This window comes from Corynebacterium sp. ACRPO (assembly GCF_022347205.1).
Taxonomy (GTDB): Bacteria; Actinomycetota; Actinomycetes; order Mycobacteriales; family Mycobacteriaceae; genus Corynebacterium.
In genome coordinates this window covers 170,586-285,588 of sequence record NZ_JAKRNE010000002.1, presented here as the reverse complement: position 1 = coordinate 285,588, position 115,003 = coordinate 170,586, and the positions used below count along the sequence as shown (strand labels likewise).

Sequence of the window (115,003 nt, the reverse complement as noted above, 5' to 3'; positions counted from 1 at the left end):
CTGGAATAGGACAGTACCTCGGTTTCCGGGTGATCCTGCTGCGCCTGGGAAGGCTTGATCTCCTGCGGCTCAGCGCGGCCGGCGCGCTCGAAGAGGCCAGGCTTCGACTTTCCCTGGCCGGAATCCTTACTAGCGGGCTTCGCGTTGTAGGTAGGGACGTCCATATCCTCATCAAACGGGGTGGCTTTATCCGGTTGCTGCTTATCGCTCATAGCTCCAACTTAGGGGACGTGCCTGCACTTTTGTGGTACCCACCACGGCGCGCCGCGCGAGCACGCGTACTACGTCGCCACTAGATCGGCCGCAGCCTCGATTACCGAACGCGTAAGTTCGCTCAAAACCTCTGACTCCAAGCGCCAACGCTGCCAGTAAAGGTCGATATCGAGCGGGGAGTCGTCGAGAAGCACCAGCTCTTTTGCCGCCAATAGGGGCAGCGCTTGGGCCTGGGGCAGCAATCCCCACCCCAGGCCAACGCGAACGGCCTCCAGGTAGCCCTCGGAAGAGGGAATCTGTGATACCCGGGCACGCACCACGGCCGAATCAATGAAGCGCTCGCGCATCGCATCATCCAGTACTTGATCGTTGGGCCCATAGCCTACAAGGGGCATAGTTTCCCAAGTCAAGTGGCCGCTATGAAAGCTTTCTGCAATATGTGGTGCCGCGACTGGGAAATACCGCATCGTACCCAAAAAGCTAGACTCGCAGCCCGAGACCGGCGTGGCTTCCCTCGTTACCGCGCCAAGCACATCGCCCCGCCGCAGCATGGCTAAGGTGCGGGCCTCATCCTCAATCCGGATGCGCAGGGCGACATCACCCTGCCGCGCGGTATCGCTAAGCACCCTACGAAACCATGTCGCTAGAGAATCCGAGTTCACCGCGACAGAGAGCGGGACCCGGGCCAAGCGGTGGCCTAGGCGGGCATCCGTCTCCGCCTGCACCAACGCCATGCGGCGTGCGGATTGAACCAGGATCTCCCCCGCTTCCGTGGCGGTTACCGGGGTAGCACGGCGAAGCAGCACGCGACCGGTGCTCGATTCTAGGGCCTTAATTCGTTGGCTTACCGCAGACGGCGATATGCCGAGTACAGCAGCGGCGACATCGAAGCTGCCTTCGTCCACGATGGCGAGTAATGTTTCTAAGTGCACCGGGTTCATGAAGCTATTCTAAACCAACTGTAGATTCATTAACTGGACTAATCCAGCCTAAGAATTCACACTGGAAGGCATGTCCATCGTGCTTGCTGGTTTCTTTCTGGGATTATCGCTCATCGTGGCCGTTGGCCCGCAAAATGCCATGCTGCTCAAGTACGGCATCCGCCGCGACCACATTGGCCTCATCATTGCCGTCTGCGCACTTTCCGACGTCATCCTGATTACCGCCGGCACGGCCGGCGTGGGCTACTTGGTAGAAAAATTCCCCAACGCCCTTAAGGTTCTGAAATATGTTGGCGCCGCTTACCTGGCGTATTTCACCTTTACCTGCTTCCGCGATGTGGTCAAGACCAAAGGCGAGGCCATCGAGGTGGAATCGACAGAGCCGAAATCTCCGCAGGAAGTCGCTTCCTTCGATGGCTCTCAGGCACGCAGCACGACCAAGACCGCAGCTCGCGTCGAGATCAAGCGCTCCCCTTCGTGGGTTAAGCCGCTATTGACCGCCCTGGCCTTAACGTGGCTTAACCCAGGCGCCTACGTGGACGTAGTGGTCATGCTCGGCAGCATTGCTAATCAATATGGCGAATCGGGGCGCTGGCTTTTCGCCGTGGGTGCAATCTGTGCCAGCTTCTCTTGGTTTCCGTTTATCGGCTTCGGTGCCGCGCGTTTTTCCCACGTGTTGTCCCGGCCCACGGTGTGGCGCTGGATCAACTTCGGCATCGGCGTCATCATGATTGGCCTAACGCTCAAGTTACTCCTGCTCTAGGGCCGGGATTCAGCCCGCCTAGTTGCCGCGAACGCGCGACGCAGTGGCGCCCGCCCAGCGGTTGATGCCGGCGTCATGCGCGGCGTCGTCAATCGCAGCCAGCTCGTCTGCGCTGAAGTCAAGCTGGTCCAGCGCGCCCAAGTTGTGCTCGAGCTGCTCCACCGAAGAAGCACCCAGCAGCGCCGAGGTAAGCGTGCGATCCCCCTGATCACGCAGCACCCACGAGATGGCCATCTGGGCCAGCGACTGGCCGCGCTTGCCTGCAATATCGTTGAGCGAGCGGATCATGGAAAGGTTCTCCTCATTGAGCCAATCCTTTTCCAAGGTCTTATTCTTCGCCGCGCGCGAATCTGCGGGGATGCCATCGATATAGCGATCCGTCAGCATGCCCTGTGCTAGTGGACCAAAACCGATGACACCCAACCCACTGCGCGCCGTGACATCAAGAAGGGACTCGCCATCCTCGCCCGGGCGCTCAATCCAGCGGTTCAGAATGGAATAACTGGGCTGATGAATCAGCAACGGGCAGCCTTCATCTTCCATAAACTCCATGGCCTCCGCGGTAAGCTCCGGACCATAAGAGGAAATGCCCACATAGAGAGCCTTGCCGGAGGCCACGATATCCCGCAGTGCGTACAGGGTCTCTTCCAGCGGGGTATCCGGGTCCGGACGGTGGTGGTAGAAGATGTCCACATAGTCCAAGCCCATACGCTTCAGGGAAGCGTCCAAGGAGCTCACCAGGTACTTGCGGGAGCCACCGAAACCGTAGGGTGAATCATTCATTACCCAACCCGCCTTGGAAGAAATGATCATTTCATCGCGGAAGGGGCGGAAATCGCGGGCAAAGATGCGGCCGAAGTTGTCCTCCGCGGCGCCTGGTTCAGGGCCATAGTTATTGGCCAAATCGAAATGAGTAATCCCCCGGTCATACGCCGCGCGCAGGATTTCGCGCTGCGTGGCCAGGGGACGGTCGTCGCCGAAGTTCTGCCATAGGCCAAGGGAAATGGCCGGCAGCTTCAGCCCAGAGTTGCCTACTCGGCGGTACTCCATCGAATCATAACGGTCAGATGGGGGTGCATAGATACTCATGGCACCCATTGTCCGCTTAATTCTTGGAATTGTCAGCCTTTGGCAGCTCCTCATCTTCTTCAGGGTCGCCGGATGCGCCGGTTTCTTCGACCCACTTTTCAATTTCTTCCGGGGTGCGGTCAGTTTCTACCGCATCACGCTCGGTGTAGTAGGAGTAATCGTGGCGCTTTTCTTCGTACTTTTCCTTGTCAAAGTCCACGTCGTCGTCACCATCGAGCTCTTCGGTGACTTCCTCCACCAGCTCATCGTAGAGGGCCTCATTGTCCATATTGGAGTCCTCGATGTGCTGGCCAATTTCATCGTCATAGCGCTCAGCATCATATGCCTTGTCCGGGTGCAGCTTCAGGTGCATGAGGGCACGTACACGCTCACGGCGCACAGCCTCATCCTGGATCTGAGACTGGCTGCGGAACCAAGCAAAGACCAAAATGGCCACCATCAAGATGCCCATGTAGCCAATAATTGGGTAGATGTAGTTCATCAGGGTCTTGAAGCCGGCGAAGGACACGGCGAAACCAGCCAAGCAGCCAATAACGAAGATAACCGGGAAGCGCTTCTCATGACCGGCAGACAGGCGCTTACCCAGCGCGTAGAACATGCCGATGGCGGTATTGAAGATCATCAAATAAATGATGACCGCCATGATGGAGCCGAGCGTCGGGTTAACGCTATCTACCAAAGACAGCATCGGAATATCGGAGCCTTGCGCCTGGTCCGAGTTCATTAGCAAGGAGAATCCGGCAAGGCCCATCATGATGGAGTAGATGACGCCGCCTACAACGCCGCCCCAACCGGCTTCGCGCGGGCTAATATTATCGCCGCCGATAACCAGGGACATGGACACGGCGAGCATCAGGGCAAGGCCGTTGTAGTTGAGTGCGGAAATGAGCCAGTTACCAATCGGGGTGTCGATCTGGCTGGAGGCGTCCATAGCGGCGCCGATGTCATCCGGCATATTGAGTCCGGTGTAGATGGCTACACCAATGACCGCAATGATGATGGTCGGTGTTACAGCACCGATAACCTTGGATACCTTGTCCACGTCGAGCATGCCGACGATCAGAACCAAGACCAGCATGAGTGTGGAGCCGATCCAAGTCTTCCAGCCAAACTGCTGCTCCATATTAGAACCGGCGCCCGCCAACATCACAAAGCCAACGGCAAAGAGGGTGATAATGACGGCCACGTCCAGCAATTTGGAAACAATCGGGTGGGTGACATTGCGGAAGACGGTATTGTGCTCCGAGGCGTGGAAGTAGCTGCCCAACTGCAAGAACACCGTACCTGCAAGGGTCATGATGAGCGCGGCGATAATGAGGCCAGGAATGCCCCAAGAACCAAAGGCAGTGAAGTACTGCACCACCTCTTGGCCCGTGGCAAAGCCGGCGCCGACCAGCAAACCCACGAAGGACATGGCCATGGCGATAATGTTTTTAGAAGACACAGTTGCCTAACTTTTGTAGCGAATATCTCTCGCATACTGGTGCGCGCGGCCCCTTGGCCCCCCCCCACTCCCCCAGCACGTGGGCAACACAACACCGATATGCGTTCCTTAAGGAATGGTACGTAAGTGACCCGTTAAACACCTACTGGCGCATACCGATGTTGTGCTAAATCACATTCTGACGTTCCGCGAATTCAACCTAACGCTTTAGTCGTCAAAGGTCGCGGTATCAATCACGAAGCGGAACTTTACATCGCCTTGCACCACGCGCTCATAGGCGTCATCAACATCGTTGACGCCGATCTTTTCAATAACGGCGCCGATACCGTGCTCGGCACAGAAGTCCAGCATCTCCTGGGTCTCTGCAATGCCGCCGATATTATTACCTGTAAGCACCTTGCCGCCGCCGACGAGGCTGCTCATATGGATCCCCAGCTCCTCCGGCGGAAGTCCGACAACGGACATGATGCCGCGCGGCTTCAGTAGCTGCAGATAGTCATCGAGGGAGTACCGGGCAGATATGGTGGACAAGATGACGTCGAATTCGCCGCGGTGGTTGGCAAAGAAGTCTTCCTCTTCACCGGTGGCCAGAATATGCTTTGCACCCAGCTCATAGGATTCCTTTTCCTTGCGCAGGGAGCGGGAAATCACGGTTACTTCCGCGCCCTTTGCCGCAGCGATCTGCACACCCATGTGGCCCAAGCCGCCTAGGCCTACTACGGCAACCTTGTCGCCTTCTTTAACCTGCCAGCGAGCCAGCGGCGAATAGGTGGTGATTCCGGCGCACAGCAGCGGGGCTGCGACGTCAAAGTCAATACCCTCTGGAATGGTGCACACGAAGTCTTCGTTGACTACTACCTTCTGGGCATAGCCGCCTTGAGTAATGGTCCCGTCTACGTCTTCGGAGTTATAGGTGCCCACGTTGCCATTCAGGCAGTTCTGCTCTTGGCCGTTGCGGCACTGCTCGCACACGCCACAGGAGTTCACCAGGCAGCCCACGCCCACGCGGTCGCCCACTTTGAACTTGGTGACCTTATCACCCACAGCTTCCACAACGCCGGCGATCTCATGGCCCACTGTCAGGGGGAAGTGCGCCTGACCCCACTCGTTGCGGATGGTGTGAATATCGGAGTGGCAAATACCTGCAGCCTTGATATCAATGACCACATCGTCTTCGCGCGGATCGCGGCGCTCGATTTCTACGATTTTGAATGGCGCTTCAGGGCTTTCCTTTTGCAATACTTTGCTCTTAATTGTCATGCCCACGACCCTACGCGTAACCCCACTGACCTCGCCTAACGAAAGTAATCACCATTTCCGGCAGGGGAGGAAAACTAAAAACAGCCACGCCCCTCTCGTTGAGGAGGGAAAGCGCGGCTGGTTCTTTGGGCGTCTTAGTTCAGCTTCTCTGCGATAAGCTTATTGACCTGGCCCGGATCGGCCTTGCCCTGCGTGGCCTTCATGACCGCACCCACGATGGCACCGGTGACCTTCTTATTGCCGGCACGGTACTTTTCCACAATGTCCGGGTTGGTGGCCAGCGCGTCATCTACGGCCTTCTCGATGGCGCCGTCATCGCGCACGACCTCCAAACCACGCTTTTCGACGACTTCGTCGACGTCACCCTCGCCCGCCAACACACCATCGACGGCCTTGCGCGCGAGCTTGGTGGTCAGCTTGCCTTCGTTGACGAGTGCGATAACGCGCGCCACGTGCTGCGGAGTAATGGACAAACCAGCAAGATCGGTATCCTGCTCGTTGGCCTTGCCGGCTAGGTAGGAAACCCACCAGGAGCGTGCCTCGTCTGGCTTCGCACCGGCCTCGACGGTATCCACGATGAGGTCGAGGGCACCGGCATTAACCAGGTCGCGCATCTCCTCATCCTTGATGCCCCACTCTTCCTGGATGCGCGCACGGCGAACCCATGGCAGCTCCGGAAGGGTCTGGCGCAGCTCTTCTACCCACTCGCGCGGGGCGATGACCGGCGGCAGGTCCGGATCATTGAAGTAACGGTAGTCTTCCGCGGTTTCCTTCGGACGACCCTTGGAGGTGGTGCCATCGGCCTCTTGATAGTGGCGGGTTTCCTGGTCAATAGTGCCGCCATCTTCGAGCACCTGCGCCTGGCGCTGCATCTCGAAGCGAACCGCCTGCTCCACGGAACGCAGGGAGTTAATGTTCTTGGTTTCGGTACGGGTACCAAACTCTTCCTGGCCCACCGGGCGCAGGGATAGGTTGGAATCCACACGCATAGAGCCTTGGTCCATGCGGGCGTCGGAAACGCCCAAGGCTGCAACGAGCTCGCGCAGGGCGGAAACGTAGGCCTTAGCCACCTCGGGCGCGCGCTCACCGGCGCCAATGATCGGCTTAGTAACAATCTCAATGAGAGGAATACCCGCACGGTTACAATCCACCAGGGACGCCGTGGCGCCGTGAATACGACCGTCCGCACCACCGAGGTGGGTCAACTTGCCGGTGTCTTCCTCCATGTGGGCACGCTCGATTTCTACGCGCCACTCGGTGCCGTCCTCCAACACAACGTCCAGGTAGCCGTCATAGGCAATCGGCTCGTCGTACTGGGAAATCTGGTAATTCTTCGGCTGGTCCGGGTAAAAGTAATTTTTGCGGGCAAAGCGTGAGGACTCCGCAATGGAGCAATTAAGCGCAAGCCCAATCTTGATGGCCCCCTCCACGCCCTTGGAGTTAACTACCGGCAGCGCACCGGGAAGGCCCAGGGATACCGGGTCAACGTTGGAATTAGGCGCTGCGTTGAAATTCGTAGGAGAGGTAGAAAACATCTTGGTTTCCGTATCCAGCTCTACGTGGACTTCCATGCCCATTACCGGTTCGAACTTTTCTAGGACCTCATCGAAGTCCATCAGGTCATACATCGCAGCAGTCATGCGTGCCATCTTAATACGTCCATGCGCCCGCGCGCTCACGCCCCTAAGCTGAATATTATGACTACACCACATAGCGTTGATGCCGCGCTTATCGATGCCCCATTGATCAACATCGCAGTCTTCCGCACTGCCCCTACCCCTGAGGAGGTAAGCGAGCGCCTGACCACTACTTTTGGCGATCGCCTGGGGGAAATCATGCCGGGCAAGAACCCGGGAAGCATCATGGCCGAGCTTGATGATTCATTTTTATTGCACTACCAAGCCGTTGACACCCCTCCCACCCGCGATAGCTATGGCCTCCACCCCATTTTGAGCGCGGATGCCCGCGGTCTCGATTCCGCCACCGCACAAATCCTCGTATCCGTGCTTCCCCGTGAGACCGAACATGATCGCGCGAAGCAATTCCGCGAGGCCCGCCGCGATCACCTTGAGCTACTCTCCAAGGCCACTGCGGTGGTAGCCGAGCACCCCGACTGCCTGATAGTCCATAACCCGCGCGGCAACGTTTCCATCGCGCCGAATACTTTCCTCGAGGCCGTTCGGGATAATCTTGCCCCAATGCACATCGCTCCGGTTTGGCTTACCCAAAAAGAAAACCAAATCTTGGGTTATACCGTTGGGCTGGTCCAAGCCGGACACCCGGAAGTCCAGGCGGCCACCGAATCCATGGATCCGACCGATCTCTATTACAAGCTGGCCAATATCGCAGACCATGTTCTGCAAGGCGCCACCGTCAAAGACGGCGACACCCTATCTTTCGAGCAAGGCCAGCCCCCACTCACCGTACAAAAAGAGCCCTGGTATGTAGACGAGTCCTACCCTGCGGTCACGATTAATTTTTAGCAGTTCTTCCGCCCTACTTCCGGGAATCCGAATAGCGGCAGATGGCTGCAAGCACCGCACCAGAGAGGTTGTGCCACACTGAAAAGACGGCACCTGGCAGGGCGGCCAATGGGTTCATATAGGTCGATGCCAGGGAGGTGGCCAAGCCGGAGTTTAGCATGCCCCCCTCGACGGCCATGGTGCGCCGCGCGGCGATCGGCTGCTTGGTGACCGCTCCTGCAATGTAGCCCAGCAGATAGCCACAGGCATTATGGGCAACTACGGCCGCAAAGACCAGCGCACCCGCCGTAGCGATGGTGTCGTGCGCGCCGCCGACCACGATGCACACAATGGCCGAAATGGCCGCAACCGAGATCCACGGCAATGCCGCGTTAATCTTTGCCACCAGGCGTGGAAATAGCATGCCGATGAAAATACCGGCGACTACCGGAATGAGCACGACCTTCACAATGGACCACGCCATGGCAGAGGCGGAGACTGGCATATACTCCCCCGCCAACCACAAGGTCAACAAAGGGGTAAGAACCGGCGCCAACAGGGTGGAAATGGACGTCATGGTTACCGACAGAGCCACATCACCGCGCGCAAGATAAGACACCACATTGGAACTCGTACCGCCGGGCGCGCATCCTACAAGGATAACGCCGGCAGCTACAGCATCGGGAAGATCCATCACCGCGACTACCAGCAGCGCCACCAGCGGCATGATAACGAACTGCGCTACCACTCCAATGAAAACGGGCAGCGGACGGCGTGCCACCAAAGCAAAATCCACCGGCTTGAGGGTCAGGCCCATACCGAACATGACAATCCCCAGCAGCGGGGTGACCTGCGGGGCGAAGGAAGCTGCGGTTTCTGGCGCGAGGTATCCCACCACGCCACCGATAATCACGAGCACGGGAAAGCCTAGCGCTGCAATGAGCGCTTGACGGTCTTGTGCTGCGGAGGACGCAGAGGGCACCTCTACCCGATTATCTGTCATGCTATCGATACTCATGGACAAAAGAATACGCTCCCACCCAGTGGGAGCGCTATCTTAGTATTCGGAACGCGGAATGCCTCTAGCCAAAGAGCGCCTGGGCGTTGCGGTAACGCGATTCCGGTACCGTCTTCAATTGGCCCACGGCATCTTCGAGTGGAACTAGGTCAATATTTTCACCATGCAGGGCAACACACATGCCGGATTTGCCCTCGTGAATAGCACGGGCTGCATGTACACCGTAACGAGTTGCAAGGACGCGGTCATAGGCCGTCGGCGTGCCGCCGCGCTGGATATGCCCCAGCACGGTCGTACGCACGTCATACCCGGTGCGTGCCTTGATTTCATCGCCGATTACCTGGCCGATGCCGTTAAAGGTCTGGTGACCGAACTGATCGACGCCGCCGGCCTCGAAGTCCATCGTCCCTTCCTTTGGGAGGGCGCCTTCTGCCACACAGATAATGCCGTACTTCTCCCCCATCTGGAAGCGGCGTTCCATCGCCTTCGTAATCTCCGCGATATCGAAAGGCTCTTCCGGTACCACGGTGTAGTGCGCACCGCCGGCCATGCCCGCATGCAGGGCAATCCATCCCACGTGGCGGCCCATAACCTCCACGATCAGGATGCGATTATGGGACTCCGCAGTGGTGTGCAGACGGTCGATAGCATCGGTGGCCACAGAAACCGCAGTATCGAAACCAAACGTGTAGTCGGTGGCATTGACGTCATTATCAATGGTCTTCGGCACGCCCACTATCGGCACGCCGTTATCAGAAAGCCACTTTGCACCCTTGAGGGTACCTTCACCACCGATGGCGACTAGAGCATCTACCCCGGCATCCGCCATGTTGGACTTAATCTGGTCAAGGCCGGCCTTGAACTTATCCGGATGCAGGCGACCGGTGCCCAGGATGGTGCCGCCGCGCAACAGAATACGGTCGATTTCCGCATCGTCATAAAGATCGCGGCGGCGGTCTTCCATCAGGCCCACCCAGCCGTCTTCATAACCTACAACGGTATCTCCAAATTCATTGGACGCGGTACGCACTACCGCACGGATTACAGCATTGAGGCCGGGGCAATCGCCGCCGGACGTTAAAACACCTAGACGCATACCTACCAATCTAGCGCGCGATTTTTAGGCCTGCAGAGTGTCCCTAAAACCTAGGGCAGAAACCAGGCCCACCACCAGCGCAGCCACGATGACGAGCAGCGAATTAATAATTGCCGCCTCTGGGCTACCCGTTTGCATAACTGCGGATACCAGGGCAACTCCCACCACGGATCCCACCTGGCGGGAGGTGTTGTACACACCGGAGGCAGCGCCCATAAGTTCCGGTGAGATATCGCGCAAGGTGGTGGCTGCGTTGGAACCCCAAATGAACGACTGCCCCACACCTAGGCTGGCAATAGGCAGCCCGAGTACCCACGGAAGGGCGTCGACCTGCATGACCCACCATGCCGCAAGGAGCGAGAATATAAGGATCGAAAATCCCATTACCCCAAGAATCCGTGGATTGACGTGATCCGCCATGATTCCAGCCAGCGGAGATATCAGGAGAGACACCAGCGCCATAGGAGCCACGATGATGCCGGCTTCGCCCGCAGGCACTCCCTGCATGGTCTGCAGCCATAACATGATGGGGAGCATCACCGCAGCAGCCATAAACCCCATTGCGATGATGCCTACTGAGCCCGCCAGGTAATTGCGGTCACTAAATAACGCCAGCGGCACCAGCGGACTCGACCCGCGGGCCTGGGCGGTTGCCTGCAATCGAATAAACCAGACGCTAGCGGCAACTCCAGCGAGCAGGATCAACCAGATGGTCCAACCCCAGCCAAGCACCGGGCCCTGCTGAATGCCAAAGACGATTGCTGCCAAGGCGATGAGCGAAACGATGGCCGAGGGCGCATCGATAGACTGCGCGGTCGTGGGTAACTCAGGCACCCACAGCAGCGCGAAGACAATGGCTAGGACCACGAAGGGAACGTGTGCCCAAAAGGCGGCTTGCCACCCAAAGTGCCCCACAAGGAACCCGCCGGCGAGTGGACCGGCAAGTGCCGCTACAGAGCCGATCACACCCCATACGCCCAGTGCGCGCCCACGCCGCTCACGAGCGAAGATGCGATTGATAACGGACATGGTCTGTGGCATCTGGAGGGACGCACCCACGCCTTGCACGGCACGCGCCGCAATGAGTACTTCCACAGTGGGCGCCACGGCACACACCACCGCACCCAGCCCGAAAACGCCCACGCCCAAACAGAACATCCGGCGCTGGCCTAAAACATCGCCCAAGCGGCCGGCAAAAAGCAGCGGCACCACCACAGCCAACAAATAGGCCGCGGATACCCACATGGTGTGGTTTACCCCTGCGTTCAGCTCACGTTGCAGATCAGGCAGCGCCACCGCCACCATGGATTGGTCCAGCAGGGACACAAAGAATCCGAGGGACAATGCAAACATGGCGCGCCATGCTTGGCGCTCGGGCGGCAGATGCGTCTCCACGGTCATGGCCTTAGAGTCTAGCGGGCCGAGAAATGTCGACCTAGACTGGCTGCATGTCCATGATCGATATTAAAAAGCCCCAAGACGTTTCTACCGCCACCACTGTCACCCTCGGCCTCATCGGTGGCTGGGTCACGGCCCGCGAGACCGGCATTCGCCCGCTGGGTGGCGTGATCCTCGCCGCTGCCGGTGTATGGGCGGGTCGCTCTTGGGCCAAGAAAACCACCCCGGCTACCACCGCTGGCCTGTGCGCGCTCTACGTGGGTGCATTCGGCGCCTCCCACCCGCTGGCCAAGAAGATCGGAGCGTGGCCGGCAGTACTCAGCGTCACCGCGGCTTCGGCGGGCGCGGCTTATGCGCTTTCCGACGCCAAATAGTCCCCACCCACACAAATGCGCACCACGTCCCTAGACATGGTGCGCATACTTCTATCCTGCGTGTCGCTATTTTCTACTTGGCCACCGTGAACTCAACAGCAGCATTCTCGCTACCCAAGGCAACGGTGCCGCCGGGGAGGTTATAGAAGGAGGGGTTGGATTCGAGGAGGCCACGGAGGGCGTCGGAAAGCTGCTGCGTATGCTCGTCGCAGGCCGCGCGGGTGGAATTGAACTCGCCCACGCTGATGGTGCCATCCTTGGCCACCTCGTAGGTGGTGGTGTAGGTATTGCAGCCATCATTGACCACCAAGGTGCGGTCCTTAGCAAAGGAGACGCTCAGCTTACCGTCTTCCTTAACGGAGTGGAGCTCACCGGTGATGGTCTGGCCTTCAATTTGAGGCTCCAGCTTCTCCGCGCCCTCCGGCAGCTGAGAAATCAGGTCGGTCTGAGTCGGCGCGGTCATGCTAAACCCTGGATCGATGTCGGGGACCTGCGCAGCGTTAGCAACTCCAGCGCCTATCAGCGCAGCGGCGGACAGCGAAAATAGTGCGGTCTTCTTGAAATGCATACCCAATAATTTACCCCCGCCGGATATAAATTCAACGGGGGTAAAGAAACCCTTATGGAATCGTCAGGGACTCCACAGGCGGCAATTTACTTATCGCGGCCAGCCTCATAGGCAGCGCCCACCTTATAGAGGCGATCATCCTCAAAAGCCGGCGCCATGATCTGCAGGCCAGTCGGCAGGTTGGTATCGCTAGCCAAACCGGACGGCACAGACATGCCGCACAGGCCGGCCAGGTTCAGCGGCAGGGTGCACAGGTCAAAGTTGTACATTGCCATCGGATCCTCGGCCTTCTCCCCCAGCTTAAATGCGGTGGTCGGGGTAGTCGGGGAAACGAGCACGTCAACCCGCTCGAAGGCACGGGCAAAGTCCTGCGCAATGAGGGTACGCACGCGCTGCGCCTGCAGGTAATAGGCATCGTAGTAGCCCACGGACAGCGCATAGGTTCCCAGCATGATGCGGCGCTTTACCTCGGGGCCAAAGCCCTCCGCACGAGACTGGGACATGACCTGCTCCGCGGAGTGGGAGCCGTCATCTCCCGCACGCAGGCCATAACGCATGCCATCGAATCGTGCCAGGTTCGACGAAACCTCACACGGCATAATCAGGTAGTACGCCGCCAGTGCGTCATCGAAGTGCGGGCAATCAACCTCAACAATTTCGGCACCCTGCTCGCGCAGCTGATCGACGGCGGCGTGGTAATTCTCCATTACGCCCTCCTGCCAGCCATCGCGCTCAAACTGCTTAATAAGGCCCACCTTGACACCAGAGAGGTCGCCCTTGGCACCTTCGCGGGCGGCGGCGACAACCGGTGCAACCGGCTTATCCACGGAGGTCGCATCGAAGGCATCGTGGCCCGCGATGACCTCGTGCAGCAACGCGGTATCCAGAACGGTGCGGCCACAGGGGCCGGCCTGATCCAGGGAAGATGCAGCAGCAATAAGGCCGTAGCGGGACACGGTGCCGTAGGTTGGCTTTACACCCACAGTATTGGTCAGCGCGGCCGGCTGGCGGATGGAGCCACCGGTATCGGTACCAATACCCAGCGGTGCCTGGCCGGAAGCGAGTGCAGCGGCGGTACCGCCGCCCGAGCCGCCCGGGGTGCGCTCGGTGTCGTAAGGGTTATGAGCTGGGCCATAGGCGGAGTTCTCATTGGAAGAACCCATGGCAAACTCATCCAGGTTGGTCTTGCCCAGGATGGGAATTCCGGCCTCGCGCAGACGCTTGGTCACGGTGGCGTCGTAGGGAGAAACGTAGCCTTCCAGCATCTTGGAGGCTGCGGTGGTCGGCGCATCGGTGGTAACGAGCAAATCTTTCAGCGCCAGGGGCACGCCTGCCAGACCAGAAGCTGGCTCTTCGCCGGCATCGAGGGCCTTATCCACGGCGTCGGCAGCCGCGAGGGCTTCTTCCGCCCCCACGTGCAGGAAGGAATTAAGCTCCTCATTGGTCTCTGCGATGCGATCCAGGAAGGCCTGAGTAACCTCGCGGGAGGTAATTTCGCGGGAGTGAATCTTTTCCGCCAACTCGGCGGCGGTCAGGGAGGTCAATCCCTCCGCAGGAACGGTCAGGTTAGACATTTATTCTCCTCCCAAAATCTGTGGCACGACGAAGCGCTCATCCTCTACGGCCGGCGCCTGATCCAAAGCCTGTTCTGCAGTAAGGGTGCGCACAATAACGTCCTCGCGCATCGGGGCGTCCACGGAGTGCGGGTGACTCATCGGCTCCACACCCTCGGTATCCACGTTTCCTACCGCGGAAACGGAATCAACAATTTCATCAATCTGCGTTGCAAACTGGGCTAGCTCTTCCTCGCTGAGGGCCAGGCGGGAAAGCTTGGCGAGGTGGGCTACCTCATCACGCGAAATCTCAGACACGCGAACTCCATCCTTTATCTGCATAATCGACATACGGGTGAAAAATATTCACACGATGCATGTACTATGTGAATTGCTAACGACCCATGGTACTGCACCTACCGCGACGGCTGCCGCGTCACCCCAAATTTGCGTTGCTTGAAGCCCGCATTGTGACGCACGTATCATGTCTGGGACTACAAACTACCGAAAGCGTGCGAGACCTTGTCCTTTTTGATCCGTGTACTGCTCCCCGATGCCCCTGGCAGCCTGGGCCAGCTTGCCGACGCCTTTGGACTCGTCGACGGCAATATCCAATCGGTCGATATCGTAGAAAACTTCCCCGACGGCACCGTTATGGATGACATTGTCATCGAGCTGCCCCAAGGCGCCATGGCCGATGTCCTCATCACCGCCGCCTCCTCCGTCGACGGCGTGGAAATTGACTCCATCCGCCCGTTTAGCGGCCGAGTAGACCGCCGCGGCCAGATTGAGCTGCTCGCGCGTGTAGCTAATGCCACCAATGTCACTGCGGCCATGGAAGAAGTAGTTGCTGCGATCCCAAGGGCGCTGACCTCGACATGGGCAATCGTCATCGATAATAACGAGCCCATCCACCGAGTTGCATCCTCCAACGCCGCCCCCGAAGATGATGGAACCGTGCCGCACGATATCGAGGTTGAAAGCGCGCGCGTGCTCAGCCCCGAGCGCGATGCATGGATTCCGGAAAGTTGGTCGCTTCTCGATTCCGCCCTGGCCGCTGCCCCATTGGGCGATACCGGCCTAGTTATCGCCATGGGCCGCACCGGCGGCCCTGACTACCTCGCCTCCGAGGTCGAGCACTTGGGCCACATCGGCACTATCTTGGGCAGCTTCCTGAAGTAACTGAAGCGAATTAGACTTCGCCGGTTTCGAGTAGTTGCTGGAATTGCGCCTCGTTGAGAATTGGGATGTCCAGCTCGCGAGCCTTATCCTCCTTCGAGCCAGCCTTTTCGCCGGCAACTAGGTACGAGGTTTTCTTCGACACCGAACCGGTGGCCTTGCCGCCGCGCGAGACAATAGCTTCTTTCGCGGAATCCCTGGTGAAGTTCTCCAAGCTGCCGGTAACCACAATGGTCAAACCCTCGAGGGTCTGCTCCTTGTGATCCTCGGCCGCTACCTCCATGGCCACGCCCGCAGCAGCCCATTTGTCCACAATCGTGCGGTGCCAATCCACCTCAAACCAATCGTGGAAGGATTGCGCGATGGTCATGCCGACGCCATCGACCTCTGCAAGCTCCTCCGTCTTCGCAGCGCGCAGCTTGTCCATGGATCCATAGCGGGAAGCAAGCGCCCGAGCCGCAATCGGGCCCACGTGACGTATAGACAGCGAGACCAAGACGCGCCAGAAGCCGCGTCCCTTTACCTCCTCTAGGTTGTTTAGCAAGTTCTGGCCTGCCGTATTGACCTTGACATTGCCCTCCTTCTTAGAGCGCTTGTCTTTGGTGTCCTTCTTTGCGGTATAGACATCTGAGGCCAATAGCTTTTCCGCGGTGAGCTCAAAAAGCTCCGACTCATCAACGAGAATGCCGTTGTCGATCAGATCCATCGCACCCTTCTCGCCCAAAGCCTCAATATCCAACGCCTTGCGGGAAGCCAGATACTCCAGGCGTGCCGAGAGCTGCGCCGGACAGGACTGTGTATTGGGGCAACGCCAATCGGCGTCGCCGTCCTTCTGCGGGGCCAATTTCGTACCACACGCGGGACAGTTCTCTGGGAAGGTCCACTCATACTCGCTACCATCGCGCTGCTCGCGCACCGGCCCAAGGACCTCCGGAATAATTTCGCCCGCCTTGCGGATAATGACGGTATCCCCGATGAGCACGCCCTTGCGCTTGACCTCGGATTGGTTGTGCAGGGTTGCCATGGACACCGTGGAACCGGAGACAAAGACCGGCTCCATAATGGCGAAGGGCGTCACTCGCCCGGTACGCCCTACCCCCACCTCAATATTCTTGAGTTTCGTGGTCACTTCTTCCGGCGGATACTTATAGGCAATGGCCCAGCGCGGCGCGCGGGAAGTCGAACCAAGTGCGCGCTGCGAAGCCAAATCATCCACCTTGACCACGAGTCCGTCCATTTCAAAGATGGCGTCGTGGCGGTGTTCTGCCCAATGCGCCACCTCTTCCTGAACCTCTTTGGCCGAGTGCACCTGCTTGGTATACGGGGAAACGGGTAGCCCCCAAGCCGCAATCGCCTTATAGGCATCGTGCTGTGAGCTGGGCGAGAATCCCTCGCGCGCACCCAAGCCGTGGCACACCATTTTCAGGCGGCGTTTTTTCACCTCGGCGGGATCCTTCATGCGAAGTCCACCGGCCGCGGCATTGCGCGGATTAGCAAATTTATCCTTGCCCTCAGCCACGCGTTCCTCATTGATCTCCTCGAAGTCCTCGGGGCACATATATACCTCGCCACGGATCTCGATAAGCTCCGGAACTGGGTATTCATCAGTCCCCGTCAGCTCGTGCGGAATATCCTCGATTACGCGTGCATTGGCAGTGATCTCCTCGCCCACCGTGCCGTCGCCACGAGTCGCAGCGGTGGTCAAACGCCCATCACGATAAACCAAATCGATAGACAAACCATCAATCTTCAGCTCAGTGAGATAAGTTTGTGCCGGAGTTCTATCCAACCAATCCTGCATCTCGCCAGCGCTAAAAACATTGTCCAAGCTCATCATGCGCTCAAGGTGCTCAATATCTTCGCCGCCGCTCGGAGCGGCGCCTACCTGCTGGGTGGGCGAATCAGGCACGGCAAGCTCTGGGTGCTCTTCTTCTAGCGCAAGAAGGCGCTGAAAGAGTGCATCAAAGTCGGCGTCGGGAATAGCCGGCTCACCGTTGTAGTACAGATTGCGGTGGCGGCGCACTTCCTGCGCGAGGTCATTCCATTCACGGTGCAGATCAACTGGATTAGTCACGCTGCACAAGTGTAGCTATCCCTCGTGTCGGGGCTAGCTACTAAGGTATGAATCATGAACTTCGACGCCTCCCGCATGCTCGCCTTCGACCTTGAGACCACCTCGGCCAACCCTAAACAAGCCTGCATTGTTACCTCTGCCCTAGTCCGCATTGACGGCCGCGATGTGCAAAAAATTGAGCACCTAGCCGATCCCGGAATCGAAATTCCACAGGAAGCGACCAATGTCCATGGAATCACCACGGAAAAGGCCCGCGCAGAGGGCCGCCCTCACGAAGAGGTACTGAAAGATACGGTCGAGGCAATCAAGACTGCATGGGAGGATGGCCTGACGCTGATCGTCTACAACGCAGCATTTGATCTCACCGTATTGCGCAGCCTGACCGGCGATTTTACGGTGACCGGCCCGGTCTATGACCCCTACGTGATTGACCGTGTCAGCGATAAGTGGCGCAAGGGCAAGCGCACCCTCGGTGCTGTGTGCGAGCACTATGGCGTTGAGCTTGGCAATGCTCACGAAGCTACTGCCGACGCCCTCGCAGCCGCCCGCGTGGCTTGGAAGCAGGTTCGCCAGCACTACCCCAACCTGGCGCAGATGGAGGAAAACGAGCTCATGGAGTTCCAAGCCGTCAAGTGGTACGAGGACCGCGTCGCCTTCAAAAAGTACCTGGAAGGCAAGGGCCGCGATGCCTCGGATGTCTCGACGGCGTGGCCGCTGATCGGATAAAGTCTCCCAAATCTCCACTTCGAACCGAAAGTCTCCCAAATCTCCGACAAAACGGGTTACACTAGCCGCATGGACAACCCATTCCGCCCGACATTCGGCGCCCCTCCCCTGTTCTGGGTCGGCCGCGGCGTCGTGCTCGATAGTTTCCGCACTGCCCTCGATGGTTCAGCAGGTAATGCCTCCCGTTCCATGGTGCTAAGCGGCGCTAGGGGCATCGGCAAAACGGTCCTTATCAACGAGTTGGAAGATATTGCTGAAGCGCGCGGTTGGGTAACGCTACGCGCCTCCGGGCGCTCCACCATGGTGGAGGAACTGGTCAACACCACGATTCCGAGGCTTCTCGAGCGGCTTTCGCCCAGCGATAAGAAGAAGGTCAGCCGCATCGGCATCGGCGGCGTAGGATCGATCGGTTTCGACCACCAGAATGAAGCCCGCTTCACCCCCACGTTGAATACTCGCCTACGCGAGCTTTCCTCCAAGCTGAAAGGCACCGGCATCCTCCTCACCATCGACGAGGTTCAAGACGCCGACGTCGAAGACCTCACCACCATCGCCGTGGCCTACCAAGACTTGGTGCGCGATGAAATCGATATCGCCTTGGTGGCCGCTGGCCTGCCGCAGGGGGTCAACCACTTGCTGGACCTGCCCGGGGTAACCTTCCTGCGCCGGGCCCAGAAATTCGTGCTCGGCCCCTTGTCGCCGGCCAATGCGGAGCAGGCCCTAGAGCACACGGCCTCGGGGTCGGGGCTGGAGTTTAGCCACGAAGCGATTACGGACGCCGCCGCGCTCACCCGCGGCTACCCCTACCTCGTGCAATTGGTCGGCTCACTGGCGTGGGAGCGCAGTCGCCGCAACCAAGAAGGCGGCATTTCCCAGCAGACAATCGCCTCTATCGCCCCAGATGCAATATCGATCATGGGCGCGCAGGTGCACCAGCCTGCGACGCTAGCCCTGCCGCCGGCGCAGCGGGAGTTCCTGGAAGCGATGGCCGCAGTCGAAGTCGATGGCATCGCCACCATCGCAGACATCGCGGGCCACATGGACCGCACGGTGCGCTCACTGTCGGCCACCCGCCAGCGGCTTATCGACGCCGACCTCATCGAACCCACCGCACACGGCAAGCTGTGCTATGTCATTCCCTATATGGGCGAATACTTCACCACCACGGATAGCCGCGGGCGCGTCGATTAAAGATCGCCGGCGTCGCGAATGAGGATGCCCGCCACCTCAGCGGCAAAAGAATAGCTGGGCGCGGCCTTTTCCACCGGCCACGGGAAGATATCAACCTGTTCTGGAATTCGCTCCCGCGACAGGCCCATGCGGTCGAAGTGCTGTGCAATAGAAATAGCCTCCGTGCGAGCATCGTGCCCTGCCACGCCCAATCCGACGCGAGCGCCGCCATCAATCCACTGCCCCAAGTCATCGAGATGCTCGGGCGAGGCTAGACCAGCAAAATCGAGCAGCACCGTCTTCGCCGCCACTTCCCATAATGGCTCGCGAAGCCGAAGGTAGTCCGCGCCAAACTCCGCCAGTGTCGCATTGACCTGGTCTGCGGGAAAAGCCCTGATCGTATCAAAGTCGGTGGTGCCTGGAAGGGCGCCCGAAAGGACGTCGGCAAGCAGGGGCTCGTCCAGCTGCACAAGAACCTCGGCCCCAAAACGCTGCGCCACCTGTGCCTTGTGTTCCTGAATTCCGGCCAATAGTGCACCACACAGGTCCCGGAAAGCACCCAAATCAGTAATCGCGCGGTGCCCGTTTCCTAGCTCCACAGCGGCCGCCAAACTCCACGGGCCTACCGCTTGGACCTTGATACGGGGAACTGACTCGCCCCACACCTCCTGAATCTCGTCCAGGTCCCGGCTCATCTGGTCGACAACCCGGTGCGAAATGAGCTGCGGCCGATCACTGAGCACCCATGAGCGCGGTCCGCGGTCAATGGAGACAGCTTCCAACAAGCCCGCAGTGCGCCCAATGGCCCCAGCATAAATCCCGCGGTCCGGTAACTGCGGAAGGTGCGGGAGACCACCCGTCTCCCCCATCACGATGTCTGCCGCTTCACTCATGGAGTATCCCGGCATAGGGCCTAAGCCAAAAGCGTCCATATTCACCTCGGCGCTAGTATTATTTCTCAGAATTATCTATCCGATACGCGACGTATCACTTCGAAAGGAACCTTACTATGGGCGTGGAAAAATACTCCGGCTGGACCTTCTACAACGAGTGCGAAATTCCCCAGGACATTTCCACTGTTTTGGCCGAACAGGAATATCCCGTCTGCGCTTTCAAGACAGTCCGCGATGCCGCCGTATTTACCAATAGGCGCCTCATCATCCGCGACGCGCAAGGCCTTACAGGCAAAAAGGTAGAGATGTACTCCCTGCCCTATTCCTCCATTAACATGTGGTCCACGGAAAACGCGGGAAAGCTCCTTGACTTCAATGCTGAGCTGCAGCTGTGGACTAGGGCTGGCGAATTCAAAATCAACATTGGCCCCAATATCGATGTCCGAGCGCTAGACCGGCTCATTGCCAACTGCGTGCTTAATTAGTTCCACAGATGGTGCCGGAGCCGATGACGATGTCTCCCAGCTCATCCGGCGAAGGAAAGTACAGCACCGCCGCTTGGCCGCGGGCGACACCAGATAGCGGCTCCTTGAGTTCGAGGTGCATTTCGTCCGCCTCGCGGTCAACGTGGGCGGTACATGGCACCACGGAGCCGTGTGCGCGCACCTGAACCTCGCACTCGAAATCCCCATCCATGCCTGGGTGGAGGTACTTCAGGCGATCGGCCTGAATCGAGGTTACGGCCAAGTCCTCGCGGGCGCCGACGGTAACCGTGCCGGTAGCAGCATCAATATCGGTGACGTAGCGGGGGCGGCCGTCGGCAGCCGGCGCCTTAATGTCCAGGCCCTTGCGCTGGCCGATGGTGTAGTTCCACGCGCCATCGTGCTCCTTGAGCTCCGTACCCTCTTGATCCACGATCATGCCGGGGCGCAGCCCAATGCGGGCACCCAAAAAGGCCTGCGTATTGCCGTCTGGAATAAAGCAGATGTCATAGGAATCCGGCTTCTTCGCGGTGGAAAAGCCATGCGCCGCAGCCTCTTCGCGGATCTGCGGCTTGGGGGTGTCGCCGATGGGGAAAAAGCAATGCTCCAACTCTTCGGCAGAAATCACGCCGAGCACATAAGACTGATCCTTATTCTCGTCCAAGGACCGGCGCATATAGCCGTCCTCATCGATGGTGGCGTAGTGGCCCGTCGCAACCGCATCGAAGCCAAGCGCCATGCCCTTTTGCAGCAACGCCCGGAACTTAATCTTCTCGTTGCAACGCAGGCAGGGATTGGGGGTCTCGCCGCGGGCGTAGGAATCCACGAAGTCTGTGATGACCTCTTCTTTGAATTCTTCCGAAAAGTCCCAGACATAAAAAGGAATGCCCAGCTTATCGCAGATACGACGGGCGTCGGCCGAATCCTCCAATGAGCAGCATCCGCGGGCTTTTTCCCTGGTCTGCTGCGCGTCTTTGTGCAGGGCGAGGTGAACGCCAATCACCTCGTGGCCGGCTTCTACTGCACGGGCGGCGGCAACCGATGAGTCCACGCCGCCGGACATGGCAACCAATACTCGCATTGTGCTCCCCATTTCACCTTGACTACAGGCCCGAAAGTCTACTCCCTAGCCCCAACGCGGTTTAAATCGAATCCATTCCCTAAGCTTGTGTGACATGGGCAGAAAGCGAGCTTCCACCGATCCGGGAATTACCGGCACCTACGATATTTCTACCGGCACGGCCGAGGTTGTACCGGATGAGTTTCGCGACCGCGCCTATATTCTCAACGTTAATGGCGTGCCGAGCAGCCACATTGTGCTCGGTGAGCCAGAAGAGCTGGAGTTTGAGTACATGCGCTGGATTGCGGCGGCGGTTGAGCACCTCAATTCTCGGCCCGCGAATAAGCTCCGCGTCACCCACCTAGGCGGCGCGGGCTGCTCCCTTCCTCGCTACTTCGCAAGCAAGCTTCCGGGCAGCCGCCACACAGTGGTGGAGCTGGACGCCAAGCTGGGCGAATTGGTGCGTACGCTTTTCGACGTCCCTCGTTCCCCCACCGTCAAAATCCGCGCCGGCGAAGCACGCAAAGAAACCGAGGGGTTCCTGCCGTCCAGCCGCGACATCATCATCCGCGATGTCTTTGCTGGCGACAAGACACCAGCCAACCTCACCACTGTGGAGTTCTTTAAGGCGGCAAAGCAATCGCTTGCGGCGGGTGGCCTCTACGTAGCCAACTGCGGAGACCATTCCGATCTACAGCTGGCGAAGAGCGAACTGGCGGGACTAGATCAAGTATTTGATCACCTCGCCGTCATCGCAGACCCACCGATGCTCAAGGGTCGGCGCTACGGGAACATCATTTTGGTGGCTTCGGATAAAGAAATGCCAGCCGAGGGCTCCGTCGAAGCCGCCCAGCTGGCAAAGGCACTCTTAGGCGGGGCCGTGCCCGCCCATTACAAAGACGAGGCCTGGACCCGCGCGTTTTTCACCGGTGCTACTGCAGTACGCGATTAAGCAGCGTAGCTACTTGTCCCGCGTCAAAATCGGGTACGTCAGCGCCCGCGTTCTTGGCGGCATTCTTAGCTTCCGATACCTCCGACTCGGAGACGTTGCCTGACTTAACGTTGTTCACGTGACCGGCATTGTCCAGCAGGATAGCTAGGTCGCTGACGGAGAAGTTGCCCTTGGCCATATCGCCCAGGTCCTCCACTGGAAGGGCGTCCTTGTCTTGCAGGGTCTTTACGAAGCCAGCCAAGCCCTCCGCCGCTTGGGGATCGAGGCCGGACTTTTCGGCGGCGTCGGCAAGCTGCGGAATCGCAATCAGCCCCGCCGCCAAGGCCAAAATAGCACCGATGAGCGGCGTACTATCGGAGCTCAAATCAAGCCCATCGCTCACAACCAGCTGCTCTAGCGCGCCGCCCACGTCTACGTAGTTGCCGTCACTGAAAGACTGCAGCTGCTGCTTCGAACCATTAAACAGGTTCATGTCGACGTCGGTAGGAATGCCTGCCACCTTGCCGGAGCCAGAGCGCTGCCAGAAGGATAGCTTGTTCCAACCGCCTACGGCATCGGGCGCTTGATCTTGGTAGGCCGCGAGCCACAGTGGCATATCCGAGAACTTCTGGGAGTTATTCATCTGCCCCATCCAGAAGTACTTGTAGGTGTAGATCATGGGCGTGCGACCGGTAAGACGCTTGAGCTCGCTAGTAAATTCTTCAATCCACTGCTCCAGCTGTGCCGCAGACTTTCCTTCCGCCACCTCGATATCAAGTGCAGGAGGCAATGTCTGATCCGGGGCTAGGGCGATCTGCGCGGCAAAATTGGCCGCCTGAGTCTTGGCGTCGCCAGCCGGACGTGCGTAGTGGTATGCACCGGTCTTGAGTCCAGCAGCATTAGCCGCCTGAATATCCTCTACATAGTGGGGGTTTACCCAATCACCGCCCTCGGTAGCCTTCACGAATGCAAAGGACTGACCGTCGGTACGCACCTTTGACCAATCGATAGGTGTACCGCCTGGATGCTGGTGCGCTGCAACGTCAATGCCCTTAGGTGCACCGAGGCTCACCGCCTGGGCGACGGCGGTACCACTTACGGCTAGCGCAGCCACGGTGACCACCGCAGTAATGCTCTTTCGGAGTGCCTTCTTTGATGTCATGCGCGTGAGTCTAGCAACGCCTTCACTCCTGTCACATCTTTAACACGCGCCACTTGAAATAATTTTCTTTACCTCCATTTCACCCCCTCTTGGAATACATCCTTTTAGAACATATCTTTGCCCACACCCCTTGCAAAGGGGCAGGGCACGCCTTAAAATATTCACCATGAAGTTAAGTACACATGTTCTACAAATCGGGGGATTTCATCTTGGACGCCTACTACATAGTCAATGACCCCAACGATCCGCTTGCAGTTAAAGCCACAGAAATCAGAAAACAAGATTACCTATTCTGGAATGAGGTGAAGCCAGACCTAGAAGAAGATTTCGACATATCTTGCCACACACTTTCCACCCGCACGGGCTTAAGCGAGCGGCGCACGCGAGACATAACAATGGCCCTTTATCGACTCGCAGAGCTACCACTGACAAAGGCGCTCCAGGAAACCTATTACTTCCTGGATTTCTCTCGTCTTATTACTATCGACGCCGTGCTTAGCAAGCTGGGCGACATCCCGACCGAAATTCTCGAGCGGATAGACCAAGAGCTTGCGCGTTACCTGACCCCCACGAAGCCCGGCCAGGTACTGCCTTCGAATACCAATTTGCGGCGAAAGCTAAATGGCCTCATCGCTGTGGAGGACCCACACCCCAATGAAGATAAGGAGCCTGATGCAGGGAACGACTCCTATTTCACCTACCACAGTTTCGGCGGGAAGGCTGGGCTAGCAGTGGAGTTCGATGAAGCTACCATGCTAGCCATCGATGAACACGTTAGTAAGGCAGCCGAAGAGCATAACCTCACGAAAGCTGAAGCCCTAGCCAAGTTGATTCTGGGCGAAATTGAGTCGCGGGCAAAAGTGGTTCTTCATATGTACCGAGCCCTCGACCAGGAGGCTGCTCCCGCATTTATCCGGGGATTCGGATGGGTAAGCCCTGAGACCGCTGACAGTCTGCGTCCCACCCAGACGCGGGATATGGACCTTGCAAAAAGGATGGAGAGCGAAAGCTACGTTACTCCCCCACTCGTTGGCGCCTACGTGGAAGGCCGCGATGGCGTGTGCCGCTGGCCAGGTTGTAATCGCCCCGCAGAGAACTGCCAAAAGGACCACCGGATTGACCATGCACAGGGAGGAAGAACGGCGGGGAGCAACTTGGCATCACTCTGCCAGCATCACCACAACATCAAAACCGATGGTGGTGCCTTCTACATCATGGATCCGCATACTGGAGACATAGTATGGCTCTTTGACGATGGCCGCTGGGAATACGATGAGCCCCAAGGACCGCTAGCGCCCAAGAACAAGAACTGGGCGCTAACGGTAGGCCAAGCTATCGCCGCCCGGCGAGCTGCGGCGAAAGAAAGGAATGATAACTAGACGGAACGGGCTCGTGAAATAACCTCCGGAAGATGAGCCAAGACGTAGTCAACATCCTCTTCCGAAGTAAGCCTACCGAGAGTAAAACGCAGGGAACCGATTCCTTCCGCCTCACTTACGCCCATTGCCTCGAGGACATGAGACATGCGGTTTACGCCAGCGCTGCAAGCACTGCCGGTAGAGGCCTCGATCTGCAATGAATCCAGCAGCATGATGAGGCTATCGCCATCAGCACCGGGGAAAGAGACGTGCAGGTGGGAAGGCAAGCACGGCTCAGCGGAATTGACCACCACGTCATCGATGGTGGCGAGGATTCCGGCGCGCAGCTTATTGCGGAGAGCGGCAATTCGCTCGCCCTGGGCGGTGATTTCGGAGACGGATTCCTCCAGCGCCGCAGCTAGACCGGAAGCGCCCGCCACGTCCACGGTGCCAGGGCGGATGCCCCGTTCTTGGCCGCCGCCGTAGGCGATCGGCTGTGGCGCAGGACTGCGCTTGGCCAAAAGCAGACCGATGCCGCGGGGACCGCCGAACTTGTGGGCACTGGCGGCGAGGCTGGTGACCCCTAGCGAGGAAAAGTTGATGGGGACTTTGCCCACGGCTTGGACCGCGTCGACGTGCACGGGTGTGCCTGTCGCATTCGCACGTGTGGCTATCTCTTCGATGGGCTGAATGGCCCCGGTCTCGTTGTTGGCCCACATGCAGGTAGCGACGTCGGCAAGCGTGTCTAGGGCCGATAGATCTGCAATGTGCCCGGAACGGTCGACGGGAAGGATATCGACGACCGCTCCGGTTTTCTCCAGCTTAGAGACGGTATCGCGCACGGCCGGGTGCTCAATATCGGTAGAAATAATGCGGTTTGTTTGCCCAGCCGCGTAGAGACCTTGAATGGCGATATTGTCCGCCTCGGTGCCAGAAGAGGTAAAGATGACCTCGATGGGCTCGCAGCCGAGGAGGGAAGCCACCTTTTCACGGGCATCATCCAGCACGGACCGAGCCTTGCGGCCAGAACCATACTGCGCGCCGGAGTTGAGGGAGCCAGCCGCCGCCACCCACGCGTCAATCGCGCTCTGACGCATCGGCTGGGTAGCGGCATAGTCAAAGTAGTGCGGCATTACTGGCGCGCCTTCAGTTCCTCGGTCAGGGCGGGTGCGATTTCATGCAGGTCGCCCACGACGCCGAGATCAGCGATCTGGAAGAACGGCTCATCCTGGTCTTGGTTGACTACCACAATGGTGCCGGAAGTCTGCATGCCAGAGGTGTGTTGGATAGCGCCAGAGATACCCAAGCCGATGTAGAGGCCGGGCGAGACGGTAACACCGGTCTGGCCGATCTGATAGGCGGCGTCATAAAAGCCTTCATCGACGGCGTCGCGGGTGGCGCCGACTGCGGCCCCGAGGGCGTCGGCAAGCGGCTCGACGACGGCACCGAACTCGTCGCCCACGCCACGGCCGCCGGCGACGACTGCCTTGGCCTCGGTAATTTCCGGTCGTGCGGACTTCTGTGCCGGAGTAAAGGAAGTTACCTTGACGTCTTTAGCCGTGGCGGCCGGCAACGGCATCGGCGCCGGCTGTGCCTCCACCTGCTGTGGCGCAGCCTCAACCGCACCCGGGCGAAGGGTGTAGATCGGGCACTGACCAGCGGCGGTGGAGGTGGTCTCATAGGAACCACCGAAAATGCTCATCTGGGCGGAGCCATCGGCGGCGATGCCATTGACATTGACCAGTGCGCCAGAGGCGAGGCGAGCCGCGAGGCGGCCGGCAATCTCGTTATTGGCCGGAGTTGCGGCCAGCACGATGGGCGCTGGGTTCGCAGCGCCAAGCGCATGCAGGGCATCGACCTCCGGGGTAAGGAAACGCTGTTCATAATCCTCGGCCGTTGCCTGAACTACCTGTGCGGCGCCGAGGGCGGCAAGGTCGGCATCGAACTTATCGGTCTGCTTGCCGACGACCACTGCGGACACCGTACCCAATTCCCGCGCGGCCGTAATCAGCTCGCCGGTAACGGGAAGGAGGTTGTCCGCGTCGTGCTCAACTAGTACGTAAACGTGCGACATATCTACTCCTAAATCAAGTTCTTTGCGGACAGGAAATCAGCGATCTTCTTCGCTGCATCTTGCGGGTTGGGCTCCGAAATAACTTCGCCGGCGGTGCGCGGTGGGCGCTTCTCAGCAGCCGAGACAGAGGTCGTCGGCGCGATGGCCTCGATGCCCAGGTCAGCCAGGGTGAAGGTGGTGATTTCCGCCTTCTTAGCTGCCATCAGGCCCTTGAAATTGGGGAATCGTGGCTTGTCACTCTTATCGTTCACCGTAACGATCGCCGGCAGTGGCGCCTCGAGTTCCCAGGTGCCGCGCGCGTCATCGCGGGTGCCCTGCACGGTGCCGTCAGCTAGCTCTACTTTGTGCAAGCCGGTAAGGGCCGGCAGCTGGCGGTATTCGGCAAGAAGGCCGGCAAGCAGGCCGGTGGAGGCATCGGAAGCCTCGGTGCCGGCGGTGATCAGCTGGACGTCGTCAAGCTTATTGAGCGCGGCGTTGAGGGTCCACGCGGTCGATAGCGCGTCCGCTCCGGCCAAGGAATCATCGGAGACGAGCACGGCATCGTCGGCGCCCATAGCCAAAGCCTTACGCAGTGCCTCGTCGGCCTGGGCCGGCCCCATCGTCAGTGCTACGACTTTGTAGCCCGCATCGGGGTTATTGTCGCGCAGTCGCAGGGCTTGTTCCACGGAGTACTCATTAACCTCATCAATGACGTTATCCACGGAGGTGCGATCCAGGGTGTGGTCATCGTTCAAAGACTTGGTAGACCACGTATCCGGCACGTGTTTGACCAGAGCCACAATAGTTGGCATTGGGCACTCACCTTTCCGATATATTTATGTTGCGTAATTATCCTCGGACGATGATACTCGGGGTTGACACAGCAAGGCGATTCCCTGTGAGCCAATTCGCGTAATGATGACCGCAAAAGGCTTCGATCCCTTCAGCTTCATCTTCTTCCGTAGCTGGTCAGGGTCCACCTCTACCCCGCGTACAAGGATTTCTAGGCTTCCCGCGTCATAGGATTTAAGTACGGATTTTAATCTCTTTAGGGGTACTTTTTCTATGAATGGAAATCCCGAAGTTCCCTCCGGAATCCTCTCTCCTGTCAGGTATGCGATGCGCGGATCGATTTGATGCAACCCTTCCCTGGCCGCGTAGTGCTGGACCAACCCCGCTCGAACGATGGCCCCATCCGGGTCGATGAGATAACTGCCAATGTCTCCAGCATCGGGTAGGTTGTCTGCGTGGTCGTCGAGGACATCCAGCTTGCCTCCGCGAATCATCACTGCCCTTCGGCCGCTTCCAAGGCCTGGGGTATAAAGGCAGGCTTCTTTTACCCCGCCATCGACGCTCGCGACGGCGACGAGGCCGTCCCACTCGCTGAAATCAAGACCAGGCGCGCACTTGATGGCCAGTTCCTTGTCGCGATGCTTATCGACGACCTCCGGGAGCGGTGGCACCAAATCCTCCGGCCGCGTGATTCGCCTGCCACCGGCGCGGCGGGCCGGGTCTGCAAGGAGAACATCGGCGGTAGTAGTAGTCGTCAGCGCATCCGCGAGGAAAATCTTGGCGGAGGAGAGATTGTGCCTCGCCATTCTTACCCGTGATTCATCCAGGTCCGAGCCACAATAGTCGAGCGGAGAATTATAGCCTTCCGTGCCGATGGAACAGGTGACGTCGTGGACGCTGCGCACGCCCTGTTCGGCGAGGAAATTCGTCCGATACGCCGCCACTTCAATGGGGGTTGCTTGCTGGGCGGAGTCTGCATCCATAAGCCAATCGTGCGGGAGCTTGCCGGAACTGCGGGCGGTTACCAGCTCCATGACCGCGCGGCCATACTCACCGAACTTAGCTTTGAGGATTTCGGTGTCTTTCAGCCGAGAAGCCTTGCTTAAGGTGAGGTCGAGGTGTGCTATTTCCTCTTGATGTTTGGCAAGGAAGTCGACTTCTGCGGGGGTATAACTCATATTCGGTCTAAAGGGGTGGTGGAAAAGAATTCGCGGTAACGGGGGTCTTCGCGTGGATCCCCAATGACGGGGCGCAGGTCCGAAAAGGACGCATCCTCTAGGACCTCTTGGACGGAGGAATACTTGCTCAGCCTTTGCATCTGTGCCCACGTGGGGATGGCAAGGCGCACCAACCCGGCGCGCCAGCCGTCCAGGATGAGCTGCGGGGGGAACCATCCGGCATCGTCTGCTTCATCGGTATCCCCATCGGGTTCTTGGCCGGAGGGCAACACCCCAACGAAGAAGAAGGTGTCGAACCAATGGCTTTTCCCCTTTCCTACCCAGCGCGCCCAAGGAAGGAGCATATCGGCGTCGACCCGCATTCCGTTATTGCTGAGGAATTCGGTAAAGGAAATGGTGTGGTTTTCGAGGAGTTTTCGCTCTTTGTGATAGCGCCGCGCATTGGAGACGATACCGTCCTCGCGGATGGCGAAAAGGGTGCCGGCCTCTTCGAAGAGCTCGCGGGCAGCGGCGAAAACGAGGGCGTGGGCTTTGTACTTGGTCACGCCCATCCGGCGTGCCATGGAGATGACAGACTTTCCGGCCCACAGCTCGCCCGAGTCCCAGGCACGCGGCGGAAAGTCACGTGGGTCTACACCGCCGCCCGGAAATACTGAATGCCCCGGGTAGTTATGCATGGTGTGGACGCGCTCTTGTACCCACACTTCAAGACCGTCAGCGCCGTCCCGCAAGAGCAGGACGGTTGCCGCTAGGCGCCCACCGTGGAAGCCGGTGGTATCGCTGGCGTCAATGGCATCGAGACGGTCATGAAAAGGATTGGTCATAGAGAAGCTCGGCGGGCGAAGTATCGCTGTCCAATGCGGTCCACCTGAATAGGCTGGTGGAAGGCGCGAGTCAGATTTTCGGAGGTGAGGACGGAATTAATCAGCCCTTTTGCCACAACTTTACCCTCATCCAACAGCATGGCGTGGGTGAAGCCATAGGGGATCTCCTCCACGTGGTGGGTGATCATGACAATCGCTGGGGCATCGGGATCCATAGCTAGATTGCCAAGGTAGCCCACGAGGTCCTCGCGGCCTCCTAGGTCCATTCCGGCGGACGGCTCATCGAGGATGAGCAACTCCGGGTTCGACATAAGTGCGCGAGCGAGGACGACGCGCTTCTTTTCTCCCTCAGACAGAGTTCCCCAGGTGCGCTCTTTGAGGTGGGTGGCGCCGACTTGGGCCAAGATGTCATCCGCGCGGGAAAAATCCATGTCCTGGTATTCTTCCCGCCAGCGGCCTAGCACTGCGTAACCGGCGGAGACAACTAGATCGTCTACCCGCTCAGTGTCCGGGATGCGCGATTGCACCGCCGCGGAGGAGATGCCGATAAGCGCGCGCAGATCGCGCATGTCGGTTTTGCCGATTTGCTCTCCCATCACAAAGGCGGTGCCTTTCGAAGGGAACTCTTCGGCCGCAGCCATGCGCACCAGCGAGGTCTTGCCCGCGCCATTGGGGCCAATAATGACCCAGCGCTCATCGAGCTCTACTTGCCAGTCCACGGGTCCGACGAGGGTCTTGCCGCCGCGGCGCAGTTCTACGCCGCGAAAATCTACGAGCCAATCTTGATCAGTGGGAGTTACGTCGTTCACGCCTTCCATTGTGACTGATTTGTTCTTTGCCCGGTGAAATTGACACAGCTGCATTAGTCTTATGGGCATGACTACTCGCCTTGGTATTGACGATGTCCGCCCGCTTATCTCCGCCGGTTCTGTAGCCTCCAAAGCCGTTGTAGGCGAGGTAATTCCTGTCACCGCCCTAGTCTGGCGCGAGGGCCACGACGCGGTCTCGGCAACCCTGTCTGCGTGGGCGGCACGGACCACGGCTACCTCCTCCGTCACCATGCAGATCGACCCTAATGACCAAGATCGCGTACACGGCGTATTTACCCCGGGCACCCAAGGCACCTGGTACTTCCGCGTCGATGCCTGGTCCGATCCCATCGCCACGTGGAAGAACGCGGTAACCAAGAAGATGGCGGCTGGGCAATCGGCTGCTGAGCTTGCCAATGACCTGCAGCATGGCGCGGATTTGTTTTCTCGCGTGGCTCTGCAAACCCCGTCGGATGTGGTGGAACCGCTCTTTGTGGCTGCGCGGGATTTGGAGGATGAGTCCTTGGACGTCGATAAGCGCGTGCAGGTAGCGCTCTCGGAAGAGGTAGCAGGCATCCTGCACTCGCATCCCTTGCGCGACCTGCTGGTAGAGGGCGCAATCCACGAGGTATATGTGGAGCGCCGGGCCGCGCTCTATAACTCGTGGTACGAGCTTTTTCCCCGCTCCACGGGAGGCTGGGATGAAGAGGGAAATCCAGTCCACGGCACTTTTGACACCACTGCCAAGGCACTGGAGCGGGTGGCCGATATGGGCTTCGATACGGTGTATTTTCCGCCCATTCATCCCATCGGCAAGGTACACCGCAAAGGAAAGAATAATTCGGTCGTTGCCGAGCCCGGCGATGTGGGAAGCCCCTGGGCCATCCAAGACCACTCCACCACCCATCCGGACTTGGGCACCATGGAGGATTTCAAGAAACTAGTCTCCCGCGCCCAAGAACTCGGCCTGGAGGTAGCACTCGATTTCGCTCTTCAGGCATCGCCCGATCACCCGTGGGCTAGCAGCCACCCAGAATTTTTCACCGTCCTTCCAGATGGCACCATCGCCTACGCCGAGAACCCACCGAAGAAGTATCAGGATATCTATCCACTTAACTTCGATAACGCTCCTGATGCCATCTACCACGAGATCTATGAGACCTTGATGATTTGGGTGGAAGCCGGAGTGAATACATTCCGCGTGGATAACCCACACACCAAGCCGGCAAACTTTTGGAACTGGCTGATTACCCGCGTGCATGCCACCCATCCGGATGTCATCTTCTTGGCCGAGGCCTTTACCCGCGCGCCTCGCCTCTTCGGTCTAGCGAAGGCGGGTTTTTCCCAGTCCTATACCTATTTCACCTGGCAGACCTCTAAACATGAGCTCACCCAGTTTGGCCAGATGCACGTCGACCAAGCAGATATCTGCCGCCCCAACCTCTTTGTTAATACGCCGGATATCCTGCACGAGTCCCTGCAGACTGGCGGGCGTGCGATGTTCGCCATTCGCGCGGTCCTAGCCGCCACCATGTCGCCACTATGGGGCGTGTACTCCGGCTTTGAGCTCTACGAGCACACCCCGGTAGCCCCAGGCTCCGAGGAGTACCTCGACTCTGAGAAGTACGAACTGCGCCCGCGCGATTTTGCGGCGGCGGTTGCATCGGGAGATTCCCTTGAGTCCTATATCCGGCTGCTCAACCAGATCCGCCGCGATAATCCCGCTTTGCAGCAACTGCGCACCCTGCGGTTCCATGACACCGACAATGAAGCCATCATTGCCTATTCGAAGGCGGATCCAGCCTCCGGCAACGTAGTCCTCGTTGTGGTCAACCTGGATCCGCGCAATGCGCAGGAAGCCACCGTCACGGTAGATATGCAGGCTATCGGCCGCCACCCCGGCGAGTCCTATACCGTCCAGGACACGATTACCGGCTCTGCCTACCACTGGTCCGAGCGCAACTTCGTGCGCTTAGAGCCGCTTCGCGACGTCGCCCATGTCTTCGTCCTTCCCCCTGCCGACCACGCCCTCCAAGAACAGCTCACCTGGCGCGTAGTTAGCGACTATCGCCCGTAAACATTCGCCCACCGGACCGCACTCGAACTAGGTACTCTGATTGTATGACTATCCCGGCCGCTGATCTCGCTCGCCTCAATGACTGCCGCCACCATGACCCGCACGGTTTCTACGGCTGGCACGAAGGTACCGTCCGCACCCGCCAACCAGGCGCTTGCGAGGTGCAGCTTCACACTCCCACGCAATCCGTGTCCATGGATTTGGTGGGCGATGACATCTGGGAGGCGGAAATTGGCGATAACTGCGATTACCGCTTAGAAATCTCCTATCCGGAGGCCCCTACCCGCACCGTGGCAGACGGCTATCACTTCCTTCCCACGGTGGGCTCGCTGGATCTGCACCTGATTGGGGAAGGCCGACACGAGCGCCTCTGGGATGTCCTCGGCGCCAACCTGCGTTCCTATGACACTGAGATGGGTACCGTGTCCGGCGTCTCCTTTGCCGTGTGGGCTCCCAATGCCCAGGGCATTGCCGTCGTGGGCGATTTCTGTGGCTGGAACCCCACCCAGTATCCGATGCGTTCACTCGGCTCTACCGGCGTATGGGAGGTCTTTGTTCCCGGTATCGGTGCTGGCGAGCACTATAAGTTCGCCATCTTTAGCCACGCAGGCCGCAAGGACAAGGCCGATCCCCTAGCCAAGCGCACCGCCTGCCCGCCGGAGACGGACTCCATCGTGGATTCCACCAGCTTCGCCTGGTCCGATTCCGCCTGGATGGACAAGCGCACCGGCAACCTCGATGTGCCTATGAGCATCTATGAGGTCCACGTTGGCTCGTGGAAGGTTGGCGCCAACTACAACCGCCTACGCGAGGAGCTCATCCCGTACCTCAAGGAGCACGGTTTCACCCACGTCGAGCTCTTGCCCGTGGCCGAGCATCCCTTCGGCGGGTCCTGGGGATACCAAGTCTCTGGCTACTATTCGCCGTCTGCGCGCTGGGGCTCGCCGGATGAATTCCGAGAGCTGGTCAATGCCCTGCACGAGAATGGCATCGGCGTCATCGTGGACTGGGTGCCGGCACACTTTCCCAAGGATGATTGGGCCCTTGGTCGCTTTGACGGCCGGGCTCTCTACGAACACCCCGATCCCCGCCGCGGCGAGCAGGCCGATTGGGGCACCTATGTCTTTGACTTCGGCCGCAATGAGGTCCGCAATTTCCTCGTGGCCAACGCCCTATACTGGGCCGAAGAATTCCACATCGACGGCCTGCGCGTAGACGCCGTGGCTTCCATGCTCTACCTGGACTATTCCCGCGATGAGTGGCTGCCCAACCAATATGGTGGCCGCGAGAACCTCGAGGCGGTGCAATTCCTCCAGGAAACCAACGCCACCCTCAACCGCACGCATCCAGGGGTACTCACCATCGCAGAGGAATCCACTTCCTGGCCGGGCGTTACCGCCCCCACCTCTGAAAACGGCCTGGGCTTTTCCCTGAAGTGGAATATGGGCTGGATGAATGACACCTTGGAGTACTTCAAGCACGAGCCCATTCACCGTTCCTATCACCACGGCGAGCTCACCTTCTCCATGGTCTATGCCTACTCCGAGCGCTACGTACTGCCGTTTAGCCACGACGAAGTTGTGCACGGCAAGGGCTCGCTGTGGGAGCGCATGCCTGGCGACGACTGGAATAAGGCCGCCGGACTCCGCGCCCTCTATGGCTACATGTTCTCCCACCCCGGCAAGAACCTGCTCTTCATGGGCCAGGAATTTGGCCAGACTACCGAGTGGGCCGAGGGTCATTCCGTGGACTGGGGCAACCTCGACGGTTGGGGTAGCGAATGGCACCAGGGCATCAAGCGTCTCGTACGTGATATTAACCTCGTCTACCGCGATACCCCTGCCTTGTGGTCGCAAGACTTTAGCCAAGAGGGATTCCAGTGGGTCAAGGCGGATGATTCGAATAATAACGTGCTCGGCTACATCCGCTACGGCGCAGACGGCTCTGCGCTGCTCGCCGTGTGCAACCTTTCTGGTTCGTCCATCCCCAACTATGGCCTCTGGGTTCCACAGGACGGCGAATGGCAGATGGTGCTCAACACCGATGACGCCGTCTACGAAGGCGCCGGGAACCCACTGCCCCAGCGCATCCGCGTGGAGAACAACTCCACGACGCTGCATCTGCCGGCCAATTCCGTGCAGTGGTATGTGCTAGAGCGCTAAGTCCTAGTACAGGGCGCTCGCCAGCTTGGTGCGGGCGTCGAGCACGCGCGGGTCATTGCCTTCAAAGAGCCCAAAGAGCTCCAGCAGGCGCTCGCGCACGCGGGACTTCTCGTCGCCGGCCGTTGTCTTCATCGTCTCGATGAGGCGATCAAAGGCCTTTTCTGGAGCGCCGGCTACCACTTCGGCGTCCGCAGCCCGCATTTGCTTATCGACGTCCCCCTTATCCCCTTCCGCGGCCGCAATCGGGTCTTCGGTCTGGTTGGCAGGGTCGAGGCGCTTGAGCAAGACCGTGGTGTCGCGCGCCTGCTTGATCTGCACGTTATCGGGCTCAGATTCCAAGATAGAGTTGTAGACGTTGAGAGCGCCATCAAAGTCGCCGGCGTTCAAGAAGCTTTCTGCTTCCTGGAGACGCGGATCCTCTTCTTCCTCTTGGGGCTGTTCCGATGCCTCATTGCCTTGCAGGCCCTTCAGCTGTGGACCCACATTCTTTACCAAGGTATCTACCCATTGCTTTAGGGCGTCTTTGGGTTGCGCACCCTCAAAATTGGTCAGTGGCTGCCCAGCACCCAAGGCCACGACTGTCGGCAGGTTCTTAACACCAAAGGCCTGCGCAACCTGCGGAGTAGCATCCGCATCCACGTAAGCAACCAAGAAGCTCAAGTTTCCTTGCGCGGCCAAATCCGCAAGGTCAGTTTTCAACTGCTCCGACTGGGTAGAGCGAGCAGTGCCGATGAGGACCACGACCGGAACTTCCGTAGAACGGCGAACCACATCTTGGTCGAAGTTGGCCTCGGTCACCGTGAAGAAAGGCTGGGCGCCGCCGGCACTTGTCTGCGGCGATTCCTGCGCCTTCTGCCGGGCCTCGGCTCGCGCCTTGACCTGGCTGAGGTCAAGTGCTCCTCCTACATAAGCATTATTTGGTGAAGTCATCTAGTCCTCCTTTGCAAGGCGGCGGTTAACCGCATCTACCTTGTCCGTTAGCTGATTAGTTACGCCTTCGCGAATATCGGCCTTGACCACCAAAGAAGTGCGTGGGGATACCGCACGCACTGCGTCGGTGGCCTTCTTAATCGTGTCAAAGACCTCGTCCCATTCGCCTTCAAGCAAGGTGAACATGGCATTGGTCTCGTTGGGCAGGCCGGATTCGCGGACTACGCGCACGGCCTCGGACACGGCATCGGCCATTTCTTGGGAGTCATTATTGACCACCGCAGGGGCTACAGAAAATGCAACAATCATGCCCGCTAGTCTACCTACGCTCCCAGCAGTGGCGGTGCCAGTGCCGGCGATCGTCGCCCTGGCGGCCCACGTCCCGCGGCCAGGCGACGATGTGTGCCACCCCGGGCGGAATGTTTTGGTTACAGCCAGGGCACAAGTAATACTTCTGAGCGCGAGCAGAACCGATATGCCGCATGACATAGGGCTCGCCGTGCGTCCAACTTGGTCCCTCGACAGTTTGCGAACCTAGAAAGGTTGAACCGTCTTTGGGCAGGGACCGGACTTCCACGGGTTTGCGCCTATTTCGCCGTGGCATTAGAACAGTCGCAATTCGTTCGACTCGAGCCCGCGTAGCTCCTGGTAATCCAGTACGACGCACCGAATGCCGCGGTCCTCAGCCAAGGTACGCGCCTGCGGCTTGATTTCCTGGGCTGCGAATACACCGGAGACAGGGGCGAGAAGCTCATCGCGGTTGAGCAGCTCCAGATACCGTGTCAGCTGCTCAACGCCATCAATGCCTCCGCGGCGCTTTACCTCGATGGCGACGTTATTATGGTTCTCATCCTTAGCCATGATATCCACAGGACCGATGGCCGTGGGATATTCGCGGCGCACCAACGTGTAGCGCTCGCCCAAGGTATCAATCTGGTCTGCCAAGAGCTCTTGAAGGTGAGCCTCGACGCCATCCTTGACTAGGCCTGGATCCTCACCCATGTCATAGGAGATTTCTTCATGAATCTCGGCAATGGTGATGCGCAACTGCTCGCCCTTGGGGTTTTCCACCAGCCACAAGATCTCGCCAGTGTCTTCACCGTCGAGGTCCTCAATCGCGGACTCCTTCAGGGTGCACGGGGGTGTCATCCAGTTAAGTGGCTTATAAGCGCGGTCGTCGGCATGCACGGACACGGAACCGTCCGCTTTGACGATGAGCAGGCGGTCTGCCATTGGCAGGTGGGCATCCAAGCGGCCCACGTAATCTACTGAGCATCGGGCGATTACTAAACGCATGTTCTCTACCCTAGCGGGTGGAGCTATCGCTTGGATTGACGGGTAGCGCGTTCGCGCAGTTCCCGGAAGTCAAAGCGCTGCTGGCGCTTGGATGGAGCGGCCTCTACCCACGCCCCGAAGGCCATGATTCCGTGGGCGTCCGACGCCAGTTCATATTCTCTTCCCTTGGCCCGAAAGCGAACGACTTCGGTGGCAGCGGACATAAAAGAAGCCTCGTCATCATCAAGCGGGCGGGTGCTCACTACTTCGATGTCGAGGCGGTTGATGCGCAGATCGCAGCGCGGAGAGACAGAACGGAGCTTGAAATACTCCACAAATTCGCCTTCATAACGCAACGAACCATGGCGCCAGGAAAGGGAATTCTTAGCCGGAACTCGGCGCAGGAGGACGGAAGTACCGCGCGATCGCACGGTGAAAAAGCGAAGCGCAGCCAGAAAAATAACTAGCAGCAGGGCCACTCCAAGGGCCCACAGAAGCACTGCAACCACCGTTGAATTCATGGGCCTTTCACGCCATCCTCGCTCTGTGGAGAAACTGATTCTTTGGATTGTAGCGCCTTGAAGGGCCTCCACGCCAATAAGAAAAGCCAAAGAAAAAACGAAGAAGGCGCACCGGCTATAAACCGGTGCGCCTTAAGAGAGCAGGAAGGGCGGCTATTGCTGCCCTCTCCTACCAATCCAAGGTATTAAGCCTTGGCGCGGCGAACTGCACGCTGTGCGGCCTCGCCACGGGACTTGGTGAGCTCGTGCTCAGAAGCGAAATCCTTCTGAGCCTTCTCCTCATCCACCTCATCGGACCAGATGGCCCAATCAGCGAGGACGGTGATCTTGTCCTGGGTAACGGAGAGGAAGCCACCCTGCACGGCGGCGACGCGGCGCTCGCCGTCCACTGGGTGGATGGTCACCACGCCATTATCGATCAACTGACCGATCATTGGCTCGTGACCGGGAAGCACGCCGATCTCACCCTCGGTGGTCTCAGCCGTGACCATGGAGGCCTGTCCAGACCACAGCAGGCGCTCGACGGAAACCAATTCGGCGGTGATGTCAGCCATGTGCCTCTCCCTACTTCTCGTTCAACTTCTCGTATGCAGCCTTGACGTCGTCCAAGCCACCCAAGCCGTTGAAAGCCTGCTCTGGGTAGTGGTCAAACTCGCCATCGCAGATGCGCTCGAAGGCATCGATGGTCTCAGACAGCGGCACGTAGGAGCCCGGCAGGCCGGTGAACTTCTGTGCGACGAAGAAGTTCTGGCCCAAGAAGCGCTCAATACGGCGGGCACGCTGAACGGTGACCTTGTCTTCCTCGGACAGCTCGTCCATACCAAGGATGGCGATGATGTCCTGGAGTTCCTTGTTCTTCTGCAGAATACCGATGACGCGCTGTGCAACCTCGTAGTGCTTCTCGCCAACGATACCCGGCTCGAGGATACGAGAGGTAGAGGTCAGAGGGTTCACTGCTGGGTAAATACCCTTGGAAGCAATAGCACGGTCCAGCTCGGTGGTGGCGTCCAAGTGAGCGAAAGTCGTAGCCGGCGCTGGGTCGGTGTAGTCATCGGCAGGAACGTAAACGGCCTGCAGGGACGTAATGGAACGGCCCTTGGTCGAGGTAATGCGCTCCTGCAGAACGCCCATCTCATCAGCCAGGGTTGGCTGGTAGCCCACAGCGGAAGGCATACGACCCAGCAGGGTCGAAACCTCGGAGCCGGCCTGGGTGAAACGGAAGATGTTGTCGATGAACAGCAGCACGTCCTGGTTCTGCACATCGCGGAAGTACTCCGCCATGGTCAAGCCGGACAGAGCCACGCGCATACGGACTCCTGGCGGCTCATCCATCTGGCCGAAGACAAGTGCGGTATCTTGCAGCACGCCCATTTCTTCCATCTCCAGGAAGAGGTCGGTGCCCTCACGGGTACGCTCGCCGACGCCGGCGAAGACGGAGGTACCGGAGAACTCACGGGCGATACGGGTAATCATCTCCTGAATGAGAACGGTCTTACCCACACCTGCGCCACCGAAGAGGCCAATCTTGCCGCCCTTAACGTACGGGGTCAGCAGGTCAATGACCTTAATGCCGGTCTCCAGAATCTCGGTCTTACCCTCGAGCTGGTCGAACGCTGGCGGCTCGCGGTGGATGCCCCACTGCTCACCATCGCGGCCGAGGCCCGGCTCGTCGAGGCAGTCACCGAGGGCGTTGAAGACGTGGCCCTTGACGACGTCGCCGACCGGCACGGAAATTGGCTTTCCGGAGTCGATGACCTCGGCACCGCGGACGAGGCCGTCGGTCGGTGCCATGGAGACGGTACGGACAAGGTTGTCACCGAGGTGCTGAGCGACCTCGAGGGTGACGGTCTTTGCAACAGCTTCGAGCTTAATGTCGACGTGCAGTGCGTTGTACAGGGCCGGCAGTGCCTCACGTGGGAATTCCACGTCCACAACCGGACCGATGACGCGCACGACACGACCGGCGACTGCCGAAGACTGTGCATTCTGCTCTTGCAGAGCTGTAGTCATAATCTAGTCACTTTCTGCGCTGTCAGATAGCGCGCCAGCGCCACCGACGATCTCTGAAATTTCCTGGGTAATCTGTGCCTGACGGGCCTGGTTAGCCACGCGAGAGAGGTCCTCGACCATCTCGGTTGCGTTGTCAGTAGCAGACTTCATAGCTGTACGGCGTGCAGCGGACTCGGAAGCAGAAGCTTCCAAGAACATAGCAAACAGGATACGCGAGACGTACTGCGGAAGCAGCGCTTCCATCAGCGTATCTGCGTCTGGCTCAAACTCGAATCCTGCGGCGACATCGTCCGCAGACTCGGAGTCAGTCAGAGCGGATTCACCGAGGTGATACTCCTCATCCTGAATAACCGGCTGAACTGGCAACAGCTGCTGAGCACGCGCGGTCTGGGTCAGCATGGACTCAAACTCGGTGTAGACAACGTGTACCTGGTCAAAGCCACGTACACCGGCGCCCTCACCCTGCGCATGCAGGCCGTCGCGGCCCTTAGTAGTGCCATGAGAACCAGCAACAAAGCCATCAATCAAGTGACGGCGCACATCGTGGGTGGTCTCCCAGGTAGGATCCTGAGAGAAACCGCCCCAGCTGCCAACTACCTCGTCCTCGCGGAACTTGTAGTGGCCGATGCCCTTATTACCGGTAACGTAGCGAACTACCTCGTAGCCCTTGCTTTCCAGGAGAGCTTGCAGCTGTGCCGCCTTCTTGAAGACGTTGTTGTTGTAGCCACCGCACATACCGCGGTCAGAAGTGACCACGAGGATGGCGGCGACGTTTCCGTCTTCACGCTCACGCAGCATGTCATGCTCCAACGTAGAAGCCGCAGCCAGCTTGTTCATCATGCTGGTCATCTCAGCCGCGTACGGCTGTGAGGCCTCTACCCTAGCCTGCGCCTTGGTAATGCGCGAGGTAGCAATGAGCTCCTGGGCCTTGGTGATCTTCTTAGTCGAATTGACGGACCGGATGCGGTCACGTAGTTCGCGAAGAGTAGCCATCGTTTCTCCTCCCTTCTTTAATCTAGACGGTTAGTTTTGAGTTCTGAACTCTACTTAGCCGTCTTGCGGGAGACGTTGAGCTCGGTGTTCTTTACGTCGCTTTCATCCAACGGCTCTACCGGCGCCTCAGAGCCCAGGTTGTGGCCCTCGGAGGTGCGGAAGGTCGGCTGGAAGTCCTTAGCTGCCGCAACCAATGCGTCCTTGGACTCATCGGTCAGCGGCTTGCCGCCGGAAATCTGCTCAAAGACCTCTGGGGTATTGGCATTGAGGTACTCGTGCACCTCGTCCTCGAAGCGGCGGACGTCTTCAACGGGAACGACGTCGAAGATGCCAGCCTCGGCGAGGTAGATGGACACCATCTGGTACTCCACCGGCTGCGGGGAGGACTCCGACTGCTTGAGCAGCTCGACCAGACGGGAACCGCGCTCCAGCTGAGCCTTGGAAGCAGCATCCAGGTCAGATGCGAATGCCGCGAAGGCCTGCAGGTCACGGTAGGAAGCCAGGTCCAGACGCAGGTTACCGGCGACCTTCTTCATGCCCTTGGTCTGTGCAGCGCCACCGACACGGGAGACGGAAACACCGACGTTAATAGCCGGGCGAACGCCCTGGTTGAACAGGTCGGACTCCAAGAAGACCTGGCCGTCAGTAATGGAAATGACGTTGGTCGGAATGAAGGCGCCGACGTCGTTTGCCTTGGTCTCGATGATCGGCAGGGCGGTCATGGAGCCGGCACCCATGTCGTCGGAAAGCTTTGCAGCACGCTCCAGCAGGCGGGAGTGTAGGTAGAACACATCGCCTGGGTATGCCTCGCGTCCCGGCGGACGGCGCAGCAGCAAGGAAATGGCACGGTAGGCCTCAGCCTGCTTGGTCAGGTCATCGTAGATAACCAGGACGTGGTTGCCATGGTACATCCAGTGCTGACCCAGCGCTGCACCGGAGAACGGTGCCAGCCACTTGAAGCCGGCGGAATCGGAAGCCGGTGCGGCCACGATGGTGGTGTAATCCAGTGCGCCGTGCTCCTCAAGGGTGCGGCGCACGCCAGCGATGGTCGAGCCCTTCTGGCCGATCGCGACGTAGATGCAGCGTACCTGCTTGTCCTTGTCGCCGGACTCCCAGTTAGCCTTCTGGTTCAGAATGGTATCGATGCAGACCGCGGTCTTACCGGTCTTACGGTCACCGATGACCAGCTGGCGCTGGCCGCGGCCGATCGGGGTCATTGCGTCGATAGCCTTGATGCCGGTCTGCATTGGCTCTTCAACCGGCTGGCGCTGCAGCACGGATGGTGCCTGCAGCTCGAGGACGCGCTCCTCTTCAGCGTTGATTGGGCCCATGCCGTCGATCGGCTGACCCAATGGGTTAATTACGCGGCCGAGGAATTCCTCGCCCACTGGGATGGAGAGAACCTCGCCGGTCCTCTTAACCTCGTCGCCCTCCTTGAGGGACTCGAAGTTGCCCAGGACCACGACACCGATGGAGTTAGTGTCAAGGTTCTGTGCGACGCCAATCACGCCGCCTGGGAACTCGAGCAGCTCATTCGCCATAACGGATGGCAGGCCAGAAACCTGCGCAATACCGTCAGCTGCCGAAATGACCACGCCGACCTCCTCACGGGAGGCCTCCGCGGAGTAGCTCGAGGTGTAGTTCGCAATCGCACTACGGATCTCGTCGGAGGAGATCGTCAGCTCCGCCATGTTCTTCCTGCTCTCGGTAGTATCTTCCAGCACTTACTTAAATCGTTTCTGTCGTTTCGGCTACGCCATCTGGGCACGCAGGCGGGCAATCTTGCCTGCCGTGGAGCCATCAATGACTTCATCGCCGACGCGGATGCGCATGCCACCGAGGAGGCTGGTGTCAACCTCAGAGTGAATGGACATCGCACGACCATAAATTTTGCCCAGCTTCTCAGCGAGTACTGCTTGCTGGCCTTCGTTTAGTTCACCCGCTGCGGTAACGCGCGCAATGGTGCGGTCCTGCAGGTCAGCTGCAGAATCAGCCAGTGCGGCTACGTCATCGATCGGGTTCTGCTCTGGGCGGGAGATGGCCTGAAGCACGAGGGCCTCAGTAAACATCGTGACTTTGCCGTAGAGCACGTTTGCCAGCAATCCGCGCTTGCGGGCGGAATCAGCAGTTCGGTCGGAAAGCAGCTGGGTGAGCTCGCCCTCACGGTCAAGGATCTGAGACAGGCGGAAGAGCTCGTCTTCTACCTGGCCCAGCTGACCCTGCGCCTCAGCACCGCGCAGCAATGCGCGGCGGCCCAGGGACACCAAGCCCTTGACAAAGTCCTTCGGGGTGGACCACTGTGCGGCCGCAGCTTCCTGGATGATGCGCAATGCGCCATCGGAAATCTTGGAGCCGAACAGGGTCTCTGCCAGGGACTTGCGTGCCTCGCTCGGGGCGGCGATATCGGTGAATGCAACGCGCAATTCGCGGTCTGCATCCAAGACATCGACAACCTCGAAGATATCCAGGCCCGCCTGCGCGGCGGTGGCGACGTTGTTGTCGCCTGCCAGGATTTCATCCAAGCGGGTTTGCGAGGTTGCGAGTGCTTCGCGGCTAGCTGCCTTCATAGTTGCCTACTTTCCGGCCGGTGCCACAGAGTCGAGCTCGGACAAGAAGCCATCAATGGTGGAGGACTTCTTAGAGGCGTCGGAAAGCTCGCCGCCCAGAATCTTCTCCGCCAGGTTGATGGAGTTCTGGCCCATTTCGGAACGCAGCTCAGTAACAACCTGCGAGCGGGAAGCCTCCAGCTGCTTCTCGCCATTGGCGACGATGCGGCGGGACTCTTCTTCCGCGTTGGTCTTAGCCTCGGCCTCAATCTGCTTACCGCGCTCGCGCGCTTGCTCGCGGATCTCGGCTGCCTCTGCACGGGCATCGGCCAGCTGAGCATTGTACTTTTCCAGGGCAGCCTTAGCCTCGGCCTGCTGGGCCTTGGCACGCTTCAAGCCGCCCTCGATCCGGTCTTCACGCTCCTGCAGCATCTGGCTGTACTTCGGAAGAACGAACTTCGCGAAAATCAGCAAGATGATGGCGAACGGAATGATTGACCAGACTAAGTCGTACATCTTGGGCAGAAGGATGGAGTTGCCGCTCTCCAGCGGCAGGTGCTCACTTCCTTCTGCTGCAAGGTAGTAAATGACGTTGTTCATGGGTCTCCGTTCTTAAAGTTCGATTTACTTGTGTAAAGCGTTCTTTAGAACAGGAAGCCTGCAACGAGGCCGATGAGGGCAAGTGCCTCAACGAAGGCGATACCCAGGAACATGGTGGTACGCAGCTGGCCGGCCATCTCAGGCTGGCGTGCCATGCCCTCAACGGTCTTGCCAACGAGGATGCCGATGCCCAGGCCCGGGCCGATGGTGGCCAGGCCGTAGCCGAGGGACTGAAGGCCGTCGAAGGAGGTGGTTGCTGCGTCCTGAGCCAGGATGATCTCGTTCATGTGAAAGTCGTTCCCTTTCAATGTATATCCCGTAGGAGTGTCCTGCGGGGCGGTGTTGGTTTGATTTTGGGGTATTTAGTTAACCGCGAGGTTCGCGTTGTTGTTAGTGCGAATCTGCATGCAACGACAATTCGATGTATACCGCCGTCAGCAGGGCAAAGATGTATGCCTGCAGGAAGATGACGATAAGCTCGTAAAGCGTGAACAGAACCGCTGCGACCAGGGTCAAGCCACCCACTGCGGTCCAGGCGTTGAACTGGAAGAAGAAGAAGTTCGTAGCCGAGTACAACAGGACCAAAATCAGGTGGCCAGCCAGGAAGTTCGCCATAAGACGAAGAGCCAAGGTGACTGGGCGCATAACAAACGTAGAGAATGCCTCAATCGGCACGACAAGAATGTGCAAGGCCGGTGGCAGGTTAGGAATGACCACCGAGGACTTGATGAACTTGCCAAAGCCATAGCGCTTAGCGCCGGCGTAAATCATGGCGATATACGCAACAGCTGCCAAGACGATTGGCATACCGATACGGGCGTTCGGAGAAATGTTCAGACCCGGCACAATAGTTGTGAGGTTCCAGAACAAAACTGCAAAGAAGATAGAGGCCAAAAGTGGAAGGAAGCGACGTCCTTCCTTCTTGCCCAAGATGTCTTCTGCGATCTGAACTCGCACGAAGTCAATCGCATGCTCGCCTACGTTTTGAATTCCTTTAGGAACCAGCTTGGGGTTCCTGAAGGCGACAACAAATAGGAGCACCAGCACGGCCGCCATCAGAAGGCGAACGAGCATGATGCGATCCAAAGCGAACCAACCGTTGGCAAAATCGCTCAACCAGAGGTCAACGACTCCGCCATCATCGGTTACGTGCCCCGGGAAAAATTCTGGGTCCAGTTCGGGTGCGTGGAAGCTACCCTTCATGGCCAATGTTGTAACGCTCAGCGTTCTCTCCCGTGTTCGGGCCACACAGCTTGTCGAAGGCCGTGTGGTGCGATGGACGTCTCAAACTCTCTGCCTCACACACGGACTCCGTCGCACATCAGCGTGCGTAAGACAGGGATTCACCGCTGCGAAAGCCAGCTTTTGCGCTAGCCCGCGGTAACCCGAAGAAAAGCGTATCAGTTAGATCAAGAGTTTTCGCACGTGGGGGGCCACTAACGAGCCTAGTTTCGCCACTGTGGGCTCAATTCCGCCACAAATTCACAACAAAAAGGCCACATTCTGCCCAAATCCTGCTACGTGGAGTTCATCACACCTGCCTATTCCCCCACCTTGACGGGGGTAACCACAACAGAAACGATTGCATGCACACAGAGCAAAAGGGCCCACCACCTTTCCTTCCAGAAAAGCGGTGGGCCCTAAGAAAGGCCACTTCCCTGCTACGAGACGTACGTGACCCGCGAGGTGACGACGGCCCATACCTCTGTGCCCAAAGTGGCGAAAAGGGCCAGCATAACGGTCACGAACAGCGCCAAGGTGTCATAGAAATCCATATCTCGGATTACAAGAAGCACCATGACCAAAACGATGACCTTGAGCAGCCAACCACCCAGCACCACCGCCATGGTGTTGGCAGGAGTGGTATTGGCAGTCAGCAATACCGACAAGGCGGTAAATAAGACGAAGCCGCCACCGATAGCGGCACCGACCAGGACTCCCCAAATGCCGGGGAGACCGCTGATACCGCCCCAGACAGCCAAGGAGACCACCGTAATGACCAGCAGGGCTAGGCCGCCCAGCTTGACCGCCCTTTGCATGGGACGGCGGTGGTCATCAAATTCCGAGGGTTGCGTAGTCGCTTGTGCTTCACTCACGGCTACACACCCTACCTCACGAGGGCTCGGATTCCTTCACCACGACGGTCTCTCGCGCAGCTGGGCCAATCTTTCCTTGCCGCAAAGGTACGAGGGTTGCCGCGAACGCCAAGAGCAAGGCAACGATAGTGACGCCAATGGCCACCGGCGCGGGCACGATGGAAAAGGACACCGCGCCGAAGGCCACGGCGGAGACCCACAGGTAAAGGACCAGCACGGTCCGGCGGTGAGTATGGCCGAGCGAGAGTAGGCGGTGATGGATGTGCGCCTTGTCTGCCGAAAACGGCGAGCGCCCTTGAGACAGGCGGCGAATCACAGCCCAGACAAGGTCCAGGACTGGAATAAACACCGCTGCGACCACCACAATGATGGGCGACATTAAGGCGACAATGTCCACCGTGCCGTAAAGCGACATGTTGATCTTGCCAGACGCGGAAGTCGAGGCCGCAGCAAGCAAGAGACCAATAAGCATCGAGCCAGAATCGCCCATGAAGATGCGCGACGGTTCGAAGTTATGCGGCAAGAATCCAGCGCACATTCCCACCAGGGCAGCGCTGATGATGGCTGGTGGGTAGGCCGAGACCGCACCGCCTTGGTCATGGAGAACGGTCAAAGAAAACACCAGAATTGCCCCGCCCGCAATCATGCCAAGGCCCGCCGCTAGGCCATCGAGGCCGTCGACAAAGTTGATCGCATTGATTAGCAGAACGGTAAAGAATGCGGTGAGCAGGGTGCTTTGCAATTGGTCGAGGACGACCGTGGTGCCGCCGCCAAAGGGGATGAAAAGCAGGGTCCAGGTAAGGCCCAGCCCGCTCATCAAGGTGGCCGCAAAGAGCTGGCCAAACAGCTTCACTATGGCACTCAGCTCCACCAAGTCATCGACCACTCCGACAAGCACTAGCGCCAGGGCCGCCCAGAGCACCGCATTCATCTCCGGAGTGACGGGCATAAACCCCCGAGTCAAGGCTGGAAGCTGGGCTGCGAGGAATATCGCCGCCGCGAAGCCGGTAAACATGGCCACCCCACCCATGCGCGGGGTGGGCTGCGTGTGGGCGTCGCGCAGGCGAATCTCCGCCACGCGGCCGGTGCGCACCAAAACGGAGCGCACCACGCCGGTGGTGAGATACGTAAATGCTGCTGCGACGAGGATGACGAGGGCCAGCTCGCGCAGCGGTACACCACTGCCGCTCACGCGCATTCCTCCCTTAAGCCTGTGGGCGGGTTCGCAGGGTCTGCGCGTCGACGCCAATAACCTCGCCGATTTCCTCGGCCGAGAGCGCTCCTTCGCGCAGCAGGTACGGGCGCTCGCCGGAGAGATCAATGATGGTCGACGGCTTGCCGACGGCCGTCTCTCCCGCATCCAAGTAAACCGTCACGGCTTTACCAAGCTGCTGCTTGGCCATAAGTGCCGTGGTCGGCGGCTGGTGGCCAGAAATATTGGCGGAGGACACTGCCATGGGGCCAACCTCGCGCAGCAACTCGATGGCAATGGGGTGCAATGGCATGCGCAGCATCACGGTGCCGCGGGTATCGCCGAGGTTCCACGGCAGCGACGGCGCTTGCGGAACGACGATGGACAGACCACCGGGCCAGAAGGCCTCAACCAAGTCGCGCGCGGTATCCGTATAGGAAGCAACGAGGCCGCGAACGGTATCCCAGGACCCCACTAAAACCGGCACCGGCATATCCGGGCCGCGCTGCTTGGTGGCCAAGAGGTTGGCTACGGCATCATTATCAAAGGCATCGCAGCCGAGTCCGTAGAGCGTATCGGTGGGCATAACCACAAGGCGACCGGATTGCGCAGCCTTGACCGCAATATTCATCCCCTCTTCGCGCTCGGCATCATCGGCGCAGTTAAAAATCTTTCCTTGCATAATCTTTTCCCCTTCTTGCCCTCAATGGTGTCTTAGTCTACCCCGCGCACCGCAGTGACAAAGCGGGGCGTTCCCGTCAGGTCTTGCAGCGGGGCGATCTGTTCAAAGCCGCCGTGGCGGACCAATGCGGCTTGTACGGCCTCGCTCGTGGAATCGTCGTGTTCGATGGCTAACTTGCCGCCTGGGCGCACAAGGCGCGCAATGGTCGGGATAAGGCCGGTAATGACCCCCATCCCATCCGCTCCGGCAAAAACCGCGTTATGCGGGTCATGATAGACCTCCGGTTCAAGATCCGGGGTCTCCGGCACGTAGGGCGGGTTGGTCACGAGCAGGTCCACGGTCCCATTCCATTCCGCCAAAGTATCGTCGACCGTGGCGTCAGCCTGGATGACCTCTACCCCGGTGTTACGGGCATTGGCTTGGGTGTAGGCCAGGGCGGCGTCGGCAAGCTCCACTGCCTTCACCTGCGCGTCAGGCAGATAGTGGTGGAGGTAGAGCGCCAACGCGCCCGTGCCGGTGCACAAATCAACCAGCCGCGGGCCTTCCGCATTGCGCACCGCCCAGTCCGCCATAACCTCGGTTTCCGGCCGCGGGATAAACACGCCCGGGCCCACCTTGAGCTCCAGCGGGCCGAACCAGGCGCTGCCTAACACGTACTGCAAAGGCTCGCGGTCCTCCCGGCGGCGAAGCAGCGCATCAAAGGCCACGTCGAAGCCGGGCATAGAAGACTGATCGAGCGGGATATCCATGTGGCCGCAGTGGATGAGGTGCGCGGCCATAATGCGTGCATCCCATTCAGGGCTGGCCACCCCGGCAGCACGAAGGCGCTGCACCCCGCGGCGCAGCGCCTGTCCATACGTGTTATCCACGCTGGTTTAACCTTCGGCCTCGAGGCGCTCGGCACGCTCTTGGTCCTGCAGGGCCTTAATAAGGTCATGCATGTCGCCATTCAACACAGAATCCAAGTTATTGGCCTTGTAACCAATGCGATGATCCGTGATGCGGTTTTCCGGCCAGTTATAGGTGCGGATGCGCTCGGAACGGTCCATGGTGCGCACCTGGGAGGCGCGCTGCTCGCCGGCCTCAGCCTCGCGGGCCTCGCGCTCCATCTGATCCAGGCGGGCCTGCAGGACCTGCAGCGCACGCGCCTTGTTTTGAATCTGGGAACGCTCCTTCTGGCAGGTCACGATAAGCCCAGTGGGCAGGTGGGTTATACGCACCGCGGAGTCGGTGGTGTTCACGCCCTGACCGCCCTTACCGGAAGAGCGGTAAACGTCGACGCGAATATCCTTGTCATCGATATTGACGGACTCGACCTCTTCCGGCTCCGGGTAGACCAGCACGCCGGCGGCAGAGGTCTGGATGCGGCCCTGGGACTCAGTGACCGGAACGCGCTGTACGCGGTGCACGCCGCCCTCAAACTTGAATACGGACCATGCACCATCGCGCGACGGGGACTTGGAGCGGAAGGAAATGGTCATATCCTTCACGCCGCCCAGATCGGACTCATTGAGGCCCAAGACCTCCCAATTAAAGCCCGTCTTATCCGCATAGCGCTCGTACATGCGGGCCAAGTCACCGGCAAAGAGGGCTGCTTCTTCGCCGCCCGCGCCGGCCTTGATTTCCATAATGATGTCCTCGGAATCCTGCTCATCGCGCGGCGCGAGCAGGTCAGCGAGCTTTTCTTCCAAGTTCTCCACGGACTTTTCTAGCCGGTCCGCTTCCTCCTGGAAGTCATGGTCCTCATAGGCCATCTCCTTGGCATCGGCGAGATCCTCGCGCGCCTGGGTGAGCTCATCATTGACCATGATGATGGGTCGCAGCTCCGCGTAGCGCTTGGAGAGCTTGCGGAATTGCTTCTGGTCGCCGGCTACTTCCGGATCGGCCATCTGCATCTCAATGCCCTGGTACTCGGACACGATGTCATCAACGAGTGAAACCTGATTAGACATAATCTTCTTCATCCTTATCCGCAGCCATCGGGGCCGAGGAGGCCACCTGCATCAAGAACTCGCCATTGGAGCGGGTCTTCTTCAGCTGCTTAATGAGCAGGTCAATGGCCTGGTGGGAATCCAGGGCGGAGAGGATGCGACGCAGCTTGGTCATGATGCGTGCTTCCTCTGGTACGAGCAGCAGCTCGTCCTTACGAGTACCGGACGGGTTAACGTCCACGGCTGGGAAGACGCGGCGCTCAGAGATGCCACGGTCCAGCTTCAGCTCGGCGTTGCCCGTGCCCTTGAATTCCTCGAAGATGACGGTATCGCCGGTAGAGCCGGTCTCCACCATGGCGGTGGCGATAATCGTCAGCGAACCGCCCTCTTCGATATTGCGGGCGGCACCCAGGAAGCGCTTTGGCGGGTAGAGCGCGTTAGAGTCCACGCCGCCGGAGAGAATGCGGCCAGAAGCCGGGGAGGAATTGTTATAAGCGCGACCCAAGCGGGTAATGGAATCCAGCAGAACCACGACGTCCTTGCCTTGCTCCACCAGGCGCTTGGCGCGTTCGATAGCCAGCTCTGCCACGGAGGTGTGCTCTGATGGCGGGCGGTCAAAGGTGGAGGCAATAACCTCACCGTTGACGGAGCGCTGCATGTCCGTAACTTCCTCAGGGCGCTCGTCTACGAGAACGACCATGAGGTAGCACTCCGGGTTATTGGTAGAAATCGCGTTGGCGATATTCTGCAGAATCGTCGTCTTACCAGCCTTTGGCGGGGAGACGATAAGCGCGCGCTGGCCCTTACCAATCGGCATGATGAGATCAATGACGCGGGTGGTGAGGATCTTCGGATCCGTTTCCAAACGCAAGCGCTTATTCGGATACAGCGGGGTGAGCTTATTAAAGTGCGGGCGCTGCTTTGCGCCTTCCGGATCGATGCCGTTGACGGTATCGACCTGTACCAGCTGGTTGTACTTGCGACGGTTGCGGCCATTGCCGTGCGTATGCGTCGGGCCGGAGACCTTGACCTGGCCAGTGATGGCGTCACCAGAGCGCAGGCCCAAGCGGCGGACGATGCCGTTGTTCACAAAGACGTCGGAAGCCGCGGCGCGGTAGCCCGTGGTGCGCAGGAAGGCGACATTATTGTCTACGACATCCAAGATGCCGCCGACGGCCTGCAGCTCATCGCCCTCGCGGACCTGCAAATCGTTGCCGCCGTTATTGTCATTATTATTTCCGCGGCCGCGGCGGTTGCGGCGGTTGCGGCGCCCACGGCGGTTGCCGCGCTCGTGGTTATTGTTGTCCTCGTGGCGATTGCCGCGCTGCTTATTATCGCCGCGGTCATTCTTCTCGCCCTGATTATCGGAGCCGTCCTGGGAGTTATTGTCGCGGTTGTCCTTAGTGCCGCCCTGCTCCTCGTTGCGGTTACGCTCCTCACGCTCTTGCCGTTCCTGACGCTCCTGACGCTCTTGGCGGCGGGCGCGGTTGCGGCGAGCGCGGCGGGCCTGGGAGCGCGACTCATAGCGCTGCTCCTCGCCAGAGCCCTGCTGGCGGTTTTCCTGCTTCTCGCGGGATTCTTCCTGCTTTTCCGCCTTCTCAGGCTTCTCTGCCTTGTCCGCCTTTTCTACCTGAGCGGCCTTTTCCACCTTGGCCTTGGCCTTAGGCGGAACCTTTCCGGTCTTGATGGCGGTGATGAGATCCCCCTTGCGCAGGGCAGAGACACCACGTAGGCCGCGCTCTGCGGCCATTTTGCGCAATTCCGGCAGCTTCAGGGATGCAAGATCCTGTGCTGCGGTGTTGTCCGTTTCGCTCACGGATATCCTTTCGTTGCTTGACCAGGTCCGATTATGCGGGAGCCGCCGCAGCCTTTGCTCGCGGCGTTGCACTGGAAGCCAATGTGTATTTTTCTAGGACTTCTCGCCCTCGTGCCAAGGCGCATGCGCGTCCTGCCGGGCAATAAGTATGAGGCCTCTTCCGTGTCCTTATGGAGACTTCGCACAGCGAGTGCACGAACCGGAAGAAATCAAGAAACGACTGCGGGCAAAAATACTTCTCTGGGCCCGAATGCATAGGAAAGGGGAGCTAAAACTTTCCAGTTTCCTACCAGTCGCGAACAAGTATAACGCATAGGACGCAACGCCCGCACCATGACACCGCTACAGTAGAGGCATGCTTTCCACGATGATGGATATCCCCCTCTCCCTGACCCGCATTCTGGAATACGGCGCCTCGGTGCACGGGGACACCACGGTTACCACCTGGCACGGTGAGGGCACCGGCTCGGAATTCGATCCGGCCGAGGAAGTTACCTTCCGCGATATCGCTGCCCGCGCCGCCGCGTTCGCCCACGCCATTCACGATGAATTGGGCATCACCAGCGATGAGCGCGTGGGCAGCTTTATGTGGAATTGCGCCGAGCATTTGGAGGTAATGTTCGGCACCGCCTGCAAGGGCGCAATTTTTGCCCCGCTGAATAAGCAGCTGATGAATGACCAGATTCGCCACATTATTAACCACGCGGAAATCTCCGCCATCGTCTGCGATCCCCGCCTGGCGCAACAGCTGGGCAAGGTGCTCGTGGGCACCAACTCCGTGGGAAGCGTCATCATCACCGGCGCCCAACCAGCGCAGCAGTTTGCCCACCTTTTCCCCCGCGGGGTTGAGGTCTATTCCTATGAAGCTCTTATTGACGGCCGCTCAACTGTCTATGACTGGCCCGAACTAGATGAGCGCACGGCCGCGGCGCTGTGCTATTCCACGGGCACCACGGGTGCCCCCAAGGGAGTTTTGTATTCGCACCGGTCTCTCTACTTGGAGGCCATGCAGCTGCGTTCCTCGGACTCGCTGTGCATTACCCACGGCGAGACCTTCCTGTGCTGCATTCCCATCTGCCACGTGCTCAGCTGGGGCGTTCCCTTCACCTGTTTCATGACGGGCACCCCGCTGGTGCTTCCCGACGCCGACGTGTCCGCCCCCACCCTTGCCAAAGCCATCGCCGCTACCTCTCCGCGCGTGGCACACGGCGTGCCCACCATTTGGATTCAGCTCTTTGTCCACTACATGCACCATCCACCAGAGCGCATGACGCTCACCGAGATCTACGCCGGCGGCTCCCCCGTCCCGCCGATGCTGATCAAGATGTGGGAGGAGCGCTACGGCGTCGATGTGGTCCACGTGTGGGGCATGGTGGAAACCTCCACCGTGGGCAGCGTTGCCCGCCCGCCCCAGGGCGCCTCCGGCGATACCCGCTGGGCCTACCGCGTATCCCAAGGACGCATCCCCGCCTCACTGGAATACCGCGTGGTCAACGACGGGCAAGTTGTCGCCCGCACCGACCGCAACGCCGGCGAGCTGCAGGTGCGCGGCAACCTGGTCACCGGTTCCTACTACCACTCGCCCACCGCTGAGCCGGGCGAAATCGCCTCCGAATTCCGCGGCAAGCAAGTCGAGGCCGCGGAGGATAAGTTCACCGCCGATGGCTGGCTGCGCACTGGCGACGTCGGCTCAGTTACCAAGGACGGCTTCCTTACCGTGGAGGACCGCGCCCGCGATGTCATTCGCTCCGGCGGCGAATGGATCTATTCCGTGCAGCTAGAAAACCTCATCATGTCTGACGAGCTTGTCGTCGAGGCCGCCGTGATTGGCTACCCCGATAAGCAGTGGGTCGAGCGCCCACTCGCCGTCACAGTATTGGCCGAGGGCGCCTCGCCCACCATCGAGACCGCGGAGCGCCTGCGCGCCAGCATGCGCAAGGAACTGCCGAGCTGGATGCTGCCAGAGTATTGGACCTTTGTGAAGTCCATCGATAAGACCTCCGTGGGCAAGTTCGATAAGAAAGATTTGCGCGCCCACCTGGCAGAGGGCGAGTACAACATCATCCGGCTCAAGGGCCCAGGCGAATCCCAGCGCCTCGATGCCACCAACGCCGCCGATTTAAGCCGGGAAAACTAGGAATAAATTCGCGTCAGTAGCCGTTGCAGCTTGGTGTACCTCGTCCCCTCTCCTAGACTGGCACCAATGACCTCTTCCTCCCAGCAACCCGTGGTTTCCCTGCCCCTGCCTACCGTGGGCCGGGCGAAACCGCCGGCGGATCTGCCTGCACCGGCCGCTGATGGCACGCGCGCACTGGTGGATCGCTATGGACGCCAGGCCCGTGACCTGCGCGTCTCGCTGACGGATCGCTGCAACCTGCGCTGCACCTATTGCATGCCGGCCGAAGGCTTGGAGTGGATGCCCACAGAGCAAACCTTAAGCGATGAGGAAACCATCCGGCTGATCCGGATAGGCGTCGGCAAGCTGGGCATCCGCCAGGTGCGCTTTACCGGCGGCGAGCCCCTGCTGCGCAAGTCGCTGGAGAAAATTATTGCTGCGACCAAACAGCTGCGCACCGACCAGGGCCGCTCCCCATCCACCGCGCTGACCACCAACGGGCTTGGCCTAGAAAAGCGCGCCGGCGCCCTCGCCGCGGCCGGGCTCGACCGCATCAATATTTCGCTCGACACCATCGACCGTGAGCGCTACGCCGCGCTCACCCGCCGCGATCGGCTCGACCACGTGTTGCAGGCCATCGCCGCCGCGGATGCCGCGGGCCTGCATCCCATCAAGATCAACGCCGTAGTCATGCCCGGGGTCAACGAAGAAGACATCGTTCCACTGGCGGACTATGCCGTCCACCACGGCGCCCAGCTCCGCTTCATCGAGCAGATGCCGCTTGGTCCCCGCGAGCAGTGGCGCCGCGAGGACATGGTCACGGCCGAGGATATCCTCGCCCGCCTGCGCACCCACTTTTCTACGGCGCCGGCACGCGAACCACGCGGTTCCGCCCCCGCCGCCCTGTGGGAGGTCAGCGCTCCGGACGGCACGCGCGGCACGCTGGGCATCATTGCCTCGGTCACCCACCCCTTCTGCGGCGATTGCGACCGCACCCGCCTTACTACCGACGGCGCCATTCGCAATTGCCTCTTTGGCAATTCCGAAACCCCACTGCGAGACCTGCTGCGCTCCGGCGCGAGCGATGAGGACATCATGGAGGCTTGGGCCGGGGAAATGTGGACCAAAAAGCCCGGTCACGGCATCGACGACGAGGGCTTTCTCCAACCAGACCGCCCGATGTCCGCCATCGGCGGCTAACCTGAGTCTTATGTCCACGCCCCGCAGCATCTCCGCGCACCTCGACGCCGTACTCGCGCTGGCTTCCACGCCACCGGCCGAGTCCGCACCAGTCGATGCCTCCCTCATCGGCCGCATCCTCGCCGCCGACGCCACCGCGCGCTTTCCCGTGCCACCCCATGCCAATTCAGCGATGGATGGCTTCCTCGTCCATGCCGCGGATCTTTCTTCCTCCGCACCGTGGACCCTCCCCGTCGCCGGCGATGTACCGGCCGGCGCGGCTCCCATCGATGTGCCCGCCGGCCACGCCGTCCGCATCATGACCGGCGCCCCCGTGGCCGATACCGCAGGGATGCTCGTCGTCCCAGTCGAAAACACCACCACCCCGGCCGGCCCCGTAGCACTTCCGGACGAGGTCACCATCACGGAGGCCCCCGCCAAGTCGCATATCCGCCCCGCCGGCGAGGACATCCAGCCCGGCGCGCCAGTCGCCACCGCCGGCACGCTTATCGATGCCGCCGTCATCGCCGCCCTCACCTCCGCCGGCGTATATTCCGTCGCGGCCTACCGGCGCCCGCGCATCGCGGTCATTTCTTCCGGCGAAGAACTCGTCCCTTCCCCAGTAGAGCTCGCCCCCGGCCAACTACCGGATTCCAATGGCCCGATGCTCGCCGCTCTCTGTGGCGCAGATACACACGTCCATGTGGGCGATGCCCCTGCGGACCTAGCCTCTGCACTAGATGAGCTAGCCCCGTCCCACGACCTCGTCATCACCTCAGGTGGCGTATCAGCCGGCGCCTTCGACGTCGTCCACACCGTACTTGGGCGCACGGATTCCGCGTGGTTCGGGCACGTCGACCAGCGCCCGGGTGCCCCGCAGGGCTACTCCCTGTGGGATGACGCCCCGGTTCTGTGCTTGCCCGGAAACCCTGTGGCAGCCTTCGTCGATTTTCAGCTCTATGCCCGTCCCCTTATCGCCGCACTGTCCGGACACCCCGCGCCACACCAGCGAGTCAACCTGCGCGCCCGGGTGGATTCGCCCCTTCCCACCTCCCGCGGACGGCCGACCATTGTTCCCGTCACCGTAGACTTTCAGGCAGCGCCCGCCATCACCTCGCACCTGCCCCACGGCAGTCACCGCATCGTGTCGCTGGCCGGCAGCAATGGCTTTTGCCTCATCGACTCCGAGCCGCCGGCCGTGGGCGAGGACATCACCGTTTATTTGTGTTAAGGAGCAACCATGGAATTTACCCACCTGAACTCTGACGGCGCCGCCTACATGGTCGACGTCACCGAGAAGCAGCCCACCGTGCGCACTGCCACTGCGGAGGGCGAGGTCGCCTGCTCACCCGAGGTCATGACCGCGCTGCGCGATGGCACCGTACCCAAGGGCGATGTCCTCGCCGTCGCCCGCATCGCCGGCATTTCGGCCGCCAAGAAGGTCCCCGAGCTACTTCCCTTGGCACACACCATCGGCGTACACGGCTGTGCAGTGGAGCTCACGCTTGCCGATGACCACGTTGCCATCTCCGCCACCGTCCGCACCGCCGACCGCACCGGCGTGGAAATGGAGGCGCTGACGGCCGTGAACGTTTCCGCGCTCGCCATCATCGACATGGTCAAGGGCGTGGACCGCTCCGCGTATATCCGCCGCTGCGGAATCGTGGCGAAATCCGGTGGCCGCTCCGGGGACTGGTCCCGCACCCTCCCGGAGTCCTAATGCTCGGCGCGGTCATCCTCGCCGGCGGCCACGGCAGGCGCATGGGCGGCGCCGATAAGGCCTCCCTTTTTGTCCACGGCACGCGCTTTATCGACCGCCTGCTCGCCCAGCTTCCCTACGGCACCCCGACCGTGGCCGTCTCCCCACATCGCCTCGGCGTGCCCCAGGTATGCGAGTCACCGCTCTACGGTGGTCCCGTCGCCGGCATCGCGGCCGGCGCCCAGGCGTTATCCCACTGCTCCGAACTCGCCCTCTTCGCCGTGGATGCCCCCGATTCGCCGCTACTGCTTCCCTGTCTGCGCTCGGCCCTCGTCTCTTCCACAGCCGATGCCGTACTCACCCGCGCCGCCGACGGCTACCTCCAGCCGCTGTGTTCCCTCTGGCGCGCTCCCGCGCTCCACGCTCAGCTCGAATCCCTTCCTACGACTCGGAACGTCTCCGTCCGCCGCCTCATCCGTGGCGCCAATTTCATCGAGATTCCCGGCACCGGCGCCGAACGCGACTACGACACCCGTGCGGAGCTGCGCGAGGTTCCTGCGTTGCCTCGGCCCACCGCCCTTCGCGCTCACCGGCAGCCGCTGACTTAGCCCACCGCTTCCGCCGGTGACCGCCAAGGGAGAAATAACCGCCTCCCCGCCCTTCGCGCTCACTGGGAGCCGCAGCAAACGCGAAATCGCCGCCCCAGTGAGCGCGAGGGGTGGACGAACACAGAAACCCTCCCTTCACGCTCACGGTGGACATGAAATGCGACCAAGAACGGTCGCTGGTGAGCGCCAAGGGCGAGGTCGACGCAGCTATCGGCAGGACTTGAAGATGTCCGGCAGGAGAGGCAGAACCACCCCGAGGGCGTCCTCCACCGCCCCAACTGAGGATGCGGTATTGACCACAAGGCTGCCTCCACCGTGCGAGGTCATCCCGATAATTCCTCGCGAAAGCCCCGCCTTCGCCGAGGACTCTAGGCCGCGCAAAAGCACTTGCGTCTCCAGACCGTGCAATCGGGCCGAGATATACTTCTGGGTCACTTCCGGGGTGAAGTTGGTACGGCCGAGGCCCGTGCCGCCGATGATGACAATAACGTCGCTGCCTGCACAAAGAGCAGCCTTCAGCGCAGACTCCACAGGCTCGGCGCCTTCTGGGACGACCTCAACCGCCCGTACAGAAGCGGAAAATTCTTCACACATCTCCCGCGCGCGTTCCCCCGCCTTGCCCGATTTTTCCCCGGACAGCACGCGATCGGAACTAAGAATTATGCTAACGCTTGTCCGTTCCATATTTGTCTACTTCTCTCCCCCATCTCACGGTGACAAAATTCACAAACCGTAGTCATGCACGCAATCCAATACTACGCGGCGGGCTAACCTGCAATGACCATTCGGGGCCAGAATTACGCAACATCAATATGCCGTAATTAAAACGGTGTTTTCCGGTTTATTTTACTCCCCACAGCTTAGCTGCAGGTAGATTACGAGTCACAGACCTACGACTTGTGAGGAACTCATGACTACTCTCGATACCTCAGGCAAAGTCATCCAAGGCTGGGATCCAGAAGATTCCGAGCACTGGGACTCCAAAATTGCCTGGCGGACTCTCTGGATTTCTACCTTCGTTCTCATCATTGGCTTCGCCACGTGGTACCTCGTATCCGCGATTGCACCGCAGCTAAACCAAATCGGCTTCGATATCTCCAAGGGTCAGCTCTACTGGCTGACAGCAATTGCGGGCCTGGCCTGCGGTATCTTCCGCCTCATCTTCATGTTCTTGCCCCCGATGATTGGCACGCGCAAGCTGGTCTTTTTCTCCTCGCTCTTGTTTATCATCCCGATGCTGGGCTGGTTCTTTGCAGTGCAGGATACATCCACCCCGTACTGGTGGCTGCTAGTACTGTCCTTCATTTCCGGCATCGGCGGCGGCGTCTTTTCCGGATTCATGCCCTCGACCGGCTACTTCTTCCCCAAGCGCCTGTCTGGCACCGCGTTGGGCATCCAGGCCGGCATTGGTAACTTCGGTATCTCTTTCATCCAGCTGGTTGCCCCGTGGCTGATGGGCTTTACCCTGCTCGGCGTAGGCATGGTGGCCCCGCAGCGCACCGATAAGGGCGATATTTTCGTCCACAATCCAGCTATCTTCCTCGTGCCGTGGGCTATCGTCGGCGCCATCCTGGCATGGATGCTGCTCAAGGACGTGCCTGTTAAGGCCAACTTCCGCCAGCAGATCGATATCTTTGGCAATAAGAACACCTGGATTCTCACGATTGTCTACTTCATGACCTTCGGTGCATTCTCTGGCTTCGCCGCGCAGATGGCGCTGCTTATCAACCAGACTTTTGGCGAGGGATCGTCGTTTGCCGGCAGCTTCGATGACCTGCCGAATGGCGCGGCTTATGCCTTCCTTGGACCACTTATCGGTGCGCTAGTTCGTGCACTCTGGGGACCGCTGTGCGATAAGTACGGTGGCGCTATCTGGACCTTCATCGGCTGCCTTGGCATGACCGTCTTTACCGCCGTATCCGCGCTGTTCTTGAACCCGTCCAGCCCGGATGAGTTCTGGTGGTTCTTGGGTTCCATGCTCATCATGTTCTTCTTTACCGGTCTCGGCAATGCCGGCACTTTCAAGCAGATGCCCATGATTTTGCCGAAGCGCCAAGCTGGTGGCGTCATCGGCTGGACCGGCGCCATCGGCGCATTCGGCCCCTTCGTCGTCGGCGTACTGCTATCCATGATGGCACCAGCCGTGTTCTTCTGGGGCTGCGTTGTCTACTTCGCAATCACCACCGTCCTGGTGTGGATTTACTACGCCCGCCCCAATGCACCGTTCCCAGGCTAATTAGGAGCACCCTTTGACTACTCACGTCTCCCCCGAAAACGGCAAACTGAATCCGTTGTTCAAGCTCGGCGCCTACCTGCGCAAGGGCGAAGCCACTGACTCTGGCCAGCAACTCTTCCTCAAGGGCGGGCGCCAGGCGGATGTCTTTTACCGCAACCGCTGGGCGTTCGACAAGATGGTGCGCTCTACCCACGGCGTGAACTGCACCGGTTCATGTTCGTGGAAGGTCTACGTCAAAGATGGCGTCATCACCTGGGAATCCCAGGCAGTGGACTACCCCACCACTGGCAATGACATGCCAGAGTACGAGCCACGCGGCTGTCCTCGTGGCGCATCCTTTTCGTGGTACACCTACTCGCCCACTCGTGTGCGCTACCCGTATGCCCGCGGCGTACTGGTAGACATGTTCCGCGAGGAAAAGGCCAAGCACGGAGACTCCGTCTTGGCGTGGCGCGCGATCCAGGAGGATCCGGAAAAGCGCCAGGCCTATATCTCCCAGCGCGGCAAGGGCGGGCTCATCCGCATCTCCTATGAAGAGGCCATTGACATTGCCTCGGCCGCGCACGTGTACACCATCCGCAAGTACGGCCCTGACCGCATCAATGGCTTCACCGTGATTCCGGCGATGTCCCAGATTTCTTATGGCGCGGGCATGCGTTTCTTGCAGTCCATTGGCGGCGTCGCCCTGTCCTTCTACGATTGGTACGCCGACCTGCCGCCGGCATCCCCGCAGACCTTTGGCGATCAGACCGATGTTCCGGAATCCGGTGACTGGTACAACTCGTCCTACCTGATGATGTGGGGCTCCAACATCCCTGTCACCCGTACCCCGGATGCACACTTTATGGTCGAGTCCCGCTATAAGGGCACCAAGGTAGTGGTGGTCTCACCTGACTTCGCGGATAACACCAAGTTCGCCGATGAGTGGGCCCGCATCGAGCCGGGCACTGATGCCGCCCTCGCCTTTGCCATGGGCCACGTCATTCTCAAGACCTTCCATGTGGACCGCCAGGAACCGTACTTCCTGAACTATATGCGCAAGTTCACCGATTCACCGTTCCTCGTCGCCCTCGATGACCACGGCGACGGCACATACACCCCGGGCAAGTTCCTCACCGCTGCCCAGCTTGCCGACGCCTCCCTCAACTCCACCCCCAATTCCACTCACCGTGGCCTCGTGATGGAGGAAGACGGTCGCGTCGTCGACCCAGGCGGCACCGTGGCTGACCGCTGGGATAACGAATCTTCCAAGTGGAACCTCGCGCTCGATAACGCGGATCCGGTCATGTCCATCGCAGAGACCGACCGCTTCGACACCGCCGAGGTGCTCTTCCCGCGTTTCGACTTGGACACGAATCCGGAAGATGTGGGAACCGGCAAGCCGATTGGCGCGGGCGTCGTCCACCGCGGCGTGCCGGTGCGCGAGGTAGATGGCAAACTGGTCACCACCGTCTTCGACATCATGCTTGCCCACTATGGCGTCAACCGCGCCGACCTCAACTTGCCGGGCTCATGGCCGAAGGACTTCCACGACGCCAGCGAGGTCGGCACCCCTGCCTGGCAGGAAGAACTTACCGGCGTTCCGGCGGATGCCGCCATCCGCATTGGCCGCGAGTTTGCACAGAATGCCGCGGATTCCCAGGGCCGCTCCCAAATCATCATGGGCGCTGGCGTCAACCACTACTTCCACGCCGATACCATCTACCGCACCTTCCTGGCGCTGACCTCTATGTGCGGCACCCAGGGCGTCAACGGCGGCGGCTGGGCGCACTATGTGGGCCAGGAGAAACTCCGACCCGTCAATGGCTGGACCCAATGGGCGATGGCGACGGACTGGCAGCGTCCGCCGCGCCACATGATCACCACCGGCTTTTACTACTTCGCCACCGAGCAGTATCGCTACGATAATTCGCGCGCCTCGCACTTGGGATCGCCCCTGGCCTCGCGCGATTCCATCGGCGATAAGATGGTCTCGGACACCATGGCCGAGGCCATGCGCCGCGGCTGGATGCCAGCCTACCCGCAGTTCAACCGCAACTCGCTCTTCCTCGCTGACGAGGCCGAGGAAGCCGGCATGGACATCAATGACTACGTCGTCCAAGAGCTAGAAAGCGGCCGCCTCGAATTCTCGTATGACAACCCGTCTGCAGAAGAGAACTGGCCGCGCATCCTGCTTAATTGGCGCACCAACCTGCTGGGTTCCTCGGCGAAGGGCACGGAGTTCTTCCTCCGCCACCTCCTTGGCATCGACTCCGACGCCACCGCAGAAGAGCTCGCCCCAGAGGATCGCCCGCGCACCATCAAGTGGGTCGATGAAGCACCTAAGGGCAAGCTCGACCTCATGATGACCACGGACTTCCGCAATACCTCCACCACGCTGGTATCGGATCTCATCTTCCCGGCCGCTACCTGGTACGAAAAGCACGATATGTCCTCGACGGATATGCACCCGTACCTGCACTCCTTCAATGCGGCCATTAACCCGCCGTGGGAGGCGCGCTCTGACTACGAGGTCTTCCGCGATCTTGCAGCTGCGCTTTCTGATAAAGCCACCAAGTGGCTCGGCGTGCAGCGCGATGTCATCACCCAGCCCAGCCACCATGACACCCCGGATGAGCTAGGAATGCCCAACGGTGTGGTGCCGGACGTCGATAAGCAGGGGCTCATCCCTGGTGTCACCATGCCGAAGCTGCATGTGGTGGAGCGTGACTACACCAAGATTTATGAGAAGTGGGCGCACCTGGGCCCGCTGCCGGCCAAGCTGGGCACCGGAGTCCATGGCACGAAGTTCAACGTGGAAAAGCAGGTCAAGGAGCTTGAGCTCATCTGTGGCACCTCTGAAACTTCCATGGGCGAACTGGTGGACCTGAGCAAGGACGCCAAGGTCATCGACGCCATTTTGCACCTTTCGGGTGTATCCAATGGCGAGCTAGCCAAGCAAGGCTTTGAATACCTGTCTTCCCGCACGGGCAAAGACCTCACCCCGCTGGGCACCGCCGATGAGGATGTGCGCATCACCTGGGATGACATCAAGGAGCGGCCGAAGGAAGTCATTACCTCGCCAGAATGGACCGCGGATAAGCGCAATAAGCGCCGCTACACCGCTTTTTCCATCAACGTCGAGTTCGAAAAGCCCTGGCACACGCTCACCGGCCGTATGCAGTACTACATCGACCACGATTGGTACATGGACTACGGCGAATCCCTGCCTATTTTCCGCCCACCGTTGGATCACGTACACATGCACGGCGAGTTTGCCCCAGGCGAGACCCTGCGCAACGACCGCGGCGAAGCCGAAGTCACCCTGCGCTACTTGACCACGCACAATAAATGGTCCATCCACTCGCAGTACTTTGACAACCTGCACGTGCTATCCATCTCCCGCGGTGGCCAGGTGGTCTGGATGTCCAATAAAGATGCCGAGAAGATTGGCGTGGCCGATAACGACTGGGTCGAGGTGTATAACCGCAATGGCGTTGTCTCCGCACGTGCCATCGTCTCCCACCGCATTCCGGAGGGCACGATGCTGTGCAACCACGCACAAGAGCGCACCGTCGGCACCCCGCTCAATGAGCACACCGGCCGCCGCGGCGGCACCCACAACTCGCTAACGCGTATTTCCATCAAACCGGTCCACATTGCTGGCGGCTACGGCCAGCTGACCTACCACTTCAACTACATCGGCCCCACCGGCAATAACCGCGATGAGGTCACCCGCGTTCGCCGCCGTTCCCAGGAGGTTTCCTACTAATGAAGGTCATGGCCCAAATCTCCATGATTATGAATCTGGACAAGTGCATCGGCTGCCACACTTGTTCGGTCACCTGCAAGCAGGCATGGACCAACCGCGAAGGCACCGAATATATCTGGTTCAATAACGTCGAGACCCGCCCCGGCGTTGGCTACCCACGCACCTGGGAGGACCAGGAAAAGTGGAAGGGCGGCTGGGAGCGCACCAAATCCGGCAAGCTCAAGCCGAAAGCGGGAGGCCGCCTGAAGAAGCTGGCCGCCCTCTTCCATAACCCGAACCTGCCCACCATCCAGGACTACTACGAGCCGTGGACCTACCAGTACGAAGATCTCATGGGCGCTGAGGCCGGGCAAAAGACCCAGCCCACGGCCAAGCCGGTATCCCAAATCGATGGTCGCGATATCAACAAGATCGAGTGGTCTTCCAACTGGGACGATAACCTGGGTGGATCCACCGCCACCTTGGATAGTGACCCAGTCCTGCATGAGATGAACCTCGAGGTTAAAAAGGAAATCGAGGACTCGTTCATGTTCTACCTGCCGCGCATTTGCGAGCACTGCATGAACCCCACCTGCGTATCTTCCTGTCCGTCCGGCGCGATGTATAAGCGCACCGAAGACGGCATCGTGCTTGTTGACCAAGACCGCTGCCGCGGCTGGCGCATGTGCGTCTCTGGCTGCCCCTATAAGAAGGTCTACTTCAACCACAAGACCGGCAAGGCCGAAAAGTGCACCCTGTGCTACCCGCGCCTCGAGGTGGGCCAGCCTACCGTGTGCTCCGAGACCTGTGTGGGCCGCCTGCGCTATCTCGGCGTCATTCTCTACGACGCCGACCGCGTAGCCGAGGCCGCCGCTACCGAGAACGAGCAGGATCTCTTCGAGGCACAGAAGTCCATCATGCTCGATCCGCATGACCCGGAGGTCGTTCGCGCCGCCGAGGCCGAGGGAATCCCGCACTCCTGGATCGACGCTGCACAGCAGTCCCCCATCTACGACCTCATCTTCAAGTACGGCGTGGCCCTGCCGCTGCACCCGGAGTACCGCACCCTGCCGATGGTCTGGTACATCCCGCCGCTGTCCCCCATCGTGGACAAGGTGACCGCCACCGGCAACGACGGCGAGGACCACAAGATCCTCTTCTCCGCGCTGTCGAATATGCGCATTCCACTGGAATACCTCGCCGGCCTTTTCACCGCCGGCGATACCGTGCCGGTAGAAAAGTCCCTGCGCCGCCTCGTCGCCATGCGCTCCTATATGCGCGATATCAACCTGGGCAATAAGCCGCAGGTGGAGATCGCCCAAGCCGTGGGCATGACTGGCAAAGACATTGAGGCTATGTACCGCCTGCTGGCTATTGCCAAATACGATGACCGCTACGTCATCCCGACTGCCTCTCCGGAAACACCCCGCGGCATCGCGAACCTGGATCCCTTCGGCGACGTCGACCCTGCTCAAGCGTCCGAGGACGTCTTCCACGACCTGGGCATGGGCGCCCCCGAGGCCTGCACCCACAGTTCCGCGCCGCAGGGCAAGGTGTCGCTGCTGTCGTGGACCGGTGACCGCCCCGATGCGATGTTCCCACCCAAGGACTAGGAGCAACCATGAATATTCTGGATAAGCTCCGCAAACGCCAGGCTACGCTCAAGCCTAAGCCCGCGCTTGCCGACGACGCCGTCGCCGGCTTTGGCACCCCAGCCGGCATTGGCACGATGGGCGGCGCCAAGGACGTCGAAAAGACGCTGCGCACCCATACCGGCAAAGTACCGCACGAGTTCGTCACGCCTGTGGACGTTACGGAGGACCAACGCCGCATCGTGGCCATGGCCGTCTCCGTCCTGCTGGACTACCCCGGCGCGGACATTATGGACCGCTTGGCCATCGTGGAGGAGCAGGTGGATCAGTTGCCGCTGGCCATCGCCAGCGATTTCGTGGACTTCGCCGAGTGGGCGCGCAGCGTGGGCCCGCGCGGGCTCGAAGAACACTATGTGGAAACCTTCGATCAGCGTCGCCGCTGCTCGCTGTACCTGTCCTATTTCGCGGTGGGCGATACCCGCCAGCGCGGCATGGCCATCTTGTCCTTCCGCGAGCAACTGGAGTCTCTCGGTTTCCATATTTCGGACGACGAACTGCCGGATCACCTCTGCGTAGTCCTGGAGGCGCTGGCCATGACCGAGGGCGCCGAACATGACCGCGCCGTCGAGCTCGTTGCCAGCTACCGCGAAGGCATCGAGGTGCTGCGCGCCGCACTGTCTCACGTAGGTTCGCCCTATATCAGCCTGGTCGTCGCGCTGTGCAAAGCTTTGCCGGAGATCGACACCGATACCGCCCAAAAGTACGTGGACCTCATCCGCACCGGCCCGCCTGCCGAGATGGTGGGCATCGCCGACCTTCCCTTCCCCACCACCCAACCTGACCTCGTCTAAGGACACACTATGTTTGATAACTTCCTCTGGGGTGCGTTCCCGTGGCTGGCCATCGCCGCTTTCATCGTCGGCATCTTCTGGCGGTGGCGCTCCGACCAGTTCGGCTGGACCACCCACTCCTCCCAAATCTATGAGTCCAAGCTGTTGCGCTTGTCTTCCCCGCTCTTCCACTGGGGCATGGTCTTCGTCATCATCGGCCACCTCATGGGCTTGGCATTCCCCAAGTCCTGGACTCGCGCTGTCGGTATCAGCGATCACGCCTACCACCTGCTGGCCACCATCCCAGGTTCCATCGCCGCTCTGGCCGTCCTCCTCGGCTTCGCCGGCCTGCTCTACCGCCGCCTGAAGAACCGCTCGGTATTCTTGTCCACCTCCACCTCGGACAAGGTCATGTACGTCTTCCTGGCCTTGGCACTGATTTCTGGTTCCTTTGCCACCTTTACGCTGCAGCTTTTCGACGTCGCCGGTACCGGCGGCTACGACTACCGTGAGACCATCTCGCCGTGGCTGCGCCAGCTGCTCATCTTCAATATTCAGCCGGAGCTCATGGCCGATGCCCCGTGGCAGTTCAAGGTCCACGTCCTCGCGGGCTTCACCATCATCGCGGTATGGCCTTTTACCCGCCTCGTGCATGCCTTCTCTGCACCGGTTGGTTACGTCACCCGCCCGTACGTGGTATACCGCTCCCGCGATAATCGCACCACCCCGATGCGTTCTAATACCGCGTGGGAGCCCATCCGCTCCAACCGTAAGCAGCTCGAGGGCGAAACTCCGGGACACGGAGCCTAACTAAACCCCTCACATTAAGCCGCCGCGCCGTCTCTGAACTGGCCCCCGAAAGTTGGACTGGTTTAATTCTAGGCGGTTAGGGCTTCAAGGGTCTGATTTCGATATTGCATCGGGGTTAGACCCTTGAGTCGTTGTTGGATGCGTTCGGTGTTGTACCACCGGATGTACTCGTCGATGGCCTGGTTGAACTCTGCGACGGTGTCGAAGGCTTCTCCGTGGTACATCTCGGTTTTCAGGTGGCCGAAGAAGTTCTCCATGACCGCGTTGTCGTAGCAGTTGCCTTTGCGTGACATCGATTGGACTCCCTGGTGCTGGCTAATCAGGGTGCGCCATGATGAGTGCTTGTATTGGAATCCTTGATCGGTGTGGATCATCCAGCCCGGCTCTGGAGCACACGCTTTGATCGCCTGCGCCAACGAAGCCGAGGTAAACGCCGTAGACGGCGATGTGGCCACTGTGTGGGCGACGATTGAGCGGTCGAACAGGTCCATCACCGGTGAGAGATACACCTTGCGGCCAGCGACTTTGAACTCGGTGACGTCGCTGACGAAGACAGTGTTGAGCCTATCGGGGGTGAAGTTGCGCTCGAGTGTGTTCTCAGCGATGTAGCTGATTGTGCCAGTGTAGGAGATGTAGGGCCTGCGCTGGCGGATCTTGGCTTTCAAGCCCATGGCGCGCATGAGCTTGTAGACAAGTTTGTGGTTGACCACCCAGCCCTGGTTACGCAGGTCGAGCAGTACCCGCCGGTAGCCGTAGCGGTGTTTGTTGCGCTGAAAACTGTCCCGGATCGCTTGTTTGAGCTCGGCATGTTTATCCGGTGCGGTGAGTCGTTTTTGGTGGTAGAAGAATGTCGAGCGTGCCATGCCGGCCGCATCCAGGAGGTAGTCCAAGCGGTGGTGTGACTTGAGGATGACGATTGCCTGGGCTTTCAGGCGTGTCCCTGGTTCCTCAAGTCTCGCAATTTTTTTAAGTAGGCGTTTTCCGCTTCCAGCCGCTCAACCTGGCGGCGAAGCTTTTCCTCTTCCGTGAGGCGTTTCGGCGCAGCCGATCCTTTGGGCCTGCCCTTCGGCTTCGGGCGCAGAGCCTCGTCGCCGCCTCTGCGCCACTTAGCCACCCAGTCCTTGACGAGGTGGTCGGATGAAAGATTGAACTCTCGGGCAAGATCCATCATCGACTCACCCGCAAGATGACGTTCTACAACTTCCTTCTTCGCCTCGAAGGAGTAGTGCTGCTTGTTTGGTTTCTCCACGAGACATAGTCTGCCACGCAGTTGGAAACGGCGATAAAGTCTACGCGTTGCGTCTCTCGAGACACCGACAACACGAGCAGCGGCTCGGCAACCCATTCCCTGCTCGAAAAGCTCCACTAACTGCTCACGCTGAACTTCACTCAGCGAACTACGTGCTCTCAAAGAAAATGCTCCCCACTAGTTGTTGGCAACTGATTTCTCAGTCCAACTAATGGGGAGCAGTTCACTCACGGGACCCGCGGCGGTTTTCTCATACCCTCCCCTCGCGCCCTCGCCCTCCCCATCTCCCCGCCGTTCGCGCTCACCGGCAGCCGCTGATCGAGCCCACCGCCTCCGCCCGTGAGCGCCAAGGGAGAAGTCTCCGCTTCCCCCGTCCTTCGCGCTCACCGGGAGCCGCAGCAAGCGCGAAACTGTCTCCCCGGTGAGCGCGAGGGGTGGACGAATACGAAAACCCGCCCTTCACGCTCACGGTGGGCATCAAATATGACCAAGAACGGTCGCTGGTGAGCGCGAAGGGCGGGAGGGGCGAGAGGGCCGAACCGCGGGAGGGCTACTCGGTGACGATGAACTTGCCGTGCTGGCCCTTCTCCGCGTTAGTCATGATGTGATTGACAAAGGAATAAGTACCGGGCTCGTTGAAGGTCATCTCGACGAATCCTCCTTGCGCCGGGAGGAGGTCCAGGGCTTGCGAGCCGGTCGAGTCCTCATTCTTGATGAGGTAGGCGCCTTCCTTGTAGGCGGTATCGAATTGTTCGCCTACAACATGGAAGCTCAGCGGCTGGTCGGGGCCTAGGTTGGTCAGCCACAGGCGGACGGTATCGCCTACCTTGGCCTTGATGGGCTCTGCATCGTATTGGCCAGGGTAGTAATTGAAGGCCATCAGGTCGAAGCGGCCGTCGGCAACGCGCTGGGCGTCGGCGCCGGTGGATTCCTCGCCGAGGAAGATGTCGGTAGCCATGAAGTTATACTCCGCGTCAACGGGCTTGAGGTCCGGCGGATCGATGATGACATTGCCGGCCATGCCGTTGGCGATGTGAAGGGACATGGGCATAGTGGAGCAGTGATACATCCAGATGCCGGAGCGATTTGCGGTGAACTTGTAGGTCAATTCCTCGCCCGGCTGGATGGATTTCATGGTCTTATCTGGGTTGACCTCGCCGGCGTGGAAATCAATGGAGTGGGCCATGGAGCCCTCGTTCTTGATGGTGATTTCGAACTTATCGCCCACCTTGCCACGCAGGGTGGGACCAGGAGCTTGACCATTGAAGAGCCAGCGCATCTGCTTGATGCCGGGGGCAACCTCCACGACTTCCTCGGTCATCGTCCAGGTCTCTTTGTGCGTCTTCGTCTCAGCGGCCGGCTGCAAAGAGGCGTCGAAGGCGGAAAAATCGTCGCGTTGCGCGCCGAGTTCGGCGGCGGTTGGCACGTCTACGTGCGGGTTGCTAGCAGAAGACACCGCATGGTCATGTCCTGCAGCGGCCCCGTCTCCCACGTTGACCTGGAAGGTCATGCCCTGCATCTTGTGGCCGGCGATGGTGCAATAGCCTTCCTCGGAGGAGTCGATGACTCCGGCGTCGAGTTGGACGGTCTCGCCGGGGTCGACGCGGCCGGTTTCGGCGTCGCCAATCTTTAAGTCATGGACTTGGTCGCCGGAGTTGGTGAAGTTGACCACCAGGTGGGTGCCGGGCTCGATATCGATGGACGAGGGGGTAAAGGCCATGCCGTCTACGCCCACGTCAACGGTCTGCGTTTCGCCAGAGGATACCGGTGCTGCGGACTCCGAACCCTTACCAGTGGAATTGACCACCGCGAGCGCGATGACCGCCGCCAGCGCGATGCCGATGAGCAGCCACGAGGCCCAGGAGGAATCTTTGGGTGCGGGTTTGTCCGCAGGTTGTGAGGAAGAAACGCTCAGCATTTAACTCTCCAGTCTTTTCTTAAGGTAGATGGCTCGGCCGACGGCGATAACGTTGGCGGCAAGGCCTATCCCCATCATGATAAGCCCGGCCACGGTAGCGCCCAGCAATGTCAGCAGTCCGCCCACGTTGATGAGCAGCAGACGGGCGTAGCCGGTGCGCTCCGCGGTATTAGGACGCGCGCCGGTAAGGATCGGTAGCAAGTGGTGCAGGACCCCGGTGACCAACTGCAAGAGGCCAGCACCGAGGAAGGCGGGCAACAAAACCAGCGTGATGGTGCGCGGGTAGGCACCCACCGCTGCGGAAATAGCGTCACCGGCACACAGCGCCAGCATCCACAGCAGTCCGGCGATAACGGCCACGGTGGCGGTGGTCAGCCGCGGCGAGCGACCCATAACGGTGGCAAGCACCGGCTGGATAATGAGCACCGCCGCCAGGACCACAAGCAGTTGGGCCATGCCTGCGGCGCGGGTAAGGCCCACCGCGTACAGCGCCATTGCCAGGGACAGACCAACGCAGTGCACGATGAGCGCGCGAGTACACCGCGCGCGAGCGGTGGGCGAAATCGCCGTGGCCGATAGCGTGGGGAGCAACGTGACCACCGTGCCGATGACGGTAAGCCACGCGAAGCCCCAGACCATGCCGCGCGAGTGGGCGCCGACGAGGAGGGAGTACTCGCCTACCCCATTACCGCTGAGGATGACAAGCACCACGGAGGCAATCATGAACACAGCCGCCGCGATATAAAAGGGCACGGTCACGGCAAAAGAACCAGACAATGAGCCGCGTAGGCGCCGCGCGATGAACCACAGGTGCCAGGTGAGGGCGGTGATGATGAGGGCAGAGGCGGCGTCGGCAAGCGGGCCCCAGTCATACCCCGCCCTATCAATGAGCAGCAAGATAAGCCCGAGCTGCACTAGGCCCACGCGACTGCCGACGCCCCGATAGTCCCCGCCCGCAGTCCGGGTCAAGGCCTCGGTGAAGTGAGTGGAAAAGACGATGATTGCCGTGGTCAGCGCACCAATGGTGAAGGGATGGATGATATCCCACCACACCACCGGAGCACCCAGGGAGCCAGCGATGAGCAGGCCGAGGCCGGTAAAGATCCACAAACCGATAATGGCGGCGCTCAGGGTATGCCAGCGGCCGCGCGCGGCCAGGGATACGTCATGAATGCGCACGTCGCGCCTCCTTCGCAGTCAAGGCAATGCCGCAAGCGAGAAAAATTAACACTGCGAATATCGTAACCACCCCGCCGGTGTGGAGGGCCGAGGTGTGCTCGGCGCAATCGGCAAGAATGCGCAGCGCGAGGCCGCCATGTAAGAGCGCCACCGGCACATAGAGCACCGGGCGATACGGCAAACGGCGGCGGATAACGGAGGTGAAGATGATGGGAGCGTGCGCAAAAATCATGGACATGACAAAGCCCAAGAAGATGGCGTGCACGGAGGCATCATAGGCAAAGCCGGTGGACTGTCCGTATAGCAGCCAGAGGTAACCGCCGAGGGCGAGCCAGCCGTAGCCGGCCAACATGCACGCCGCCGAGTAGCGCGGCAGGCCGTGCGAGCGCACCAGATTCTTGGCCACGTCTACCCGCGCGGTGGCCGCAGCGATGGCGATGAGCACCACGCCCATGGCGCGATAGCCCACCGCAGGGGCAAGCACGTAGATGACGCTGACCGCCGCCAGCCCCAGAACCAGAAGGGTGAGGTGGTTTTCGGCGCGGGTTCCGGCCATGGTGACGCGCGCTAGTTCCATGCGCTCGCCGATGATGGTGGCCACGGCGTAGAGGACGCACAACGGCATCGCCGCGGTGAACCCCGGACCCATGGCCCACAGGGCAGCTGCTGCTATTCCCCCGATAACTCCGGCTGCCTGCACCAAGATCGCAAGGCTCGCCTGATGGCTATAGATGGTGGCATAAATGAAGCCAAGGACGAGAAAACTGGCGGCAAAACACACGGCCGGGAGCGCCCGCGGCAGGCCGGCGAGAATGCCCAGCACGCCGGCGACGTGGCACGCCGGCCCGGCCCATGCCCAGGAGGTGCGCACGGCAACGGTGCGCTCAAGGCCGATGGCTCCGCCCACGAAACCGAAGACCATGAGCGGTCCGTGGTCGGCGGCGAAGGAGGAGCCAGGGGTGGCGGTCAGCCCCAATAGGGTGGCGCCCGCAGCCAGGCCTACCAGCAGCGATAGGCCTGCGAAGGCGAGGAAGATGAGGCGATGTGCCACGCTATTATTTTGCACGGGTTTTATCGTACTAATATTGGTAACAGAGCGAAACTCGCACCCCTTAAGAAAGGACCACTCGCTATGCAACTGCCCATCTCTGATGCTAATAAGCCGCACTCCATCCCGACCCTTAACGCCTCCGAAATTCCGCACGCCGTTCGCCACGGCGCCATCCACGGCGCGCTGGGCACCCTCAACGTGGGCGAGTCCATGATCCTCATCGCCCCGCATAATCCAATTCCACTGCTCAAGGAGGTCGAGGCTCGCGAGGAGGACTTCGAGCTGGACTACCTCAAGGAAGAAGAAAGCGACTTCCACATCAAGTTCACCCGCGTGAGCTAAACCCGCGCGGGGCGGAGGGCTATCCTGGATAGGTCACACCCTCCGCTGTAGAAGGAGCCCTCCGCAGATGAAGAAGCGCGCCGCCGCACTCCTCGCCGCCCTCGCATTCGCCCTAGCGGCCTGCGCTCCCCCAACGTCAACGACCTCCGCCCAGGACGCGGATGCTCCCACGCTTAATGTCCTAGCGGCGTCTTCCACCCGCGTCATCAATGACGAACTTACCCGCCGCGCAAGCCAGCTCGCGCCGCCGGTAAATCTAAACTTTGAAAATGGCGGCTCCTCCGATTTGGTAAGCAAGCTGCGCGAAGGCGCCCCGGCCGATCTTCTCCTCACGGCATCGAAAAAGACCATGGATAAGGCGGTGCAGGATGGCACGGTTGCCACGCCCGAGGTGCTTGCCACCAATGTCATGGTCATGGTTGTACCCAAGGGCAACCCGGCGGGAATCCAGTCAGTGGAGGATCTCCGCCACTCCCACCACTTCGTGCTTTGCGATCCCCAAGTTCCCTGTGGCGATATCTCCTCCCGGATCATCGACGATAAGCACCTGGACGTCCACCCTTCCTCCCAGGAGCGCCAGGTGGCCGACGTTTTAGGAAAGGTTGCCTCGGGCGAGGCGGATGCTGGATGGGTCTATTCCACCGACGCCGCCGCGGCCGGCGACGATGTTGAGGTGATTGACATTCCTGGCGCGGAGAAATTCTCTAACCAGATTGTGGGCGCCGTTACCGCAGAAGCATCCCACCCCGACCAGGCTCGCGCGGTGCTCGATATCTTGAGCGGCGACTTTGCGTCCACCTGGCGCGACCGCGGCTTTAACCCGGCGGAGTAGTTCTGTGTCCGCACCCCAGCCCATTCGCCCCAAAGCCCCGCTTCTTATCGGCCTTATTGGCCTCATTGCGGTAGCGACCATCATCGTCCCCGTTGCCGCTCTTGGGCTGCGCGTGCCATGGGCGCGCATTAGCGACTACCTCGCGCGCGACGAGATCCAGGACATGCTGCTCATCTCAGTGGCAGCCGCCTTCCAATCCATGGTTCTTGCGCTCGTGCTGGGCTTGGGGCTGGCCTTGTGGGTGCAGCAGCTCGGCCGCGGCAGCTCCGTAGTGCGCCTCTTGGTCTACCTGCCCTTGGCCATGCCACCGGTGGTGGGCGGATTGGCCCTTACCGCAGCCTTTGGCCGCAAGGGGTACCTGGCCCCGCTTCTTGACGCCCTAGGCATCCACCTCGCCTTCGCCTTCCCCGGAGTCGTTATGGCGCAGACCTTTGTGGCGCTGCCCTTCGTGGTGGTTGCGGTTGATTCGGCATTGCGCCAGCTGGACCAGGAAATCCTCGCCTCTGCGCGCGGCGTGGGCTTGGGCCGGTGGGAGGTCCTCGGCAAAATTACCCTTCCCTCCATCGCCCCGGCCTTGGCCACGGGCGCGGGGTTGGCCTTCGCGCGCTCGCTGGGCGAATTTGGCACGACCCTGACCTTTGCCGGCTCGCAGCCGGGGGTTACCCGCACCATGCCGCTGGGTATTTATCTGGAGCGCGAGGTCGATGCGGATGGCGCGTACGTGCTCTCCGCGCTGCTTATCGGGTTGGCCTTGGCCTGTCTGGCGCTGGCGGGCTTGCCTGCCCTGCGGCGGCGAAGCTACCAGCCGCAGGCCAGGAGGTTGCATGGGATGGACGTCGATAAGCTCCGCGCCCTTACCCGTCCCACTGATGCGCCGGTGCTGTCCGTGACCGTCGACGGGGTGCGCACGGATTTTTCCCCGCGTACCATAACGGCCGTGGTGGGCCCGAATGGTTCCGGCAAGACGACCTTGATGGGGCGCATTGCCGGGCGCCTGAGCGGCGGGGAGATCTCCCCGGAGCACGCCGACATCGTCTTGCTCACCCAGCGTCCGGGCTTGCCGCCAAGGTCGACGGCCGTGCAGGCGGTAGCCATGGTCACCCGCGATAAAACCCGTGCGCAGGAGCTCCTTGCGGCGGCGGGATTGCACGAGCTTGCCGACGTCCCCGTGCCCGCCCTGTCCGGCGGCCAGGCCGCCCACGTGGCGCTGGTGCGCGCGCTAGCCGCACGGCCGGCGGTCTTGATTGTGGACGAGCCCCTTGCCGCAGTCGATGTGACATCGGCCGAGAGGTGGCGCCGCTTCTTACACGCGGCCCGCGCAGACCGTACCACGCTGCTTGTTACCCATGATGCGCTCGATATCGCGCACCTGGCGCAGGACATGCTGGTCATGGAATCCGGCCAAGTGCGGGCCCACGGCGCAACCGTGCAGCTGCTTGAGGCACCGCCGACGGGCTTCGTTGCGGCGCTAGCGGGTCTCAACCGCCTCGAAGGAACCGTGACCGCGATCGGCGCCTCCGCCGTCGAGGTCGCGTGCGGCGATATTTCCGTTCTGGCGACCACGGAGCATACGTCTTTTGAGCCCGGGCAGAAGGTGGCGGTGACCTTTGACCCGCAGGCGGCCACAATTGGCGCAGCGCCAGAGGCCTGCAATCAATGGGCAGCGCGCGTCCTTGCAGTCGAGGCCACCAGCCTCGCAGCGGCGCAGCTGCGCGTTGATCTGGGCGGCCAAGAGGCTACAGTACCGGTAGACCGCGAGTTCGCTTTAGGCGTCGCGGTGGGTAACATCGTATCCTTAGCGATATCTACAGCACACGTTTTTGCCCACCCCAACTAGTTTTTCTGTATTCGCAGACCCCCAAGGCGGATTTCTACCATGCCTGATTCACTTCCCCGGCCCACCACCGAACTTTTTCCCGAGGCCCTCAACCTCTCGCCCAAGCAGCGCGAGGTCCTCACCGCTGTGCAACGCCACCCCGAAGGCGCCAAGGCCGGCACCGTGGCCGACGAACTAGGCATGCACGTCAACACCGCCCGCGGACACATCGATGAACTGGTCAACGCTGGGGCCGTCAACGTAGTATCCGCGCCGAGTAAGGGCCGCGGGCGTCCCTCCCTCATCTTCCAAGCCCGCATTCCAGATAATAAAGCGGTGGCAGAGGAATACATCACCTTGGTGGAAGTGCTGACCACGATGCTGGCGGATACGGAAGAGCTTGATGACGCCGCCTCGGCCAAGGCCCTCGAGATCGGGCGACGCTGGGCGCGCGCCGCGGGCGCGGATGCCTCCGATGGCGCGCTCGATACGCTCTTTGCCACCCTGCGCGATATGGGCTTTGATCCTGCCACCAAACCCGATTCAACCGACATCGAGCTTCATGCTTGCCCGTTTGTCTCTTCGGGTCTCGAACCTTCGCCGTTCCTGTGCGCGGTACACGCTGGCTTTCTGCAAGAAACTAGCGATGATACAACCTCGATCACCTTGGTGCCGCGCCAGCACCCCAACGTGTGCCGTCTAAAAATTAAGCCTGCGTAAGCTCCACGCGGACGGGGCCGGCCACGGTGAGGTCGATGACGCGGAGGTTCTGCTCGCGGGCGTCGGCAAGAATTCCCTCCTCAATATCCTCGGTGTGCAGCACCATGACGGTGGGGCCGGCACCGGATAGGTAGGCCGCATAGCCGCGGTTGCGCAGGCGGTTGACCCACTCCGCGGTCACGGGAAGCACATCCGCGCGGTACGGCTGGTGCAAGCGATCGCGGGTTCCCTCCCACAGGAGATCCGGGTAGTTCTGCAATGCCGCCACCTGGACCGCGGTGCGCGAGACGTTGAACGCCGCATCCGAATGCGTCACGTGCGAGGGCAGGACGCGGCGCACCGCCTGGGTAGAGGCGTGGAAATCAGGCACGAGCGCGGTGGCGCGGATATCTTCGTGCACCTTGATGGACGCGGCGCGGTAGTCCGGCAAAGAATGGCCGTCGACGGGGACATTTGTCCACGACACCACGGCGTCACCCAACACGGAGGCGGCCGCATTATCGGGGTGGCCCTCAAAGGCGGAAGAAAGCTGCACCACTTGCTCTTGTGTCAGGGGGTTTCCTGCCAGCGCATTGCCGGCGGCCACGCCCGCCACCGCGGCGGAGGCGGAAGAGCCCAGGCCGCGCGACTGCGGGATATTATTATGCGAGACCACGCGCAGGCCGGGCACCGTGGCGTCGGCCGCCGAGAGTGCGGAGCGAATCGCCTTGACCACCAAGTGGGAGCCATCGCGCGGAAGGTCTTCTGTGCCCTCGCCGAAAATTTCCACCGTAAGGCCCGAGGTGGTGACCTCTACCTCGACGGTGTCATACAGGCTCAACGCCATGCCCAAGGTGTCATATCCTGGGCCAAGGTTCGCCGTGGAGGCGGGAACGGTCACAATGGCTTTAGTGCCGACTTCAACTTCGATACTCATAGCTGTCCAGTCTATTTGGCCGGGCTAGCTGCCGAGGCGGATTACGGAATGAACGGCCTTGACCTCTTCGAGCTCGCCCAGGGCAGCCACAATGGTGTCCAAGGTGGCCTCCTTCGCGGCATGGGTGACCACGATGAGGCGGGCGGTGTCCTCGCCGTCTTCCTGACGCACGGTGCGCAGAGAAACGCCGTTGTCAGCAAACACTGTGGAGATGGCGGCTAGGACGCCGGTGCGGTCCTGGACCTCCATATCGATGTGGTAGCGGGTGTCTACCTCACCAAAGTCTGCAATGGGCAGGTTGGCATAGGTATTCTCGCCCGGTGCGCGGCCGCCGTGGACGATATTGCGGGCTGCCCCGACGACGTCGCCAAGCACGGCAGAAGCCGTAGGATTGCCACCCGCACCATTGCCGTAGAACATCAGGGAACCTGCGGCCTCGGCCTCGACGAAGATGGCATTATAGGACTCGCTCACGGAGGCCAACGGGTGCTCCTTGGGCACCAACGTGGGGTGCACGCGGGCGTTGACCGCCTCGGAGCCATCCTCACGCTGAAGGCGCTCGCAAATGGCCAGCAGCTTGATGGAATAGCCGGCATCATTGGCCGCGGCGATATCCGCGGCGGTGACCTTGGTAATGCCTTCGCAGTGGACGTCCTCAAACTTCACGCGAGTGTGAAAACCCAAGGACGCCATGATGGCGGCCTTAGAGGCGGCGTCATGGCCCTCTACATCCGCAGTGGGATCGGCCTCGGCATAGCCCAGGCGGGTAGCCTCCGCCAGCGCTTCATCATAGGAAGCGCCCGTGGACTCCATCGCGTCCAAGATGAAGTTGGTGGTGCCATTGACGATGCCAGAGATGCGCTCTACCTGATCGCCGGCCAAGGAACGACGCAGCATGCCCACTACCGGAATCGCGGCGGCTACGGCAGCCTCGAAGTAGAGATCTACACCGGCGCGGTCGGCGGCCTCCGCCAGCTCGTCTGCGTGCGCGGCCACCAGGGCCTTATTGGCGGTCACCACCGACTTTCCGGAATTGAGTGCGGCGAGCACCAGCTCGCGTGGGAAGTCGATACCGCCGATGACCTCAACCACGAGGTCGATATCATCGCGGGCAACGAGCGCCTTGGCGTCATCGGTCAAAAGCTCCTTGGGCACACCCGGGCGCAGCTTATTTTTATTGTGGATGGCGATACCGCGAATCTCGGCTGGACCACCGATGCGGTGAGCAAAGGCATGAGCATTCTCGCCCAGCAGGCGAAAGACCTCAGCACCAACGGTGCCGAAGCCCAGCAGCGCGATACCAACGGTCTCGCCCTCGCCCTTGCCGGAATGCTCGTGTGCCTGAAGCTCGCTAGTCGATGCAGCCATAATCCGTCTCCATTGTGCGGTTGGGGTAAAGGTTTAGTGCCCGCTAATTGCGGATACAGGACACTATACAGAACAAGCTGTCTACTTTCGCCCTAAATAGAGCCATTAATAGAAAAGTCCCCGTCACAGGGCGTGAATTAAATTCCGCCATGTAACGGGGACTGAAGGATGGAGGTTAATCCACCTCTAAGGAAAGAAGATCCTCGATGGTCTCGCGGCGCAGCATGGGCTTGGTCTGGCCCACGCGCGTGGCGACGACCGCCGGGCGCACCGCACCGTTATAGCGCGAGGACATCATGTACTGGTAGCCACCGGTAGCAGCAAAGGCGATCAAGTCTCCCGGCTGGATATCATTGGGCAGCTCGCCGTCCTCAAGGAGAATATCGCCGGACTCGCAATGGAAGCCCACCACGCGGGAAGGCACCTCTTCCCCATCACTAAAGCGGTTGACCACGCGCACGTCATAGGCCGAACCGTAAAGCGCAGGCCGGATATTATCTGACATTCCACCATCGACGGAGATATAGCGGCGCAGCGGCAGATCCGACTTGCCAGTTTCTACATCCTTAACGGTACCCACGCGGTAGACGGTCACCGCCGAGCCGGCGACCAAGGAGCGACCCGGTTCCACCAAGAGGAAGGGTGCCTCAATGCCCAACTCCTCTGCGGTGTGCTTGACCGCGCCGAGCATATCGCCGGCCACGCGCTCGATATCCAGCGCCTCCTCATAGGGCATGTAGGGAATACCAAAGCCGCCGCCTAGATCGAGCTCTTCCAGCGTCACACCCAGCTCGGTATAAATCTGGCGGTACAGCCCCATGACGCGCTCCGCGGCAAGTTTGAATCCCTCCGCATTAAAAACCTGGGATCCCACGTGGCAGTGCAGGCCGCTCAGGTGCAGGTTGTCCGCCTCCAAGCAACGCTTGGCAGCAGCAAAGGCCGCGCCCGTGGCGAGCGAAATACCGAACTTTTGATCCTCATGCGCCGTGGCGATGAATTCGTGCGTATGCGCATCAACACCCGGCTTGACGCGGATCATCACCGGCTGGACCTTGCCGGCCTCGCCCGCAATGCGATTAAGTTCTTCCAGCTCGAGCTCGTTGTCAATGACCACGTGGCCCACGCCGGCGTCTACGCACAAACGCAGGTACTCATCGTCCTTATTGTTGCCGTGCGTGGTGATGCGCTCGGCCGGGAACTCTGCGGCCAAGGCAATCTTGAGCTCATTGAGCGAGGCCGCGTCCAAGCACAGGCCTTCCTCATTGACCCAGTTCACGATCTTCTTTGAGATGAATGCCTTGGAGGCATAGTGCACGTGCTCGGGTCCACCGAAAGCGCGGGCCATGTCCTGGCAGCGGGACCGGAAGTCATCTTCATCGAAGACATAGAGCGGGGTCTGGAATTCCTCCGCCAAATCCGGCAGCGGAACACCAGCAATGGTTACTACGCCGTCTTCCTCGCGCTTTGCATTGCGCGGCCAGACGTGGGCCGGCAGCTCATTGAAATCCGCCACTTACATCTTCTCCGGGGTGCTCACGCCCACCATGGTCAAGGCATTGGCCAAGACCACGCGGGAGGCTTGTGCCAGCGCGAGGCGGGCACCATGGATAGGAGCTTCATCCTCGCCAGCCTTGGGCAGGACCTGGCAGGAGTCATAGAAGCGGTGGAATACCGCGGCGAGGTCCTCGGCATAGCGGGCGATGCGGTGCGGCTCGCGCAGCTGCGCGGCTTCTTCCACCACGGCCGGGAACTCGCCTAGGGTGCGGATGAGGTCACCCTCGCGATCATGGGTGAGCAAGGAGAGATCCGCACTTTCCGAATCGACGCCCAGCTCGGCTGCCTTGCGGCCGATGGAGCACAGGCGGGCGTGGCCGTATTGCACGTAGTAGACGGGATTATCGGAAGACTGCGTCTCCCACAGGCCCAAGTCAATATCGATGGTTTGATCCACGGAAGAGCGCACCAGGGAATAGCGCGAAGCATCCACGCCAATGGCGGCGACGAGATCCTCCATGGTGATGACCGTGCCTGCGCGCTTAGACATGCGCACCGGCTTGCCATCACGCATGAGGTTAACCAGCTGGCCGATAAGAACCTCGACGGCATCGGCGTCGTAGCCTAGGGCAGCCGCTGCCGCCTTCAAACGCGGCACATAGCCGTGGTGGTCTGCGCCCAGCATGTAGATATTCAAATCGTGGCCGCGATCAAACTTATCGGCCACGTAGGCAATGTCACCTGCAATATAGGCTGCATTGCCATCGGACTTGACCACCACGCGGTCCTTGGAGTCGCCATAGTCGGTGGACTTGAGCCACCACGCATTCTCGGCCTCGTACATATGGCCTTCGGCCTTGAGCTTTTCCAACGCTGCATCCACAGCACCGGAGTCAAAGAGGGAGTTCTCGTGGAAGTAGACATCAAAGTCCACGCCAAACTCGTGCAGGGACTGCTTAATCTGCGCAAACATCATCTCCACGCCGTCTGCGCGGAAAGCTTCCTGGACCTCTTCTTCGCTGCCCTCTAGCGCGGATGGGTTCTTCTCCACAACAGCCTGGGCGATGTCCTGGATATAGGCTCCACCGTAGCCATCCTCCGGAGTCGGCTCGCCCTTCGCGGCAGCCACCAGGGAACGGGAGAAACGGTCAATCTGGCCGCCATGGTCATTGAAGTAATACTCGCGGGTAACCTCCGCGCCAGAGGCCTCCAGCACGCGGCCCAGGGAATCGCCTACGGCCGCCCAACGGGTGCCGCCAAGGTGGATCGGGCCGGTCGGGTTCGCGGAGACAAACTCTAGGTTGACTTTCTTGCCCGCAAAGGCATCATTATTGCCATACTCCTTGCCTGCGCGGAGAATCTGAGCGACGATTTCTCCCTGGGCGTCGGCAGCGAGGCGAATATTAATGAACCCAGGTCCCGCAATGTCAGCCTCGGCAACGGCATCATTGTCTGCCAAGGCCTCTGCCAACCAGCCGCCTAGCTCGCGCGGATTAGCACCGGCCTTCTTGGCCACCTGCAGCGCCACGTTGGTGGCATAATCGCCGTGCTCAGGGTTGCGCGGACGCTCAACGGTTACCGTTTCTGGCAAGACAGAGGAATCAAGCTCATGGCTTTGCATGACCTTAACGGCAGTTTCTTTAATCAATGTGGCCAAATCAGCTGGTGTCATGTCGCACGATTCTAGTGGACTGAAAAGTCAAGTGTGAAAAGGGCCGCGCCAGAATACTCCCCTTTGCAGCGCAAACGGTGGATAGCAGTTTTCTACAACACTAATATTGCGAAATAATTGCTGGTCAAGCGGGGGACGCATTACGCACGTACTACTTAAAGGGAGTAAGGTCGTGCCTACCCCATGTAAAAAATCAACGAGGAGCACCGTATGCGCATTGCGCTATTTTCCACTTGCATTGGTGACGCCCTTTTCCCGGACGTACAAAAGGCAACGGCACTGGTTCTCTCCCGCTTGGGCCACGAAGTGGTCTTCCCGGAGGAACAGACCTGCTGTGGCCAGATGCACATCAATACCGGCTATCAGAAGGAAACCCTGGGAATGATCCGCTCCTATGCGGATGCCTTTGCCGACCCCTCCATTGATTATGTCGTCGCGGCCTCCGGCTCCTGCGTCGGCGCCGTTCGCGAGCAGCACGAGCGCATCGCTGACCGATTTGGCAACTCCGCCGACGTCGACGGTGCACGCAAGACCACTCAGAAGACCCTGGATCTCCCAGAATTCCTAGTGGATATCGCCGGTGTGACCAACGTCGGCGCATTCTTCCCGCACCGCGTAACGTACCACCCCTCCTGCCACGGCCTGCGCTTTTTGAAGCTGGGAGACCGCCCACTGCAGCTTCTCCAGGAAGTAGAAGGAATTGACCTAGTCACACTTCCCAATAAGGAAGAATGCTGTGGCTTCGGCGGTACCTTCGCCATCAAGAATGCAGAGGTATCCCGTGCGATGGTCACCGATAAGACCCGCCACGTCAAGGAAACCGAGGCTGAATACGTCACCGGCGGTGACTCTTCCTGCCTGATGAACATCGGTGGTGCCCTCAGCCGCCAGCGTTCCGGTATTCGCGCCGTTCACATGGCTGAGATCTTGGCTTCCACCAAGGAGCACCCATGGACTCCTACCTCCGCCGCTTACTCCAAGGAGACGATGCTCTAATGACCTCTTTCCTCGATACCACCCCACCGCGCGCGCCGGAAGGCTACGGCAACCTGCGCGGCAGCAAGGCCTTTGTTCCCCTGGCACACGTTGGTCTGAATAACGCCACCCAGCGCCACAACCTGCAACACGCCACCACCTCCATTCGTGAGAAGCGCTCCAACGCTGTGGAGGAGCTGGACGATTGGCAGGAGCTGCGCGCTGCGGGTTCCGCCATCAAGGAAGATGTTGCCGCTCGCATGCCAGAACTGCTCGAGCAGTTCGAAGAGGCAGTCAAGGCTCGCGGCGGCATCGTCCACTGGGCACGCGATGCCAAGGAAGCTAACCAGATCATTGAGGGTCTGATTCGCGCTACCGGCGAGACCGATGTGGTCAAGGTTAAGTCCATGGCCACCCAGGAAATCGGCTTGAATGAACACCTGGAGGCCGCGGGCATCAATGCTCGCGAGACCGACCTGGCCGAGCTCATCGTGCAGCTAGGTGAGGATAAGCCGTCCCACATTCTGGTTCCGGCTATCCACCGCAACCGTGCGGAGATCCGCGATATCTTCGTCAACAAGATGCCGAATACCGATGACACCCTGCAGGCTGAGCCGGCAGAATTGGCCGAGGCTTCCCGCCAGTTCCTGCGCGAGCAGTTCATGCAGGCCAAGGTTGCCATTTCCGGCGCCAACTTCGGTGTGGCAGAAACCGGAACCATCAACATCGTGGAGTCCGAGGGCAATGGCCGCATGTGCCTGACCCTGCCAGAGACCCTCATTACCGTCATGGGCATTGAGAAGCTGGTTCCTACCTTCCAGGACTTGGAGGTCTTCCTCCAGCTGCTGCCGCGCTCTTCCACCGCGGAGCGTATGAACCCGTACACCTCCATGTGGTCCGGTGTTACTGAAGGCGATGGCCCGCAGAACTTTCACTTGGTCCTGCTGGATAACGGCCGTACCGCGGCGCTGTCCTCCCCGATTGGCCACCAGGCTCTCAAGTGCATCCGTTGCTCGGCTTGCCTGAATGTTTGCCCGGTCTACGAGCGCGCCGGCGGCCACGCTTACGGCTCCGTTTACCCTGGCCCGATCGGCATTTCCTTGACGCCGCAGCTGACCGGTATGAAGGACCACAACGATCCTTCCGCCAGCCTGCCTTATGCGTGCTCGCTGTGCGGCCGCTGCGACGAGGTGTGCCCGGTGAAAATTCCGCTTTCCGACGTCATTTTGGAAAACCGCCACCAGAAGGTCACCCACGCCACCCCGCCAATCGAGCCGAAGCTCTTCAAGACTATTCAGTTGCTGTGGAGCAACCCGAAGCTGTGGAACAAGGCAACCCACATGGTCGCCTTGGGCCGCATCTTGGGTGGCACCAACAAGACCATCGAATCCCTGCCACTGTTTATGTCCGGTTGGTCCGAGGGCCGCGACACCGCGGTTCCGCCAAAGAAGTCCTTCCGCCAGTGGTTCGAGTCCGAAGAAGGCAAGGAACTTCTTGCCGAGGCCCGTGAGGAGTCCAAAAAGTGAACGCAAAGCAGGAAATCCTAAGCCGCATCCGCTCCGCCCAGAAGCAGGCTGGTCTCCCCGACCACGTTGATGCCCCGCGCGACTACCACCACGAGGGCACTCTGAACGCGGACGAACTGCGCGATATGCTCATTGACCGACTCGAGGATTACAAGGCCGAGGTGCACGTCACCGAGGAAGGCGAACTGAAGCAGGCCATCGCCAAGATCCTCAATGACCGCAAGTGCAGCGACATCCGCTACGCCGAGGGCATGGACGCCACCCTCTTCGAGGGCTTCGACGCCAAGCCGGACGATAAGTCCGTCGATCCGCGCACCCTGAACGAGACCGACGCTGTGGTCACTTATTCCCACGTCACCTCCGCGCAGACCGGCACCATCGTGCTCGAGTCTGACGAGCGCTGCGGCCGTCGCGCACTGACCCTGGTTCCGGACCGCCACCTGTGCATCGTCCACCAGAATGAGATCGTCTACGGCATCCCCGAGGTCATCTCCCGCATGAACCCGGAGAAGCCAGCGACCTGGATCTCCGGCCCGTCCGCTACCTCCGATATCGAGCTCACTCGTGTCGAGGGCGTACACGGCCCGCGTGACCTCATCGTTGTCATCGTCAAGTAGTACTGCGTAGCCCCTCTCCTGCCTCGGCCGGTGAGGGCACCCACCTACTGTGAGTATGATGCCAAAAGCATCAAAAAAGCATAGGCTAGGTCTACCAATTACTTTTATTCTGGAGACCTAACCTATGCTTTCTTTTTCTTCTAAGCTTGCGGCCACACTCGGTGCTGCTGCGGTCGCCATTGGTGTCACTGCGCCGATTGCCACAGCCGCGCCAGCCCCCGCGCCGCAGGACACCAAGCCCGCCATTTCCTGGGAAGACTGCCCTGAGCAGGTAGACATCGACAATGCCGAATGTGGCCGCATCGAAGTGCCTACGTACTACGACAACCCACAGGCCGGCACCATTAGCGTCGGCTTTGTGCGCGTTCCCGCCGCAAACCCAGGCGCCCGCCGTGGCGCGTTGTTTACCAACCCTGGTGGCCCAAGTGGAGATGCCTATGGTTGGGCCGGCAATACCGCTGTTCCATGGCCACAGGCCGTGCGCGATGAGTGGGACACCATCGGTGTACAACCGCGTGGCCTGCCTGGCTCCACGCCAGTAAAGTGCGATGCCACGGCCACCAGTAATCCGCTCCAAGGAAGCCTCCAGGTAGGTAAGCTCACCCGCGATGCCTGCGAAAAGCACACCCCGGGCTATACCAACTCGCTGACCACCGCGAATACCCTGCAGGACTGGGAAATGGTGCGCCGTGCTTTGGGCGAGGAAAAGATTGATATCGCCGGCACCTCCTATGGCACCTACCTCGGCTCCGCCTACGCCACCAAGTATCCGGAGCACACCGGCAAGGTCCTGCTAGATTCGGGCATGAGCCCCAAGCTGGCGTGGAATGGCATCTTTGCTTCGCAACAGCGAGGCTATGAAAAGGGACTGCACGACCTCTTCGGGTTCATTGCTAAAAATGACGCCAAATACCACCTCGGCACCACCCCATTGCAGGTCTATGAAAAGTGGTCACAGAAGGTAGCCCGCGAGGCCGGCGTTCGCCCCACGGTCTTACCCCCGAATGCCAAGATTGGTGACCTCCCACCAGGGCTCGAGTTTGCCGGCCAGCCTGGCGCGGACATCATGACCGCCACCGGCCCACTGCGAGTGCAAGCGGAGTTCCTCAGCCAGAAGATTCAACACCCCAATGCCGTGCAAGTGTCCTCCCCGCTTTTGGGCATGACGCGCGTCGTTGTTCCGGTTCCTGCACAGTGGGATGCCTTTGCCAAGCACTTGAATGGCAGCGAGCCTATGGATGCCGAGCAGCCCGATCCGGAGGCAGTGCGCAAGGAGCAAGAATCCCTGGCCCAGGCGATGAATATGCAAAACCTCATCGTCTGCAATGAAAACACGGTCCCTGGCAATCCACTGCTGTACCCAAGCTACCTGTGGGCCAACTTCGTCAGCGTTGATCCCTTCACGCTCATCAATTCCCTCTACGGCTCCGGCGCGGGATGCGGTGGACGTGCACCGGTGACGGGCCAGGCACCTCTCGACGGCTCCAAGTTGGCCACCAAGCCCCTCCAGATTCAGGCTACGGGCGACCCACAAACGCCGTATCAGTACCACACCAGCCTCTCGAAGCCGATGCAGTCTCGAGTTGTCACCGTCCATGGCCCTGGCCATGCCCACTTTGCCTCTAAGAACAAGGTCGTTGATGACATTGGCGTGCACTACCTGCGCACCGGTGAAGTCACTACTTCCGACGCCCCCGGGTTGATTTAGTCCCCCACTAACCCATGCGCTAGAATCACATCGTTGGGAATTCTCCCAGAGATGTCTCCGTAGCTCAGCGGATTAGAGCATCGGTTTCCGGTACCGAAGGTCGCAGGTTCGATCCCTGTCGGGGACACATTCACCGCTGACCACCAAGATTTTCTGGTGGTCAGCGGTTCATTTTCCCTCCGGCCAGCTAGTCTTTCCTGGCTGAACACGAGCCTTCTATTGCCACTCCGGGTTGTCGGTATCCACCCCTTGTGCCTTAGCTGCATGCTCAATCGCGTCTGCCAGCCACTGCGCCAACCCCTCCTGCTGCGTCTCATAGTGGGCACGGAAGCGTTCATCAGCCACATAGCCGCGCGAGATTAAAAAGTGCTTTGCCGGTGTGACGGGAAAGAAGGCGCTGAGGGCCGCGCGGTGCTTGTCGACGAGCCCCTGCGCCTCCTCCGACCCAGCAGCCACACCGTCTGCTACGGCCTGGGCCAGTTCTTTTTCCACCTCAGCGACGCCGGCTTGCGCATCGCTCCAGTTCTTCTCCGACCAGCCGGCAGTGCGCTGCTGATACATAGCCCAATCCTCGCTCGATCCGTAGGCCTCCTCGGCTTCTTGTTGGTGCGCGGCGAAGTTGGCATCGCCGACAATTTGTCCGATTTCTTCGGTGGTGAGCTTTCGGTTATTCATTGCATCCTCCATCAAGGTGTCAATTGCTGCCAGCATGTCGCTAAGACTGTCTCGCTGCGCGAGCAGGCTTTCTCTTTGCCTCCGCAAATGTTCCAGATCGGAAGCATCGCCATCTAGCAGCTGTTTAATATCGGTCAATTTCATACCGGTAGCGCGGTAGATCAGAATCTTCTGCACGCGGGCGCAGTCTTCCTCGGTGTACAGCCGGTAATTGGACCAGCTGCGCCACGTGGGAGACAGCAAGCCTTGTGCCTCCCAGTGGTGCAAGGTGCGCACCGTAATGCGGAAGAGCGCTGCTACCTCGCCAACGGTATAAAGAACTTCATCGATGTCGTCCATGGCTTCATTGTCGCGCCTAACGCCACGTCAGGGTCAACCCCAGAGAAAATCTGCAGAAACTGTTGCCAGAGTGTTGGGTTTATGCAACACTTGAATGCATGACAGCAAACGACCCCCCTGTTTCAACAACGATCCGCGCCGAACGGTTCCGCAGGCCCGGCCCCACCCGTGGATTAATCACGGCAATGTATGGCTGCGTGGCCGTATCCGCGATTTTCCTCATCATTGCACTGGCATTTTCCGCCTATTGGGCTCTCTTTGCCACGTCGATAACAATCGCACTTTCGTGCATCCCGTGGACCATTCTGCGAATCTCCATCGACACCAAGGACACCAAGCCTCTGGCCACCCTCGATGAATATGAAGCACAAGTGCTGGACCACTGGCGGCAAAAGGCGTTCAAGCTGTCAACGACATTGCTATTCGTCGGAGGATTGGCTGCTTTCGCATCCAATTTTCGGTTTCTGAGCGGAGATACCTTCGAAATAAATAGCACTAAATTTCTTCTCGGAGTCGGCTACTACCTGCTTTTTAGCTACTTCATCTCTGGCACCTTGCCCGCTGTCGGTTATGCACTGACCTTCAACCAGAACTCGGAGGACTAACTCATGCCCACCTTGACCATTGACCACCTCAATAAGTCCTTCGGGGAGACTCAAGCCCTGCGGGATATGACCTTTAGCGTTGGTGACGGCGAAATCTTCGGTTTCGTCGGTTCCAACGGCGCCGGAAAGTCCACCACCATGCGCATTGCGCTTGGTGTGCTGGCCAAAGACTCTGGCGAAGTCTACTTCGATGACGCCCCGATCAATGACGATAACCGCCGCCGCATTGGTTATATGCCAGAAGAGCGCGGGCTCTACGGCAAGGAGCCGCTGCTTAGCCAGCTGGTTTTCCTCGGCACGCTGCACGGCATGGATAAGCCCGCCGCCAAGCGCGCCGGCATTGAACTACTAGAACAGCTGGGGCTGGGCGAGCGCATGGACGATAAGCTCGATGACCTCTCCTTGGGCAACCAGCAGCGAGTACAGCTCGCGGCCTCCCTTATCCATGACCCAGACATGCTGATTCTGGACGAGCCCTTCTCCGGGCTGGACCCGGTTGCGGTCAACGTCATGTCAGACATGCTGCGCGAGCGCGCCAATCGCGGCGTGCCCGTCATTTTCTCCTCGCACCAGTTGGACCTAGTGCAGCGCTTGTGTGACCGCGTGGGCATTGTGACGAAGGGGCATATGGTGGCCGAAGGGGGGCGTCGATAAGCTGCGCAGCCAAGGCCCTCCCCGCTTTGAGGTCGCTACCCCAGCGCGCGGCTGGTATCCGGAAGGCACCGAGCTGGTGGCAGAAACTGCCGACGCCGTCGTGCTCGAGGCCGAAGAAACCATCGATGACCAGGCCATCCTGCAGGCAGCCCTAGCCGCAGGCCCGGTGCATTCCTTCGGCCGCAAGATTCCGGATCTCACCGAGCTATTCCAGGACGTCGTCACCAGCAACCAGAACGAGGAGGCCTAGGCCATGCAGTATTCCGCAATGAAGACCATCGGAGTTGTAGCCAAACGTGAGATGGCGGTCGCACTGAAGTCGAAGATGGTGGTGGGCACCATGCTGCTGCTCATCCTCGGTGCCATTATCGCTCCTATCGCTATCAATTTCTTCAGCGGCGATGACGAACCGGATTCCGTAGCCGTCGTGGGGATGGAAGCGTCTGCTTTTGATGATTCCGGCATCGATGCCACCGCGGCGAAAGACCGCGCGGAAGCCCAGAAAATGGTAGAAGACGAAGAGGCCGATGCTGCCCTGGTACCGGCCGAGGATGACGGCTGGGATCTCGTGAGCAAGGGGGATACGCCCGCCACGGTAACTACCACCGTCAACCAAATCGTGTCTTCTCAAGCACAAGCGACGGCACTGGATAAGCTCAATATCGACCCGCAGGAGCTGAAAGAAGCTACGCCATCCACCACGGTCAATCAGGTGAACTTAGAAGAAGAGGACGGCACGGAACAAAAGATGGCCGGCGTAGCCACGGTCCTCATTGGCGCAATGGTGGTCGTCTTTTCCGTCATGACCTTCGCCGGCCTCATTGGCGGCCGCGTCACGGAGGAAAAGTCGTCCCGAGTGGTGGAAATTATCTTGTCTTCCGTGCGTCCGGTGGACTTTTTGGCCGGCAAGATTCTGGGCAATACCATCGTTGGATTCCTAGCCACGCTGCTCATTTTGGGCGGCGGTGCAATCTCGCTTGCTGCGACCGGCCTGGCTAGTGACATCGAGCTGGACTATGGCTTGGTAGCCGTGCTCCTTGTTGGCGAGATTCTAGGCCTGCTCTTCTTTGGCAGCCTCTACGCTGCAGCCGGCTCGATGGTGCAGCGCACCGAGGATCTCCAGTCCACGCAGGCACCTATCCTGTTCCTCGTCTTTGCCACCATGTATGTACCGATGTTCGGCTGGATGCACCTGGATGCCACATGGATGCAGGTCATGACCTGGTTGCCGCCGGTGTCCATGCTGGTCGCCCCTCTGCAGGTTGCCGGGGGCAACCTCAGCTGGCTGGGACTTGCCGCAAGCTACCTGCTGATGGCTTTGGCCACCGCACTTATTATCGTCCTGGTTGGCCGCATCTACCGCCGCGCCATTTTGAATAATGGCAGGAAGATGACTTGGCGTCAGGCACTGGGCAAGTAAAAATAATCCGGCTTCCCGCCGTTGTGCGGGAGCCGGATTCTTCTATGTGCCGATGTTACTGAGTAACGAACTCGTTGGTGATCGGCTGGGTGATGTCCAAGGTGCCGTGCTCGATGTAGTACATGCCGAAGAACATGGCCGCCAGCATCACTACGGATAGCAGCATGGAAGGGATCCACTGAAGGAATACGGGAACCCAGCCATTGCCCTTATCGCGAGCTGCCGCTTCGCGCTGTTCCTGAGCCTCACGCTCGTTCATAATGATAAAACCTTTCGATCCACCGAGGATTAACTACGGATATCTTAACAGTTAAGTGCTTACAAGGCCGCATTCCTCGCACTTTTGATTGACACCGAAAATCGGCGATTAAATTCCTGGGTCCTCATCATTGAGCAGCGCCTCTACGAAGGACTCGCGGTCACCAAGCATGCGCTCAATGTCCTCTTCCGCGCCGACGATCCACAGCTCGGTGTCTTGGTCATAGGTGAGAGCGGAATCTGGGTAGGCCTCTAGTGCCTCCTCCATGGCGGCAACCTGGTCCTCGCTAGCTGCGTCGTCCAAGTGCACCTCTGGATCGCCGATGCGCGGGCTAAGCTCCTCCAACGCGGTGATCCCGTAGGTCTTATATTGCTTCTTCGGGTGCTCAAAGAGCTCTTGTCCCATCATGGAGCTTAATCCTTTCCGTGTAGTAGCGAATCGGGCACGTACCCCTCATAGCCCGGGATGTTCTTGACCTGAAGAACTCCGGTGAAAAAGCGCCGCAGCGCCGGTACGTCCTCGGGTTGCAGATGGTCAAAGACCATACGGCGCACGGATTCCACGTGCTCAGGAGCGGCACGCCGCAGGTGTTCTAGGCCAACATGGGTCACGCACACGTTGATGCCGCGAGCATCTTCCTCGTCCGGTTCTTTAGTGAGCAGGCCGCGCTTTTCCATCCTGGTTACTTGGTGGGAGGCGCGGGAGCGATCCCACTCCAACAGCGTGCATAGCTCGTGCAGGCGCAGGCGTTGTTCCGGTGCCTCGGACAGGGCTACGAGCACGGCGAATTCGGAGGCAGATACCTCACCGCCGGCCTTAAGCGTCTCATCCATTCCCCTATCGATCTTGCGCACGGCGCCAAGGAGCAGGCGCCATAGCTCCTGCTCTTCGTCGTCTAACCAGCGAGTTTGATAAGGCATGGCACTAGGTTACCCCTTTGAGCGCGGCAATGTCGCGCTCACTGCGCCCCGGTACGCGGGAGTAGCGCTCCGGCATGCAGGTAAAGACCAATACCTGGTTATCTCGTCCCACATGGGAAAACAGCGTGGCCATAAGCTGCAGGCGGTGTGCATCGGTAGAGCCCAGCGCATCATCCACGATGACGGGCACCGACTCCGGGCCCACCAATTGCGCGATAGCAAAGCGGGTGAGGATGGCCAGCTGTTCGCGGGCACCACCGGAGAGGCTGGCTAGGCTCACCGTCTCATTGTCCTGGGTGCGGGTGATCACGCGGAGGTCGTCATCGAGATCGAAGGTGATGTCACCGCCGTACACAGTGCGGGCCAGCCGCGACAGTGCAGCCACAAAGGGCGCGGCGTAGCGCTGGCGGGCGGCATCGCGGTGCTTGAGCAAAAGTTCTCGCAGATAGCGGGCGGCTTGCGCACGCTTGTCCACGCTTTCATATACCGCCCGAGCCATCTCCACCGCCGCGGTGGCCTGTTGGGCGCGCTCGGCGGCACCGGAGTGGAAATTCACCTCGCTAGAAAGCCGGCCGAGGTCTACCTCGCAGCGTTGGATGCGTTCGGTGAGGTAATCTAGGTGGGACTGCGCGCCTTCTACCAGGGACTGCGCGGTAGCAAGGTCAACGGCTTCTATTTCTTCGAGCTGCCCGCGCAGGTCTCCCACGACACCTTCTAGGCGGGTGACCTCGGCACGCAGGTCCTTGTCGGCGGCGCGTTCGCGCGCGGAGGCAAGGTCTCGAGTCACGCGCTGCGCGTTTTCGCGGGCCGCGGCAAGTTCGGCATCGAGGCGCACAGCCTCATGGGCCAGGCGGCTTTCGCGGTACGGCACGAGTTCGCGGTCGAGCGCATCGACCTTTTCGCTGGCTGCTTCCTCCGCGGCTTCGGCGGCGGCGAGGTCTATCTCTTCCGCGTCTGCAAGGTCCGCGACTTTCTCAGCCAGTGCGGCATGCTGGGCGCGCAGCTCGCCCAAATCATCCGGTCCCAGTTCCGCGGCAAGGGCGCGGGTGGCGGCAGCGAGGGCGTCGTTCTGCACACGGTGCGTCTCATGGGCTTCCTCGGCCGCAGCTACTGAATCTACGCCCAGGGTATCGAGCAGTTCTTGCAGCCGGGTGCGGGCCTGTTCCACATCGCGCTGGGTGTCCTCCGCGGAATAGGAACCGGCCGAGAAGCGGGCGGTAATATCGCCGATGGTGATTACGCGGGCGTCGACAAGCTCGACGGCGGTGTCCTCACCCACCTCGATGTCCTCGCCATCGACGCGGATGGTGGAGCCAGCAGGTCCGGAAAAATGCACCTTGGCGGCAGCGGCCTCGTGCAGGCGCTCGGCCACCGACAGCGCCGAGTCTGCCTTATGCAGGCCGGTGATATCGGCCGCGGTGACCTCGCGGCCGCGCTGAGCGATGGCCGCACGGGCCTGGTCTACCTCGGCGGCTAGGCCGTCGAGCGATTCCAGCCGGGCGCTGAGCTGCTCAAACTTCTGCTTATCCTGCAGGCGACGTGCCTGTTTAAGAGTGCTGCGGGCCGCGGCATAGTCCTCTTTGGCCTCCGCTAGTTGCTTCTCCAGCGAGTCTTTGGCCGCAGCTTCTTCTTTCGCCTTGTCTTGGGCGGCGGTGAGCTTGTGCTGGGCGGCCTCGGTGGCCGTGGTAGCTTCCTCGGCGGCGGTGACGAGCTCGGCCCGCTCGGTAACGGCGGCTTGTGCACGGGCAAGATCCTCTGAAGCACGGGCGAGGGTGGCCTTATGTGAGTCCAGGGTGGCCTGCGCGGTAGCGGCTTCTTCGGCCTGCGCCTGCTTGTCGGTGAGGTCGGCGCGGGCGGCGGGGAGCTCTGCTTCAGCGGCGGCTTGGTCGCGCTCGAGTTGCTCGTAGCGCTCCACCACGGAATCGAGCTCGCGCAGGACGCGGGTGGTCTCTGTGTATTCCTCTTCGGCGCGGGCTAGGGCTGCGGCGGCGTCCTTGTACTCGCCGGCCGGGTTACCCTTCGCCGCGGTGAAGTAACGCTGATACTCCTTGTCCACGCGGGCCAGCAGCGCGGAATCGTCGCCGGAGACCTCGTCCTCTGCCAGGCCGGATTCGCGCTCCAGTGCGCGGGTAAGGCTGGGAATGCCAACGGCGGAGATCGCCTCGCCGGTGTCGTCTTGGCGCATAAAGAGGGCGTCGACAAGCGAGCGATCCAAGTGCTCCGAAAGGATGCGCTCCAGCTCATCGTCGGCCTGGCTGCCGGTAAATTGCGCCGGCCGTGGGGAAGAAATATTCAGTTCGCAGGATTTCTTAGATAGCCAGCGCTTGGCAATGCGGAAGCGGTACTCCCCTACGCTCAGCTCGGCCGTAATTTCTGGGGCAACGTCCTTGCCCACCGGCTGCAGGGAGCGAATGCGCTTGGAGCGGCCGCTGTGCTTTTCGGTGAGCACCACGTCGAGCGCCTCCACGATGGTGGACTTGCCAGCCTCGTTTTCGCCGTGGATGACCACGACGCCGGTCTCAGGCAACTCATCCAGGACCAGGTGTTCAATGCCGCGGACGTTGGTGAGTTCTAGGCGGTGAATGCGCATTAGGACTGTCCTTCCAGGCGGAATAGCAGGTTGGCAGCATCGCGGGCGACGGGATCCTCGCGGCTATCCAGCAGCTCCTGCAGAGCCTCGGCCGCGTAGCCAGAAATATCGAGGCTGGCCAATTCTTCTTCGCTGGGCTCCAAGTAGAGATCCATGGTGCGCTCGCGGGGGCGCAGGGAGGCAAATACGGCCTCGTACTCATCTAGTCCACGTTGCAGGCGGGCATGGGCCTCGACGCCGAGCGTGCCGCGCAGGCTATATTTCACGGCCGTGCGCACCTTATCCGGGTACTCACCCAAGCGCGCGAGGAAGCGCTCCACGTCTTCGGCAGAATCCACGGCGGCATCAATGGTTTCAAAGGTCCAGCGGCCGATGCGGCGCTTATCGACGTCCACCTCATACCCCACGCGCACCACCAACGCATTGCCGGAATCGGATTCGCCGCCGCTGGTGCTGGTTTCCTTATAATCCGTGGTCTCCGGGCTGCCGGAGAACCACACCCGGCCGGTGGTGCCGAGGCTGGCGGTGGAGTGGGTATCGCCCAGCGCTAGGTAGTCGATCACCCCACGGCCCAGGCAGTCCTCGACGAAGGCAAGGTCGATGGTATCGGCGTCATCCTCGCCGGAGCGGGAATCCACTTGGCCGTGGCCGACGGCGATGCGAATGCCCGCGGCCGGCTCCAACGGTTCGAGCGCTTGGCGGACCAAGTCGTGATTCGCACGCTTGGACAGGTATGGCGCGCCGACCAACTCCACGCCGGGTGCGACCTCGATGGGCTCCGAGTCTGCGATGACGTGGACATTCTCGGCGCTGGTCTTATAAAAGACCGAATCCGCCACCAGCGGATCGTGGTTTCCTGGCAGGACATAGACCGGCACCGGCAGGCGCTTAAACATCTCCGTGGCGCGGGCAAGGATGTCGCGCGAGAGGGCATTGTGCTCAAAGACGTCGCCAGCCACGACGATGAACTCCGCGCCGGTCTCCTCGGCCAGCTCGCCTAGCCGCACGATGGCGGCCTCGCGGTCATCGTTAAAACGGCCTTGTGCTTCCCCCTTCAGAAACCACCGGGTCATGCCCAGCTGAAAATCGGAGGTATGGATAAACGTGGTAGCAGTCATTAGTGCGAGAGGTGGTAGTAGAGGTCTTCAATATCGGATACCGCGCGCAGGAGGTCCAGGTTGGTATGCGAAACCGAGCGCATGGCCTTGCGCAAGAGGTCCGGATCGGAGTCATCTATGGCCGGGGCGACCTTGGGCTGCGGCAGCTTCGGCAGCTCGCGCCCGTTCCAGAAGATGTCATTCTTTTCTTCCTCGGACAGGTCGCTCGGGGTGAAGCTTTCGCGGCTGACCGCCTTGGCCTGCTCTAAGACCATGCGCTCCAGCCGAGCAAAGTCCAGCCCGCGCATATTAAAGATGACGGCCGGATCCGCATCGGCGCGGGTGGCGAGCTTATCGCCCACCGCCACGATGTGCTTGCATACGTACTCGCCGTCGGGGCAGTCACAGGTCAGGCGCAAGTCTTCGGCCTCGTGGGCGAAGAGGGTGTCTAGGGCGGCGTCGGCAAGCAGGCCCTTGCGTGCATTGGCCACGGAACTGGGGGTGCGGGCGAACTCGGTGGCTAGCTGGGCAATATCGTCGTTATTGCGGTACGGCAGCTGGATGAGCACCGCAAAGGGCTCGTTCTGGGAGCCGGCCACGCGGCCATGGATGGCGCCATTGCGCACCTCGAGGCCTACGACGTGGCCGCCCTCGGCATACTGACGGCCGCGAGTAATTCGGCCGCGATCCGCGCCATGCGAGGTAAAGGCCGCAATCCGCGCAGCCGTGGTGGACAGTATGCGCCCGCTGCGGTCTACGTGATTGACCTCGGCCGGGGTGCTCACCCGCTTGCGGGTACCAAAATTGGCATAGATGACGTTGTCGTCGCCTTTAACAGCCATGGATTACTCCCTCCCCCGGTAGCTCATGAGTGCGGCCAGCTGATCGGGGTCTAGCTCGGTAAGCCAGCCCTCGCCTTCGCCCACCACGGCGCCGGCCAGCTGCGTCTTACCGTCCAAGATATCCTGGATGGATTCCTCCAGCGTACCTGCGGTGATCATCTTATACACCTGCACATTGCGGCGCTGGCCAATGCGGAAGGCACGGTCCGTCGCCTGGTTTTCCACCGCCGGGTTCCACCAGCGGTCCATGTGCACGACGATAGAGGCGGCCGTGAGGTTCAGGCCGGTGCCGCCCGCCTTGAGCGATAGGATCATCGCCGGCGGGCCGTCCTCGGACTGGAAGTCCTCCACCATCTGGTCGCGCTTATTCTTGCTTACCCCGCCGTGCAGGAAGGGGATCTCGCGGCCGAGCTGGTCGCTTAGGTAAGGCTGCAAGATATCACCAAAGGCCTTGTACTGGGTAAACACCAGGAGACGCTCGCCGGATTCGGTGGCCTCATCCACGATGCGCATGAGCTCTTTGACCTTGCCGGAGCGGTGCTTTCCCTTGAGCACCACCGGCGAGTTATCGCCTAGGTAGTGCGCGGGGTGATTACAAATCTGCTTAATGCGGGTGAGTGAGGCCAGCACCAAACCGCGCTTATTGATGCCCGTCGCTTCCTGCAGGTCCTTTTTCACCTGGTTGACCAGCGCCTTATACAGGGCAGCCTGTTCGGTGGTCATGGATACGGTGAGGATCTGCTCGGACTTTTCCGGCAGGTCATCGATGATATTCGGATCCGTCTTGACGCGGCGGAGGATAAACGGCGCGGTGAGCTGGCGCAGGCGCTCGGACATTTCCTCGTCATTATTGCGCTCGATGGCCTTAGCAAAGTGATTGCGGAAGAACGAAGCGGTGCCCAGCACGCCGGGATTGCAGAAATCCAGGATGGAGCGCATCTCAGAGAGGCGATTTTCCACGGGAGTGCCGGTCAGCGCCACGCGGTGTTCCGAGGGCAGCGAGCGCACGGCCTTGGAAGAGCGCGTCGCGGAATTCTTGATGGCCTGGGCCTCATCGAGGACAACGCGCTGCCAGCCGACCTCGCCCATGTCCTTAAAATCACGGCCCACGGTGCCGTAGGTGGTAATCACGAGGTCGGATGTGGCGGCAGCCCGGGCAAAGTCCTCGCCACGCGGACGGCTCGAGCCATGCTGCACCATAACCTTGAAGTCTGGGACGAAGCGCTGGGCCTCGCGGGCCCAGTTTCCTACCACGGAGGTTGGCGCCACGACGAGCGTGGGGCCAGTCTGCTCACCGCGCTCCCTTTCCACCGCGAGGAGGGACAGTAGTTGGAGGGTTTTGCCGAGTCCCATGTCGTCGGCAAGCACTGCCCCAATGCCACTGCGCGACATCCAATACAGCCAGTCGACGCCGCGGCGCTGGTACTCGCGCAACTCCGCATGTACGGATGCGGGAATCTCCACGCGTTCCGGGGCGACCTTGTCCACCCCACCGAGCAGCGCCGTGTGCCAGGTGCTGCCGGTGAACTCGATGGGCTCTTGGGTCATGGACTCTAGCGCCAGCTCGCGCAGTTCGGCCACGGTGACCTGTTCGTGCTCCTCGCCGCCCTCGTTGAATTCTTGGCGGCGGCGCTCCACGTCCTCCATCAGGGCTTGCCACCCTGGCTGGTCGAGCTGCTTGGCCATCTCCGCGGAGGCGGCTAGCTGCTCGAGCTCCTTCTTCTTGCGCGCGATGGCTTTCTCGCGCAGCGCGTCCATGTAGCCGGAGACTTGGGAGACGACCTGTTTATCGGCCATGACCCACTTGCCGCGCAGCTGGATAAGGCCGGACTTGGAATTGACCAAGTCCTCCATCTCTTCCTCTGTTAGCTCCACATCGCCCACGGACATGCGCCAGTTATAGTCCACCAGCTTATTCATGCCGATGTGCTTCTTCGTGGCGGCCTCAGCCGGATCGCGAGCCTCGTGGGTTTCCAGCTTGGCCTTAGTCTCCATCTGCGCCCACGCCTTGGGCAGCATGACGGTCACGCCGCTGGCCTTGAGCTTATCCACCTCGTGGGTAATAAAATGGGTGAGCTGGTGGGTTTCTAGGTAGACGTCCCAGTCGCCGTCGCCAGGCTGTGGCAGCTGCGCCGTCTCCCCCAGCGTGGGTGCGATGCGCACGGCCTTGCGGTGAGCTTCGCGCAGCTTTTCCACACTCGCTCTATCCAAACTTTGCGCCGACACCGGCCGTGGAGAATCCGTGCCCGAGCGCACCCGCACGCGCACTGGCCACTTGGCCGTATCCGGGTCAACGTCAAGCGGCTCCTCCACGATGTAGACCAGCTGGAGTTCTACCTCGTAGATGGAATTCTTCCACTCATTGAGCCCACGCAGCAGCTGCGAGCGTCCCCGCCGGATCGGCCGCGTATCGAGCAGGGCGCGGGCAAACTCGTGCCACGGCATCGGGCGCGGAGCCTCCGCCACGGGCCGCAGCTCGCGGAAGGCAATCCAGTGGGTGAGCTCATCGGCCATGTCATCTGAGAGTGCCCGGTTATTCACGTGCAAGATGCCCGGCGCGGCCGCCATCATCTCCGCGAGCCAGCCGCGCTCGCCCAAGCCGGAGGCCAGCTGCCACATGGGGAACCACTCATTGGCCTGGTAAGCCAGCCGGAAGGTCACGCGGCCGGCGCGCACGAACTTGCACAGCCCGCTGTAGGCATGGATCAGCCACTGGAGGTCGGGCGCAATGGTGGCCGGCGGCTTGTGGTTCAGGTGCTCCATTTGGGCAAGCGCCGCCACGGCCTCTTCGGGTCCGAACATCGCCATGGGCACCATCAGGGAGACATCCTTGCCCTTGGGCGTGCGCAGCGATACCCGCGCTCGGTTGCGGAAGGATTTCCTCGCCAGGATGGACTCCACCGCTGGCGGGAAGGTGCCCTCAGGAACGGCATTGGGCATGACGATCTTGTGCCCTTCTACCTGTTCAATCCATAGACCTAGTCCCGTAACGGGGAGCCACAGTCCATGCACGAGGTAAGAAGCCATAGCCGCCAGCATAGCAGCCCCTTTTGGTTTTGTTACAGGCTCGTTATGTTCCACCCTTTTCCCAGTTGAACGACAGAAAATCGAAACGGAGATCTGCGCCACACCTGTATTTTCGCTTGGGTTAACCTTGTGACCCCGTTAACGTGAGAATGTCATCACACACCTACAAGGAGTACAACGTGCAAGATTCAACTTGGTACGTCATTGCGATGATCGTGTATCTCCTCGCAATGGCAGCCATTGGCTATTGGAGCTACAAGCAAACCGATCAATATGACGATTATGTTTTGGGCGGCCGTGGCCTGCACCCATTCGTAGCGGCTCTCTCCGCCGGCGCTTCCGACATGTCCGGCTGGCTGCTCATGGGCCTGCCTGGCGCGCTCTTCCTCTCCGGCATGTCCGAGCTATGGATGGCCATCGGCCTGCTCGTCGGCTGCTGGGCAAACTGGAAGTGGGTCGCACCGCGCCTGCGCTCCTACTCGGAGATCGCGGCCAACTCCATTACCGTGCCGTCCTTCTTTGAAAACCGCCTGCACGATAAGTCCCGCCTGCTGCGCATCATCTCCGCAGCCATCATCATCTTCTTCTTTACCTTCTACGTCTCCTCCGGCATGGTCTCCGGCGGCCGCTACTTCGAGTCCACCTTCGGTGGCGACTACCTCACCGGCATGCTCGTCATCGCCGCGGTGACCATCTTCTACACCTTCGTCGGCGGCTTCTTGGCGGTGTCCTACACGGACGTCGTCCAGGGCGTGCTTATGTTCGTCGCCCTGATGATCGTGCCAATTATGGCAATCGTCTCTCTCAGCGATCCTGCCTCCATCTTCTCTTTCGCCAGCAATAATGCCTACGGCACCGATGGCGTAGTGGAAAATGACAACTTCTTCTCCATGTTCGCCGGTGTTTCCGCAGGCGTCATCATCGGCAACCTGGCCTGGGGCCTGGGCTACTTTGGCCAGCCACACATCGTGGTCCGCTTCATGGCGCTGCGTAAGCCTTCCGACGCCCGCCAGGGCCGCTTCTACGGCGTTACCTGGATGGGTCTGTCCGTTATCGGCGCTATCTTCGTCGCTCTCTCTGGCACCGTTTACTTCACCCAGACCGGCCACAGCATCACCGACCAGGACAACTTCGAAACCATCTTCCTGGATATGGCTCAGGCCATGATGCACCCACTGCCCGCCGGCTTCGTCCTGACCGCGGTTCTGGCCGCCATCATGTCCACCATGTCGTCCCAGATGCTCGTCGTCTCTACTTCCCTCATCGAGGACCTCTTCCTCATCTTTGCTAAGAAGAAGCCCAGCGAGCAGGTCCTCATCAACCTCTCCCGCACCGCCATCGTGGCCATCGCGGTCATCGCCGCTCTGCTGGCTATCAACCCGTCCGATTCCATCCTCGGCCTGGTTGGATTCGCCTGGGCAGGCTTCGGTTCCGCCTTCGGCCCCATCGTTCTGCTGTCCCTGTACTGGAAGCGCTTCAACTCCACCGGCGCAATTGCTGGCATGGTAACCGGCGCCGTCGTGGCCATTGGCTGGGGCATGTCCCCGCTTTCCGACGTCCTCTATGAGATGGTCCCAGGCTTCTTCCTGGCCCTCCTCGTGGCCGTCGTAGTCACCAAGCTCACCAAGGAACCACAGCCGGAGGTTGTTGCCGAGTTTGAAGAGGCCACCAAGCTGGCCAAGCTCGTAGAAAAGGACTCCAACCTCAACTTCGAAGAAGCCGCAGAAAAGGTCACCGATAAGTAATCGGAACCAACGCGGACTCCGCGCAGTCCAATAGGACATGAAGTCCTATTACTTGGCCGCGCTATCATGCATCACCGTCCTTATCGGCGCATGGTATGCGTGGCCTTTTCCGCGTTTTGACGTCACCACTCTCCCCTCCCGCCCCGAAGCCGCCGGCTACAACCGTGAAGACTTCGGCATCTGGCAGCCCCACGGCGCCTGCACCACCCGCGAGGTCATTCTAGAAAGCCAATCCAGCGAACCCCTCCACGCCTGCCACGCCCGCAGCGGGACTCTGTATGACCCCTATAGTGACACCACCATTCCCGCTACCTCGCCTATTGAGATCGACCACATCTTTCCCCTCTCCGCGGCCTATGACCTTGGCGCGTCCGAGTGGGACCGCGAAACCAAGGTCCGCTTTGGCAACGATCCGCTCAATCTCGTAGCCACCAGCCGCGAGCTCAACCAAGAAAAGTCAGACTCCCTCCCTGCGGATTGGCTTCCTCCGGCCAATCGTTGCGACTATTCGCGCCGCCTCGCCGACATCGCCCGCAAGTACGCCCTTCCCCTCCCTTCCAAGGACGTGCGGGCGATGCAAAGGCAATGTCGGTTAGCCGTACTCACCGGAAATTGATTAGGGTTGACGTGGCAACTTTCCGCGATTGAAGGGTTCTTTCAATGACTTCTTTCCTTGTATTCCTCCACGTGGCCGCAGCCATTCTCTTGATCGGCCCAGTATGCGTATCCACCTCCAGCTTCCAGACCCAAATGGCCAAGGCAGCACAAGGCGACCACGCGGCGCTCGGCTCCGCTCGCGCCCTGTATAACATCACCAATACCTACGGCTACATCTCTGCCATCGTGCCTATCCTCGGCCTCGGCGTATTCCTGTCCGATATTGACGCTTACAAGTCCGCGGTCAATTTCCACATCGCCATCTTGGTTGCCATCGTCGCATGGTGCCTGCTCTTCTTCGTCATTCTGCCAAAGCAGAAGAAGGCAATGGCCGCCCTCGAGTCCACTGAATCCTTCGACTACGCGGCAGCAAAGAAGCCGCTGTCCGCATTCGGCGGCGTGTTCAACCTGCTGTGGATTGTCTGCCTTATCCTGATGTACGTCAACTTCTAAGTGGCCTTCTAGAAAGCCATTTACTCCTCTGGGACAGTGTCTTCACTGTCCCTTTTCTCGTTTTCTAGCTCTTCCTTCAGCTTTTGCGCATCCTCGTGCACATTTTGCCGACGCCGCTGCGTCGCCTGTGCCACAGTCTGCGCCCATCTCCGATTCTTCGGCGCGAGCGGTCCGCTGGCTTCGTCATAGACCCAAGTCGAGTCTTCAAAGAGCCAGACGACGTCCCCGCTAATCGGGTCTTTGATATAAAACGCCCGCCCATCAGTCTTAATGTTGTGGTGATGTTGACACAGGCAGGTCAAGTTCGCCGCCGAAGTAGGTCCTCCGTCAGCGAAATCATGCCGATGGTCCATCTGGGAAGCCATCGCCGGCCGCGTACATCCGGGCCACCGGCAGGTTCCATCGAGCCCTTCCACAAAGGCGCGAATATGCGGCGGCGTGACGTAGTTTCCGCTTTCATCTTCTGCGGCCTTCTCCATGTCGCGGACGGTCGTGGCCCGCGATTGCATGTCATCGGCAACCTCCGGTGAAACCCACCCCAAGCTTTGGACGAAGGCCGGAGCATCCGGCAGATCGCAGCGGTACATATTGAGCACCACCTTCGCCTTGGCTTCGGCCTCACCGGTGAGCAACTCGACCGCAGCCTGAGCCAAGGAAATGTCCTTCTCCGTGGCCACACCGCGAATATTTCGGTCGATGATTTCGGCAGTCTCTAAGCCCACATCGAGGCACACTGCGGCCCACTCCCCGCCCGTAGGCTCGAGGTGATAGGACTCCTTGCGCCGCGGGTCGCGTGCGGCGATGGTGGGATCAAGGCGGACAATGAGCTCCCGCAGCTTTCGCCGCAGGTTGCGATGGGACGGTAATTTTTGGTTAGGGCGTTTGGGGGTGAGGTAGGTGGTTAATTCGGCGTCGATAAGCAGGCGTTGTTCGGCGTCAACCTCGCCCAACTTGGACAGCGTCTGGTCGATGGTAATTAAGCGGTCTAAATCTAAGTGGTAGTACTCTTCCTGCCGGGCTTTAAGGCGCGGCAGCTCCTGTAATCGCTCAAAGGCGAAAATGATATTTCTAATTCGGGACTGCCGCGTTCCGGTGAGATCTGACAGTGATTGGCTAATTATTTCGATATCATCATCCGGGTCTGGATGCAGGCGCTTCCAGAGGAGGTATTCGGCCTTGCGGATGTCTGTTGCTGCTTGTGAGGTGGAATTTGCTGGATTGGTATTGGCAAAGTAGGGCGCATTCATGGACTTCCCCCGCAGAAGTTTCTCTAGAACATGTTTGCGCTTTCAGTATACAAAGCCCCTCCGACACCCTACCCCCGTTTATAGTAAAAACGCAGGTCAAAGGGCACGAAAAAATGGGCCTCCGAAGAGGCCCATTCAGTCGAAAATGCTAGTCGCGCCAGCGTCCACCGCGCTTGCGTCCGCCGCCGTGGTCACGGCGTGGCGGGCGGCCGGTGTCCTTTTGAATCTTGATCAGCTGGCCAGAAATACGGGTATCCTTCAGGCGGTCCAGCACTGCCGGGTCAAGGTTCTTTGGCAGGTCAACCAGGGTATGGCCCACCGCGATGGTGATGCGGCCGAAGTCCTTGGCTGACAATCCGCCTTCATTGGCGATGGCACCCACGATAGCTCCCGGGCGCACATTTTGCCGCTTGCCGACGTCCAGTCGGTACGTCTCAAAGTCTCCGTCCGGCCGCTTCGGTCCGCGGCCCTTGCCGCCGCCCTTGAAATCACGATCGCGCTTGCGATCGTCGCGGCGGTCGCGGTCACGCTTCGGCTTAGGAAGCGGCTTGTCTTCCATCAGGAAGTTCTTGCCACCCTGCAGCATGACGGCGAGGGCTGCAGCGATGTCATCCATGGCCGCGTTATTGTCCTCGGAGTACTTGCGCACCAGGGTGCGGAAGAAGTCCGCCTGCTTATTGTCCATGGAGTTGGTAATGGACTGCGCGAACTTTTCCTTGCGCTTTTCATTGACCTCATCGACGGACGGCAGGTCCATCTCTTCCAGACGGGCGTTGGTCACGCGCTCGATGGAGCGCAGCATGCGGCGCTCGCGCGGGGTGACGAACAGGATGGCTTCGCCGGAGCGGCCCGCGCGGCCGGTGCGGCCGATGCGGTGCACGTAGGACTCGGTATCGTTCGGGATATCGAAGTTGACCACGTGCGTGATGCGCTCGACGTCGAGGCCACGGGCGGCAACGTCGGTAGCCACGAGGATGTCTAGGCGGCCATCCTTGAGCTGATCGACGGTGCGCTCGCGCTGAGCCTGCGCAATATCGCCGTTGATGGCGGCGGCGCTGAAACCGCGGTCACGCAGGGTCTCGGCCACTTCTTCGGTCTCGTGCTTGGTGCGGCAAAAGACGATGATGGCGTCGTAATTGATGACCTCGAGGATGCGGGTGAAGGCATCCATCTTTGCGCGGTGCGGGATGAGGAGGAAGCGCTGCGTGATGTTGTCATTGGTGCGGCGCTCGGACTTCACCGTGACCTCGGCGGGGTTGTCGAGGTACTGCTTAGACAGGCGTCGGATAGCGTTCGGCATGGTAGCCGAGAAAAGCGCCACCTGCTTGCGGTCCGGGGTGTCTTCCAGGATGCGCTCGACGTCTTCTTGGAAGCCCATGTTCAGCATCTCATCGGCCTCATCGAGGACGAGGAACTGCAGCTGGGACAGGTCCAGCGAGCCCTTCTCCAGGTGGTCGATGACGCGACCCGGGGTGCCCACGATAACCTGCGCACCGCGGCGCAGACCGGAAAGCTGAATGCCATAGGCTTGGCCACCGTAGATAGGCAGCACCTCGACGCCCTTGAGGGACTCGGCGAAGGATTGGAAGGAGTCCGCCACCTGCAGGGCCAGCTCGCGGGTGGGAGCGAGCACAAGGGCCTGCGGATGGCGGGCCTTGGTGTCAATCTGCGACAGAACCGGCAGCGCAAAGGCTGCGGTCTTGCCGGTACCGGTCTGGGCAAGGCCGACAACGTCGCGGCCTTCCATCAAGATCGGGATGGTTTCTTCCTGAATGGGGGAAGGCTTGGTGAAGCCTACTTTCGCAACGGCCTCCAGAATTTTCTCTGGCAGGCCAAGATGCGCGAACCCCTGGGAGTTGTCGTTGGCTGAATCTTGGGATTCAGCGCCGGTGTCCTCAGAAGTATTCGCAGCCCTGGTGTCCTTGGTGACACCTTGCGAGTTGTCCTGAGATTCCGACTTATTAAAATCTTCCGGCTCGTTGACGCCGCCGGTGGCGTTATCGGTAATGCTCATTGCTTCACCAACCCTACGCGATTGCCGCCCCAAACTCCATATCCTAAGCGCCCGCGACGAAAGTGCGGTAGCTCAGTGGCATGCCTGGGCGGTAGGCCAAGTGCACGGCGCTGGGGGCGTCGAGCACGTGCAGGTCCGCGGCGGCGCCCTCCACGATGGTGCCCTTAGCCGGGCGGCCCTGTGGGTCGAGGCCGTTGCCAACGTTGTGGCGGCGCAGGGCGGTCGCTCCGCCGGTGGTGGCGGCGTGGATGGCCTCATCGACGGAGAGGTGTTGCTGCAGGACCGCGGTGGTCACACAGTAATTCATCGAGGAGGTATAGGACGTGCCGGGGTTGAGGTTGGAGGCGATGGCGAGGGTAGCGCCGGCGTCGAGAAGCGTGCGGCCCGGGGCGAGCGGTTCGCGGGTGGACAGGTCGCACGCCGGCAGCATGGTGGCCACGGTATCGGAATTGGCCAGTAGCTCCACGTCCTCATCGGTTAGGTGATTGACGTGGTCTACCGAGGCGGCACCCAGTTCGACGGCGAGGGCAACGCCCGGCCCCTCGCCCAGCTGATTGCCGTGCACGCGCAGGCCGAGGCCCAACTTCTTACCGGCCTCCAGCACGCGGCGGGATTGTTCCTCGTTGAAGGCGCCGCGCTCGCAGAAGACGTCGATCCACTGCACGTAGGGAGCAACGCCCTCGAGCATGGGGCCAACGACCTCGTCAAGGTACTCCTCCGCGTCCGCTCCCGGCGGGACCAGGTGCGCGCCCAAGAAGGTCACGTCATCGACGTGGCGGGAGGCTACCTTGGCGGCCTCCACCTCGGACTCGGTATTTAGGCCGTAGCCCGTCTTGGTCTCGAAGGTGGTGGTGCCACCGCGGCGGCCGGCGGCCACGCGGTCCGCCACCAGCTTGTCCAGGCGGTCGGTGCCGGCCTGGCGGGTAGCGTCCATGGTCACGGCGATGCCGCCTGCCTCATAGGAACCGCCGGAGATGCGAGCCTCGAATTCGGCGGAGCGGTCACCGTCGAAGACCATGTGGGTGTGCGAATCTACCCAGCCGGGCAGGACGGCGCGGCCGCCCAAGTCCACCTTCTCGTCGGCGGCCGGTGCCTCGGAGGCTGGGCCGACCCAGGCGATGGTGCCGGATTGGGCGATAATGGCGGCGTCGTTAAGCGTGCCACGCTCGCTGACCGTACGGAGTTCTGAAATGCCGGTAAAAAGTGTGCTCATCTAGTCCCTTGCCTTGAATTCCATCGGAATGCGGACGCCGCGCTCGTCGGCGACCTCCTTTGCGCGAGTGTAGCCGGAATCGACGTGGCGGATAACGCCCATGCCCGGGTCATTGGTGAGCACCGCGCGCAGCTTGGCCGCGGCGAGCTCGGTGCCGTCTGCAACGGTGACCTGGCCTGCATGGATGGAGCGGCCCATGCCCACGCCACCGCCGTGGTGGAGAGAAACCCAGGTAGCGCCGGAAGATACGGCGGTCATCGCGTTGAGCAGCGGCCAGTCAGCCACGGCATCGGTGCCATCGAGCATGGCCTCGGTCTCGCGGTACGGGGAGGCCACGGAGCCAGAATCCAGGTGGTCACGGCCGATGACGATCGGCGCCTTGATCTTGCCCTCGCGCACCAGGTCATTGAAGAGCAAGCCGGCCTTGTGGCGCTCGTTGTAGCCCAGCCAGCAAATGCGTGCCGGCAGACCCTCGAATTCGACGTATTCTTCGGCGGCGTCGAGCCAGTTGTGCAGGTGCTCGTTGTCTGGGAAGAGCTCCTTGAGCGCCTGGTCGGTGACCTTAATGTCCTCTGGATCGCCGGAAAGCGCGGCCCAGCGGAAGGGGCCCAGGCCCTCGCAGAAGAGCGGGCGGATATAGGCCGGAACGAAGCCCGGGAACTCGAAGGCACGCTGGTAGCCGGCCTTGCGGGCCTCATCGCGGATGGAGTTGCCGTAGTCAAAGACCTCGGCGCCCTCATCCTGGAACTCGACCATGGCCTGCACCTGGGCGGCCATGGACTCGCGAGCCTTCTTGGTAAAGGTGGTCGGGTCTGCCTTGGCCTCGTTGTGCCAGTCTTCCATGGTGATTTCAGAAGGCAGGTAGGACAGCGGGTCGTGCGCGGAGGTCTGGTCCGTGACGATGTCTACGGTAAATTCCCCGGCGCGCTGGCGGCGCAGGATCTCTGGGAACACCTCGGCGGCGTTGCCCACGAGGCCGACGGACAGGGGCTCCTTGTTTTCCTTGGCGTCCAGGACCAGCTTGAGGGCTTCGTCGAGGTCGGTGACAACCTCATCCAGGTAGCGCTTGTGCTGACGGCGCTTCAGGCGGGTCTCGTCTACGTCCACGATGAGGCAGGCGCCGCCGTTGAGGGTGACGGACAGCGGCTGTGCGCCGCCCATGCCACCGCAGCCACCGGTCAGGGTGAAGGTGCCGGCCAGGCTGCCGCCGAAGCGCTTCTTGGCCACGGCCGCGAAGGTCTCGAAGGTGCCCTGCAGGATGCCCTGGGTGGCGATGTAGATCCAGGAGCCGGCCGTCATCTGGCCGTACATCATCAGGCCCTCGTCCTCGAGCTTGCGGAAGTGCTCCCAGTTAGCCCAGTCTCCCACGAGGTTGGAGTTAGCGATGAGCACGCGAGGTGCCCACTCGTTGGTCTTCCAGATGCCCACCGGCTTGCCGGACTGCACCAGCAGGGTCTCATCGGACTCGAGGTCCTTGAGGGATTCAACGATGGCGTCAAAGGCTTCCCAGCTGCGTGCTGCGCGGCCGGTACCGCCATAGACCACGAGGTCCTCGGGGCGCTCGGCAACCTCGGGGTCGAGGTTATTCATGAGCATGCGCAGGGGCGCTTCGGTCTGCCAGGACTTGGCGGACAGTTCGGTTCCGCGCGGCGCGCGTACTTCGCGTGGTTCAGACATGGGCTTCCTTTCGTCGTGCTTGTTCGACGCCTTCCCAAGCCCCCTAGGCCGGTGTCCCGGGGCTGTCCCCGAGGACTTGTTCAGCGTCACATGTCACAAGGTACTGTGACCCAGCTCTGTGCACCATGCCACACAAACCCGAACTGTCTCGTATATGAGACACCTGCGGGATGATCTACGATGGCCTGCATGCGCCGGTACATCCCCTTCCTTTCCGTGGCCCTCCTCGCCGCTTGTTCCACCCCCGCCGAGGAGCCGCAGCCACCCCACTATGTCGCGCTGGGGGATTCCTATGCGGCCATGGGCTCAACCACGCTGCCACTCGATCCGCCCAATACCTGCGTGCGCGCTCAGGATTCCTACCCCGAGCTTGCAGCCAAGGAAATGGACGCGGAGCTCACCAATGTAGCCTGCCAGGGCGCTAGCACCCTCGACGTACTTTCCTCGGCCGGCGAGCACCCCGCCCAGGTGGACGCCCTACGCGAAGACACCGACCTGGTGAGCCTGTCCATCGGCGGCAATGACGCCAGCTTCGTGCGCCTTACCCAGTGCGCCACGGATGATATTTGCCAGGCGCAATCCGGCGCGCAGATTGACCTGGAAATCCGCGATCTGCCCCGCCGGCTGGACAAGGTTTACGAGGAGATTCGCCGCCGCTCCCCTAATGCGAAGATCCTCGCCACCGGCTACCTTCCGCTGATAAAGCGCGGGGAGACCTGCCCCTACATAGAAAAAATCCCGGCCAGTGACCGGGAATGGTTGGCAGGCTCCATCGAGCGCATCAACCAGGCGGTGCGCGAGGCCGCCGAGCGCAATGGGGCTACTTACGTGCTTGCCGACGCCGCCCTAGACCACACCGCCTGCTCCCCCTCGCCGTGGGTGGATTTTACGGGCAAGGACACCAATTCCTTCCCCATGCACCCCACCCACGCGGGCCAGCAGGCCATGGCCAAGGAGCTACGCGCTGCCCTCTAGCCCGGCGCGCGCGGCGTCATCGGAACCGGGAACGCGCATCTCGAACCGCTCTGTGACCACGGTGTAGTCAAAGTAACCCATGCGCGCAATGGGCTTAATCTTGAGGATATCGAGCTTGCCGTCCTCATCGATGACGGATTCATCGATGTGAATGGTCTTGACATCCGCCACCACAAGGTCGATGGTGCCCACCTTGGAATTGCCGGGCACCCGCAAGGAGGTCTTGTACTGACACTCGAACTTCACTGGCGATTCCTTCACCATGGGAATGCGGTGGTTGTCCGCGTATTCCTTGGTCACGGAAAGGCGATCCCATTCGCTTTCGCCGTAATCCAGTACTTGGGCGGATTTATTGACCTCTTCACGCAGGTCATAGGTAGCCATATTCCATACGAACCAGCCGGTTTCCTCGGCATTGAGGACCGTGTCCTTGCGGCGGCCATCCGGGTACTGGTTAGCCGAGAACATCACCATAGGTGGATCGAAGGTGAGGTTTTGCCACTGGCTGTAGGGGGCGATATTTTCGCGCCCTTGGCCGTCGACGCTAGAGAGCCAACCAATGGGCCTTGGAACCGTGCTCGCCTTAAAGGGCGAAAATGGCAAGGGGTTAGGTTCGGTCTGTGGATGCCAAGAAATGGTCGACATATTAACCACGCAGCTTTCCAGTAGCGTCCTCGACGGCGTCGATAAGAGCGCCTTCCTTGACCAAGCGTACAGTTTCCTCGATTTCCGGGGACAGGTATCGGTCTACGCCGGGGCCTTCGACAGTCTCGCGCAGCTTCTCAATCACCGCGCCGGTGCCCTTGGCCGGGGTGCCCTCGCGCATGTCGATGGCGCGGGCGGCAGTGAGGATCTCTACGGCGAGCACCCGCTGCAGGCCATCGACAGCCTTGCGCAGCTTGCGGGCAGCGGACCAGCCCATGGACACGTGGTCTTCCTGCATGGCCGAAGACGGAATGGAATCAGCCGAGGAGGGGTTAGCCAGGTGCTTCATCTCACTGACGATGCCAGCCTGGGCGTACTGCGCGATCATGTGGCCGGAGTCCACACCGGGGTCATCAGCAAGGAAAGCATTCAACCCGCGGTTGCGCGCTGGGTCCAAGAAGCGGTCGGTGCGGCGCTCGGAAATGGACGCCAAGTCCGCGGTGACGATAGCGAGGAAATCGAGCGCATAGGCCACCGGTGCACCGTGGAAATTGCCATTAGAGACCACGCGGCCGTCCTTGGTCACCACCGGGTTATCCACCGCGGCGGCGAGCTCGCGCTCCGCCACCTGGACGGTGTGGGCCAGGGTATCGCGGAACCCGCCGGCAACCTGCGGGGCGCAGCGCACGGAGTAAGCATCCTGCACCTGGTTCTTCTTGAACTCCTCAAGCGCGGCCTCCAGGATCTCCGAGCCTTCAGCCACCTGGAGGATATTCGCTGCGGCATCGGCCTGGCCTGGGTGCGGGCGCAACTGCTGCAGGTCATCGGCAAAGACCACGAGGGTGCCGAGCAGTCCTTCCACGGTCATGGCGGTGGCAATATCGGCGGTCTTGGCTGCCGCGCGTAGATCCGTAATGGCCAGGCAGAGCTGGCCGAGCATGCCATCGGTGCCGTTAATAAGCGCGAGGCCTTCCTTCTCGCGCAGCTGCAGCGGTTCAATGCCAGCAGCGGCCAGGGCGTCGCCCGCATCCTTGAGCTCGCCGTTGACACGCACCTCGCCCTCGCCCAGCAGGGCCAGCGCGCAATGTGCCAGCGGCGCCAAGTCGCCAGAGCAGCCGAGCGAGCCATACTCGCGCACCACCGGAACGATGCCAGCGTTCAGTGCCTTGGCATAGGTTTCTACCACCACGGGGCGCACGCCGGTACGACCGGTACACAAGGTGGACAGGCGCAGGAGCATAAGCGCGCGGATGACCTCTTCCTCCACCTCCGGTCCCGTGCCCGCAGCATGCGAGCGCACCAGGGAAAGCTGCAGCTGGGCGCGCATTTCCTCTGGAATGTGGCGGCGGGCAAGTGCACCAAAGCCGGTGGAGATGCCATAGACCGGGGTGGGATCCTGCGCTAGTTCTTCCACGCGCTCGCGGGTCGCGGCTACCTCTTCGAGAGCCTCGGGCGCAATTTCCACCTTCGCCCCATAGCGGGCAACAGCAACGACGTCTTCGATGCTCAGCGCACCAACGTTGACGGTCACGGTGGATGGGTAGGCGTTAGGCATGACAATCTCCTTGTACTAGATCAATAGCTAAAAATGTGTCGCGCGACAGCCCAACGCGATAGATGTATGCTACATCATATTTTTGCCATGTGAGGATGGGAAACCTAACCGGCGGACTTTTTGCCATAGATACGGCGAGAAAGATCCTTAGCCAATATCGTTAGGCGGTCCACCACCACCCCCTCTTTCGCTAGGTTTTCCTCGTTTATGGAAAAGGTCACGGCCAGTGACGCGGAAGGGCGTCTGAGGTGATCCATAACCGCTACCGCGACCGTTGCTTGCCCTTTAGAAATTTCTTCCCTTTCCTCTGCCCACCCACGAGCACGAAAGACATCCACCTGCTTCTTATAGGGAGAGAAATAGGCAGATGCCCCCTTATCGGAAAAGGCGGCACGCACCTCACTGTCTGACTGGTAGGCCATCATAATCTTTCCGGAAGCAGTCTTATACGCAGGCAAGCGCACCCCCTTATCCGTCACCAAGGAAACGGCCCCCGGTGCTCGCACCTCTTGCAAATAGACAATCTCTGATCCAGACATGCGCGCAACGTGGCCCGAGCCGGCCACCACCGTTGCTATATCGCGCAGTTGATTAGTGGCTAGTCGTACGAGTGGCTGTTGCGTGGAATATGCCGAAGCCATGGCGTATGCAGCAAGCCCAAGACCGTAAGTTTGGTTTTCCTCGATGTGGACTACAAAGCCAGACTCCACCATTTCATTAAGCAGGTGATAGGTAGACGAGCGCGGTAGGTCCAGCTCAGAACGGATACGACTGGCAGAAATGGGGACGTCAATAGTAGAAAGCAACCGCAAAATAGCGAGCACGTTTCTTGCCGCTGGGACCTGAGATTTAGCCACTGTCACCCATCCTCCGCTACCAATAACTGTTACTACACAGAAATAACTTACTTTTTAACAGTCTCACATACAAGACTTTCCACACGGTTCAGCTAGTGCTCCGTCTTGCCGCACTCCGTAACCTATCCCCCACAGAGTGTCACAGATTACATTCTGAAACCAATTGTGCGTCAGATTACCCATGAGATTGGAGAACCCTATGCCTGGCCGCTACCCAGACGGAGACTTCTACGGATTCGAACAAGACCTTCCCGCGGAAGAACTTGAGATTCTGCACAAGGTCCGCGATTGGACCCACGAGAAGGTTCGCCCTATCGCCACCGACTACTGGAACCGTTCGGAATTCCCCCATGAATTACTCCCCTCGATTCAAGACCTCGACATCATCAGCCTCGTACGCCACCAAGGCCGCTCCCACCTATTAGCTGGGCTCGTCACGGCAGAAATCCATCGCGCTGATGCCTCGGTTGGCACCTTCTTTAGCGGCCAGGATGGGCTGTTTACCGGTTCAATCGAGCTACTAGCCTCCGAAGAACAGAAAAAGCGTTGGCTCCCAGATATCTATGCGGTGAAAAAGACCGGCGTCTTCGCAATCACCGAGCCAGATGCTGGCTCCGATGTCGCCCAAGACATGTCCACCACCGCCAGGAAGGTCGATGGCGGATGGATCCTCAACGGCGCCAAGCGTTGGATCGGCAACGCTACATGGTCTGACTACGTCATCATCTGGGCTCGCGACCCAGAGGACAACCATGTCAAGGGATTCCTGGTGGATACCTCCTGGGAAGGCTACAAGGCCACCCTCATGGAAAACCGCATCGCGCTTCGCGCCGTCCAAAATGCTGATATCACGCTAAACGACGTCTTTGTTCCAGACGATTACAAACTGGCTCATGCCAATACCTTCAAAGACACCAACAAGGTATTAAAGTCCGCCCGCTCCACGGTGGGCTGGCAAGCAGTGGGACTACAAATGGGTGTGCTCGATACCGCCTTGGAATACACCGCTAATCGCAACCAATTTGGAAAACCACTGGCCAGCTTCCAAATAAACCAGTCCAAGCTATCCACCATCCTGGGCAATCTCATCGCCTCCGAGTCCATGATGGCAGCCCTATCGCGGTTGGAGGCTCGCGGAGAGACCCGTGGTGAACACTCTGCTCTAGCAAAGGCACACGTATCCAAGCTGATGCGCGAATCAGCTGCTCTTGGCCGAGAGCTGCTTGGCGGAAACGGCATCATTTCTGACTACACCGCCGCCAAGCACTTCTGTGATGCTGAGGCCATCTACTCCTACGAGGGCACTTTCGATATCAACCAACTGGTCGCGGCTCGATCCATTACAGGCCTTTCCGCTTTTGTCTAAACCACCTTCCCGAAAGGAGTTCCCTATGGTCACCACCGGACACCCACACTCCCTCGAAGGCCTGCGCGTACTGGATATGTCGCGGGTTCTGGCTGGCCCTTTTTGCTCCATGATCTTGGCAGATCTAGGAGCTGAGGTCATCAAGATCGAAACGCCTTGGGGCGATGATTCACGCAACTTTGGCCCAGACTTCAATGGTGATTCCGCCTATTACCGGCTGTTCAACCGATCCAAAAAGGGCATCACCCTAAACCTGAAAGAGGATTCGGATCTGGCTACTCTACGCGAGCTAGTCAAACGCGCAGACGTCCTCGTAGAAAACTTCCGCCCGGGAGTAATGGAAAAGCTGGGCATTTCTCCCGAATCCCTCATGGAGCTCAACCCGCAGCTCATCGTCACCAGTATTAGCGGTTTTGGTCAAACCGGATCGATGAGCAAGGCACCAGCCTACGATCTCGTCGCGCAAGCTATGAGCGGCATCATGTCCATTACCAGCTGGCCGGGAGGGCGCCCAACCCGCGTAGGAATCAGTCTGGGAGATCTAATCCCCGGACTCTACGGCGCCATTGGCACACTCGGCGCCTTGCAAGAGCGCCACCGAACCGGCTGCGGGCAGCACGTGGACGTCGCTATGTTTGACTCCCTTGTCTCCATTCTAGAGTCGGTGGCCATGCGCGACCTCTACGAGGACGAGGTACCTACGGCCGTCGGCAGCGACCATGCCATGACGGTTCCCTTCAGTACTTACCGTGTAGACGATGGCGAGGTGGTCATTGCCATCTTGAATGAGAAGCTCTTCGGCTGCCTCACGCGTGCCTTGGGCTTGGAGTACATGGTCGATGACCCGCGATATAACTCCAACGCCGCTCGCAAGGAGCGCCGCGAAGAGATCCGTTCCATCATCGAGGACGCCCTGCGGGGCAAGACCGTCGAGCAAGCGCTCGCGCTGTTCCAGGAGCACGGAGTCCCCACTGCGCCGGTGCATTCCGTCGATGAGGCCTTGCACGGAGAAGTTGGCACCGAGCGCGACGTGCTTTTCACCGAATCCGATGGGTTCACCACCTTAAGCTCTCCTCTGCGCTTGACCGGCTCCCGCTCACCAGAGCCAGCTCCGCAGCTAGGCGAGCATAACTCCCTTATCCCCGAGTGGCTTGCTGAGCCGGCCCGCGGATGATTCTGAAATGGAAACACCATGACTGACACCAAGAATCCCCGTGCTGAAATCGCCACCCCTCCGGTGAAAAACACCTGGCGGTTCTTTGTATATAGCGGACTCGGCATCTTCGCCTTCTTCGTCCCCTTTCCCTTCGGAGGAGAAAACACCATCCTGCTAGATCACCTGGTGGGTTGGATTTCTGACACCCTAGGTAGCGGCTCCAAGTACGTAGTGCTGCTGCTTATCATCGCCGGCGCCGTCACGCCCTTTATCACCGGAGGGTGGAAGACTTCTGCAGCCCGCGCGGTCTTTTCATTTCTGAATATCTTGGCAGTTGTCATCACGGTCATGCTGGTGTTCGACTTTGGTCCGGATTTTATTTTTAGAGAAGACCTTGGCCCCTTCCTCCTCAATAAGCTGGTCATTCCCGTTGGCCTATTGATACCAGTAGGCGCCATTTTCCTCGCGCTGCTCGTCGGTTTCGGCCTCATGGAGTACATGGGCGTATGGGTCCAGCCCATCATGCGTCCTCTCTATAAGACACCGGGCCGCTCTGCTATCGATGCAGTGGCCTCCTTCGTCGGCAGCTACTCGCTGGGGCTACTCGTAACTAACCGCGTCTATAAAGCCGGTGGATATACCGGCAAGGAAGCTGCCATTATCGCAGCCGGCTTTTCTACCGCCTCCGCCACATTCATGGTGGTCATTGCCCGCGCCCTTGACCTCATGAGTGTGTGGGGTATGTATTTCGGAGCCACCCTCATCGTCACCTTCCTGGTGACAATAATCATGGTGCGCATTCCACCCATCGCTACCATCCCAGAAGACTACTACCCCGGCGCGGAACCCAACCCGGAATCCGAGGTCGATGACAGCCGTGCGCACGCTGCCTGGGAAGAAGCTAAGACAGTTCTCCGTGATTCGCCACCGCTCTGGAAGGTACTGTGGCACAACTTTCGCGATGGCTTGCTCATGACCATGCAGGTTCTACCAGGCATCATGTCCGTAGGCTTCCTTGGCTTGGTAGTCGCCTTCTACACCCCGTTCTTTACCTATTTTGGCTACCTGTTCTACCCCGTGCTGTGGATCTTGGGAGTGCCGGATCCGGGCCTTGGCTCCGAAGCACTCGCC

102 protein-coding genes, 1 tRNA gene and 2 pseudogenes (2 of these 105 only partly in view) are annotated in these 115,003 nt (G+C 60.3%); 40 read left to right on the top strand and 65 right to left on the bottom strand.

From position 1 onward, the window contains the following. On the bottom strand, positions 1–212 hold the start of the coding sequence (locus MHY22_RS02980) for a DoxX family protein (protein WP_239278000.1). 733 nt of this gene lie to the left of the window's left edge; 212 of the gene's 945 nt are visible here — the first part of the coding sequence; it begins with the start codon at positions 210–212; its stop codon lies beyond the left edge, outside the window. A 69-nt stretch (positions 213–281) separates the two neighbouring features. Next, positions 282–1,154: a LysR family transcriptional regulator ArgP gene (locus MHY22_RS02975; RefSeq protein ID WP_239277999.1), complete on the bottom strand. Its 873-nt coding sequence runs from the start codon at positions 1,152–1,154 to the stop codon at positions 282–284. 70 nt (positions 1,155–1,224) lie between these two features. Here MHY22_RS02975 and MHY22_RS02970 point away from each other — a divergent pair, with 70 nt between their 5' ends. After that, positions 1,225–1,917, top strand: coding sequence for a LysE/ArgO family amino acid transporter (locus MHY22_RS02970; RefSeq protein ID WP_239272947.1), 693 nt, complete (start codon positions 1,225–1,227; stop codon positions 1,915–1,917). 18 nt (positions 1,918–1,935) lie between these two features. Here the strand turns inward: MHY22_RS02970 and MHY22_RS02965 are convergent, their stop codons facing one another. From MHY22_RS02965 to gatB, 4 genes are all read right to left on the bottom strand, one after another. Continuing rightward, on the bottom strand, positions 1,936–3,006 hold the full coding sequence (locus tag MHY22_RS02965) for an aldo/keto reductase (protein WP_239277998.1): 1,071 nt from the start codon (positions 3,004–3,006) through the stop codon (positions 1,936–1,938). Positions 3,007–3,022: 16 nt separating this feature from the next. Beyond that, positions 3,023–4,450 carry a hypothetical protein gene (locus MHY22_RS02960; RefSeq protein ID WP_239277997.1) on the bottom strand — a complete coding sequence of 476 codons (1,428 nt, stop codon included), beginning with the start codon at positions 4,448–4,450 and terminating at the stop codon, positions 3,023–3,025. Positions 4,451–4,657: 207 nt separating this feature from the next. Further along, positions 4,658–5,710 (bottom strand): NAD(P)-dependent alcohol dehydrogenase, encoded by a 1,053-nt coding sequence (locus MHY22_RS02955; protein ID WP_239277996.1) that lies wholly within the window; start codon positions 5,708–5,710, stop codon positions 4,658–4,660. A gap of 134 nt (positions 5,711–5,844) precedes the next feature. Beyond that, a complete protein-coding gene (gatB, locus tag MHY22_RS02950; protein ID WP_049377156.1) occupies positions 5,845–7,350 on the bottom strand; it encodes an Asp-tRNA(Asn)/Glu-tRNA(Gln) amidotransferase subunit GatB in 1,506 nt (501 codons plus the stop codon). 57 nt (positions 7,351–7,407) lie between these two features. On the opposite strand from gatB, the gene MHY22_RS02945 reads away from it, so the two are divergent. Beyond that, a complete protein-coding gene (locus MHY22_RS02945) occupies positions 7,408–8,193 on the top strand; it encodes a DUF4261 domain-containing protein (RefSeq protein ID WP_239277995.1) in 786 nt (261 codons plus the stop codon). A gap of 13 nt (positions 8,194–8,206) precedes the next feature. Here MHY22_RS02945 and MHY22_RS02940 read toward each other — a convergent pair whose 3' ends face one another. From MHY22_RS02940 to MHY22_RS02930, 3 genes are all read right to left on the bottom strand, one after another. Further along, entirely contained in the window at positions 8,207–9,190 is a 984-nt protein-coding gene (locus MHY22_RS02940) for a bile acid:sodium symporter family protein (protein ID WP_239277994.1), read from the bottom strand. Between the two features lie 64 nt (positions 9,191–9,254). After that, positions 9,255–10,286 carry an ATP-dependent 6-phosphofructokinase gene (locus MHY22_RS02935; RefSeq protein ID WP_049377154.1) on the bottom strand — a complete coding sequence of 344 codons (1,032 nt, stop codon included), beginning with the start codon at positions 10,284–10,286 and terminating at the stop codon, positions 9,255–9,257. A 24-nt stretch (positions 10,287–10,310) separates the two neighbouring features. Next, entirely contained in the window at positions 10,311–11,687 is a 1,377-nt protein-coding gene (locus tag MHY22_RS02930; RefSeq protein ID WP_239277993.1) for an MFS transporter, read from the bottom strand. A 47-nt stretch (positions 11,688–11,734) separates the two neighbouring features. Here MHY22_RS02930 and MHY22_RS02925 point away from each other — a divergent pair, with 47 nt between their 5' ends. Further along, positions 11,735–12,058, top strand: coding sequence for a hypothetical protein (locus tag MHY22_RS02925; RefSeq protein WP_005323344.1), 324 nt, complete (start codon positions 11,735–11,737; stop codon positions 12,056–12,058). Between the two features lie 73 nt (positions 12,059–12,131). Here the strand turns inward: MHY22_RS02925 and MHY22_RS02920 are convergent, their stop codons facing one another. The 3 genes from MHY22_RS02920 to gatC all read right to left on the bottom strand — a co-directional run bounded on the left by MHY22_RS02920 (position 12,132) and on the right by gatC (position 14,521). Beyond that, positions 12,132–12,626: an META domain-containing protein gene (locus tag MHY22_RS02920; RefSeq protein ID WP_239277992.1), complete on the bottom strand. Its 495-nt coding sequence runs from the start codon at positions 12,624–12,626 to the stop codon at positions 12,132–12,134. A gap of 86 nt (positions 12,627–12,712) precedes the next feature. After that, on the bottom strand, positions 12,713–14,200 hold the full coding sequence (gatA, locus tag MHY22_RS02915; protein WP_239277991.1) for an Asp-tRNA(Asn)/Glu-tRNA(Gln) amidotransferase subunit GatA: 1,488 nt from the start codon (positions 14,198–14,200) through the stop codon (positions 12,713–12,715). Next, entirely contained in the window at positions 14,201–14,521 is a 321-nt protein-coding gene (gatC, locus tag MHY22_RS02910; protein ID WP_218840749.1) for an Asp-tRNA(Asn)/Glu-tRNA(Gln) amidotransferase subunit GatC, read from the bottom strand. It lies immediately after the preceding gene. 180 nt (positions 14,522–14,701) lie between these two features. Here gatC and MHY22_RS02905 point away from each other — a divergent pair, with 180 nt between their 5' ends. Further along, positions 14,702–15,361: an amino acid-binding ACT domain protein gene (locus MHY22_RS02905; RefSeq protein ID WP_239277990.1), complete on the top strand. Its 660-nt coding sequence runs from the start codon at positions 14,702–14,704 to the stop codon at positions 15,359–15,361. Positions 15,362–15,371: 10 nt separating this feature from the next. On the opposite strand, the gene ligA is transcribed toward MHY22_RS02905, so the two are convergent. Further along, positions 15,372–17,441, bottom strand: a complete 2,070-nt coding sequence (gene ligA, locus MHY22_RS02900; RefSeq protein ID WP_255717956.1) for an NAD-dependent DNA ligase LigA — start codon at positions 17,439–17,441, stop codon at positions 15,372–15,374. A gap of 45 nt (positions 17,442–17,486) precedes the next feature. On the opposite strand from ligA, the gene MHY22_RS02895 reads away from it, so the two are divergent. Together MHY22_RS02895 and MHY22_RS02890 are read left to right on the top strand one after the other, a co-directional pair. Next, the gene (locus MHY22_RS02895; protein WP_239277988.1) at positions 17,487–18,158 is read left to right on the top strand and encodes a 3'-5' exonuclease; all 672 of its coding nucleotides are present in this window, start codon (positions 17,487–17,489) and stop codon (positions 18,156–18,158) included. Positions 18,159–18,227: 69 nt separating this feature from the next. Then, the gene (locus MHY22_RS02890; protein WP_239277987.1) at positions 18,228–19,349 is read left to right on the top strand and encodes an ATP-binding protein; all 1,122 of its coding nucleotides are present in this window, start codon (positions 18,228–18,230) and stop codon (positions 19,347–19,349) included. Here the strand turns inward: MHY22_RS02890 and MHY22_RS02885 are convergent. Further along, on the bottom strand, positions 19,346–20,260 hold the full coding sequence (locus tag MHY22_RS02885; RefSeq protein WP_239277985.1) for a methionine synthase: 915 nt from the start codon (positions 20,258–20,260) through the stop codon (positions 19,346–19,348). The two genes, MHY22_RS02890 and MHY22_RS02885, sit on opposite strands and share 4 nt — an antisense overlap. A 77-nt stretch (positions 20,261–20,337) precedes the next feature. On the opposite strand from MHY22_RS02885, the gene MHY22_RS02880 reads away from it, so the two are divergent. Next, positions 20,338–20,706 carry a PH domain-containing protein gene (locus tag MHY22_RS02880; protein WP_086588761.1) on the top strand — a complete coding sequence of 123 codons (369 nt, stop codon included), beginning with the start codon at positions 20,338–20,340 and terminating at the stop codon, positions 20,704–20,706. On the opposite strand, the gene mnmA is transcribed toward MHY22_RS02880, so the two are convergent. Further along, entirely contained in the window at positions 20,699–21,784 is a 1,086-nt protein-coding gene (mnmA, locus tag MHY22_RS02875) for a tRNA 2-thiouridine(34) synthase MnmA (protein WP_239277984.1), read from the bottom strand. The genes MHY22_RS02880 and mnmA overlap by 8 nt on opposite strands. 94 nt (positions 21,785–21,878) lie before the next feature. On the opposite strand from mnmA, the gene MHY22_RS02870 reads away from it, so the two are divergent. Beyond that, entirely contained in the window at positions 21,879–22,715 is an 837-nt protein-coding gene (locus tag MHY22_RS02870) for a spermidine synthase (protein ID WP_239277983.1), read from the top strand. Here the strand turns inward: MHY22_RS02870 and MHY22_RS02865 are convergent. Next, positions 22,696–23,856, bottom strand: coding sequence for a glycoside hydrolase family 25 protein (locus MHY22_RS02865; protein ID WP_049378395.1), 1,161 nt, complete (start codon positions 23,854–23,856; stop codon positions 22,696–22,698). The genes MHY22_RS02870 and MHY22_RS02865 overlap by 20 nt on opposite strands. A gap of 209 nt (positions 23,857–24,065) precedes the next feature. On the opposite strand from MHY22_RS02865, the gene MHY22_RS02860 reads away from it, so the two are divergent. Continuing rightward, positions 24,066–25,235: an HNH endonuclease signature motif containing protein gene (locus MHY22_RS02860; RefSeq protein WP_239277982.1), complete on the top strand. Its 1,170-nt coding sequence runs from the start codon at positions 24,066–24,068 to the stop codon at positions 25,233–25,235. Here the strand turns inward: MHY22_RS02860 and MHY22_RS02855 are convergent. Genes MHY22_RS02855 through MHY22_RS02830 form a run of 6 tightly spaced genes read right to left on the bottom strand, consistent with a single transcriptional unit; the run spans position 25,232 to position 30,879 of the window. Beyond that, positions 25,232–26,347, bottom strand: coding sequence for a cysteine desulfurase family protein (locus tag MHY22_RS02855; RefSeq protein ID WP_239277981.1), 1,116 nt, complete (start codon positions 26,345–26,347; stop codon positions 25,232–25,234). The genes MHY22_RS02860 and MHY22_RS02855 overlap by 4 nt on opposite strands. Then, positions 26,347–27,288: an electron transfer flavoprotein subunit alpha/FixB family protein gene (locus tag MHY22_RS02850; protein WP_239277980.1), complete on the bottom strand. Its 942-nt coding sequence runs from the start codon at positions 27,286–27,288 to the stop codon at positions 26,347–26,349. Before MHY22_RS02850 ends, MHY22_RS02855 begins: the two co-directional genes overlap by 1 nt. Positions 27,289–27,296: 8 nt before the next feature. Continuing rightward, positions 27,297–28,079, bottom strand: a complete 783-nt coding sequence (locus tag MHY22_RS02845) for an electron transfer flavoprotein subunit beta/FixA family protein (RefSeq protein WP_225747081.1) — start codon at positions 28,077–28,079, stop codon at positions 27,297–27,299. 24 nt (positions 28,080–28,103) lie between these two features. After that, entirely contained in the window at positions 28,104–29,237 is a 1,134-nt protein-coding gene (locus MHY22_RS02840) for an SAM-dependent methyltransferase (RefSeq protein ID WP_239277979.1), read from the bottom strand. Continuing rightward, the gene (locus MHY22_RS02835; protein ID WP_239277978.1) at positions 29,234–30,061 is read right to left on the bottom strand and encodes an NUDIX hydrolase; all 828 of its coding nucleotides are present in this window, start codon (positions 30,059–30,061) and stop codon (positions 29,234–29,236) included. The genes MHY22_RS02840 and MHY22_RS02835 overlap by 4 nt, the downstream gene beginning before the upstream one ends. Further along, positions 30,058–30,879 carry an ABC transporter ATP-binding protein gene (locus MHY22_RS02830; RefSeq protein WP_239277977.1) on the bottom strand — a complete coding sequence of 274 codons (822 nt, stop codon included), beginning with the start codon at positions 30,877–30,879 and terminating at the stop codon, positions 30,058–30,060. Before MHY22_RS02830 ends, MHY22_RS02835 begins: the two co-directional genes overlap by 4 nt. A 58-nt stretch (positions 30,880–30,937) precedes the next feature. Between MHY22_RS02830 and MHY22_RS02825 the strand changes: the two genes are divergently transcribed. Next, on the top strand, positions 30,938–32,947 hold the full coding sequence (locus tag MHY22_RS02825; protein ID WP_239277976.1) for a maltotransferase domain-containing protein: 2,010 nt from the start codon (positions 30,938–30,940) through the stop codon (positions 32,945–32,947). 44 nt (positions 32,948–32,991) lie between these two features. Continuing rightward, positions 32,992–35,109 (top strand): 1,4-alpha-glucan branching protein GlgB, encoded by a 2,118-nt coding sequence (gene glgB, locus MHY22_RS02820; protein WP_239277974.1) that lies wholly within the window; start codon positions 32,992–32,994, stop codon positions 35,107–35,109. Positions 35,110–35,112: 3 nt separating this feature from the next. Here the strand turns inward: glgB and MHY22_RS02815 are convergent, their stop codons facing one another. The 19 genes from MHY22_RS02815 to rho form a co-directional block, all read right to left on the bottom strand. Then, positions 35,113–36,039, bottom strand: a complete 927-nt coding sequence (locus MHY22_RS02815) for a tetratricopeptide repeat protein (protein ID WP_239277973.1) — start codon at positions 36,037–36,039, stop codon at positions 35,113–35,115. Continuing rightward, positions 36,040–36,348 carry a thiamine-binding protein gene (locus tag MHY22_RS02810; protein ID WP_005323373.1) on the bottom strand — a complete coding sequence of 103 codons (309 nt, stop codon included), beginning with the start codon at positions 36,346–36,348 and terminating at the stop codon, positions 36,040–36,042. A gap of 10 nt (positions 36,349–36,358) precedes the next feature. Then, the gene (locus tag MHY22_RS02805) at positions 36,359–36,643 is read right to left on the bottom strand and encodes a hypothetical protein (protein WP_225747088.1); all 285 of its coding nucleotides are present in this window, start codon (positions 36,641–36,643) and stop codon (positions 36,359–36,361) included. Beyond that, a complete protein-coding gene (gene nucS / locus MHY22_RS02800) occupies positions 36,643–37,335 on the bottom strand; it encodes an endonuclease NucS (RefSeq protein WP_239277972.1) in 693 nt (230 codons plus the stop codon). Before nucS ends, MHY22_RS02805 begins: the two co-directional genes overlap by 1 nt. Before the next feature lie 23 nt (positions 37,336–37,358). Continuing rightward, positions 37,359–37,835 carry a DUF2550 domain-containing protein gene (locus MHY22_RS02795; protein ID WP_239277971.1) on the bottom strand — a complete coding sequence of 159 codons (477 nt, stop codon included), beginning with the start codon at positions 37,833–37,835 and terminating at the stop codon, positions 37,359–37,361. Between the two features lie 185 nt (positions 37,836–38,020). Next, positions 38,021–38,389, bottom strand: a complete 369-nt coding sequence (locus MHY22_RS02790) for a F0F1 ATP synthase subunit epsilon (protein ID WP_238801023.1) — start codon at positions 38,387–38,389, stop codon at positions 38,021–38,023. 10 nt (positions 38,390–38,399) lie between these two features. Next, positions 38,400–39,845: a F0F1 ATP synthase subunit beta gene (gene atpD, locus MHY22_RS02785; RefSeq protein WP_005323378.1), complete on the bottom strand. Its 1,446-nt coding sequence runs from the start codon at positions 39,843–39,845 to the stop codon at positions 38,400–38,402. Between the two features lie 3 nt (positions 39,846–39,848). Then, positions 39,849–40,838: a F0F1 ATP synthase subunit gamma gene (locus MHY22_RS02780; protein WP_049378383.1), complete on the bottom strand. Its 990-nt coding sequence runs from the start codon at positions 40,836–40,838 to the stop codon at positions 39,849–39,851. A gap of 50 nt (positions 40,839–40,888) precedes the next feature. Then, positions 40,889–42,529: a F0F1 ATP synthase subunit alpha gene (atpA, locus tag MHY22_RS02775; RefSeq protein WP_239278032.1), complete on the bottom strand. Its 1,641-nt coding sequence runs from the start codon at positions 42,527–42,529 to the stop codon at positions 40,889–40,891. A 60-nt stretch (positions 42,530–42,589) separates the two neighbouring features. Continuing rightward, complete coding sequence (locus MHY22_RS02770) at positions 42,590–43,405, bottom strand: F0F1 ATP synthase subunit delta (protein WP_179386382.1); 816 nt, start codon at positions 43,403–43,405, stop codon at positions 42,590–42,592. A gap of 6 nt (positions 43,406–43,411) precedes the next feature. Continuing rightward, the gene (locus MHY22_RS02765; protein WP_049361380.1) at positions 43,412–43,984 is read right to left on the bottom strand and encodes a F0F1 ATP synthase subunit B; all 573 of its coding nucleotides are present in this window, start codon (positions 43,982–43,984) and stop codon (positions 43,412–43,414) included. A 44-nt stretch (positions 43,985–44,028) separates the two neighbouring features. Beyond that, positions 44,029–44,271: an ATP synthase F0 subunit C gene (locus MHY22_RS02760; protein ID WP_049361381.1), complete on the bottom strand. Its 243-nt coding sequence runs from the start codon at positions 44,269–44,271 to the stop codon at positions 44,029–44,031. A gap of 103 nt (positions 44,272–44,374) precedes the next feature. Then, a complete protein-coding gene (atpB, locus tag MHY22_RS02755) occupies positions 44,375–45,187 on the bottom strand; it encodes a F0F1 ATP synthase subunit A (protein WP_049361382.1) in 813 nt (270 codons plus the stop codon). Between the two features lie 458 nt (positions 45,188–45,645). Next, positions 45,646–46,023, bottom strand: a complete 378-nt coding sequence (locus tag MHY22_RS02750; protein WP_239273018.1) for a hypothetical protein — start codon at positions 46,021–46,023, stop codon at positions 45,646–45,648. Positions 46,024–46,096: 73 nt separating this feature from the next. Next, entirely contained in the window at positions 46,097–47,272 is a 1,176-nt protein-coding gene (locus tag MHY22_RS02745) for an MraY family glycosyltransferase (protein WP_239277970.1), read from the bottom strand. Between the two features lie 13 nt (positions 47,273–47,285). Further along, the gene (locus tag MHY22_RS02740) at positions 47,286–47,954 is read right to left on the bottom strand and encodes an L-threonylcarbamoyladenylate synthase (RefSeq protein ID WP_239277969.1); all 669 of its coding nucleotides are present in this window, start codon (positions 47,952–47,954) and stop codon (positions 47,286–47,288) included. Positions 47,955–47,986: 32 nt separating this feature from the next. After that, positions 47,987–48,823 carry a peptide chain release factor N(5)-glutamine methyltransferase gene (gene prmC / locus MHY22_RS02735; protein ID WP_239277968.1) on the bottom strand — a complete coding sequence of 279 codons (837 nt, stop codon included), beginning with the start codon at positions 48,821–48,823 and terminating at the stop codon, positions 47,987–47,989. 6 nt (positions 48,824–48,829) lie between these two features. After that, positions 48,830–49,906 carry a peptide chain release factor 1 gene (gene prfA, locus MHY22_RS02730; RefSeq protein ID WP_239228092.1) on the bottom strand — a complete coding sequence of 359 codons (1,077 nt, stop codon included), beginning with the start codon at positions 49,904–49,906 and terminating at the stop codon, positions 48,830–48,832. Beyond that, positions 49,899–51,701 (bottom strand): transcription termination factor Rho, encoded by a 1,803-nt coding sequence (gene rho / locus MHY22_RS02725; RefSeq protein WP_239277967.1) that lies wholly within the window; start codon positions 51,699–51,701, stop codon positions 49,899–49,901. Before rho ends, prfA begins: the two co-directional genes overlap by 8 nt. A gap of 355 nt (positions 51,702–52,056) precedes the next feature. On the opposite strand from rho, the gene MHY22_RS02720 reads away from it, so the two are divergent. The 5 genes from MHY22_RS02720 (at position 52,057) to MHY22_RS02700 (ending at position 57,303) form a co-directional block, all read left to right on the top strand. Then, positions 52,057–53,838, top strand: a complete 1,782-nt coding sequence (locus tag MHY22_RS02720) for a long-chain fatty-acid--CoA ligase (RefSeq protein ID WP_239277966.1) — start codon at positions 52,057–52,059, stop codon at positions 53,836–53,838. Positions 53,839–53,904: 66 nt separating this feature from the next. After that, positions 53,905–55,017 (top strand): GTP 3',8-cyclase MoaA, encoded by a 1,113-nt coding sequence (moaA, locus tag MHY22_RS02715; protein ID WP_239277964.1) that lies wholly within the window; start codon positions 53,905–53,907, stop codon positions 55,015–55,017. A gap of 10 nt (positions 55,018–55,027) precedes the next feature. Beyond that, positions 55,028–56,227: a molybdopterin molybdotransferase MoeA gene (locus MHY22_RS02710; protein WP_239277962.1), complete on the top strand. Its 1,200-nt coding sequence runs from the start codon at positions 55,028–55,030 to the stop codon at positions 56,225–56,227. Between the two features lie 9 nt (positions 56,228–56,236). Then, positions 56,237–56,716, top strand: coding sequence for a cyclic pyranopterin monophosphate synthase MoaC (gene moaC / locus MHY22_RS02705; protein ID WP_239272908.1), 480 nt, complete (start codon positions 56,237–56,239; stop codon positions 56,714–56,716). Further along, positions 56,716–57,303, top strand: a complete 588-nt coding sequence (locus MHY22_RS02700; RefSeq protein WP_239277961.1) for a molybdenum cofactor guanylyltransferase — start codon at positions 56,716–56,718, stop codon at positions 57,301–57,303. The genes moaC and MHY22_RS02700 overlap by 1 nt, the downstream gene beginning before the upstream one ends. A gap of 207 nt (positions 57,304–57,510) precedes the next feature. Here MHY22_RS02700 and MHY22_RS02695 read toward each other — a convergent pair whose 3' ends face one another. Continuing rightward, the gene (locus MHY22_RS02695; RefSeq protein ID WP_239277960.1) at positions 57,511–57,987 is read right to left on the bottom strand and encodes a molybdopterin-binding protein; all 477 of its coding nucleotides are present in this window, start codon (positions 57,985–57,987) and stop codon (positions 57,511–57,513) included. Between the two features lie 226 nt (positions 57,988–58,213). Here MHY22_RS02695 and MHY22_RS02690 point away from each other — a divergent pair, with 226 nt between their 5' ends. From MHY22_RS02690 to narI, 5 genes are read left to right on the top strand one after another with little or no spacing between them, the layout of a single operon-like run. Further along, positions 58,214–59,539 (top strand): NarK/NasA family nitrate transporter, encoded by a 1,326-nt coding sequence (locus MHY22_RS02690; protein WP_239277959.1) that lies wholly within the window; start codon positions 58,214–58,216, stop codon positions 59,537–59,539. A 13-nt stretch (positions 59,540–59,552) separates the two neighbouring features. Then, entirely contained in the window at positions 59,553–63,290 is a 3,738-nt protein-coding gene (locus tag MHY22_RS02685) for a nitrate reductase subunit alpha (protein WP_239277958.1), read from the top strand. Beyond that, entirely contained in the window at positions 63,290–64,882 is a 1,593-nt protein-coding gene (gene narH / locus MHY22_RS02680; RefSeq protein WP_239277957.1) for a nitrate reductase subunit beta, read from the top strand. The genes MHY22_RS02685 and narH overlap by 1 nt, the downstream gene beginning before the upstream one ends. An 8-nt stretch (positions 64,883–64,890) precedes the next feature. Further along, positions 64,891–65,712, top strand: coding sequence for a nitrate reductase molybdenum cofactor assembly chaperone (gene narJ / locus MHY22_RS02675; protein WP_239277956.1), 822 nt, complete (start codon positions 64,891–64,893; stop codon positions 65,710–65,712). Positions 65,713–65,721: 9 nt separating this feature from the next. Beyond that, positions 65,722–66,501: a respiratory nitrate reductase subunit gamma gene (narI, locus tag MHY22_RS02670; protein ID WP_239277955.1), complete on the top strand. Its 780-nt coding sequence runs from the start codon at positions 65,722–65,724 to the stop codon at positions 66,499–66,501. A 68-nt stretch (positions 66,502–66,569) separates the two neighbouring features. Here the strand turns inward: narI and MHY22_RS02665 are convergent. The 4 genes and pseudogenes from MHY22_RS02665 to MHY22_RS02645 form a co-directional block, all read right to left on the bottom strand. Beyond that, positions 66,570–67,830, bottom strand: a pseudogene (locus MHY22_RS02665) (IS3 family transposase). Positions 67,831–68,300: 470 nt separating this feature from the next. Then, positions 68,301–69,668 carry a multicopper oxidase domain-containing protein gene (locus MHY22_RS02655; RefSeq protein ID WP_239277954.1) on the bottom strand — a complete coding sequence of 456 codons (1,368 nt, stop codon included), beginning with the start codon at positions 69,666–69,668 and terminating at the stop codon, positions 68,301–68,303. Continuing rightward, positions 69,669–70,847, bottom strand: coding sequence for a beta-carotene 15,15'-monooxygenase (locus tag MHY22_RS02650; RefSeq protein ID WP_239277953.1), 1,179 nt, complete (start codon positions 70,845–70,847; stop codon positions 69,669–69,671). Next, positions 70,834–71,913 carry a hypothetical protein gene (locus MHY22_RS02645; RefSeq protein ID WP_239277952.1) on the bottom strand — a complete coding sequence of 360 codons (1,080 nt, stop codon included), beginning with the start codon at positions 71,911–71,913 and terminating at the stop codon, positions 70,834–70,836. The genes MHY22_RS02650 and MHY22_RS02645 overlap by 14 nt, the downstream gene beginning before the upstream one ends. A 66-nt stretch (positions 71,914–71,979) precedes the next feature. Between MHY22_RS02645 and MHY22_RS02640 the strand changes: the two genes are divergently transcribed. The 4 genes from MHY22_RS02640 (at position 71,980) to MHY22_RS02625 (ending at position 75,608) form a co-directional block, all read left to right on the top strand. Further along, positions 71,980–72,240 (top strand): DUF2249 domain-containing protein, encoded by a 261-nt coding sequence (locus MHY22_RS02640; protein WP_239277950.1) that lies wholly within the window; start codon positions 71,980–71,982, stop codon positions 72,238–72,240. Positions 72,241–72,307: 67 nt separating this feature from the next. Next, positions 72,308–73,072, top strand: a complete 765-nt coding sequence (gene modA, locus MHY22_RS02635) for a molybdate ABC transporter substrate-binding protein (protein WP_239277949.1) — start codon at positions 72,308–72,310, stop codon at positions 73,070–73,072. 4 nt (positions 73,073–73,076) lie between these two features. Continuing rightward, positions 73,077–74,909: an ATP-binding cassette domain-containing protein gene (locus tag MHY22_RS02630; protein ID WP_239277948.1), complete on the top strand. Its 1,833-nt coding sequence runs from the start codon at positions 73,077–73,079 to the stop codon at positions 74,907–74,909. A gap of 39 nt (positions 74,910–74,948) precedes the next feature. Beyond that, positions 74,949–75,608 carry a metalloregulator ArsR/SmtB family transcription factor gene (locus MHY22_RS02625; protein ID WP_239277947.1) on the top strand — a complete coding sequence of 220 codons (660 nt, stop codon included), beginning with the start codon at positions 74,949–74,951 and terminating at the stop codon, positions 75,606–75,608. On the opposite strand, the gene thrB is transcribed toward MHY22_RS02625, so the two are convergent. The 4 genes from thrB to argS form a co-directional block, all read right to left on the bottom strand. Next, the gene (thrB, locus tag MHY22_RS02620; RefSeq protein ID WP_239277946.1) at positions 75,595–76,524 is read right to left on the bottom strand and encodes a homoserine kinase; all 930 of its coding nucleotides are present in this window, start codon (positions 76,522–76,524) and stop codon (positions 75,595–75,597) included. The two genes, MHY22_RS02625 and thrB, sit on opposite strands and share 14 nt — an antisense overlap. A gap of 24 nt (positions 76,525–76,548) precedes the next feature. Further along, positions 76,549–77,892, bottom strand: a complete 1,344-nt coding sequence (locus tag MHY22_RS02615) for a homoserine dehydrogenase (protein WP_239277945.1) — start codon at positions 77,890–77,892, stop codon at positions 76,549–76,551. A gap of 175 nt (positions 77,893–78,067) precedes the next feature. Then, a complete protein-coding gene (gene lysA, locus MHY22_RS02610; RefSeq protein WP_239277944.1) occupies positions 78,068–79,405 on the bottom strand; it encodes a diaminopimelate decarboxylase in 1,338 nt (445 codons plus the stop codon). Next, complete coding sequence (gene argS, locus MHY22_RS02605; protein WP_239277943.1) at positions 79,406–81,058, bottom strand: arginine--tRNA ligase; 1,653 nt, start codon at positions 81,056–81,058, stop codon at positions 79,406–79,408. It lies immediately after the preceding gene. 210 nt (positions 81,059–81,268) lie between these two features. On the opposite strand from argS, the gene MHY22_RS02600 reads away from it, so the two are divergent. The 5 genes from MHY22_RS02600 to MHY22_RS02580 all read left to right on the top strand — a co-directional run bounded on the left by MHY22_RS02600 (position 81,269) and on the right by MHY22_RS02580 (position 86,011). Then, complete coding sequence (locus tag MHY22_RS02600; protein ID WP_198493254.1) at positions 81,269–82,054, top strand: (Fe-S)-binding protein; 786 nt, start codon at positions 81,269–81,271, stop codon at positions 82,052–82,054. Further along, on the top strand, positions 82,054–83,559 hold the full coding sequence (locus tag MHY22_RS02595; protein ID WP_239278031.1) for a lactate utilization protein B: 1,506 nt from the start codon (positions 82,054–82,056) through the stop codon (positions 83,557–83,559). The genes MHY22_RS02600 and MHY22_RS02595 overlap by 1 nt, the downstream gene beginning before the upstream one ends. Then, positions 83,556–84,176 carry an LUD domain-containing protein gene (locus tag MHY22_RS02590; protein WP_239277942.1) on the top strand — a complete coding sequence of 207 codons (621 nt, stop codon included), beginning with the start codon at positions 83,556–83,558 and terminating at the stop codon, positions 84,174–84,176. Before MHY22_RS02595 ends, MHY22_RS02590 begins: the two co-directional genes overlap by 4 nt. Before the next feature lie 124 nt (positions 84,177–84,300). Continuing rightward, the gene (locus MHY22_RS02585) at positions 84,301–85,884 is read left to right on the top strand and encodes an alpha/beta fold hydrolase (protein WP_239277941.1); all 1,584 of its coding nucleotides are present in this window, start codon (positions 84,301–84,303) and stop codon (positions 85,882–85,884) included. Positions 85,885–85,937: 53 nt separating this feature from the next. Then, positions 85,938–86,011: transfer RNA gene (locus tag MHY22_RS02580), tRNA-Arg, on the top strand. A gap of 89 nt (positions 86,012–86,100) precedes the next feature. Here the strand turns inward: MHY22_RS02580 and MHY22_RS02575 are convergent. Beyond that, positions 86,101–86,898, bottom strand: coding sequence for a MerR family transcriptional regulator (locus MHY22_RS02575; protein ID WP_239277940.1), 798 nt, complete (start codon positions 86,896–86,898; stop codon positions 86,101–86,103). 98 nt (positions 86,899–86,996) lie between these two features. Here MHY22_RS02575 and MHY22_RS02570 point away from each other — a divergent pair, with 98 nt between their 5' ends. From MHY22_RS02570 to MHY22_RS02560, 3 genes and pseudogenes are all read left to right on the top strand, one after another. Then, complete coding sequence (locus tag MHY22_RS02570) at positions 86,997–87,503, top strand: hypothetical protein (RefSeq protein WP_239277939.1); 507 nt, start codon at positions 86,997–86,999, stop codon at positions 87,501–87,503. 3 nt (positions 87,504–87,506) lie between these two features. Continuing rightward, a pseudogene (locus tag MHY22_RS02565) lies at positions 87,507–88,407 on the top strand (ABC transporter ATP-binding protein). Between the two features lie 3 nt (positions 88,408–88,410). Further along, positions 88,411–89,577: an ABC transporter permease gene (locus tag MHY22_RS02560; RefSeq protein ID WP_239277938.1), complete on the top strand. Its 1,167-nt coding sequence runs from the start codon at positions 88,411–88,413 to the stop codon at positions 89,575–89,577. A 55-nt stretch (positions 89,578–89,632) separates the two neighbouring features. Here the strand turns inward: MHY22_RS02560 and MHY22_RS02555 are convergent, their stop codons facing one another. The 7 genes from MHY22_RS02555 to MHY22_RS02525 form a co-directional block, all read right to left on the bottom strand. After that, complete coding sequence (locus MHY22_RS02555; RefSeq protein WP_239277937.1) at positions 89,633–89,836, bottom strand: hypothetical protein; 204 nt, start codon at positions 89,834–89,836, stop codon at positions 89,633–89,635. A 108-nt stretch (positions 89,837–89,944) separates the two neighbouring features. Then, a complete protein-coding gene (locus tag MHY22_RS02550; protein WP_005323427.1) occupies positions 89,945–90,244 on the bottom strand; it encodes a hypothetical protein in 300 nt (99 codons plus the stop codon). 5 nt (positions 90,245–90,249) lie between these two features. Continuing rightward, complete coding sequence (locus tag MHY22_RS02545; protein WP_239277936.1) at positions 90,250–90,756, bottom strand: MarR family winged helix-turn-helix transcriptional regulator; 507 nt, start codon at positions 90,754–90,756, stop codon at positions 90,250–90,252. A gap of 4 nt (positions 90,757–90,760) precedes the next feature. After that, on the bottom strand, positions 90,761–93,346 hold the full coding sequence (locus MHY22_RS02540; protein WP_239277935.1) for an AAA family ATPase: 2,586 nt from the start codon (positions 93,344–93,346) through the stop codon (positions 90,761–90,763). Continuing rightward, positions 93,346–94,464: an exonuclease SbcCD subunit D gene (locus tag MHY22_RS02535; RefSeq protein ID WP_239277934.1), complete on the bottom strand. Its 1,119-nt coding sequence runs from the start codon at positions 94,462–94,464 to the stop codon at positions 93,346–93,348. Before MHY22_RS02535 ends, MHY22_RS02540 begins: the two co-directional genes overlap by 1 nt. After that, the gene (locus MHY22_RS02530) at positions 94,464–95,285 is read right to left on the bottom strand and encodes an SWIM zinc finger family protein (RefSeq protein ID WP_239277933.1); all 822 of its coding nucleotides are present in this window, start codon (positions 95,283–95,285) and stop codon (positions 94,464–94,466) included. The genes MHY22_RS02535 and MHY22_RS02530 overlap by 1 nt, the downstream gene beginning before the upstream one ends. A gap of 3 nt (positions 95,286–95,288) precedes the next feature. Beyond that, positions 95,289–98,324 carry a DEAD/DEAH box helicase gene (locus tag MHY22_RS02525; protein ID WP_239277932.1) on the bottom strand — a complete coding sequence of 1,012 codons (3,036 nt, stop codon included), beginning with the start codon at positions 98,322–98,324 and terminating at the stop codon, positions 95,289–95,291. 167 nt (positions 98,325–98,491) lie between these two features. Here MHY22_RS02525 and putP point away from each other — a divergent pair, with 167 nt between their 5' ends. Genes putP through MHY22_RS02510 form a run of 3 tightly spaced genes read left to right on the top strand, consistent with a single transcriptional unit; the run spans position 98,492 to position 101,167 of the window. Next, positions 98,492–100,057, top strand: coding sequence for a sodium/proline symporter PutP (gene putP / locus MHY22_RS02520; protein ID WP_370658826.1), 1,566 nt, complete (start codon positions 98,492–98,494; stop codon positions 100,055–100,057). A 37-nt stretch (positions 100,058–100,094) separates the two neighbouring features. After that, positions 100,095–100,673: an HNH endonuclease family protein gene (locus MHY22_RS02515; protein ID WP_239277929.1), complete on the top strand. Its 579-nt coding sequence runs from the start codon at positions 100,095–100,097 to the stop codon at positions 100,671–100,673. A gap of 44 nt (positions 100,674–100,717) precedes the next feature. Continuing rightward, positions 100,718–101,167, top strand: coding sequence for a DUF2269 domain-containing protein (locus MHY22_RS02510; protein ID WP_239277928.1), 450 nt, complete (start codon positions 100,718–100,720; stop codon positions 101,165–101,167). 20 nt (positions 101,168–101,187) lie between these two features. On the opposite strand, the gene MHY22_RS02505 is transcribed toward MHY22_RS02510, so the two are convergent. The 4 genes from MHY22_RS02505 to MHY22_RS02490 all read right to left on the bottom strand — a co-directional run bounded on the left by MHY22_RS02505 (position 101,188) and on the right by MHY22_RS02490 (position 107,318). Then, positions 101,188–102,414 carry an HNH endonuclease signature motif containing protein gene (locus MHY22_RS02505; RefSeq protein WP_239277927.1) on the bottom strand — a complete coding sequence of 409 codons (1,227 nt, stop codon included), beginning with the start codon at positions 102,412–102,414 and terminating at the stop codon, positions 101,188–101,190. Between the two features lie 148 nt (positions 102,415–102,562). Next, a complete protein-coding gene (locus tag MHY22_RS02500; protein ID WP_239277926.1) occupies positions 102,563–104,428 on the bottom strand; it encodes a DEAD/DEAH box helicase in 1,866 nt (621 codons plus the stop codon). 43 nt (positions 104,429–104,471) lie between these two features. After that, positions 104,472–105,641 carry an imidazolonepropionase gene (hutI, locus tag MHY22_RS02495; protein ID WP_239277925.1) on the bottom strand — a complete coding sequence of 390 codons (1,170 nt, stop codon included), beginning with the start codon at positions 105,639–105,641 and terminating at the stop codon, positions 104,472–104,474. Continuing rightward, complete coding sequence (locus MHY22_RS02490) at positions 105,642–107,318, bottom strand: urocanate hydratase (RefSeq protein ID WP_239277924.1); 1,677 nt, start codon at positions 107,316–107,318, stop codon at positions 105,642–105,644. Positions 107,319–107,507: 189 nt separating this feature from the next. On the opposite strand from MHY22_RS02490, the gene MHY22_RS02485 reads away from it, so the two are divergent. Further along, the gene (locus MHY22_RS02485) at positions 107,508–108,293 is read left to right on the top strand and encodes an SGNH/GDSL hydrolase family protein (RefSeq protein WP_239277923.1); all 786 of its coding nucleotides are present in this window, start codon (positions 107,508–107,510) and stop codon (positions 108,291–108,293) included. On the opposite strand, the gene MHY22_RS02480 is transcribed toward MHY22_RS02485, so the two are convergent. The 3 genes from MHY22_RS02480 to MHY22_RS02470 all read right to left on the bottom strand — a co-directional run bounded on the left by MHY22_RS02480 (position 108,276) and on the right by MHY22_RS02470 (position 111,350). Further along, the gene (locus tag MHY22_RS02480) at positions 108,276–108,938 is read right to left on the bottom strand and encodes a flavin reductase family protein (protein ID WP_239277922.1); all 663 of its coding nucleotides are present in this window, start codon (positions 108,936–108,938) and stop codon (positions 108,276–108,278) included. The two genes, MHY22_RS02485 and MHY22_RS02480, sit on opposite strands and share 18 nt — an antisense overlap. Position 108,939: 1 nt before the next feature. After that, complete coding sequence (hutH, locus tag MHY22_RS02475; protein ID WP_239277920.1) at positions 108,940–110,493, bottom strand: histidine ammonia-lyase; 1,554 nt, start codon at positions 110,491–110,493, stop codon at positions 108,940–108,942. 104 nt (positions 110,494–110,597) lie between these two features. Beyond that, on the bottom strand, positions 110,598–111,350 hold the full coding sequence (locus MHY22_RS02470) for an IclR family transcriptional regulator (RefSeq protein ID WP_239277919.1): 753 nt from the start codon (positions 111,348–111,350) through the stop codon (positions 110,598–110,600). A 199-nt stretch (positions 111,351–111,549) separates the two neighbouring features. Between MHY22_RS02470 and MHY22_RS02465 the strand changes: the two genes are divergently transcribed. The 3 genes in view from MHY22_RS02465 to MHY22_RS02455 are tightly spaced (at most 25 nt apart) and all read left to right on the top strand, a layout consistent with a single transcriptional unit that may run on beyond the window. After that, positions 111,550–112,716 carry an acyl-CoA dehydrogenase family protein gene (locus tag MHY22_RS02465; RefSeq protein ID WP_239277918.1) on the top strand — a complete coding sequence of 389 codons (1,167 nt, stop codon included), beginning with the start codon at positions 111,550–111,552 and terminating at the stop codon, positions 112,714–112,716. A 25-nt stretch (positions 112,717–112,741) separates the two neighbouring features. Continuing rightward, positions 112,742–113,890 (top strand): CaiB/BaiF CoA-transferase family protein, encoded by a 1,149-nt coding sequence (locus MHY22_RS02460; RefSeq protein WP_239277917.1) that lies wholly within the window; start codon positions 112,742–112,744, stop codon positions 113,888–113,890. Positions 113,891–113,908: 18 nt separating this feature from the next. Then, positions 113,909–115,003, top strand: partial view of a YjiH family protein gene (locus MHY22_RS02455; RefSeq protein WP_239277916.1) — the 5' portion only. It continues 246 nt past the right edge of the window; the window shows 1,095 of its 1,341 coding nt (coding positions 1–1,095); the start codon lies at positions 113,909–113,911; the stop codon falls past the right edge of the window.

Bases quoted from the DNA above. Each gene is read 5' to 3' on its own strand.
- MHY22_RS02840 (WP_239277979.1), bottom strand. From the start codon at position 29,237: ATGAGTTATACCCCCGCAGAAGTCGACTTCCTTGCCAAACATCAAGAG.
- atpB (WP_049361382.1), bottom strand. From the start codon at position 45,187: ATGAAGGGTAGCTTCCACGCACCCGAACTGGACCCAGAATTTTTCCCG.
- MHY22_RS02700 (WP_239277961.1), top strand. From the start codon at position 56,716: ATGCTCGGCGCGGTCATCCTCGCCGGCGGCCACGGCAGGCGCATGGGC.
- MHY22_RS02510 (WP_239277928.1), top strand. From the start codon at position 100,718: ATGACTTCTTTCCTTGTATTCCTCCACGTGGCCGCAGCCATTCTCTTG.
- MHY22_RS02815 (WP_239277973.1), bottom strand. From the start codon at position 36,039: ATGACTTCACCAAATAATGCTTATGTAGGAGGAGCACTTGACCTCAGC.
- MHY22_RS02940 (WP_239277994.1), bottom strand. From the start codon at position 9,190: ATGAGTATCGATAGCATGACAGATAATCGGGTAGAGGTGCCCTCTGCG.
- MHY22_RS02720 (WP_239277966.1), top strand. From the start codon at position 52,057: ATGCTTTCCACGATGATGGATATCCCCCTCTCCCTGACCCGCATTCTG.
- MHY22_RS02615 (WP_239277945.1), bottom strand. From the start codon at position 77,892: ATGGCTGCATCGACTAGCGAGCTTCAGGCACACGAGCATTCCGGCAAG.
- MHY22_RS02535 (WP_239277934.1), bottom strand. From the start codon at position 94,464: ATGACTGCTACCACGTTTATCCATACCTCCGATTTTCAGCTGGGCATG.
- MHY22_RS02560 (WP_239277938.1), top strand. From the start codon at position 88,411: ATGCAGTATTCCGCAATGAAGACCATCGGAGTTGTAGCCAAACGTGAG.
- MHY22_RS02585 (WP_239277941.1), top strand. From the start codon at position 84,301: ATGCTTTCTTTTTCTTCTAAGCTTGCGGCCACACTCGGTGCTGCTGCG.
- MHY22_RS02750 (WP_239273018.1), bottom strand. From the start codon at position 46,023: ATGCAAAGGGCGGTCAAGCTGGGCGGCCTAGCCCTGCTGGTCATTACG.
- narH (WP_239277957.1), top strand. From the start codon at position 63,290: ATGAAGGTCATGGCCCAAATCTCCATGATTATGAATCTGGACAAGTGC.
- mnmA (WP_239277984.1), bottom strand. From the start codon at position 21,784: ATGCGAGTATTGGTTGCCATGTCCGGCGGCGTGGACTCATCGGTTGCC.
- MHY22_RS02525 (WP_239277932.1), bottom strand. From the start codon at position 98,324: ATGCTGGCGGCTATGGCTTCTTACCTCGTGCATGGACTGTGGCTCCCC.
- MHY22_RS02690 (WP_239277959.1), top strand. From the start codon at position 58,214: ATGACTACTCTCGATACCTCAGGCAAAGTCATCCAAGGCTGGGATCCA.
- MHY22_RS02845 (WP_225747081.1), bottom strand. From the start codon at position 28,079: ATGCCAACTATTGTGGCTCTGGTCAAACACGTGCCGGATACGTGGTCT.
- MHY22_RS02870 (WP_239277983.1), top strand. From the start codon at position 21,879: ATGGGCAGAAAGCGAGCTTCCACCGATCCGGGAATTACCGGCACCTAC.
- prfA (WP_239228092.1), bottom strand. From the start codon at position 49,906: ATGTCTAATCAGGTTTCACTCGTTGATGACATCGTGTCCGAGTACCAG.
- MHY22_RS02865 (WP_049378395.1), bottom strand. From the start codon at position 23,856: ATGACATCAAAGAAGGCACTCCGAAAGAGCATTACTGCGGTGGTCACC.
- MHY22_RS02895 (WP_239277988.1), top strand. From the start codon at position 17,487: ATGAACTTCGACGCCTCCCGCATGCTCGCCTTCGACCTTGAGACCACC.
- MHY22_RS02795 (WP_239277971.1), bottom strand. From the start codon at position 37,835: ATGAATTCAACGGTGGTTGCAGTGCTTCTGTGGGCCCTTGGAGTGGCC.
- MHY22_RS02965 (WP_239277998.1), bottom strand. From the start codon at position 3,006: ATGAGTATCTATGCACCCCCATCTGACCGTTATGATTCGATGGAGTAC.
- hutH (WP_239277920.1), bottom strand. From the start codon at position 110,493: ATGCCTAACGCCTACCCATCCACCGTGACCGTCAACGTTGGTGCGCTG.
- MHY22_RS02515 (WP_239277929.1), top strand. From the start codon at position 100,095: ATGAAGTCCTATTACTTGGCCGCGCTATCATGCATCACCGTCCTTATC.
- moaC (WP_239272908.1), top strand. From the start codon at position 56,237: ATGGAATTTACCCACCTGAACTCTGACGGCGCCGCCTACATGGTCGAC.
- MHY22_RS02600 (WP_198493254.1), top strand. From the start codon at position 81,269: ATGCGCATTGCGCTATTTTCCACTTGCATTGGTGACGCCCTTTTCCCG.
- MHY22_RS02880 (WP_086588761.1), top strand. From the start codon at position 20,338: ATGGGCGTGGAAAAATACTCCGGCTGGACCTTCTACAACGAGTGCGAA.
- narI (WP_239277955.1), top strand. From the start codon at position 65,722: ATGTTTGATAACTTCCTCTGGGGTGCGTTCCCGTGGCTGGCCATCGCC.
- MHY22_RS02460 (WP_239277917.1), top strand. From the start codon at position 112,742: ATGGTCACCACCGGACACCCACACTCCCTCGAAGGCCTGCGCGTACTG.
- argS (WP_239277943.1), bottom strand. From the start codon at position 81,058: ATGACACCAGCTGATTTGGCCACATTGATTAAAGAAACTGCCGTTAAG.
- MHY22_RS02925 (WP_005323344.1), top strand. From the start codon at position 11,735: ATGTCCATGATCGATATTAAAAAGCCCCAAGACGTTTCTACCGCCACC.
- gatC (WP_218840749.1), bottom strand. From the start codon at position 14,521: ATGCAGATAAAGGATGGAGTTCGCGTGTCTGAGATTTCGCGTGATGAG.
- MHY22_RS02530 (WP_239277933.1), bottom strand. From the start codon at position 95,285: ATGGCTGTTAAAGGCGACGACAACGTCATCTATGCCAATTTTGGTACC.
- nucS (WP_239277972.1), bottom strand. From the start codon at position 37,335: ATGCGTTTAGTAATCGCCCGATGCTCAGTAGATTACGTGGGCCGCTTG.
- MHY22_RS02465 (WP_239277918.1), top strand. From the start codon at position 111,550: ATGCCTGGCCGCTACCCAGACGGAGACTTCTACGGATTCGAACAAGAC.
- modA (WP_239277949.1), top strand. From the start codon at position 72,308: ATGAAGAAGCGCGCCGCCGCACTCCTCGCCGCCCTCGCATTCGCCCTA.
- MHY22_RS02825 (WP_239277976.1), top strand. From the start codon at position 30,938: ATGACTACTCGCCTTGGTATTGACGATGTCCGCCCGCTTATCTCCGCC.
- thrB (WP_239277946.1), bottom strand. From the start codon at position 76,524: ATGAGTATCGAAGTTGAAGTCGGCACTAAAGCCATTGTGACCGTTCCC.
- gatB (WP_049377156.1), bottom strand. From the start codon at position 7,350: ATGACTGCTGCGATGTATGACCTGATGGACTTCGATGAGGTCCTAGAA.
- MHY22_RS02655 (WP_239277954.1), bottom strand. From the start codon at position 69,668: ATGCTGAGCGTTTCTTCCTCACAACCTGCGGACAAACCCGCACCCAAA.
- MHY22_RS02885 (WP_239277985.1), bottom strand. From the start codon at position 20,260: ATGGACGCTTTTGGCTTAGGCCCTATGCCGGGATACTCCATGAGTGAA.
- MHY22_RS02760 (WP_049361381.1), bottom strand. From the start codon at position 44,271: ATGAACGAGATCATCCTGGCTCAGGACGCAGCAACCACCTCCTTCGAC.
- MHY22_RS02570 (WP_239277939.1), top strand. From the start codon at position 86,997: ATGACAGCAAACGACCCCCCTGTTTCAACAACGATCCGCGCCGAACGG.
- MHY22_RS02575 (WP_239277940.1), bottom strand. From the start codon at position 86,898: ATGGACGACATCGATGAAGTTCTTTATACCGTTGGCGAGGTAGCAGCG.
- MHY22_RS02780 (WP_049378383.1), bottom strand. From the start codon at position 40,838: ATGGCTACTCTTCGCGAACTACGTGACCGCATCCGGTCCGTCAATTCG.
- MHY22_RS02770 (WP_179386382.1), bottom strand. From the start codon at position 43,405: ATGAAGGCAGCTAGCCGCGAAGCACTCGCAACCTCGCAAACCCGCTTG.
- MHY22_RS02945 (WP_239277995.1), top strand. From the start codon at position 7,408: ATGACTACACCACATAGCGTTGATGCCGCGCTTATCGATGCCCCATTG.
- MHY22_RS02480 (WP_239277922.1), bottom strand. From the start codon at position 108,938: ATGTCGACCATTTCTTGGCATCCACAGACCGAACCTAACCCCTTGCCA.
- MHY22_RS02765 (WP_049361380.1), bottom strand. From the start codon at position 43,984: ATGAACAACGTCATTTACTACCTTGCAGCAGAAGGAAGTGAGCACCTG.
- MHY22_RS02810 (WP_005323373.1), bottom strand. From the start codon at position 36,348: ATGATTGTTGCATTTTCTGTAGCCCCTGCGGTGGTCAATAATGACTCC.
- MHY22_RS02640 (WP_239277950.1), top strand. From the start codon at position 71,980: ATGCAACTGCCCATCTCTGATGCTAATAAGCCGCACTCCATCCCGACC.
- glgB (WP_239277974.1), top strand. From the start codon at position 32,992: ATGACTATCCCGGCCGCTGATCTCGCTCGCCTCAATGACTGCCGCCAC.
- MHY22_RS02955 (WP_239277996.1), bottom strand. From the start codon at position 5,710: ATGACAATTAAGAGCAAAGTATTGCAAAAGGAAAGCCCTGAAGCGCCA.
- atpD (WP_005323378.1), bottom strand. From the start codon at position 39,845: ATGACTACAGCTCTGCAAGAGCAGAATGCACAGTCTTCGGCAGTCGCC.
- MHY22_RS02555 (WP_239277937.1), bottom strand. From the start codon at position 89,836: ATGAACGAGCGTGAGGCTCAGGAACAGCGCGAAGCGGCAGCTCGCGAT.
- atpA (WP_239278032.1), bottom strand. From the start codon at position 42,529: ATGGCGGAGCTGACGATCTCCTCCGACGAGATCCGTAGTGCGATTGCG.
- MHY22_RS02505 (WP_239277927.1), bottom strand. From the start codon at position 102,414: ATGAATGCGCCCTACTTTGCCAATACCAATCCAGCAAATTCCACCTCA.
- MHY22_RS02930 (WP_239277993.1), bottom strand. From the start codon at position 11,687: ATGACCGTGGAGACGCATCTGCCGCCCGAGCGCCAAGCATGGCGCGCC.
- MHY22_RS02545 (WP_239277936.1), bottom strand. From the start codon at position 90,756: ATGCCTTATCAAACTCGCTGGTTAGACGACGAAGAGCAGGAGCTATGG.
- gatA (WP_239277991.1), bottom strand. From the start codon at position 14,200: ATGTCTAACCTGACCGTTCCTGCGGAGGGATTGACCTCCCTGACCGCC.
- MHY22_RS02855 (WP_239277981.1), bottom strand. From the start codon at position 26,347: ATGCCGCACTACTTTGACTATGCCGCTACCCAGCCGATGCGTCAGAGC.
- MHY22_RS02485 (WP_239277923.1), top strand. From the start codon at position 107,508: ATGCGCCGGTACATCCCCTTCCTTTCCGTGGCCCTCCTCGCCGCTTGT.
- MHY22_RS02805 (WP_225747088.1), bottom strand. From the start codon at position 36,643: ATGCCACGGCGAAATAGGCGCAAACCCGTGGAAGTCCGGTCCCTGCCC.
- moaA (WP_239277964.1), top strand. From the start codon at position 53,905: ATGACCTCTTCCTCCCAGCAACCCGTGGTTTCCCTGCCCCTGCCTACC.
- MHY22_RS02625 (WP_239277947.1), top strand. From the start codon at position 74,949: ATGCCTGATTCACTTCCCCGGCCCACCACCGAACTTTTTCCCGAGGCC.
- MHY22_RS02975 (WP_239277999.1), bottom strand. From the start codon at position 1,154: ATGAACCCGGTGCACTTAGAAACATTACTCGCCATCGTGGACGAAGGC.
- hutI (WP_239277925.1), bottom strand. From the start codon at position 105,641: ATGAGCACACTTTTTACCGGCATTTCAGAACTCCGTACGGTCAGCGAG.
- MHY22_RS02850 (WP_239277980.1), bottom strand. From the start codon at position 27,288: ATGTCGCACGTTTACGTACTAGTTGAGCACGACGCGGACAACCTCCTT.
- MHY22_RS02920 (WP_239277992.1), bottom strand. From the start codon at position 12,626: ATGCATTTCAAGAAGACCGCACTATTTTCGCTGTCCGCCGCTGCGCTG.
- MHY22_RS02500 (WP_239277926.1), bottom strand. From the start codon at position 104,428: ATGAGCATTACCGATAACGCCACCGGCGGCGTCAACGAGCCGGAAGAT.
- narJ (WP_239277956.1), top strand. From the start codon at position 64,891: ATGAATATTCTGGATAAGCTCCGCAAACGCCAGGCTACGCTCAAGCCT.
- MHY22_RS02550 (WP_005323427.1), bottom strand. From the start codon at position 90,244: ATGATGGGACAAGAGCTCTTTGAGCACCCGAAGAAGCAATATAAGACC.
- MHY22_RS02695 (WP_239277960.1), bottom strand. From the start codon at position 57,987: ATGGAACGGACAAGCGTTAGCATAATTCTTAGTTCCGATCGCGTGCTG.
- MHY22_RS02540 (WP_239277935.1), bottom strand. From the start codon at position 93,346: ATGCGCATTCACCGCCTAGAACTCACCAACGTCCGCGGCATTGAACAC.
- MHY22_RS02890 (WP_239277987.1), top strand. From the start codon at position 18,228: ATGGACAACCCATTCCGCCCGACATTCGGCGCCCCTCCCCTGTTCTGG.
- MHY22_RS02710 (WP_239277962.1), top strand. From the start codon at position 55,028: ATGTCCACGCCCCGCAGCATCTCCGCGCACCTCGACGCCGTACTCGCG.
- MHY22_RS02830 (WP_239277977.1), bottom strand. From the start codon at position 30,879: ATGGAAGGCGTGAACGACGTAACTCCCACTGATCAAGATTGGCTCGTA.
- MHY22_RS02740 (WP_239277969.1), bottom strand. From the start codon at position 47,954: ATGCAAGGAAAGATTTTTAACTGCGCCGATGATGCCGAGCGCGAAGAG.
- MHY22_RS02935 (WP_049377154.1), bottom strand. From the start codon at position 10,286: ATGCGTCTAGGTGTTTTAACGTCCGGCGGCGATTGCCCCGGCCTCAAT.
- MHY22_RS02490 (WP_239277924.1), bottom strand. From the start codon at position 107,318: ATGTCTGAACCACGCGAAGTACGCGCGCCGCGCGGAACCGAACTGTCC.
- MHY22_RS02970 (WP_239272947.1), top strand. From the start codon at position 1,225: ATGTCCATCGTGCTTGCTGGTTTCTTTCTGGGATTATCGCTCATCGTG.
- MHY22_RS02595 (WP_239278031.1), top strand. From the start codon at position 82,054: ATGACCTCTTTCCTCGATACCACCCCACCGCGCGCGCCGGAAGGCTAC.
- MHY22_RS02835 (WP_239277978.1), bottom strand. From the start codon at position 30,061: ATGACCAATCCTTTTCATGACCGTCTCGATGCCATTGACGCCAGCGAT.
- MHY22_RS02790 (WP_238801023.1), bottom strand. From the start codon at position 38,389: ATGGCTGACATCACCGCCGAATTGGTTTCCGTCGAGCGCCTGCTGTGG.